The following is a 98,286-nucleotide window of genomic DNA, read 5'->3' on the forward strand; positions in this document are numbered from 1 at the left end:
CGTCCCGCGCATCGATCTCGCGGAGGCGACGCATCTGCGCCCACGGGTAGAACGCGATCCAGGCGATGGACGCGATCGAGGCGCCCATGATCATCGATGCGATATCCATGGTCACGAGGCTACGAGGGGCGATGGGGCGGCCGGATCCCTCGCGCGACGGAGATACGCCGCGCACACGGTAGACTGGTCCGCGGAGCTCTCGCTCCCAGCGTCGTCGAACGCACCGGCCCCCTCTTTTGGGGCCTTTGACCTTCACGGCGAACGGATGCGCCACTCGGCGCCTTCGCCCATTGCAGCCGCAGCATCGCGGCATCCCGAACCGCCGTGCGCGCGTGCGCCGCGGCAGGAGTATTCATGACGTCTCAGACTTTCGCCGACCTCGGCGTTCCCGCACCCCTCGTCGACGTTCTCGCCGCACAGGGCAAGAGCGAGCCTTTCCCGATCCAGACCGACACACTGCCCGACACCCTCGCCGGTCGCGACGTGCTCGGCCGCGGGAAGACCGGCTCGGGCAAGACCCTCGCCTTCGCGATCCCGCTGGTCGCGCGTCTCGCAGCGAAGACCGACCGCCGCCGGGGACGCAAGCCCCGCGCCCTCGTGCTCGCCCCCACCCGTGAGCTGGCGAACCAGATCGACGAGGTCATCAAGCCTCTCGCCGCGGCCTTCCAACTCACCACGACCACCGTCTACGGCGGGATCAACCAGAAGCGCCAGGTCGACGCGCTCGCCACCGGCGTCGACATCCTCGTCGCGTGCCCCGGCCGCCTCGAAGACCTCATCAGCCAGGGGTTCGCGAGCCTCGGCGAGGTCGAGATCACGGTGCTCGACGAGGCCGACCACATGGCCGACCTCGGCTTCCTCCCCGGCGTCACGCGCCTGCTCGCCCGCACGCCCGCCGACGGCCAGCGTCTGCTGTTCTCGGCGACGCTCGACAACGGCGTGGACAAGCTCGTCAAGCGGTTCCTGCGCAACGAGGTGCTGCATTCGGTCGACGAGGCGCACTCGCACGTCGCCGCCATGACCCACCACGTCTTCGCGCCGGCCGACGCCGACGCCAAGAAGGAGCTCGTGCAGACCCTCGCGTCGGGCACCGCGCGCCGCATCCTCTTCATGCGCACCAAGCACCAGGCCAAGAAGCTGGCGAAGGCGTTGACCGCCGCCGGCATCCCCTCGGTCGACCTGCACGGCAACCTGTCGCAGCCGCAGCGCGACCGCAACCTCGCCGCCTTCGGCGACGGCCGCGCGAAGGTGCTCGTCGCGACCGACGTCGCCGCGCGCGGTGTGCACGTCGACGGCGTCGAGCTGGTCGTGCACGTCGACCCGCCCGTCGAGCACAAGGCGTACCTGCACCGTTCGGGCCGTACCGCCCGCGCGGGGACGGCTGGCGACGTCGTGACGATCATGCTCCCCGAGCAGCGTCGCGACACCCTCGACATCCTGCGCAAGGCCAAGATCTCGGCCGCGCCCCAGCCGGTGACTCCCACGTCGCCCGCGGTCGTCGCTCTCGTCGGCGAGGTCGCCCCGTACGTCAAGCCCGAGCCGATCGTCGCGCAGCCCCAGGGCGGCGGACGCTCGCAGGGTGCGAACGCCCAGCGCAAGCGCGCCGAGCGCGCACCGGGACAGGATGCCGCCCCGGCCGGCGGCGGACGCCGTCGTCGCGGCCGCGGTGGCAGCGGCCAGTCGGCCGAGGCTCCCGCGGCAGCCGGACACGCGCCGCAGGGCGGCCGTGGCCAGGGCCAGCGTTCCGGGGCCGGTCGCGGTCAGAGCACGGGCGGCACGCAGCGCGCCGGTGCGGGCGCCGGTCGATCGCAGGGCGCTGGTCGCTCGGCATCCGGCACTCCGACGACCGGCATGGTCGTGGGCGCGCGCAGCCCCCGCACCAACCGTCGCGCCCAGGGCTGACACCTTTCTCCCCGATGCCCCCGCGGATTCGTCCGCGGGGGCATCGTCGTCTCCGGATGCCGTGGCCTGCACGACCGCGGGTCGCGCGGCCGACACGCCGTTGCCGCCGCGCGTTTCGCGGCGTCTCTGCGAGGGGCGCCGCCGTTGTGCGCGCGGGTGCGGAGGAGAGGAGGCGGGCGAGGGGNGACCCAAGGCTGTGCCTCGCGGATGTCGGAGGTCTCCGTCACACTGGGTGACGATCCCGAGGAGGCACCCGTGACCGACCCCGATGCCCACGACGTCATCCGCGTGCGTGGCGCGCGTGAGAACAATCTCAAGAACGTCGACCTCGACGTGCCGAAGCGGCGCCTGACGGTCTTCACCGGCGTGAGCGGCTCGGGCAAGTCGTCGTTGGTGTTCGGCACGATCGCCGCCGAGTCGCAGCGGCTGATCAACGAGACCTATCCCACATTCGTGCAGCAGTTCATGGGCGAGCTGTCGCGGCCCGACGTCGATGCCCTCGAGAACCTCAGCGCCACGATCCGCGTCGACCAGGAGCGCATGGCGGCGAACGCCCGCTCGACGGTGGGCACCGCCACCGACGTGCACGCGATGCTGCGGGTGCTCTTCAGCCGACTCGGTCGGCCGCACGTGGGCTCGTCGCAGGCGTTCTCATTCAATGTGCCCTCCATCTCCGGCGCCGGCGCGGTCACGATCGCGACGGGGGCGAAGAAGGGTCAGAAGGAGCGCCGTTCCTTCGAGATCACCGGTGGCATGTGCCCGCAGTGCGAGGGACTCGGGCAGGTCAGCGACATCGACCTCGATCAGCTGGTCGACAAGACCCTCTCGCTCAACGCCGGGGCGATCCTGGTGCCGGGCTACACCGCCGACGGCTGGATGGTTCGCATCTACGCCGAGGCCGGCTTCCTCGACCCCGACAAGCCGGTGCAGGACTTCACCGCGCAGGAGCGCCAGGACTTCCTCTACAAAGACCAGACCAAGGTGCGCATCGCGAACACCAACATGACCTACGAGGGCCTCGTCCCCAAGGTCACCAAGAGCATGCTGCAGAAAGACCGCGACGCCTTGCAGCCGCATGTCCGCGCTTTCGTCGACCGTGCGGTCACCTTCATCGCCTGCCCGGCCTGCGAGGGCACTCGCCTCAACGAGGGCGCGCGGTCATCGCGCATCGGCGACGTCAACATCGCGGATGCGGCGGCCATGCAGATCACCGACCTCGCCGCCTGGGTGCGCACCGTCGACGACCCCACGGTCGCGCCGCTCATCCAGGGACTGCGCGACACTCTCGATGCCTTCGTGCACATCGGACTCGGCTACCTCTCGCTCGACCGGGCCAGTGGCACGCTCTCGGGCGGCGAGGCGCAGCGCACCAAGATGATCCGACACCTCGGGTCCAGCCTCAGCGACATCACCTATGTCTTCGACGAGCCGACCGCGGGGCTGCATCCCCACGACATCCAGCGCATGAACGAGACGCTCCTGCAGCTGCGCGACAAGGGCAACACCGTCCTGGTCGTCGAGCACAAGCCCGAGGTGATCGAGATCGCCGACCACGTGGTCGACCTCGGTCCGCGTGCCGGGCGCGACGGCGGCGCAGTGCAGTTCGAGGGAGACGTCGCGGGGCTCCGTGCATCCGACACGTTGACGGGGCGTTTCCTGGACCACCGGGCGGAGCTGAAGAACACCGTCCGCCAGGCGACGGAGGCCATGCCCATCCGGGGCGCGTCACAGCACAACCTGCGCGACGTCGACGTCGACGTTCCGCGAGGTGTGCTGACGGTGGTGACCGGCGTCGCGGGCTCGGGGAAGTCGTCGCTGATCCACGGCAACCTCCCCGCCTTCGACGACGTGGTGGTCGTCGATCAGACGGCGATCAAAGGCTCACGTCGCAGCAGTCCGGCCACCTACACCGGCATCCTCGACGCAGTACGGGCCGCGTTCGCCAAAGCGAACGGGGTCAAGCCGGCGCTCTTCAGCGCGAACAGCGAGGGAGCCTGCCCCGCGTGCAAGGGCCTCGGTGTCATCGTCACCCAACTGGGTTTCCAGTCCACCGTCGAGACGGTGTGCGAGCTGTGCGAGGGCACCGGCTTCTCCGACGATGTGCTCGAGTACACCCTCGACGGCAAGAACATCGCCGAGGTGCTGGCCATGTCGGTCACCGAGGCGGGAGAGTTCCTCGTCAAAGGACCAGCCGTGGCTGTGCTCGGCCGGTTGCGCGACGTCGGTCTCGGCTATCTCACGCTCGGGCAATCGCTCAACACCCTCTCGGGCGGAGAGCGCCAGCGTCTCAAGCTCGCGATATCGATGGCCAAGACGGGCGCGGTCTACGTGCTCGACGAGCCGACGACGGGTCTGCACCTCGCCGACGTCGACACGCTGCTGCGTCTGCTCGACCAGTTGGTGGATGCCGGCAACACCGTCGTCGTCATCGAACACCACCAAGCCGTGATGGCGCACGCCGACTGGATCATCGATCTGGGGCCCGGGGCAGGGCACGACGGCGGCGCGATCGTGTTCGAGGGCACACCAGCCGATCTGGTGGCCTCGCGGTCCACCCTCACCGCCGAGCACCTCGCCCGGTACGTCGGCGCCTGATCCTCCGCGTCGCCACCGAGCGAACGGTCAGCCGTGGGTGCTGAGCGTTGCGTCGTGCAGGTGCCGATCGCCGTGCGGCAGCACCTTCACCATCACCCCGCGCCGCCGCAGGTCGGCGATCGCGCGGGTCTCGTCTTCACGCGTCGCGCCGAGGGCGTGCACGCTCGCGACCACGAGCACATCACCGCGGGTGAGCGTGCCGAAGAACCGGTCGAGGCGGTTCGCCCAGCCCTCCATCGTCTCGGGTGCGGGGTGACGGAATCCCTCGATCGGCACCCCGAACCGGGTGAGGTCGTCGCGCTGCTGCACGACGGTCGGCATGTCCGGACGCGAGACGACGAGGCCGACCAGTCGCGAACCCGCGGGACGCGCCCGCCACCAGTCGCGGTCGCTCTGCAGCTCGGTGAAGCACTTCGGGCACTCGGCCGCGGCGTGCGCGTGGGGCACGGTGCCGGTCCCGGCGGCATCCACGGATGACGGCATCGTCGGGATCGAATCGCTCATGGAGACCTCCGCCTCCATTGTGCCTCACGCCCCCGCGAACGGACCTCCGCGTTCATTCGTCCGTCACGTCCGCGTCCTTCCGTCGGCAGGCCCCGTATCGGGGCGTGTCCTGTGCACGGGGGTGCACCCCGCACGCCCCGGTGCACATTCCGCGCCCCGTCGGGTGCGCGGCCGCGGCTGCGCCTTCGATTACCGCCGCGATGGTCGGGGGCGGTGTCGGGCGTGTCATGTGCATCGGGGTGGACATGGGACGCCCCGGTGCACATTCCGCGCCCCGTCACGCCGCACCAACGCCAACGCCAGCGCTCGGGCAACGCCGACGCCGACCGTGCCGCGCACCGCTCCCACCCGTCGCTGCCACCGCGATCGGCGTCGGACCACCGCCGCGCTACTCGTCTTCGCCGTCGTCGATGCGCAGTTCCAGGCTCAGCTGGTCGGCGTCGAGCTCGGCGAGGGCATGGCGCAGGGCCGCGGTGCTGTAGCGGCCGTCACGTCCCGCGTCGTGCAGGCGCCGGCGCATCGCCTCGATCGAGGCGAGCCGCAGTTCGAGGAAATCACGGACGCGGGTCGAGACGTCCTCGTCGGGTGGCTGAATGATCCGAGCACCGGCGCGCTCCAGGAGCTCCGGGGGGAACGTCGCGCCGTCGCGCCGTCGGAGCGTCCCCGCGTCGAGCGCGTCGCGGGCGGCCTCGCGGAGCTCCGCGTCGAGGGCGCGCTGCTCGTCGCGCGTCGGTCCTTCGCCACCCGCACCGGCGAGGCCGACCGACCGAACGACGGCGGGAAGCGTGAGCCCCTGCAGCACGAGGCTGAACAGCGCCACGAGGAAGGCGACGAAGATCAGCAGGGGGCGCTGCGGGGTGATCACCGGTAGGGTCTGGGCCGCGGCGAGGGTCACCACCCCGCGCATGCCGGCCCACACGATGACGGTGCCGTGGCGCGCGCCGAGCGGGGCGTCGCGGTAGTAGTCCAGATCGGCCATGGTGCGGGCGATGCGGGTTCGCATCCATCCGATCCGGCGTTCCGTCCGGGCGGGATCCGCACCCCGGATGCCGAACTGCTCCGGCGTCTCGCGGTACGCCTCCTCGAACCGGTCGAGGCGCTCTTGGGCCCCTTCGATCCGACCCTGACTGTGCGCGTGGCGGCGCCCGCGGAGTCCCTGCACCCAGATCAGCCCCGCCACCCAGAGCCCGCGCACGATCAACACGATCCCGAGAGCGCTGAGCGCGAGCCACGTGCCGTGCCACAGGCCCTCGTGTTCGCTGAGGTTCGCGCTGACGATGTCCTTCAGCTCGAGACCGAAGACGAGGAACACCCCGCCCTCGAGGACGAGTTCGACCGTGCGCCAGTTCAGGCGGTCGCTGATGCGCTGCTCCGGGGTGAAACGGCGCGCGGCCCCCTGGCCGGTGACGATCCCGGCGACGACCGCGGCGACCAGTCCCGATCCGCCGAGGTGTTCGGTGGGCAGGTAGGCGATGAACGGGATCGTGAAGCTGAGCGCCGTGTTGGCAGCAGGGTTTGCAAGCCGCTCCCGCACGCGCAGGTTCACCCAGCCGACGACGGCGCCCAGCGCGAGCGCGAGCGCGACGGCCCAGGCGAAGTCGGCGACGGCGTCGCCGAACGCGAATCCGGATGCCACGGCGGCCGTCGCGGTGCGAAGAAGCACGAGCGCGGTGGCGTCGTTGAGCAGACTCTCGCCCTCGAGCATCGTCACGACCCGGGGCGAGATGCCCAGCCGCTTGGCGATGGAGGTGGCCACGGCATCCGTGGGGCTCAGGATCGCTCCGAGCGCGATCGAGAGGGCGAGCCCGAGCCCGGGGATGACCGCCCAGAAGAACAGACCCAGCAACACCGAGCTGATGACGACCAGCACCACGGAAAGTCCCGCGATCGGCGCGAAGTCACGCCGGAACTCGATGGCCGGCAGCTGCACGGCCGCGGAGTACAGCAGCGGTGGCAGCACACCGACGAGGATGATCTCGGGATTGACGGCGAACGGCGGGACGAACGGCAGCAGGCTCACGGCGGCGCCCACGGCGAGCAGGACCAGGGGTCCCGCGACGTTGAAGCGCGGCCCGATGACCGTGGCGAGGGCGACCACCACGACGCCGGCGAGGACGACGAGGAGGGGATCGATCATGCTCAGAGGCTAGTCCGGGAGCGCGACCGCTCCGCACTGCATCTCGGGCGCTCGGCGAGTCGGCGTCTTCGCGACCGGGCGAGCTGTGGCCCGCCGACACGGCCGCAGCCGGACGCCGCGTCGATGGTGCCCCCCGGTCTCACGCTCACGCTCGCACGGGCCGCGGGCCGCGGCCCGGCGGCGGTGCCCCGGCCGCACGCAGCCCCGATGGCCCCGCCCCGGCCTCACGCTCGCGCGGGCCGCGGGCTCCGGCCGGACGGCGGTGCCCCGGCCGTCCGCCGCCGCGATGGCCCCGCGCGCGCCCCGCCTCAGCTCTCGGCGCGCACCGCGTCGGCGACCGCGCGCAGGCCCGCGAGCGTCTCGGCGAAGCTCGTCGACAGCGGTGACAGCCCGATCCGCAAACCGTGCGGATCGCGATAGTCGGGGATGACATCCTCCGTCCACAGGCGTGCGGTCACGGCCCGCATCGCGGGATGCGACAGCGTCACATGGCCCCCGCGTTCGCCGGAATCGCGGGGCGAGGCGAGCCGCACGCCGAGGGGGCTCAGAATCTCGTCGGCCACCCGCACCGCGAACTCGGTCAGCGCGACGGATTTCGCCCGGACCGCCTCGATTCCGGCCGTCTCCAACAGGTCGAGGGTGTCCTGCATCGCGATCATCGCCAGCACCGGCGGAGTGCCGGAGAGGAAGCGCCGCATCCCGTCGGCGGGACGGTAGACCGGTCCCATCGAGAACACGTCGGCGGCTCCCATCCACCCCTGCACGGGCTGCGAGAGGGTCTGCTGGTGGCGTGCGGCGACATACGCGAAAGCGGGCGAGCCGGGGCCGCCGTTGAGGTATTTGTAGGTGCAGCCGACGGCGAGATCGGCGCCCCACGCATCGAGCTCGACCGGTACGGATCCGGCCGAGTGGCAGAGGTCCCACAGCACCAGTGCCCCGGCATCGTGCGCGATCCGCGTGAGACCGGCGCCGTCGGCGAGGTACCCCGAGCGGTACGACACGTGGCTCAGCAGCACCACGGCGGTGCGTTCGCCGACCGCGGCGCGGAGCAGGTCGGCATCCACCCCGCGGGAGGTGTCGACGTCGACCCACACCACGCGGGCGCCGCGCTCCGCTGCGATGCCCTCGACGAGGTAGCGATCGGTGGGGAAGTCGTCGCGGCCGACGACGATCTCCACCCGCTGCGGGTCGAGGTTCATCTGCGCGTCGAGGGCCGCCCGCAGCAGCTTGTAGAGCAGCACCGTCGTCGAGTCGGCGATGACGGACTGACCGGATGCCGCGCCGAGCGCGAGCGCTCCGATGCGGTCGCCGATGGCGAAGGGCAGCTGCATCCACTGCTCGTCCCAGCCGCGGATGAGGCGGCCGCCCCACTCCTCGGTGACGAAGCGGGCGAGGCGGTCAGCGGTGGCGCGCGGGGGCCGACCGAGCGAATTGCCGTCGAAGTAGATCAGCGACGTCTCGGCGCCGACGAACGCCGCGCGATGGTGGCCCAAGGGGTCGTCGGCGTCGAGGGCGGAGGCTTCGGCCTCGAGCGAGACGCGGGGCACCTCGAGGTCGTCGACGGATCCGAAGTCGGGGGTGGGGTCAGTCGACACGCGTGAGCTCCTCGGTGACGACGACGGTGCCGTGGCTGAGCCAGGTCGGCATGTCGTCGGGGTCGGCGGGTAGGGGACCCGGCAGGAAAGTGGAGACCGCGCTCGTCGCCTCGGCGTGCGGCCAGGGATCGGTGAGGGTTGCGACGAGCGCGTCGCCGCGCACACCGGCCTCGTGCAGGCCCCGCAGCTCGCGGCGGTTCAGTCCGACCGGCAAGGCGCCGTTGCCGAGGTCGGTTCCGTAGAGCACACGCCCGCCGCGCGCGGCGAAGGCGCGCAGGTTGGCGACCGCTTGCTCGCGGGCGGCCCCCCGGTGGATGTCGATGGTCGAGATCCACGCCTGGCCCGCAGCGACGGCGCGCGAGAGGGTGCGGCGGGAGAGAGGAGCATCGAAGGGCGCGTGCGCGAGGGCGGCGACCCCCACCTCGATCGCCCGCTCGACCTGACCGGCTCCCTGCGCGTGCGCGACGACGGGCAGACCCCGCTCTCCCGCCGCGCCCACGATCGCCGCGAGGACGTCGTCGGACACGACGGGTCCGGCCTCGGCGTGCAGCGCCACCTTGATGACCGAGGCTCCGGCATCCGCCTGCGCGTCGACGGCGGTTCGTGCGCCGCCGGCGACCCCCGGATGGCCCGAGGCATCGGTGACGAGGCGCACCGTGGCATCCGGGGCCCATGACCGCCCCTGCGGGTACCCGCCGGGTGCCGTCAGGAAGGCTCCTGCGTACGAGACGCGGGGGAGCCCGCGCGCACGACGAGCGAGGCCGACGGGATCGCCGCCGAGGTCAACCACCGCCGCGACGCCGCGAGCGGCCAACGTCGAAGCATCGATGAGGTGCAGGTGCACGTGGTGGTCGACGAACGCCGGCAGGGCCGTGCCCTGTTCGCCGGTGAGTGCGCGCCGGACGGGCCAGGCGGCGGAGACGGTCACGCCGACGCGATCAGATCAGCGACAGCTCGCGGAGCTTGGCCTCGACGTCGGCATTGGAGGGCTCGACGTGGTGGCTGGAGTCGGGGTAGACGACCACGGGGATGCTGGTGCGACCCGAGATCTCTTTCGCGACATCGGCCGCGGCGGGGTCGGCCACCAGGTCGACGTACTCGTAGTCGATCCCCAGCTCGTCGAGATGCTTCTTGGTGCGGATGCAATCGCGGCACCAATCGGCGCCGAACATACGGATGGATGCGTCGGAAGACATGACTCCAGCGTACGCCGGTGCACCGACACCCGTCGCGGTCGGGCGCACGCGCCGGGACCGGGGCGGGCTCAGGCCGTGACTTCGTCTTCGAGGGGTTCGATGGCGCGAGCGGCTTTGCCGATGCGGCTCTTCTTGGGGGCGTAGACGACGAGGGCATGGAAGACGAAGCGCACCACGAACGCGGCGATGAGGGTGAGCCCCGCCGCGACGACGCTCTGGATGTGCGCCTGGCTGACGAGCACCCAGATGACGGGGATGCGGATGATCGCCTCGACGCCGTTGAAGGTGAACGATTTGATGAAGCGGTGGCGCATGAGCCCGGACTCGGCGCGCATGTCGGCGAACACCAGGTACTCGAGGGCGAGGAAGTTCGCCACGATCGTCACCACGCTCGCGATCACCGCGGCGACGATGTACTGCACCCCGACCATCTGCAGCGCCCACATGATGGCCAGGTTGGCGACGGCTCCGAGGCCGCCCACGAGCGCGAACGCCGACATGCGGCCGAAGCGCAGCATCGTCAGCTGCAGCAGGAACCGCATTCCCTGGCTGAACGAGGCCTTCGACTCCCCCGCGAAGCGGGGAGCGAACGAGAACGGCACCTCGGCGATGCGCATCTGCTTGCGGGCGAGGATCTCGAGCAGGATCTTGAAGCCCCGCGGCTGCAGCGTCTCGACCTCGAGGGCGCTGCGGTCGACGAGGAAGAACCCGGTCATCGGGTCGGAGCAGTTGTGCAGCTTCTTGGGGAACATCGACTTGGTCAGCAGCGTCGACGCGCGCGACACCGCGGTGCGCACGGCGTTGGCGAGACCGTCGGAGGTGCCCCCGGCGACGTAACGGGATGCCACGACCACGTCGACATCGCCCTGCTCGGCGCGGGCGAGGAGGGAGGCGATGACCTCCGGCGGGTGCTGAAGGTCGCCGTCCATCACCACGCACCGATCGGAGGCGGCGGCCTTGATGCCCTCCACCACGGCACCGCCGAGCCCGCCCTGCGGGTCGTCGCGGTGGATGAGGCGCACCGGGATGTCCGCGGTCGCCGCGACCGCGCGGATGATGTCGGGGGTGTCGTCGGTGGAGTCGTCGACGAAGATCACCTCGACGACTCGACCCGCCATGGCATCCGTCGTGCGACGCACGAGCTCAGCGACGTTCGGACCCTCGTTGAAGGTCGGAACGATGACGGAAAGATCCATGGGTACTCGCGTTTTCGTGGGAAGAGTCAGGGGAAGACAGCGTAGTGAGACCGACGCGTGCCTTCACAGGATTGTGGCGGACGTACCTGTGAGCTAGCGGTTGCCCGCCCCAGCGTCGGATGCGCGGCGGTGGCGCAGATGTCGACGGGGGTCGAGATCAGCCGATCTTGGCCTGCAGGTCTTCGACGGTCATGCCGTAGTCGATGCGGACGACGGGCAGGGCCAGCTTATCGGTCCCGATCCGCACGTACCCGGGTTCGATTCCGCGGGCCAGGTCGAACCCCGCCCGTCGGACGCCCTCCTTCGCGGTGTCGTCGTAATGACCGAAGGGGTAGGCGATGACCTCCTTGGCGCCGAGGATCCGGGCCGACGTCTCGAGGTCGGCGGCGATCGTGTCGGCGTCGTCGTTGACCATGCGGCCTTTGCCGTTGGCGCCGGCGCGATGCATGTCGTGCGTGTGCGAGCGCTGCATGACGAAGCGGTTCGGGGCGGGCTCGGTGCGGGAGGACGTGATGACGAAGGAGGTGGTCAACAGATTCCTCCTGTCGACGATCGGTGCCGCGAGTTCGAGCCAGGTGCTGTCGGCGTCGTCATCCGTGATCACGACCGAGTGCTTCGGCAGGTAGAGCGCGCCGTCGATGAAGGCGCTGACCTCGTCCCAGGTGGGGAGGTAGAACCTCCCGTCCTGGATGTGGGCCATCTGCGCGTCGAAGTCGCCGATGTAGGCGTAGTTGCCGCGGAGCCAGTTGTCTTCGCCCTCGGGCTTCTGCGTGAACTGGTGGTACATGAGGATCGGAAGCTCGGTGTCCTCCGCCCTGTTCGCCTCAGGTGTCGTCCACCCGGCGTACAGGGTGCGCTGTCGCTCCGTGCAGGTGACCAGATCCGCGCCGTTCACGCGCTCGGCGGTGTTCAGGGAGCTCGCGTCGGCAGCGGTGGCGTACCACCCCGCGAACACGCGACCGTCGGCCCGGGGGAGGGGGAGCGCGTTGTAGCGCACGTCCTCGGACTGCAGCTGCGGACCGAGCGCGATGCCGTCGCCGGTGAAGGACACCGCACACGCCTTCGGATCCGTCGCGCTCGCGAGCAACGCCTCGGCCGGGCTCAGGGGAGTGGGCGTCGGGGTCGGGCTGGAGGTCGGCTCGCTCGACGGCACCGTCTCGGCGACGGGATCGGTGGACGGACCGCGCGTGAGGGCGAAGGCGGTGACGCCACCGCCGATCAGCGCGATGGCGATGGTGGCGGCGACGGTGCGGCGCAGGCGCACGCGGCGAGAAGTGCGGCGACGGTGCTCGGCTCGGGTGACGGTCATGATGCCTCGGGTCGGCGGGCGGGTCGCCGCGATCCTATCGGGACCGCAAACGCAGCCCCGGGACAGTCCGCGACACGCCGAGGTGACAGGGCAGGATGAGGGGATGATCCGCATCGGCATCGTCGGGACCAGTTCCATCTCCGAGCGCTTCGCGGAAGCGGTGGCCGTCGTCGAGGGCATCGGGGTGTCGCGCATCGCCTCGCGCGACGCGGGGCGCGCCCGATCGTTCGCCGACCGCGTGGGAGCCCCGGGGGTCGCCGTCGGCCTCGACGACCTGCTCGCCGCGCCCGACGTCGACGCCGTGTACCTCGCCAGCCCCAACTCCGTGCACGCCGAGCAGATCGCCTCGGCGGTGGATGCCGGCATCCCGGTGCTCGTGGAGAAGCCCGCGGTGCTGACGGCGGGGGAGTGGGATGCCGCGGTCGCGCACGCCCGCCGGCGCGGCGTCGTGCTGCTCGAGGCGATGCGCACCGCCTACGACCCGGGTCTGGCCGCCGTCCGGGCCGCACTGCCCGAACTCGGAACCGTTCGGCGGGTCTCGCTGCGCTACGAGAAGCGGTCGGCGCGGTACGACGAGGTGCTGGCCGGTCGGCAGACGAACATCTTCGACCCCGCCCTGGGAGGGAGCGCGCTGCGCGATCTGGGGGTCTATCCGCTGCACGCCCTCGTGCGTCTCTTCGGCGAGCCGCGTGCCGTGCAGGGCGTGCGCGTGGGGATCGGTTCCGGAACGGACGGGCTCGGCAGCGCGCTGGCCGCCTACGAGGGCTTCGTGGCCGACATCGCGTGGTCGAAGGTCACCGACACGAGCCTGTCGAGCGAGATCCAGGGTGAGGGCGCCTCGCTGCTCATCGACGCGATCGACGCGCCGCGGCGACTCGTGCTCAGTCCGCGCGGCGGTGCGGCTCGCACGATCACGGTGCCGGCCGATGACAACCCGATGGTCGGGGAGGTGCGACGATTCGTCGACGCCGTGGCCGGTGCCGACATCGCCGCGGACCAGGACCTCACCGCCCTGACCCTGCGGATCGTCGACGGTCTGCTCGAGCGCCCTCTGGTCTGAGGGTTCACCCGTTGTTTCCCCCGCGACGGGAGGATGCCCGAATGCAGAGACCGGGGCGCGTGGGCGAGGTGTTCCTCGCGTTCCTCCGACTGGGCGTGACCTCGTTCGGCGGCCCGATCGCCCACCTCGGCTACTTCCGCGACGACCTCGTCGTGCGGCGGAAGTGGATGGACGACCGCGCCTACGCCGACCTCGTCGCCCTGTGCCAGTTCCTGCCGGGGCCGGCCTCGAGCCAGGTCGGCTTCGCGATGGGGCTGCAACGAGCGGGGGTGCGGGGAGCACTCGCCGCCTTCGTGGCCTTCACCCTGCCCTCGGCTGCCCTTCTCGTCGCCTTCGCCGGCGGGGCGGCCGCGCTGGGCGGAGTCGTCGGCGACGGCATCCTGTCCGGATTGAAGATCGTGGCCGTGGCGATCGTCGCGCACGCCGTGTGGGGAATGGCACGCTCCCTCACCCCCGACGCGCCGCGCGCGGGCATCGCGGTGGTCGCTCTCGCCCTGGCGCTGCTGCTTCCCGCCGCCCCGGGTCAGCTCGCCGCCCTCGCGATCGGTGTGGTGGCCGGTGTGGTCCTGCTGCGCGGGACCGACGAGGCCGACGCGGTGCCGGCGCCGTCGTTCGGCGTACGGAAGAGTGCGGCGGTCGGGTGCCTCGCGCTCTTCGTCGGCGGGCTGGTGGTGCTGCCGCTGCTCGCCGCCCTCACGGGATCGAGCAGCGTCTCCCTCGTCGACGCCTTCTACCGCGCGGGTGCGCTCGTGTTCGGTGGCGGACACGTCGTGGTCCCGTTGCTCCAGGCGGGCGTGGTGCAGACGGGCTGGGTCTCACCCGAGTCCTTCCTCACCGGGTACGCCGCCGCCCAAGCCGTGCCGGGGCCGCTGTTCACCTTCGCGGCGTACCTCGGCTCGGTCTCGGGGGCCGGGCCCGGTGGCATCCTCGGGGCCGCCCTCGCGCTCGGCGCGATCTTCCTCCCCGGCTTCCTCGTGCTCGTCGGCGCTCTTCCGTTCTGGGATGCCGTGCGCACGCGACCGCGCGTGCGGGCGGCGATGCGCGGGGCGAACGCGGCCGTGGTCGGCATCCTGGGCGCGGCGCTGTACACCCCCGTGTTCACGACCGCGATCACGGGACCCGGGTCGCTCGTGCTCGCCGCGGTGGGCTTCGTCCTTCTGACGGCGTTCCGGACTCCCGCGTGGGCGGTCGTGCTCGTCGGAGCCGCGGGCGGGATCGTGCTGGGCCTGGTGTGAGCCGGCGCCCACGGCGCAGGGGACGCAGCGTGCACAACGCAGGAGATGTGGGCGCCACCTCCGCCTCGTCCGCGGAATTCCGAGGGCCGCGTCAGGCGGCGCCGACGTTCTTCCTGCGTTGTGCACCGCCTGACGCCGCGACCTCGGCACCCGCGGCATCCTGAGACTCGTCTCCACGGTGCGTGACACCGGGTGTCGGCGGTGCCAGGATGAGCGCACGGCGACGCCGCCGGTGTTTTCGAGGGAGAGAACCGTGTTCCAGAGCCCCCATCCGCCCGTCGAGATCCCCGACCAGAGCATCTACGACTACCTGTTCGGCTCACTCGACGACGGCGACCTCGATCGGGTGGCGCTGGTGGACCCGGCCAGCGGTGCCGAGACCACGTACCGTGCGCTGCGCGCGCAGGTCGACGCCTTCGCGGGAGCGCTGGCCGCGCGCGGCGTCGGCACCGACACCGTCGTCGCCATGCTCTGCCCGAACGTCCCCGCCTTCGCGACGGTGTTCCACGGCATCCTGAGGCTCGGGGCGGCCATCACCACCATCAACTCCCTCTACACCGCGCACGAGATCGAGAACCAGCTGCGCGATGCCGAGGCCACCTGGCTCGTGACCGTGTCGCCGCTGCTGCCGCAGGCGCTCGAGGCGGCGCGGGCGGTCGGCATCCCCGACGAGCGGGTGATCGTGCTCGACGGCGTCGAGGGCCACCCCGACCTCCGCGCCCTGCTGAGCGAGGGGCGCACACCCCCCGAGGTCTCCCTCGACCCGGCCACGCACGTCGCCGTGCTGCCCTACTCGTCGGGCACCACGGGCGTGCCCAAGGGCGTGATGCTCTCGCACCGCAACCTCGTCGCCAACGTGCACCAGTGCCGCCCGGTGATCGAGATCGGAACCGACGACCGCGTGCTCGCGGCGCTGCCGTTCTTCCACATCTACGGCATGACGGTGCTGTTGAATCTGGCCCTACGTCAGCGCGCGACCCTCGTCACGATGCCGCGGTTCGACCTGATGGAGTTCCTCCGCGTCATCCAGGACCACCGCTGCACGTTCCTCTTCATCGCCCCGCCCATCGCCGTCGCCCTCGCCAAGCACCCCGCCGTCGAGCAGTTCGACCTCTCGAGTGTGCACAGCGTGTTCTCGGGCGCGGCCCCGCTCGACGGCGAGACGGCCGAGACCGCGGGGCGGCGCATCGGCGCCCGCTTCTTCCAGGGCTACGGCATGAGCGAGCTGAGCCCGGTGTCGCACGCCATCCCGGCGGAGGGAGGGATGCCGGTGAGCTCGGTCGGCGTGCTCATCCCCAACTGCGAGGCCAGACTCGTCGACCCCGAGACCGGCGCCGAGCTCGAGGACCACGGCGACGACGGTCTGACGGCGCCGGGGGAGATCTGGGTGCGCGGACCCAACGTCATGCTGGGCTATCTGAACCGGCCCGACGCCACGGCCGAGACCCTCGATGCCGACGGGTTCCTGCACACCGGCGACATCGGCGTGCACCATGTCGACGGCTACTTCACGATCGTCGATCGGCTGAAGGAGCTGATCAAGTACCACGGCTACCAGATCGCGCCCGCCGAGCTCGAGGCCCTGCTGCTGTCGCATCCGAAGATCCAGGATGCCGCGGTCATCGGGGTGCGCAGAGACGACGGCGAGGAGGTCCCCAAGGCGTTCGTCGTGGCGGCGCCGGATGCCGGCCTGACCTCCGACGACGTGATGGCGTTCGTGGCCGAGCAGGTCGCCCCGCACAAGAAGGTGCGTCAAGTGGAGTTCATCGACGTCATCCCGAAGTCCACCTCGGGCAAGATCCTGCGGAAGGACCTGCGGGCGCGCGAACGGTGACCGCCGAGGTCGGCTCCGGTTAGAGGCGGCGCGCCGGTCCGGTCGAGCGCCGGACGACCAGTGTCAGCGGCTCGGGTGTGCTGTCGATGACCTCGGGTGCGTGGACGCTGCGCAGCAGCGCGTTCACCGCGTCGCGGCCCTCGGCGCGGAAGTCCACCCGCACGGTGGTCAGGGGCGGCGAGAAGAACGCCGATTCGGGGGTGTCGTCGAGGCCCGTGACGCTGACGTCGCCCGGCACGTCGAAACCCGCCTCCGACAGGGCGAGCAAGGCCCCCAGGGCCATCTGATCGTTCGCGGCCACGATGGCCGTGGGCCGCCCGAGCGCGAGCAGCTCCCGTGTGGCGCGGTGCCCGGACTCGGCCGACCAGTCTCCCTCGACGTCTCCCGTCGACACCAGACCTCGCTCCGCCACGAGGCGCTCGTAGGCGAGTCGTCGGTTTCTGGCAGCCGACCACGTCAGGGGGCCGGAGATGTGTGCCACGTCGCGGTGTCCGAGGGCGATCAGGTGCTCCATGGCGAGCGGGATGCCGTTGAGCTGACCGGGCCCGGCGTCTTCGTCCTGTTCCGAGAACAGCAGGACGGGGACGTCGACGGCCAGTCCGGCGATCGCGCTGCGCATCTCGTCGGTGGAGGCCAAGGCGACGACGCCCGCGAGGTCGTGCTGCAGAAGGATCTCGAGGGCGCGGGTGATCTCGCCGGTGTCGCTCATGTCGAGGGCGACGATGTCGAGGAGATACCCGGCGTCGCGCGCGGCCGCGCTCGCGCCCTGCAGCACCTGGCTCGGCCCGACCTGGTCGATCTCGTGCGTGAGGGCGCCGAGGCGGTGCGAGCGCCCGGTCACCAGGGAGCGGGCGGTGAGGTTCGGCTTGTACTCGAGCGTTTCGAGGGCTCGCTCGATCTTGGCGCGGGTGGCCGAGCGCTGGTCGATACCGCGCATGTAACGGCTCACCGACTGGTGCGAGACCCCCGCTTCGCGAGCGATGTCGTAGATCGTGGCGGGCTTGCGCGGGGCGAGATCGGCTGCGGGGGGGCTGTCGGCGACGTGGATCGTCATCGATGGCCTCCTCTCCGAGCCTTGCGGTTGACGACGAGTCTGCACCCGAACCACCGCACTTGCCAAACACAACTTTTACCGATAACAATTACTTCGACGCCGGTTCTGTTATCGAGAACAGTTGCTACGCCGGCCTGACATGGAGGTCGAAGGATGCCCGCAGCGATGCCCGCACCCCCGCGGCAGATCCTCTTCGGAGTCGCCTACTACCCCGAGTACCACCAGAGCGAGCGGGTGAACCTCGACCTCGATCTCATGGCCGACGCCGACATCACGGTCATCCGCGTCGGCGAGTCGGTGTGGTCGACGTGGGAACCCCGCGAGGGCGTCTTCGACCTGGAGTGGTTGGAGCGGGTCCTCGACGCGGCGCACGAGCGCGGTATCAAGGTCATCCTCGGGACGCCCACCTACGCGGTACCGCCGTGGCTGCAGACCGCGCACCCCGAGATCGCGGGCGAGCGCCGCACCGGCGAGAAGATCGCGTGGGGAGCCCGCCAGGAGGTCGACTACTCGCACCCCGCCTTCCGGTACTACGCCGAGCGCGTCATCCGGCGCATCGTCGCGCGTTACGCCGCGCACCCCGCCGTCATCGGCTATCAGGTCGACAACGAACCCGGCCTCGAACTGCTCCACAACCACGGCGTGTTCACGAAGTTCGTCCGGTGGCTGAAGGAGCGCTACGGCGACGTCGACACGCTCAACCGGGAGTGGGGCCTGACCTATTGGTCGCACCGCATCGCCGACTGGAGCGAGTTGTGGCGCCCGGACGGCAACACGTTCCCTCAGTACGACCTCGCGTGGCGGCGCTTCCAGGCCCTCATCACCACGGACTTCATCTCCTGGCAGGCCGACATCGTGCGCGAGTACGCCCGCGACGACCAGTTCGTCACGACGTGCTTGCAGTACCCGCGTCGGGGCGTCGACGATCGCACGGTCTTCGAGAACCTCGACATCACCTCCGGCAACCCCTATTACGGGATGCAGGACCGCCTGGCCCACGGCAAGGAGCTCAGCCAGCTGAACTACTGGACCACGACCGGCGTCGCCGGGCTGTTCCGTCAGGCCGATCGCCTGTACTCGTCGAAGCAGGGGCGCTACCTGATCACCGAGACCAACGCGCAGGCCATCGACGCCGCCGAGAGCAACCACCCGCCCTACCCCGGCCAGCTGCGCCAAGCGGCGCTGGCCTTCGTGTCCCGCGGCGCCGCGATGATCGAGTACTGGCACTGGCACACCCTCCCGTACGGCGCCGAGACGTACTGGGGCGGCGTGCTCCCGCACAGCCTCGTCCCCGGCCGCGTGTACCGCGAGGTGGCCGAGATCGGCGCCCAGTTCGCCGCGCTCGGCGACGCTCTCGACGGGTTCGTCCCCGACGCGGATGTCGCCGTGCTCTGGTCGACTCCCAGCCGCTACGCGATGCAGTTCATGCCGCCGTTCTCGCTCGACGGACGCGCCGACGACGAGTCGTACGAGCACATCGTCGACGCGTTCCACCGCGGCATCCTGGACGCCGGCGGCCAATCGCGCATCCTCCACGTCGAGCAGGCGGCCGCGCTCGGTGCGGCCGAGCTCGTCGCGCGCTTCCCGGTCCTCGTGGCCGCCGGCGCCTACGTGCTCACCGACGCGCAGATCGACGTGCTGCGCGACTATGCGCGCCTCGGCGGGCACCTCGTGCTCGGCCCGCGCACCGCCTACGCCGACCACGAAGCCCGGGCGCGCGTCCAGGTCGCCCCGCCCGGACTCGCCGACGCGGCGGGCGTCAGCTACGAGGAGTTCTCGAACCTCGAGACGGCCCTCCCGGTCTCTCTCGAGGGGGCCGCGGCCGGGGCCTCGGCCTCGGGTCGCCTCTGGGTCGACGGCCTGCGCCCCGACACGGCCGAGGTCGTCGCGCGGTACCACCACCCTCGTTTCGGCGACTTCGCGGCCGTCACGGAGTCGGTGTGGGGGAGCGGACGCATCACGGTCGTCGGCACGGTGCCCGACCCGGCGCTCGCCGCCGACCTCGCACGTCGCCTGCTCGCACCCGTCCGGACGCCGTTCGGGGCGGTTCCGGAGGCGGTCACGATCTCATCGGGGGTCGCCGGTTCCGGCCGGAGGTACTGGTTCGTCTTCAACTGGAGCGGGGATGCGGCCGCATGGTCGATGCCGGCCGACGTCCTCGACGCGGTATCGGGGGAGCGGGTCTCCGCGGGCGCGGAGCTCGCACTCACCGCGTGGGATGTCCGCGTGTTCGCACAGACCGAGGAAGAGGGCGCCTGATGGCCGTCATCGACACTCCGTCGCGTCGGCGCGCGTCGCCCACCGGTGGCACGGCGACGTCCGCGGCGCGCCGAGCCAAGCGGGACTGGAGGGGCTGGCAGTTCACCGGCCCGTTCGCGGTGGTCTTCATCCTCGTGTTCATCGCTCCGCTGGGGTACGCGCTGTACCTGAGCCTGTTCCAGAACCGCCTGATCGGGGGGAACAGTTTCGTCGGGCTCGAGAACTACGCCACGGCGCTGAGCGATCCGCAGTTCTGGGACGGTTTCCTGCGGGTCGTGCTGTTCCTGCTGATCCAGGTGCCGATCATGCTCGTGCTGGCGATGGTCGCCGCCCTCGCGATCGACAGCGCCCGCCTCTATGCCTCCGGCTTCTTCCGCATCGTGGTGTTCCTCCCGTACGCGGTGCCCGCCGTCGTCGCGGTGCTCATCTGGGGCTTCATGTACGGCGACAACTTCGGTCTGACCGCCAACATCAACGACCTGCTGGGCGCGGACGTGCTGCAGCCCTTCGCGGGTACGTGGATCCTCGCCTCTATCGGCAACATCGTCACGTGGGAGTTCGTGGGCTACAACATGCTCATCTTCTACTCGGCGCTGAAGACCATTCCCGCAGACCTGTACGAGGCGGCCGAGATCGACGGGGCCCGCGGCTGGCAGGTCATCCGGGCGATCAAGCTACCCGCCGCGCGCGGGGCGATCGTGATCGCCACGATCTTCTCGATCATCGGGAGTTTCCAGCTCTTCAACGAGCCCAACGTGCTCAAGCCGTTGGCCGAGAACGTCATCTCGACCTACTTCACGCCCAACATGTACGCCTACAACCTGTCGTTCGCCGGTCAGCAGTACAACTACGCCGCGACCGTCGCGATCATCATGGGCGTCATCACCGCCGCGATCGCGTACGTCGTGCAGCTGCGCGGAACCCGTAAGGAGGACCGCGCATGACCACGGCACTGCGCACCGTCAACCCGCAAGCCCGTCGGCGCACCTCGGTGATGCAGCCGAAGAAGTCGGTCGCCCTCACGATCGTCATGATCCTGTTCCTCGTCTATGCGCTCATCCCGCTGGCGTGGCTCGTCATCAACGCGAGCAAGACGCAGGCCGACCTGTTCAGCACGTTCGGGCTCGGATTCGGCAACAGCTTCGCGCTATGGGACAACATCGTCGCCACCTTCACCTACCGCGACGGGATCTTCGTGCGCTGGCTCGGCAACACGCTGCTGTACGTGGTGGTCGGCGCGGGCGGGGCCACGCTGTTGGCGACCCTGGCCGGCTACGGGCTCGCCAAGTACGCCTTTCCGGGCAAGCGCGCGTACTTCGCCACGGTCCTCGGCGCCGTCGCCGTGCCGGGCACGGCGCTGGCGGTGCCGACCTTCCTCTTGTTCAGCCAGATGGGCCTGACGAACACGCCCTGGGCGATCATCATCCCGTCCCTGATCACACCGTTCGGGCTCTACCTCATCTGGGTCTACGCGATCGACTCGGTACCCACCGAGCTGCTGGAGGCCGCCCGCCTGGACGGAGCCGGCGAGATGCGCACGTTCTTCACGATCTCGATCCGGCTGCTGACCCCCGGCATCGTGACGGTGGCGTTGTTCGCCATCGTGGCGACCTGGAACAACTACTTCCTGCCGCTCATCATGCTGAGCGATCCGGCGTGGTATCCCCTCACCGTGGGTCTCAACCAGTGGAGCGCGCAGGCCTCGGGCGTTTCGGCCCAGCCCATCTACAACCTGGTCATCACCGGGTCGCTGATCACGATCGTGCCGATCGTCGTGATCTTCCTTTTCTTACAGCGCTTCTGGCAGTCCGGCCTGAGCGCTGGGAGCGTCAAGCAGTGACGAGAGCACCGCGCGACGATCGATAACCCGATCTCTCGATCCCGGGGGGACACCCGCCCCCTGCACGAAGAAGTGGAAGGAACGAACTCACATGTTCAACGCAATACAGCGCTCGACCGGGCGCATCGCTGCGACCCTCGTCGTCGCCGGTCTCGCGGCGGTCTCGCTGACCGCGTGCGGCGCCAACGGCGACGGCGGCGACCAGCCCGGGTCGGCCTCCGACCTCGACGCCGCCCTGGAGGCCGGCGGCGAGCTCACCTACTGGACGTGGACGCCGTCGGGCGAGGCCCAGGCCGAGGCCTTCATGAAGGAGTACCCGAACGTCAAGGTCACGGTCGTCAACGCCGGCACCGCGACCGATGAGTACACGAAGCTGCAGAACGCGATCTCCGCCGGCAGCGGTGCACCCGACGTCGCGCAGATCGAGTACTACGCGCTGCAGCAGTTCGCCCTGTCGGACGGCCTGCTCGACCTCGGCTCGTACGGGTTCGGCGACCTCGAGAGCGACTACACGGCATCCACCTGGGGCGCGGTCAATCTCAACGGCGGCATCTACGGCCTCCCGCAGGACTCCGGTCCCATGGTCATGCTCTACAACAAGGCGGTCTTCGATCAGTTCGGGCTGTCGGTGCCGACGACGTGGGACGAGTACATCGCCGGTGCGCAGAAGCTCACCGCCGCCGACCCGTCGAAGTTCATCACCAACGACGCCGGCGACCCCGGCTTCGCGCAGCCCCTCATCTGGCAGGCCGGTGGACAGCCCTACAAGACCGACGGCAGCTCGGTCACGATCGACCTGCAGGACGCCGGGACGAAGAAGTGGGCCGACACGTGGAACCAGCTCCTGGAGCCGGGTCTGCTCGCCGACATCCCGACGTGGAGCGACGACTGGTTCCGCGCCCTGGGCGACGGCACGATCTCGACGATCATCACCGGTGCGTGGATGCCCGGCATCCTCGAATCGTCCGTCCCCGACGGCCTCGGCGACTGGCGCGTCGCCCCGCTGCCCAGCTACGACGGGTCCCCCGTCACGGCGGAGAACGGCGGAAGCGCGCAGTCGGTGATCAAGCAGTCGAAGAACCCGGCCCTCGCGGCGGCCTTCCTGAAGTGGCTGAACAACTCCGACGCCAGCATCGACGTGTTCCTCGGAACCGGCGGGTTCCCCTCCACCGCCGCCCAGCTCGAGGACCCCGCGTTCCTCGAGGAGGCGCCGGAGTACTTCGGCGGACAGCAGATCAACCAGGTGCTCGTCGAGGCGTCGAAGAACGTCGTGCCGGGCTGGGAGTACCTGCCGTACCAGGTGTACGCCAACAGCGTCTTCCCCGACACGGTGGGCCAGGCGTACGCCAACCGCTCCGACCTGAACGCCGGTCTGCAGGCGTGGCAGGAGAACCTCATCAGCTATGGCGAGAGCCAGGGCTTCGACGTCAACAAGTGACACCCGCGGCCCCGCCGGAGCATCCCCTCCGGCGGGGCCCGCGGTCTTCTCCCATCCCAACGAAGCGAAGTGAGATCCATGAAGACCCCCTCCCTGCGTCGGCGCCTCGCCGCCGGCGCCGCCGCCCTCGTCACGGCATCCGTCCTCCTGGCCGGTGGTGCGACCTCGGCCCAGGCCTACAACGCCTCCGGCGACGCCATCGTGACGCTCGGCAGCGAGCCCTGCCTCAAGGGCCGCGGCAACTGCATCGTCTACCCGAAGTCGGCGCAGCTGCCGAGCGGTCGACTCGTCATGGCGTTCGAGAAGTCCACGGTGGCCGCCTCCGGCAGCGCCGACGGACAGACCATGCCCGTCTACAAGAGCGACGACGACGGGACCACCTGGCAGTCGCTGTCACAGGTCCCCGCTCCCGCCTACGCCTCGAGCGACCCGAAATTCGCCCCCTACGTCAGCAATTGGACGAACGCGAACCTCTTCGTCCTGCCCCAGGACATCGGGTCGCTGAAAGCCGGCACGCTGCTTCTGGCGAGCGTCGTCTCGGGCGACGACGAGTACTACAAGGAGCGCAAGGCCGCCGACCCGTCGTGGGTCCCCTCGAACGACGGCGACCGTTCGAACATCGCGATCGCGCTCTACGCGAGCACCGACGAGGGAGCCTCGTGGTCGGTGATCGACATCATCGCCCGCGGTGGATGGCAGGGTGGTAGCGCCGGCAACATCGGCGGGGCGATCTCGGCGAAGAACACCACGGCGCAGGTCGACCCCGTATGGGAGCCGCACCTGGAGGTCATCGGGGGCAAGCTCGTCGCGTACTACTCCGACGAGAACGACTACCTCGGATTCGACCCGCAGACCGGGGTCGCCCGCATCGACCCCGACAACGCCACCGCGCCCGATTCCCGCGGGCAGATCCTCGTGCACAAGACGTGGACCGGGACCGGTTCATGGAGCGAGCCCGTCATCGACGTCCCCGGCCTCACCGTCGACAGGGGCAACGGCAAGTCCCAGATCGGCGGCGGACGCCCCGGGATGACGACGATCGCCAAGACCACCGACGGGAAGTGGATGATGACGTTCGAGTACTTCGGCGGCGGCTCGACGGGTCGCTACCAGGTCGCCGACGACCCGCTGCAGTTCTGGCGTCTCGGCACCCCGGGAGGCTCGCCCGTGGGTCAGCTACCGCTCGCCAACAACTCGCGCCCGCTGTGGGGCGGGGGGAGCCCGGTGCTCCTCGGTCTGCCCGACGGACGGATCATCTTCAACTCCGACGGCAGCGGCAACATCTGGGTCAACGAGTCGGGACGATCCGACGGCGCGTGGGTCGAGCGCCAGACTCCGCTCGGTTCGGGGTACAGCCGCAATCTGCAGTATGTGATGGACACGGGTCTGGTCCACATCCTGCAGGCCACCTGGGGCGGGGCCACCAGCGGATCGGTCATCCGCTCGGCCGACGTCGACCTTGGTCACTCCGCCGGTCCGTACGCGACGTTGGTCAACAAGAAGACCGGTCAGGTGCTGGGCACGGGGGGTAACACCACCGATGCCAACATCGGCAACTACGACCAGCCCGACGTCCGCGTCGAGGACCCGCGCACGGACGCCTCGGCCGACACCCAGCTGTGGCACGTGCGTCAGGACACCGGCGGCACGGTGACGCTGCTGAACAAGTCGGGCGGACGCGAGGCGGCCGTCTGGACCGGCAACGCCACCGCCGGGCAGCGACTCGGCTCCTGGGTCGACAACCAGGACGGCGGTCTGTACCGCGTCATCACCCGCGACGACGGATACGTGTCGCTGCAGTCGGCGCAGAACTCGTCGCTCTACGTCAGCGCTCCTACCGCGAACGGCGCGGTGACCCTGCAGCAAGCGGCCTCCGACGGTGCCGATCAGTGGAAGATTGTGGATGCCACCGCCCCGGTGGATCCGTCCACGTCGGTGTCGTCCTCGGCGCAGACGCGGTGCATCGGCAAGAAGGTCACGCTGATGGTGACGTCTACCAACACCGGCGACGCCGCGGTCACCGCGGCCATGTCGAGCACGTGGGGCTCCAAGACGGCGACTCTTGCCGCCGGTGCGACCTCGACGGCCGCTTTCTCCACGCGTTCCGCCTCCGTGCCGGCAGGCACGGCGCAGGTGGTCGTCACGAAGGGCGAGGCGACGGGGACGATCACGGTCCCCTACACCGCGCGCAGCTGCAGCTGACCCGTCGCCCTGACGAACGCCCGGCCGGATCATCCGGCCGGGCGTTCGTCGTTCCTGTGCTGTCGTGTCAAGGAGTCAGCAGGGCGCCCGTCTGGGCAGCGGCCTCTTCGGCGCGCTTCTCTTCGTCGTCCTTGCCGCGACGCTCGTCGGCGGCCTCCTGCAGCGCCGACTTCGCCCGCAGCGGCGGGGTGCGGAAGAACAGCGACAGTACGAAGGCGAGGAGGACGACGCCCATCGCCACCCAATAGACGGTGGTCGCGGACGAGTTGAAGCCCACCAGGAAGGGCTTGGTCAGTCGCGCGTCGGCGCCGACGAGGAACGAGGTGTCGTCGAGCGTCGACCCTCCGATCGACGTCTCCTGGTCGCCCGAGGAGAACCGGTCCGTCAGGTCGGCCGCCACGGTGTCGACGAACGCGGTGCGATCGGCGGCGTTCGAGAAGTCCAGGCTCACCGAACCGTCGGCGCCGATGCGCGCGACCGGCACCTGTTGCTGGATCTGCGCCGTCGCAGCCGAGATCGCCTGCGCGACGGCGGCCTGCGTGGCCTGCGCCTGAGCGGCGGCGGGGATCTGCCCCGCGGCCACCTGCTGCGCCACGGCCTGGGTCGCGGCATCCGTCGCCTGCTGCACGCCCTGCTGCACCTGTTGCGTGACGGCATCCGTCGTCTGGGTCACGATCGGGGTGTAGATCGACGACATGATCTTCTCGTTCGCCGGCGCCGAGGCGGTCGCGGGGTCGAAGGCGGCATCCAGGGCGTCGGTCAGGGTCGCGCGGTCGCTGAACGAGCCGATGATGTTCGTCGGCATGAGCGTGAACAGCAGCGACAGCAGCACGGCGGTGCCGAGCGTCCCACCGATCTGACGGAAGAAGGTCGAGCCGCTCGTGGCCACACCCATGTCGCGCACGCCCACCGAGTTCTGGCTCGCGATCGTGAGGGTCTGCATGAGCTGACCGAGACCGAGGCCGATGACGAGCATCGCGATGGCGACGTGCCAGTAGGGGCTGTCGTACTTCAGGAACGTCAGCAAGAAGAAGCCGACCGACATCAACAGCGTGCCGAGGATCGGGAACATCCGGTAGCGACCGGTGCGCGCGATGAGCTGGCCGCTCGCGATCGAGGCGATCATGAGCCCCAGGATCATCGGGAGCATCTCGAACCCGCTCTGCGTGGGCGAGGAGCCCAGCACCAGCTGCAGGTACAGCGGCAGCGTGAGCATCGCACCGAACATGCCGAAGCCGACGAGCACGCCGATGACGGTCGCCATCGAGAAGGTGGGGGAGCGGAAGAGCTTCAGCGGGATGAGCGCGTCGTCCTTCATCTTCGTCTCGGCGATGACGAAGGCCAGGATGCCGAGGGCGCCCACGACGTAGCAGGCGAGGGCGATGGGCGAGCCCCAGCCCCACTCGCGGCCCTGCTCGGCGACGAGGAGAAGCGGGACCAGCGCGACGATGACCGTCGTGGCGCCCCACCAGTCGATGCGCACCGAGTGGCGCGGCTGCTTCGGGATGTGCAGGAACCGCCACACGATCGCCAGCGCAACGATGCCGATCGGCACATTGATGAGGAACACCCAGCGCCAGCCGGTGATGAAGAGGATCTCGCTCGCGCCGGCGAACAGGCCGCCGACGAGGGGGCCGATGACGCTGGAGATGCCGAAGACGGCGAGGAAGTAGCCCTGGTACTTCGCGCGTTCGCGCGGGGCGAGGATGTCGCCCATGATCGCGAGCGGCATCGACATCAGGCCGCCGGCGCCGAGGCCCTGGATCGCGCGGAAGGCGGCGAGCTCGACCATCGAGGTCGAGAAGCTCGCCAGCACCGATCCGATGATGAAGATGAGGATCGCGATGAGGAACAGGGGGCGCCGACCGAAGATGTCGGAGAGTTTGCCGTAGATGGGCGTCGAGATCGTCGAGACGATCAAGTAGGCCGTGGTGACCCACGCCTGCAGGCTCAGACCCTGCAGGTCGTCGCCGATCGTGCGGATCGAGGTGCCGACCACGGTCTGGTCGAGGGCGGACAGGAACATGCCGGCCATGAGGCCGAAGATCACGAACATGATCATGCGGTGCGTCATGACCGTGTCGGTGGTCGCCGTGTGCGCGCGGCGGCTGGTGGTGATGTCTGACATCGGGGCCTCTTCACGAGAAGACCTGGCGGACGGCAGGGAAGGCTCGGTCGGGCGCCAGGTGTTTGCTAAAAGTCAAACAAATAGTAGCGCTGTCCGGCGGCGTCGCGTAACCACCCTGCCGTGGGGGCGCCGCGGGCCTCGGGCGGGGCGTGGCGCCGCCGCGGGGGCGCGCGGCCTGGGCGGGCGTGGCGCCGCCGCGGGGGCGCGCGGCCTGGGCGGGCGTGGTGCCGCCGCGGGGTGGCCTGCGGCCGGGGTGCGCTCGCGGCCCGGGTGTGCCGGCGAGATGACCCGCGCTCGCCGAGATCACGCACGATCGGCCGTCAAAGCCGGTCATCTCGCGCACCGCCGGTCATCTCGGCGCAGCGTCGGGCGGATGAGGCCGGGGGAGGGGGATGCGGGCAAGCAGTCTCACCAGGGCAAAGCAAAACCCCCGCCATGTAGAAGCTAGGCGAGGGTTTCTGGGATGACTGTAATGATCATCCGTGTGGCTCCGACGGGCGTCGATCCCGTGACCTCACGATTTTCAGTCGTGCGCTCTACCAACTGAGCTACAGAGCCGAGCGACATGTCTGCCGCTTCCTAGACGAAGGGCCTTCCCGAAAGAAGGCCCGTCGCTATGGAGCGACCCTGACGGGACTTGAACCCGCGACCTCCGCCGTGACAGGGCGGCACGCTAACCAACTGCGCTACAGGGCCATGCATATTCAATTATCCACCGGAAAGTGACCCCAACGGGATTCGAACCCGTGCTGCCGCCGTGAAAGGGCGGTGTCCTAGGCCGCTAAACGATGGGGCCCGATGAGGCTGAATCCTTGCGTTTTCAACCTCGCTTGCCGACGACCGAGCCTACTTCACATCTTTCGAGATTGCCAATCGGGGGCGTGGCGCTGCGACGTCCGCGCGTGTCGCGGGGTCAGAATCGGAGGGCGGCCGGGGAACTCGCCCTGTTGTGTCTGTGACTCGTGTTGCTACTGTGGGCCGAGTTGCGACCGGTGAGATGAGGTATTCCCGTGACGCTCGAGCGCCCCGAACCCCCCGAAGACTGCGGCTGCGCGCCCACGGCGAGTGAGCAGCGGCGTCTGTGGCCGTCGTTCGACCGCCGGAGCGCCCTGAAGATCGGAGCCTTCGGCGCTGTCGCGTTCGGAGCGTTCGGCTCCGTGGCATCCGGATTCGGCTCACCCGCGATGGCCGCCGACTACCCCTCATGGGCCGACGTCGAAGCTGCGCGCGCCAACGAGGCGGCGAAAGCCGCCGAGATCACTCGCATCCAGGGCCTCATCCAGGGTCTGCAGTCCGAGGTCGAGCGCACGCAGGCCGAGGTGCGCGCGCGATCCGACGAGTATTTCGCCGCACAGCAGGCCTACCAGGATGCCGACTACCGCGCCCAGCTGCTGCGTCAGCAGGCGGATGCCGAGGCGAACCGCGCCACCGACGCCGCGAACAAGGCCGGCAAGGTCGCCGCTCAGCTCTATCGCTCCGGCGGCGACGACACCTCGCTCGACCTGTTCTTCTCGGGCTCGGCCGCGTCGGCCGATGACCTGCTCGCCAAGCTCGGCACGATGGACAAGCTGCTCGAGCGCAACCGCTCGGTGTACGCCTCAGCGGTTGCCGCGCGCGACAATGCGAAGAACCTCAGCAGTCAGGCCGATGACGCGACCGCCGAGCGCGAGCGTCTGCGGCTCATCGCCGAAGAGAAGATGGCGGCGGCTCAGCAGGCCGCTCAGGCCGCCCAGGAGGCCCTCGCGGCGCAGCAGGCCAACCAGGCCGTGCTCGAGGCGCAGCTCGCCGCCCTGCAGGACACCACGGCCAAGACGGTCGCCGACTACCAGGCCGGCGTCGAAGCCGAGCGCAAGGCCCGCGAGGAGCGCGAACGCCGTGCCCGCGAAGAGGCCGCGGCCCGCGACGCGGAGGAGCGCGCACGCCGCGAGCGAGAGGCCGCCGCGAATCAGAACAGCGGTGGCGGCGGAAGCAGTGGCGGCGGAGGGAGCAGCGGTGGCGGCGGAAGCAGTGGCGGCGGCGGTGGCGGGAACGTCAGCGGCGGCGGCTGGGCGCGCCCCTCGTCGGCGTACACGTCGTCGGGCTACGGTCCGCGTTCCAGCCAGTGCAACGGCAGCTACTGCGCGAGCTCGTGGCACCTCGGACTCGACTTCGGCGCGAGCTGCTGGTCGCCGATCTACGCGGCATCCGCCGGTCGGGTGACCTACGCCGGGTACAACGGCGGGTTCGGCAACTACATCCGCATCGCCCACGACGACGGCTCGGGCACCGGCTACGGCCACATCGTCGACGGCGGCATCTACGTCTCGTACGGTCAGCGCGTCGAGGCCGGCCAGCAGATCGCCGCGACCGGGCAGACGGGCAACTCGTTCGGGTGCCACCTGCACTTCGAGGTCTACCCGCCATGGGGCGGGACGACCGACCCCGCGCCCTGGCTGCGCGATCGCGGCGTCAACGTCTGAGTCGTCGCACGAGAGAACCCCCGGTCGAATCGACCGGGGGTTCTCGTCGTATGGCTGCGTCAGAGCGTGTTGGGCGCTTCGCCGGAACCCTGCGTCTTGGTCTGGGCGTCGTGCTCGTCGAAGCGCGTGAACGCCTCGCTCACGAGACGCTCGGCCTCGGTGACGTCGGCCCAGTCGTCGACCTTGACCCACTTGTTGGGCTCGAGGTCCTTGTAGTGCTCGAAGAAGTGGGTGATCTCCTTCTTCGTCCACTCGTCGATGTCGGCGACGTCCTGGATGTGGTCCCAGCGCGGGTCCTTCGCGAGCACGGCCACGACCTTGTCGTCGCCACCGGCCTCGTCGCTCATCTTCAGCACGCCGACCGGGCGGACCTTGGCGAGGATGCCGGGGTGCAGCTCACGGTCGAGCAGCACGAGCACGTCGAGCGGGTCGCCGTCTTCGCCGAGGGTGTTCTCGAAGAACCCGTAGTTGGCCGGGTAGCCGAACACGGTGTAGAGGATGCGGTCGAGGTAGACACGGCCGGTGCCGTGGTCGACCTCGTACTTCACCCGGCTGCCGCGGGGGATCTCGATGACGGCGTCGTATGCGCCCATACTCGTGCTCCTTCAAGTCTGTGGATTTCCGCGCCCAGCCTATCCGTGAGCCCGCCGGGCCCGGGAACGTGACCGACAGGGCGACACAACTCAGGAGATTTGGTGGATGCCGCCGCCCCCCGGGGGGCGACGGCTCGGCGGGCGCACGGATCTCCTGCGTTGTGCTCGCCTGGTCGGGCTGCCGCCGCCGAGGGCGCCCGGAGTTGCCCGGACTGGCGCCGTGGAGTTGCCGGGCCGGTACCGCCGAGGCCATTCGGGGAGGCATGCGGGCCGGGCCGGGGCGGCGGATGCCGGGGAGGCGCCTCCACGCGCGGGTGCGGGACGAATACCGTAGACGGATGGATCACCGCCCCGGACTCGAGCCGTCCGTCGCCGAGGTACGCCGCGCCGTGCGGGCGGTGCTCGACACCACCGAGGGGCCGGTCGTCGTCGCCCTCTCGGGCGGTGCGGATTCGCTGGCCCTCGCGGCCGCGGCCGCGTTCGAGGCCGGGCGCCGCGGCATCCAGGTCGAGGCGGTCGTCGTCGACCACGGACTGCAGGAGGGGTCGGATGCCACCGCCGCGGACGCCGCGGCGAAGGCGGTCGCGCGGGGGCTGGCCGCCCGGGTCGTGCGGGTCGAGGTCGGCGCGGACGACGGGCCCGAGGCCGCGGCGCGGCGCGCCCGCTACGACGCGCTCGCCCGTGCGGCCGCCGACATCGGCGCCGACACGGTGCTGCTCGGGCACACCCTCGACGACCAGGCCGAGACGGTGCTCCTCGGCCTCGCGCGCGGATCGGGCGGTCTGAGCCTGGCCGGCATGCCCGCCGAGCGACGGGATGCCACCGGGCCGCGGTGGGCGCGTCCGCTGCTCGGCATCCGTCGACGAACGATCGTGTCGGCCTGTCGCGCGGAGGGACTCGAGCCCTGGTCCGACCCCCATAACGTCGACCCCGCCTACGCCCGCGTACGGGTTCGCGAGCGCGTGATGCCCGTACTCGAAGCCGAACTCGGCCCGGGAGTCGCCGAGGCCCTGGCGCGGACCGCGGAGCAGCTGCGGGAGGACGCCGAGGCGTTCCAGGACATGATCGACGAGACGATCGAAGACATCGTCGAGCACGCCGAGGCGGGCATCTCGATCTCGGTCGCGGCCCTCGCGGCCAACCCGGCGGCGCTGCGCAACAGGGTCATCCGCTATGTCGTCGAGAGCGAGTTCGGCGTCTCGCTGACGCGGGCGCAGACGCTCGAGGTCGCCCGGCTCGCCGTCGACTGGCGGGGGCAGGGCCCCATCGACCTGCCGTCGTGCGCAGCCCGTCGGGTGGGCTCCCGCATCGAGATCGTGGCGCGCGCGACACTCTGATCCCCCCGGCGGCGGCGGCGGCGCCGCCGCCCGCGCGGCGGGGTGTTTCCCTCGCCCGCCGCCGCCCGCGAGGCGGGCGCTTCCCTCGCCCGCCGCTGGCCACGAGGTGGGGCGGCCGCTTCCGCCCCGTGCACCCCCCTCACGGTCGGGAGGCGGCTCCTTGACGTGTCCGCGCGCCCTGCCTAGACTCCTCGGCATCGCACTATTCATACACCGAATGAATATGCAAACCGTCCGATTCAGAGTCGAAGGCAGGACACCATGGGCGCGTTCGCCGCCATCTCAGACCCCACCGATCTCGACGCCGTGCGCACGGCGATCGCCCGGGCCGAGCGGCCGGACGATCTCGTGCCGCTGGGGCTTCGCACCCTCGTCATCGAGCCGGGCGCCGCGGCCCAGGCCCCCGCACGCGTGCGCGAGCTGATCTCTCCGCGGGGCGACCGCGCGACGGTTGCGCTGTTGGTGGACCGCACCGTCATCCGTTCCGGCGCCGACGATCTCAAGGCCGACGTGCGCGCGCTCCTCGAGCGGGAGTTCGACGTCGTCGAGACCGTCCTCGGCGAGCCCGGTCACCTGCACGTCGACGACGAAGCCCTGGATGCCGCGACCGCCGCGACCACCGGCGTCGACGCCGTCGTGTCGGTGGGCTCGGGCACCGTCTCCGACATCGCGAAAGTCGCCTCGGCGCGCGCCGGCGGGGTGCCGCTGGTGATCGTGCAGACGGCGGCATCCGTCGACGGTTTCACCGACAACGTCTCGGTCGTGCTGCGCGCCGGCGCCAAGCGCACGATCGACTCCCGCTGGCCCGACGTCGTCCTCGCCGACACCACCGTGATCGCCACGGCGCCGGTCGAGCTGAACGCGTCGGGGTTCGGCGAACTGCAGTCGCTGTTCACCGCCCCGGCCGACTGGTGGCTCGCGTCGCAGATCGGCACCGACGCCACCTTCCACACCACGCCCCGCGACCTGCTGCTCGAGTTCGCCGGCGATCCGTCGAAGTGGGGCGCGGGCCTCGGCCGCGGCGACGCCCGCCCCGTCGAGCAGCTCACCCGCGTCCTGGCGATCCGGGGCATCGGCACCGGCATCTCCGGTTCCACGGCCTGCCTTTCGGGCGTCGAGCACCTCGTGAGCCACATGCTCGACATGTACGCCGTCGCCCGCGGCCACGAGGTGGGTCTGCACGGTGCGCAGGTCGGCGTGGCATCCGTCGTCGCCGCCTCGGCCTGGGATCACCTCTTCGCGCAGGCCCGCAGCGGCCGGGTGATCGCGCCGGCCACCGACGGCGACGAGGCCCGGGTGCGCGAGGCCTTCGCGGCGTGCGACCCCTCGGGTGCGCTGGGCCGCGAATGCTGGCGGGACTACTCCGCGAAGCGCGGCGCGTGGGCCGCCGCTGACGACCCGCTCGCTCTGCTCGCCGATCCCGATGCCCTCGAGGCGGGTCTGGGCTCGATGCGCCCCGACAGCGAGCGGATCGCCCGCGCGCTGGCCGTCGCCGGAGCGCCCCTCACGCGCGAGGATCTCGGCCCCTGGATCACCGCCGACATCTGGCGCTGGGCCGTGGCGAACTGCCTCTACATGCGCAACCGGGTCACCGTGATCGACCTGCTCCACGCCGCCGGATGGTGGACGGATGCCGATGTCGACGCCGTCCTGGACCGCGCCGACGTCGCGGTGCACGCGGCACGCGCGGCGGCGGGGGTGACCGCGTGAGCGGCCTGGTGCTCGGCATCGACTGCTCGACCACGGGCGCGAAATGCATCGCGTGGGACCTGCAGGGCCGGGCCGTCGCGCAGGGCCGGAGCGACGTCGCGCTGTCGATCCCGCAACCCGGCTGGGGGGAGCAGGATCCGGAGCACTGGTGGGCGGCGGTCGTCCATGCCGTGCGGGACTGCCTGCGCACCGTCGACCCGGCGAGCGTGAAGGCGCTGTCGGTCACGCACCAGCGCGAGAGCTTCGCCCTGCTCGACGCGCACGACGACCCGGTGCGCCCTGCGATGCTCTGGCTCGACGCCCGTGCCGGTGAACAGGTCGACCGCGTCGGCACCTCGCGCATCCACGAACTCACCGGCAAGCCGCCGAACCCGACGCCGGCGCTGTACAAGCTCCACTGGCTCGCCGAGCACGAGCCCGAGTCGCTGGCGCTCACCGCCCGCATCGTCGACGTGCACGCCTACCTCGTGCATCGGCTGACGGGGGAGTGGGCGACCTCGATCGCGAGCGCGGACCCGCTCGGCATCCTGGATCTGGCGGCATCCGACTACTCCGACGAGATCCTCGCCGGGATCGGGCTCGATCGTTCGGTGCTGCCGCGCCTGGTGCAGCCGGGGACGCCGATCTCGACCCTGAGCGACGAGGCCGCGCGGGCGTTGTCGCTCCCGGCCGACGTGCTCGTCGTCGCCGGCGCGGGCGACGGCCAGTCGGCCGGGCTGGGGGCCGGGGTGTGCGAGGAGGGCGACGCCTACCTCAACCTCGGAACGGGACTCGTCTCGGGGTGCTTCGGGTCGAGCTTCCGTGCGCACCCGTCGTACCGGGCGATGTCGGGCGCGATCCCCGGGACCGTCAGCAACGAGCTGTTCGTGGGGGCGGGGACCTTCATGGTCACGTGGTTCCTGCAGGAGATCGCCGCGGGAGAGCCCGCCGGCGTGGTGCGCGAGGACTGGTGGGAGCAGCAGGCGTCGACCGTGCCGGAGGGCGCCGAGGGCCTGTTCGTCGTGCCCTACTGGAACGGCCAGCTCACGCCCTTCTGGGACCACCGGGCGCGCGGCGCGATGGTCGGCTTCGGAGGCGTGCACACCCGCGCGCACATCTATCGGGCGGTGCTGGAGGGGATCGCGTTCGAGCTGCGCTGGTGCCTCGAGCAGGCCGAGGCGAACTTCCCCGCCCCCGTCGCCGACTTCGTGGCGATGGGCGGAGGGGCGCGCAGCGACCTGTGGTGCCACATCTTCGCCGATGTGCTGCAGCGGCCCGTCGTGCTCGCCGGTCACGACGAGGCGACGGCGCTGGGTGTCGGCATCCTCGCCGCCGTGGGCGCGGGACTGTACCCCGGCATCCCCGAGGCGGTGGCCGCCATGACCCGTCGCGGTCGGCGCTACGAGCCCGACCCGGCACGCGCGGCACGTTATGCCGAACTCTTCGGCGCCTACCGGGAGATCTACCCGGCGCTGCGCCCCGTCTATCCCGCCATCGCGGAGGTGGCCCATGTCTGACGCGTCTCCCGACACCTGGTTCGACGCCTATCTGTTCGACCTCGACGGCACCGTGTACCTCGGCGACGAGCTGCTGCCCGGCGCCCGCGAGATGCTCGCCGATCTGCGGGCGCGTGGGGCGCGCACGGTGTTCCTGTCGAACAACCCCACACGCGACCCCGACATGTACGTCGCCAAGCTCGAACGCCTCGGCATCCCGGTCGATCGCAGCGAGATCGTCAACACCGTGGTGAGCACGGTGGCGTGGCTGCGAGCCCGGCATCCGCAGGCGACGGTGTTCCCGATCGCCGAACCGCCGCTGGTGCGGGCGCTCGAGGAGGCGGGGGTGCGCATCAGCGACGACCCCGCCGAGATCGACATCGTCATCGCCAGCTACGACCGCGGCTTCGATTACCGCAAGCTGCAGATCGCCTTCGACGCGTTGTGGCAGCACCGGCGGGCGATCCTGGTGACCACGAACCCCGACCGGTACTGCCCCTTCCCGGGCGGGCGGGGGGAACCGGATGCCGCGGGCATCGTCGCCGCCCTCGAGGCGACGACCGGGGTGCGGTGCAGCGCGAACATGGGAAAGCCCGACCGGATCATGATCGACGCCGTCATGTCGTTGCTCGGTCCCGAGGTACGCAGTGCCGTCATGGTGGGGGACCGCCTCGAGACCGACGTGCGCATGGCCGTGAACGCCGGTATCTCATCGGCGCTCGTGCTGACCGGTGACGCCACGCGGGCCGACGTCATCCGGTGCGAACCGCATCTGCGCCCGGACTTCGTGCTCGAGGGCATCGGCGATCTTCGCCCGCGGTCGACGCTTGCGTCGCCGCTGTCGGCTGTTTAGAATAGTCACGCGTGAGCAGAATAGATATTCCCAACGGGACAGAGAGGTCATCGATGGACGAGGAAACCCTCCTGGAGATGCAGCGCCGCATGCTGCGCATCCGCGCCTTCGACGAGCGGGCGTCGAAGATGGTCAAGCGCGGCCACATCCCCGGAACCGTGCACACCTCGATCGGGCAGGAAGCCCAGGTCGTGGGCGCCACCATGGCACTGCGCGACGGCGACTTCATGACCGGCAACCACCGCAGTCACGGTCACCCCATCGGCAAGGGCTCGCCGCTCGGACCGCTCATGGCCGAACTGCAGGGCAAGGCCGACGGTGTGTGCAAGGGCAAGGGCGGGTCGCTCCACCTCGCCGACTTCAAGGTCGGCAGCCTCGGCGAATCGGGCATCGTGGGCTCCTCGATCCCCATCGCCATGGGCGCCGCCCTGTCGTCGCAGGTGCTCGGGCGCGACACTGTCGCGCTGGCGTTCTTCGGCGACGGCGCGGCCAACCAGGGCGTGCTCTACGAATCGATGAACATGTCGGGCGTCTGGAACCTGCCCGTGATCTTCCTCTGCGAGAACAACCAGTACGCGCTGTCGACCCCGGCCCACACCGTCACGAGCGGCGTCATCGCCGAGCGTGCCGCCGGCTTCGGCATCCCCGGCGTCCGCGTCGAGGAGGGGCAGGACGTGCTCGCCGTCCACGACGCGGTGAGCACCGCCGTCGCCCGCGCCCGCGCCGGAGAGGGGCCGACCCTCATCGAGGTCGTGACCTACCGCTACAACGAGCACTCCGAGGGTCTGCGCCTCGGTACCGACTACCGGCCCGTCGACGAGCGCGAGGCCTGGCTGAAGAAGGACCCCATCGTGCTCTTCCGAGAGCGCCTGATCGCCGAGCACGGTCTCACCGCCGAGCGCATGGACGCGCTCGAGCAGGAGATCGTCGACGAGGTCGACGCCGCCGTCGCCTTCGCCGAGAACAGCCCCTTCCCCGACCCCTCGGTCGCCTTCGACGACCTCTACACCGACTCGGAGTACGCAGCATGAGCGTCATGAGCTTCCTCGGCGCGATCGGCGCCGCCCAGCGCGAGGCGATGGACGCCGACGAGCGCGTCATCATCATCGGCGAAGACGTCGAGGCGAATGTCTACGGCACCACCGGGGGCGGCAAGACCCGCGCCCAGACCGGTGACTTCGTGCAGATGTACGGGCGCAACCGCATCCGCAACACCCCCATCTCGGAAGAGGGCATCGTGGGCGCCGCGGCCGGCGCCGCCATGACGGGCCTGCGTCCGCTCGTGGACCTGTCGTACTCGAGCTTCCTGTACATGGCGATGGACCAGCTGGTGAACCAGGTGGCCAAGAACCGCTACATGTTCGGTGGCCAGGCCTCGATGCCCGTCGTCTTCCGCTCGGCGATGTTCTACGGGCTCAACACGGGCGCGCACCACTCCGACCGCCCGTACCCGATGTTCATGAACGTGCCGGGACTGAAGATCATGGTGCCCTCGAGCCCCGCCGACGCCAAGGGTCTGCTGCGCACCGCGATCGACATGGACGACCCGGTACTCACGTTCGAGGCCTGTCTGCTGTGGGGCTCGAAGGGCGAGGTCGCGGACGAGCCGTTCTGGGTGCCGTTCGGCGTCGCCCGCACCGTGCGCGAGGGCACGGACGTCACGATCGTCGCCGTCTCCAGTTCGGTTCCCGAGGCCGCGGCCGCCGCGGCCGAGCTCGAGGCCGAGGGCGTGTCGGTCGAGGTGATCGACCCGCGCACGCTGGTGCCCCTGGACCGGGACGCGATCTTCCGCTCCGTCGCCAAGACCGGCCGGCTCGTCATCGCCGAGCCCGCGCACCGCACCTGCGGGGCGGCGGCCGAGATCAGTGCGCTCGTGAGCGAGGAGGTCTTCGACGCCCTCAAGGCCCCGATCGTGCGCCTCACCGCACCCGACATGCAGATCCCCTTCAGCCCCTCGCTGGAGAAGCAGATGTACCCCAACAAGGACGGCATCGTCGCCGCCGTGCGACGCGTGACCGGACTGACCGCCCCGACGCTGGCGTCGGTCGGCGCCGAGTGATCGACCAGAGAAGGAGAACGACGTGGCACGTGTAGAGGTTCTGCTCCCGCAGTGGGGCATGGGGATGAGCGAGGGTTCGATCGTCCAGTGGCACAAGAAGGTGGGCGACCAGGTCGCTGAAGACGAGCCCCTGGCCGACGTCGAGGCCGAGAAGGTCGAGGAGACCCTCGAATCCCCCGCGACGGGCACGCTCGTCGAACTGCTCGTCGACGAAGGTGACGCCGTCGAGGTGCGCACCGTCGTCGCCATCATCGAGACGGACTAGCCGCCGCCGTACCCCCGTCCGGGCAAAGGGGCCCGGAAGAAAGAAAGGCACATCATGACCGGAGTCGACCCGCTGGGTCTCGTCACCGCCGCACGAGCGGGCGGCTACGCCGTCGGCGCGTTCAACATGCACAACCCCGAGACCACCCAGGCGCTCATCCAGGCCGCGCAGCGCGCCGATGCGCCCGTCTTCCTGCAGGTAGGCCGGGCGATCGTCCCGCACATGGGCCTGCGCGCCGCGTACGAGATGACGCGGCGGGAGCTCGACGCCTCGGGCCTGGTCGCGCCCATCCACCTCGATCACGGCACCTACGACGAGGTGTTCGAGGCGATCAAGCTCGGCTTCGACTCGATCATGTTCGACGGCGCGCACCTGGACTTCGAGGAGAACATCCGCGTGACGGCCGAGGTCGTCAGGGTCGCGCACGCCTTCGGCATCCCCGTCGAGGCGGAGCTCGGTCGGATCCCGGATGCCTCCGACGACATCCCGTGGCAGGAGTACTACACCAAGGTCGACGAGGCCGAGCGCTTCGTCGCCGAGACCGGGGTCGACCTGCTGGCGATCTCCGCGGGCGTCATGCACGGGGTCACGGGGATCGAGCCCCAGCCGCTGGACATCGAGCGCATCCGACAGATCCGGGATGCCGTCGGCATCCCCCTCGTCCTGCACGGGGCGTCGGGGGTCCCCGCCGACCAGCTGCACGCCGCGATCGAGGCGGGTGTGCACAAGCTCAACGCCGACACCGATCTGCGTCACGCGTTCCGGCGCGGCGTCGAGGACGTCTGGTCGCGCGGCGATCGGCAGTTCGAGGAAGCCATGGCCGAGGGTCGCGAACGTATGATCGAGGCGACCGTGCAGAAGATGCGCGAGTACGGGTGCGCGGGGCGTGCCGGACGATCGGCCCCCGCGCCCGGCGAGGCGGTGCTGGTATGAGCACGCAGATCCTCGAAGACGGAGTCGTCGAACAGCTGACCGGGCTGCGTCGCACCGCCGCACGGCGGATGGTGCAGGCGTGGGCGGCGCCCGTCTTCCACGTCACGGTCGAGGTCGACATGACCCAGGCGTTGCGCACGAAGCAGATCGAGTCGACCGCGACGGTGACGGACGCCATCCTGCGGGCGAGCGCCCGCGCGCTGGTCGCCGAGCCACGGGTCAACGTGCACGTCGGCGACGACAGCGTGACGCGTTTCGAGAAGGCCAACGTCGGCGTGGCCGTCGACAGTCCGAAGGGGCTCGTCGTGCCCGTCGTCCACGACATCGGCACCGCCGACCTCGCCGAGATCTCGCGGATCCGTGCCGACGTCGTCGGGCGTGCGCGAGAGGGCGCCCTCACGCGCGATGACATCACGGGGGGCACCTTCACCGTGTCGAACCTCGGGATGATGGGCGTGACGCGCTTCGACGCGATCCTCAACGTGCCCCAGGCGGCCATCCTCGCCGTCGGGGCCACCGTGCAGCGGTTCGTGCACCGCGAGGATGCGGGGCTGTGGGCTCCCATCGCGGAGTTCACGCTGACGGCTGATCACCGCGCCCTCGACGGCGCCACGGCGGCGCGGTTCCTGGCCGTGCTGCGGCGCGAGCTCGAGAGCCCTTCTCGGTGAGCGGCGACGCCCGCGCGGACCGCTCGCACGCGGATCGCGCGGGCGTCGTGCTGCCCGGCGGCGCGTCGGCAGAGGCAGGGCCCGGAGCTTTCGCGTCTCCTCCGGCCGCGTCCGGGCGCTCCGCGGCCCGGGAGGCCCCGCCCGGCGATCGAGTGCTCGTCGACACCGTCCGTGCGCCGGGCGCCGCCCGCACGTCGGCCGACGAGGTGCTGTCGAGCCTGGTGCTGTTGCAGCGCGTCGCTGCGGGGAGGGCGCCGGACACGGTGCGCGTCTTCTCCCCGGCCCCCACGGTGGCCTTCAGTCGCCGGGAGAGCCTGCACCCCCTGTTCTCGCGTGCCGCCGAGGCGGCCCGGACCGCCGGGTACCTTCCCGTCGTGCGTCCCGCGGGCGGGCGTGCCGTCGTCCTCGACGAGGACTGGCTCGTGGTCGACCTCGTGTGCTCCGAGTCGGCGCGCCGCGACGACGGCGAGGTCTTCCGCGAGCGGGGCCGCGCGTTCGCCGATCTCGCCCGCGGATGGGGCGTCGACGCCCGTCTGGGTGGCGTGGCGGGGGAGTACTGTCCCGGCGAATGGTCGGTGAACGCCCGCGGAGCCGTCAAGCTCGTCGGCACGGCGCAGCGCGTGGTCCGCGGTGCGCGGCTGTTCACCGCGAGCATCCCGCTGCGCCTCAGCGAGCGCGCGCACCGGCTGCTCGTGGAGGTCAACGGCATCCTGGATCTCGCGTGGGATCCGTCGACCGTGGGCTCGCTCGCCGAGGAGACGACCGTCGACGACGATGTCGTCCGCGGTGATGCGGCGGCCCGTTTCGCCGGCGTGGACGCGCCGCGGAGACACCTGCTCGAGGTCGTTCCCGATCTCGACACGGCCCTGACCGACCTCGTCGGCGACCGCGTCGTGACGGGGGCGGAATCCACCGTTGACACGGGGCCGACTCGGGCTTAGCGTATAGCCAATCGCACGGTGAATAGTTACCACTCCACCGGCACAGACCGAGAACGAGGAGGTTCACGGTGGCTCACGACCACGACGTCCGGCCTTTCCGGATCGAGATCCCGCAGGCCGATCTCGACGACATGATGGACCGCCTGAAGCGCACGCGCTTCGCCGACGACTTCGCCAACGACGACTGGCGTTACGGCTACAACACCGCGTACCACCGCACGCTCGTCGACTACTGGATCAACGAGTACGACTGGCGTGACGTGGAGCGCCGCATGAACGAACTGCCGCATTACAAGGTCGACCTGATGGGCGTCCCACTGCACTTCATCCACGTGAAGGGCAAAGGGTCGAACCCCATGCCGCTGCTGCTGCACCACGGCTGGCCCTGGACCTTCTGGGACGTGCGCAAGGTCATCGAGCCGCTCACCGACCCTGCGAAGTTCGGCGGCGACCCCGCCGACAGCTTCGACGTCGTGCTGATCTCGCTCCCCGGCTACGGGTTCTCCTCGCCGCTGCGCGAGACCGGTTGGAACTTCTGGCGCACCGCCGATCTCGAGAACACCCTCATGAAGGACGTGCTCGGCTACGAGCGGTACGCCACGGCGGGAGGCGACTGGGGAGCCCTGATCGCCCAGCAGCACGGCCACAAGTACGAGGACGACGTCATCGGCGTCTACACGCACTTCCCCGCGCAGCTCTCGCACTACCTGCCCGACCACCCCGACCAGCCCGCGCACGTCGAATACGACCCCGCACTCGGACTGCCCGCCGAGAGCGAGTACGGCGAGGGCGAGGAGGGATGGTTCGAGCGCGGCAAGCTCTTCGTCGAGCGCGAGAGCGGCTACGGCGAGATCCAGCTCACCAAGCCGCAGACCCTCGCCGCCCTCGTCGTGGACTCGCCGGCGGCCCAGCTCGCCTGGATCACCGAGAAGCGCTACTTCTGGGGCCTCGCCGAACGAGGCGAAGGCACAGAGGCCTTCGAGCGGGTGTGGCCCAAGGAGGACCTCGTCACCACCGCCGCGGTGTACTTCCTCACCGGCACCGGCGGCACGTCGTCGCGGTACTACTGGGAGTGCCGCGGCAATCCCTGGACCCCGTCGCACGACCGCACCCCGGTCGTGGGAGTCCCCACCGCCGTCTCCATCTTCCCGGGGGAGATCTACAAGCCCCCGCGCACCTGGACCGACGCCTACTTCAACCTCCAGCAGTACCGCGTCCACGACGACGGCGGTCACTTCGCGCCCCTCGAGGTCCCCGACGTGTACGTCGACGACGTGCGCACGTTCTTCCGGACGCTGCGTCCCGCGGGCTGATCCCCGCACGACCCGGCCGACCTCGCGGCATCCCCCTCCCCGGGATGCCACAGCCCCCTTACCCGATCGCCCCGCGATCCGTTCGACGAAGGAGTCGAGATGTCATCCACCCGTTCCCCGAAGCGCCTCGCACGCGGCCTGGCGCTCGCCGCCGCCGCGGCGCTCGTCCTCTCCGGCTGCACCAGCACCGCCGGTGCGACCGGCGGCGCCGCCCAGCCGGTCGCGAAGGAGGACCTCGTGCTGGTCGCCTCGGTGATCAACACGACCAACCCCTACATGGCCTCCAACATCGCCGGCGCCGAGGCGCTGTCGAAGAAGCTCGGTATCCCGCTCGAGATCGTCGACTCCAACGGGTCGTCGCAGACGGAGATCTCCAAGATCCAGGCGATCCTCGCCAAGGGCAAGAAGGTGGTGCTGTTCGTCAACACCGTCGCCAGTTCCGACGCCCCGACGATCGTCAATGCGGTCAAGCAGGCCGGCGGCTTCGTCACCATCTGGTGGAACAAGCCCGACAACCTCGACCCCGCCCAGGTGGGCGACAACTTCGTCGCGTTCCAGAAGATCCCGGGCGTCGAGTCCGGAAAGTGCAACGCCGACGCGCTCGGCGAGGCCCTGGACGGAACCGGCAACGTCGTGATGCTCCCGGGCGTGCAGGACAGCACGACCAGCCAGACCCGCGTGGCGGGCTTCAAGGCGCAGATGGCGGAGAAGTACCCCGACATCAAGATCCTCGAGGAGCGTCCCTCGAACTGGGACCCGCAGCTCGGCTACAAGAACTCGCAGGACCTCATCGCCAAGTACGGCGACACGATCGACGGAGTCTGGAGCGCGGACGACGCGATGCAGACCGGGTCGATGAAGGCCTTCAAGGACGCGGGTCTGCTCGACACGACCAAGTTCGCCTCGGACGGCCTCTACCCCGACACGATCGCGTCGATGCAGTCCGGCGAGGGTGACAACGCCATCGTCGGCGAGACGTTCCACCGGGGCTACATGGCCTCGGCGGTCGGCCTTTACACGGCCTACCTCGCGGCCACGGGCGAGATCACGCCCTCGGAGCTGCCGCAGGAGAAGCGCGACAGCCTGTTCGCGCTCAGCTGCGTCACGCCCGACACGCTCGCGGACTTCAGCGGGTACGACGCGGCGGACGGGCCCGAGAAGTTCGTCGATTCCCTCATCGAGAACGGCCCCTGGGACACCGAGCCGATGAAGCTCATCGGCGGGGGCCCCGAGGTGCTCCCCGGCAGCTGATGCCGTCCCCTCCCGGCCGCACCGCGGCCGGGAGGGCTCATCCCTCCCTCCCCACGACGACGGAGTCGAACATGACCGACACCACCACCCGGCCCCCCGCGGCCGACACCACCACGATCCGCACGAGAGAACACCAGATCGCGCGACGCACGCGCTTCGCCGGATGGGGCGAGCCCGTCGCCCTTGTGGCGGCCATGGTCGTGCTGATCGTCGTCTTCTCCCTGCTGAACCCGCGGTTCGCGACCTTCGGCAACCTGCAGAACATCCTCGATCAGGCCACCGTGCCCCTCATCGTGGGCGTCGGTGCGACGCTGGTCATCCTGCTCGGATCCATCGACCTCTCCGTCGAAGGCGTCATGGGCGCCTCGGGTATGGCGTGGATCCTTCTGTCGGCCAACTCCCGTGGCGGTCTCGATCTGGGCCCCTGGGCCTGGGTGGTCGCCCTCGCCGTGGGTGCGGCGCTCGGCTGGGTGAGCGGGCTCATCTTCACCCGACTCAAGGTCCCGTCCTTCATCGTCACCCTCGGCATCTGGTACGTCGGGCTGGGCGTGGCGACGATCCTCTTCGGCACCTCCGCGATCCCGACCCTCACCGACGACTCGCTCGCCACCTGGTCGTCGCAGACGGCGCTCGGGCTGCCCAACGGATTCCTCCTCGCGGTGGGCGTCGTCGTGCTCGGCGTTCTGCTGCTGCGCTACACCCGCTTCGGCCGACTGACGCTCGCGATCGGCGACAACGAGGCGATCGCCCGATCGGCGGGCATGCCCGTGGCCCGCATCAAGACCGCGGTCTTCATCGTCGCGGGGGTGCTCAGCGGACTCGCCGGCATCATCGCCACGATGAAGCTCGGCGCGGGTTCGGCCACCGTCGGCACGGGCACGCTGTTCCTCGTCATCCCGGCCGTCGTGATCGGCGGAACGTCGCTCGGCGGTGGCCGCGGCGGGATCCTCCGCACCGTGCTGGGTGTGTTCCTGCTGACCGTGCTGAGCAACGGCCTCATCCTCTCGGGTGTCAGCCCGAGCTTCCAGTCCGCCGTGTCGGGGGCCATCCTCGTCGCGGCGATCGTCGCCGCTGCCTGGTCGCAGCGCAACCGCCTGAGGATCGCGAAATGACCGCGCAGACCCCCGTCATCGCCCTGAAGGACATCCGGATCTCGTTCGGCGCCGTGGCCGCGGTCAAGGGCGTCTCGCTCGAGATCGCCCCCGGTCAGGTCGTCGGCCTGATCGGCGAGAACGGCGCCGGCAAGTCCACGCTGCTGAAGATCATCACCGGCATCCACCAGCCCGACGCGGGCACGATCGAGGTCAACGGCGCCGCCGTGCGCTTCCGCGGGCCGCGGGATGCGATCGCCGCCGGTGTGGGCGTGGTGCACCAGGAGCAGTCGCTGTTCACCAACCTGTCGGTCGCCGAGAACGTCGAGATGAACACCAAGCCCGGCAAGGGCGGGGTGGGCCGGGCGGGCTTCTACCGCTGGGGGCGTCTGAACAGGGATGCCGCGGAGACCCTGGCCAAGATCGGCTCCAAGCTCGACCCGCGCACCAAGGTGGGCGACCTGTCGTTCGTCGATCGGCAGATGGTCGAGATCGCCCGGGCCATCCGCGTGCAGACGCGCGACGGCGGCCAGCCCCTCGTCATCCTCGACGAGCCCACCTCGGTGCTCGAGCGGACGGAGACCGCGATCCTCGAGCGCGAGATCGGGAAGCTGCGCGAGGTGGGCTCGGTGATCTTCGTCTCCCACCGTCTCGACGAGGTCATGCGCATCTGCGACCGCGTCCTGGTGATGCGCGACGGCGAACTGATCGCCGACCGCGCCGTCGAGGACGTCACCGAGGCCGAGCTGTTCCGTCTGATGGTCGGCCGCGAGGCTCGCGCCGAGTCGCGCGAGCGTCACGCCCCCGGGGTCGACGAGCGCCCCGTGCTGGAGGTGCGCGGGCTCAGTCGCCGCGGCGAGTACGACGACGTGTCGTTCCGCGTGTACGCGGGGAGACTCACGGCCGTGGTCGGGACGAGCGGCTCGGGCCGCGAGGCGCTGTCGCGGGCCCTGTTCGGGGCCGAGCCCTTCGACCGGGGCGAGATCCTCCTCGACGGCGAGGCCGTCGGCGACTGGTCCATCCCGAGGGCGGTGAAGGCGGGTGTCGGCTACGTGCCGGCCGAACGCCGCGTCGAGGGGATGGTCGGGGGCCTCACCGCCGCCGAGAACCTCACCCTCACGCACCCGGGCGCCTCGTCGGCCGGCGGCATGCTGCGTCCCGGTCGACGCAACAAGACGGCACAGGAATGGTTCGATGCGCTGCAGGTGCGTCCGAACGACATCTCGCTCGAGCTCGAGCGCTTCTCCGGTGGGAACCAGCAGAAGGTCGTCCTGGCCAAGTGGCTCACCTCCGACAACCTGCGTCTCCTCGTCCTCGACCATCCGCTGCGCGGCCTCGACCCGGGCGCCTCGCAGATCGTCAACGCGCAGATCCGCCGCGCGTGCGAGAACGGCACCGCCGTGGTGCTGCTGGCGGACACCCTCGAAGAGGCGTTGGAGATGGGCGACGACATCATCGTGATGCGCGACGGCGAGGCCGCGGCGCACTACGACCTCGTCGCCGAGAACCCCTCCACGCTCGACCTGCTGGAAAGGATGCTGTGACCGTGAACGCCTTCGCCGCGGTCGAGGACCGCACCGCCGTCGCCGACGATCCCGGCCGGGTCGCCAAGCGCACCCGTCCCCGCGCCCAGCGCGTCTGGCAGACGGTCGGGCCGCCCGTCATCTTCGTGGTCATGCTGATCGTCGTCGCCGTGCTCACCCCCGCCTTCCTCGGCGGGGGCGGGCTGACCATCATCGCCGCCTCGGCCGCACCGATCCTGCTCGTGGCCCTCGGCCAAGCCCTCGTGCTCCACATCGGCTCGATCGACCTGTCGAACGCGGCCATCGCGCTGCTCGGCGCCATCCTGCTGGCGGTGACGCTGTCGTCGATCGGTCCGGTCGCGCCCCTCGTGATCCTCGTGATCGTGACGGTGTGCGGTGCCCTGAACGGTCTGCTCGTCGCCTTCGCGCAGGTGCCGTCGTTCGCCCTGACGCTCGGCACCCTCGGCATCTACTCCGCCGCGGCACTCGTGGTCAGCGGCGCCACGACGGTCTACGTCGCCTCCGGGGGAGAGGCCGTCGCCGCCCTCTACGCGACCGGCATCGTCGGCATCCCGCTCACCTTCTGGCTGGGTGTCGTCGTCGCGGTGCTGCTGTGGGCGATGCTGCGCTTCACCCGGCTGGGCCTCGGCATGACCGCGGTCGGTCGCAACGAGTCGGGCGCGATCTTCTCCGCCGTGCGGACGCGCTGGATCAAGGTGATCGCCTTCAGCCTCTCGGGCTTCACCGCGGGCCTGGCCGCGATCACGATCATCGCGCAGGCCGGTTCCGCGTCGCCGACCGGTCTGGGCAGCGACCTGCTGCTGCCCGCGATCGCCGCGGCCATCGTGGGCGGCACCTCGATCTCGGGCGGAGCCACCAACCCCATCAACGTCGTCTTCGGCGCCCTCACCGTCGCCCTCGTGCCCATCGCGACCGCCGCCCTCGGCATCGACGCGCAGGCGCAGAGCCTCGTCTACGGCGTCGTCATCATCGCCGTCGTGGCCCTGACGATGACCCGTACCCGCGGGTCTATCGTCAAATGACCGCGCGGCTCGCCCCCGGAACCCCTTCGTTGTTCTCAGAGAGGAGAACCATGTCCGACACTCTCTCCGCACCGTCCGTCCACGGGGTGCTCGACGACCTCCAGCCCCGCGAGGTGCTCCAGTGGTTCGAAGCGCTCGCCGGGATTCCCCGCGGGTCGGGAAACGAGTCCGCCGTCGCCGACTGGGTCGTCGAGTTCGCCCGCTCGCGCGGCCTCGACGCCTCCAAAGACGACGTCAGCTGCGTGCTGGTGCGCAAACCCGGCCAGGGCGGACTCGAGGATGCCGCTCCGCTCATCCTGCACGGTCACCTCGACATGGTGTGCGAGAAGGAGGAGGGCGTCGAGTTCGACTTCGCCACCGAACCCATCCGCCTCGTCGTCGACGGCGACTTCATCACCGCCGACGGCACCTCGCTCGGCGCCGACAACGGCATCGGCGTGTCGTACATCCTCGCCCTCCTCGCCGACGAGGAGCTCCCGCACCCGCCCCTGGAGGCCGTGCTGACGGCGATGGAGGAGAAGGGCAAGGTCGGCGCGGGCCAGTTCGACACCAGCCGGCTGCAGGGTCGGCGCATGATCGACTTCAACTGGATCACCGACCGCGAGATCCTCGCCGGCTGCAGCGGCGATGTCACCTTCACCGTCGACATCCCCGGTGAGTTCGAGGCCGTGCCCGAGACGCACTCGACGGCGCTGAAGCTCCAGGTGCGGGGTCTGCGCGGCGGGCACTGCGAGTTCGACATCCAGCTCGAGCGCGCCAACGCGCTGCAGATCCTCGCCCGCGCCCTGCAGGTTGTCCAGGACGGCCGTGACGTTCGCGTGTCCTCCCCGTTCGGCGGCGCGCAGAACAACGCCATCCCGGCCGACGCCGAGGCGGTGCTGAGTCTTCGGCCCGACGACGTCGAGGCCGTCCGCGACGCCGTCACCGCCCTTCAGGCCGAGCTGTCGGTCGAGTACGACCTCGCCGACCCGGATGTGCGGGTCGAACTGGTGGATGCCGAGACCCCCGACCGCGCGCTCTCCAGTGCGGCCGCCCAGCGTCTGGCGGCGATCACGCTGCTGATCCCGCACGGGGTCGTGCGCTGGAACCTGCACGTGCCCGACCGCGTCGAGACCTCGAACAATCTCGGCACGATCCGCCCCACCGACGACGGGGTGCGGCTGATGTCGACCATCACCTCGGCGCTCACCTCGCGCAAGCACGAGCTCTACGACCGGGTGGCGGCCCTCGTCGCGCTCGCCGGGGGAGGGGCGCGCATCGAGATGTACGGTCTCGACGCGCCGGAGTTCCCTTACCGTCCCGATTCGGAGCTGCTCGCGGTCGCCTCGCAGGCGTTCCGCGAGCTGCGCGGCGAGGAGCCGCAGGTCGAGGTGTCGCAGTGCTCGCTCGAGCTCGGCATGTTCAGCAGCCGCGTGCCCGTCGCCGACATCATCTCGATCGGCACCGAGCTGCACGCCCTGCACTCGCCCGCCGAGAAGGTCAACCACCGGTCGGTCGAGCGCACCTGGCCGCTGGTGAGAAGCGTCGTGTCGCGGCTCAGCTGACACGGCGGAACACGGATGCCGCGGCCTCGAGGCCGCGGCATCCGTCCGTCCGCGGGTGTCAGGCGCGCGCCGGTGTCGGGCGCAGCCTCGTCTCGACCACCGACATCGCCGCGATCGAGATCAGGGCGATGACCGCGAGCCCGATCGTGAGCAGGGCGAGTCCGTCGAAGAGGAGCCACTCGGCGAAGACGCCGCCGAGCACGTTGCCCAGCAGGTATCCGGCGCCGACCACCACCGAATAGGCCCCCATGATCAGACCGCGGTCGCCGCGGGATTCCGCCGAGATGTCGCTGAGGTGGGTGAGGGCGGCGGGTGTGAACCCCGCCTCGAGGAACACCCCCACCATCACCATCGGCACGGCGAGCGCGAGGGGTGCCCCGCGGTTGGCGAGCATCAGACCGACGGAGGCGATCAGCGCACCGGCGACCGTGACGAACAGCACGGGGATCGTCGGCAGGCGGCCGATGAAGAACGCCCACGCGACGATGCACAGGCTGAAGAACAGGACGTAGACGCCCAGCACGAGCGACAGGCCCGCCTCGTCGCCGCGGAACGCCCCGGGGAACGACTGACCGTCCACGCGGACGTCGCCGGCCAGGACGAACGTGATCTGCGACGTCACCCAGGTGCCCAGGATCGCGTTGACCGCGATCCACGCCGGGAGGAAGGCCAGCAGCCGCGGTTGGGCGAGCACGCGCAGCCGATCCCCGAGCGACGAGCGTGTCCGCGGGGGACGGGATGCCGATCCCGGACGCAGGAACGCCAGCACCAGCGCGGATGCCACGACGTACACCCCGGCGAGCACCGCGAACGTCCACAGTCCCAGTGCGCCGTACAGCAGCGGCCCCGCGACCGCGCCGAGGGCGATCCCGCCGGACGACGACAGCTCGTACAGGCTCGTCACCCGCCCGCGGCGGCGCGAGTCGCCGTCGCTCGCGTCGGCGAGGAGCCCGAGCGTCGTGGGCGCCGAGATCGCCGCTCCCGCGCCGTCGAGAAGCCGCGCGGTGCCGACGGTGACGACGACCAGCGCGATCGCCGGTGCCGTCGCGATCAGCGACGCCCCCGGCGTGAGCAGGATGCCGACCGCGGCCAGCAGGGGGGCTGCGACGAGGAAGACGCGGCGGCCGCGGCGGTCGCTGGCCGACCCCGCGATCGGAGCGAGCACCAGTTCGGCGAGGAAGCCGATGCCGGAGAGGATGCCGAGGAGCAGCGGCCCCACCGACGCCCCCTGACGGGAGAGGTCGACGAAGTACGACCCGAGGGCGAGGGCACCGGCGGCCGAGGCGGTGCGCAGCAGCAGCTGCGAGAGGATGACGGCGCCGGTACCCCGGATCCGCGGGGTCGACGGGGGCGGGCCGATCATCGGTGTCTCCTCATGCTCGGCGGGGCACGGCATCCCGGGTCAGCGCTTCGCGGGGCCCTTGGCGAGCAGGTATTGCGCCGACTCCTCGTCGGTCACGAGCACGTTGATCCAGCCGCCGCGCACGGCCGCCAGAAGCGCCTCGTGCTTGTCGGCCCCGCCCGAGACGCCGATGCGCCGCTCGGCCCGCCGCAGCTGCTCGAGACTCACCCCGATGACGAGGTCGTCGAGTTCGCTGCGGACGGGGTGGCCGTCGGCATCCATGAAGTTGAGGTTGATCTCGCCCACGGCGCCCTTCGCGCGCACGGCGTCGAACTGCTCCTGCGTGAAGAAATTCTCACCGCCCACCAGGGGCGGCACGATCGTGGCGTTGCCGATACCGACGAGGGCGACGTCGAGGTCGTCCATCGCGGCGAGAGCGCGGCGGGCGTGGGGGTCGTTCGAGAGGATCGCCTCGCGCACCTCCGGGGTCGAGACGACCCCGGGCACCCGCAGGAACAGCGGCTCGGCGTCGGTGAGAGAGGCCAGGCGCTCGGTGGCGTTGGTCGCCTGATGCTGGATGGCCGGCTGGCCGACACCGCCGAGCAACTCGATCACCGCTCGGGCCGACGAGTGCGGGAAGCTCGTGAGGTTCTCGACGAAACGGCGCATCGACCGGCTCCACGAGGTGAAGCCGATGGCCTTGTCTCCGACCGGCAGAACCTGGAAGACACCCGCCAGGGCGATGCCCAGCGTCTCGGTCCGCTGCTCGCCCGTCTCGCCCGAGGCGTCGACCACGTGCACCTCGCGCATGCCGAACATCTTCTCGACACCCTGTTCGAGGTCGGCGTTGAGCCCCACCGGCGGTACGACGATGGTGCGCACGATGTCGGCCTCCTCGGCCGCGGCCAGCAGACGCGAGACGCGGGCCTGGGAGATGCCGAGCGTGCGGGCGATCTCCGTCTGCACGATGCCACGCGTGTGATAGAGGTGCGCCACCTTCGTCATCATGCGCAGCTGCTCGAGCTCTTTGGGGTCGCGCGCCATCGTCTGCCTCCCGTAGCCGGACGGTTCCTGGAGGTCTACTCTGCCAGGCCGCCGGTGGGGGGCGGAGACGCGGGAGCGGGACGGCGTGATCGCCGCCCCGCTCCTGATCGTCGTCACCTCGGCCCGATCAACGTTCGCCCGATTGCGCTTTGCGCGCCTGGCGATCGGTGAGGACCGCCGCGACGATCACCGCGCCGAGCACGACGGGCTGCAGGTTGGGGGAGACGCCCAGCAGCGACAGGCCGTTGTTGAGCACGCCGATGATGAGCAGGCCCACGAAGGTGCCGAGCAGCGAACCCGTGCCGCCGGCGAGGCTCGCGCCGCCGATCACCACGACGGCGATGACGTTCAGCAGGTCGGCGGCGCCGGCGGTCGGCTGCGCCGAGTCGAGGCGAGAGGTCACCAGCAGCCCACCGAGGGCCGCGAGCAGCCCCGCGATCGTGTACACCACGAGCTTGGTGCGCCGCACGGGGATGCCGGAGAGGCGTGCGACCTCTTCGTTGCCTCCGATCGCGTACAGCGCCCGCCCGCCCGGGCGGAACCGCAGCCAGAAGGCGGCGAGGAGGAAGACGGCCAGCAGGATCAGCCCCTGCACGGGCACCCCGGCGATGCTCAGGCGGGTCAGCGACACGAACCACTCCGGGAAGCCGTTCACCGTGTTGCCGCCGGTGATGAAGACCGCCAGGCCCGTCGCCGCCGACATCGTCGCGAGAGTGGCGATGAACGGTTGCAGTCGACCGACGGTGACCAGGATGCCGTTGAGCAGGCCGATCAGCCCGCCCACGGCCAGACCCAGCACGAGTGCGAGCTCGAACGGCATCCCGGAGTACGAGAAGAGGAAGCCCATGACCATGGAGCTCAGCGCGAGGGTGGCGCCGACCGACAGGTCGATGCCGCCGATGATGATGACCATGAGCGCGCCGACCGACATGATCCCCACCGCGGAGATCTGCGTGACGATGTTCAGGAGGTTGCGCGGCGTGAGGAAGTACGGCGACAGGATCGACAGCAGGACGAAGATCACGACGAGTCCCACGAGGGGGCCGGGGACACGGCCCGCCCACTTCTTCCAGGGGCTCGGCTCGCGCGGGCCGGCCGGGACGGTGCGGGCCGCGATGGTGGCGGGACTGGCCGCCGACGTGGCGGCAGCGTTGGTGGACGGGTCGGAAACGGTCATCGTCTCGGCTCCTCGGCTCAGATGTGCGTGGGTTCCGCGTGCTGCGGAAGGGCGAGGCGCATGACGGCCTCGGGGGTGGCGTCGGCGCGGTCGAGGATGCCCTGCGGGCGCCCTTCGGCCATGACCAGGACGCGATGGGAGAGTCCGAGCACCTCTTCGAGCTCGGACGAGACGACGATCACGGCGACACCGTCTTCGGCGAGGCGCCGGATGGCGGCGTAGATCGTCATCTTGGCGCCGACGTCGACGCCGCGCGTGGGTTCGTCGAGGATGAGCACCTTGGGCGTGTCGACGAGCCACTTCGCCAGCAGCACCTTCTGCTGATTGCCACCCGAGAGGTGAGCTACGGCCACATCGGCCTGGCCGCGGATGTCGAGCTCCTCGCGGAAGCGGCGGTAGGTGGCCGCGAGCGCCGAGCGGGTGACGATGCCGCGCCGCGAGAGGTGACGCTGCCAGGGCAGGGTCATGTTGTCCATGCTGTCGCGGCCGAGCAGGAGCCCCTGCGACTTGCGGTCCTCCGGCACCATCGCGATGCCCGCGCGCATCGCATCCTGCGGGGAGCGGATGACGGTTTCCTCGCCGTCGACGACGATGCGCCCCTCGGTGGCCCGGTCCGCACCCGCGAGGGTGCGCACCACCTCCGTGCGGCCCGCGCCCACGAGGCCGGCGATACCGAGGATCTCGCCCGAGCGGACCGAAAAGTCGATGCCCTCGAACGCGCCGCTGCGGCCGAGGCCGGAGACCTGGATGACGGTGCGCTCGCCGGCCGCGGGGGGAACGTCGTGGCCGTAGGTGAAGTCGCGGCCCACCATGGCGCGGACGATGGCCTCGCGCGAGACGTCGCCGGTGTCCCAGCGAGCGGCGAGATGCCCGTCGCGCAGGCACACGATGGCATCCGAGAGGCGGGTGATCTCCTCGATGCGATGGGAGATGTAGATGATGCCCGCGCCCCCGGCCTTCAGCGCCTCGATCTGGTCGAACACGCGTGCCGTCTCGGCCTTGCCGAGGGAGGCCGAGGGCTCGTCGAAGATCACGAAGCGCGGTTCGCGGCTGAGCGCGCGGGCGATCTCGATCTCCTGCTGGGCCGCGATCGACAGCTCGTCGATGCGCTGGCGGGGATCGACCCGCGATCCGAGGCGGCCCAGCACGTCGGCGGCCTCCTCGTTCATGCGCGCGCGATCGACCCGGCCGGCGCGCATCGGCAGTCGTCCGATGAAGATGTTCTCGGCCACCGTGAGCTCGCGCACCATGCGGATCTCCTGGTGGATGAGCACCACCCCGGCCCGGAGCGCGTCGCCGGGCGAGCGCGGTTCGTATGGCTCGCCGTCGATCGTCATCGACCCGCGATCGGGCTGGACGAGACCGGCGATCATGCCCGAGGTGGTGGACTTGCCGGCGCCGTTCTCGCCGACGAGGCCGACGACGCGGCCCGGGACGAGGGCGATGTCGATGTCGCTGACGACGGTGACGCCGCCGTACTGCTTCGTCAGGCCCGTGCAGACCAGGCCCGCGGCGTCGCGGGGTGATTCGGCCATGATGCTCCCTCCGGCCAGGGCGGCGCGGGTCGGACCCGACCGCCCTCGCGGTGCGGTCAGTTGCGGGCGGCGTTGGGTCCGTAGAACTTGGTGGGGTCGTTCTCGGCGACGTTGTCGCCGGTCACGAGCACGGCATCCTGGTACTGGTCCTGGGGCAGGTCGGTCTCGCCCTCGAGCAGCTGGATGGCGTTCTCGACCGCGAGCTTGCCCATCATGTAGGGCTGCTGCGCCATCGTGGCCTGGGTGAGCCCGTCGCCGATGGCGGTGAACATCGTCGGGAAGCCGTCGATGCCCGCGAACACCATGCCGCTGCGACCGGCCTGCTGCGCGGCCTTGGCGGCGCCCAGGGCCATCGCGTCGCTCTCGCCGAACACGGCCTTGAGCTCGGGGTGGGCGGTGAGGATGTTCTGCGTCGTGTCGAAGGCCTGCGTCTCGTCCCAGCCGGCGCTCTCCCACTGCACGGCGTTGATGCCGGGGTTCTCGGCGAGCGCCTTCTTGCATCCCTCGGTGCGCTGCAGTTCGGCGGTGGCGCCCAGCGGGCCCTGGAGGACGGCGATGTCGCCCTCCCCGCCCATCTGTTCGAACATCCAGCTGCACACGTCGTAGGCGGCCTTGACGCTGTCGGTGGCGATGAAGGTGGAGATCTCGACGTCGTCGGTCTCGGGCTTCTGGTCGAGGGCGACGACGGGGACCCCGGCGTCGTTGGCGAGGCGCACGCCCGCCCCGGCCGCCGTGGCGTCCTGCGGGGTGTAGATGAGCACGCCCACCTGTTGGGTCAGCAGGTTCTGCACCTGATTGACCTGGCGGGTCGCGTCGTTGTCGGCGGACTCGAGGACGAGGTCGTAGCCGGCCTCCTCGGCGGCGGCCTTCATGCCGTCGGCGGCGGCGATGTAGAACAGCGACTTCTGGTCGGCGATGGAGACGCCGATGGTCTTGGATCCGGTGGGAGCGCCACCGGCGTCGGTCGTGCTGCAGCCGGCGAGGCCGAGGGTGGCGACCGCGCCGGCGAGGAGCAGGACGGATGCGCGACGGATGCGAGAGCTGTGCATGTGTTTCCCCTTTGAAACGGTGCAAATCAATATTCGGTTACTGAATGGTGATGCATCCCGATGCTAAGAACGCGGTGCGGGGGTGTCAACCCCCGCTCGTCCACACGCGACGAGATGCCTCGCGGTCGCCTCGTCGGTGACCAGCACGTCGATCCACCCGCCGCGCACGGCCGCGAGCACCGCCGCGTGCTTCCGGCGTCCGCCCGCGACGGCGATGCGGCGCTTCGCGCGGCGCAGCTGCGACAACTCCATCCCGAGCACCAGGTCGCCCAGCTCCGCGGCCGCGGGTTCACCGGCGGCATCGAGGAACCGCAGGCCGATCTCGCCGACGGCGCCCTGAGCGCGGGCGATCGCGAACTGCGCGTCGGTGAAGAAGTTCTCGCCCGGGGTCAGTGGTTCCGAGGCGCGCACCTCGCCGATGCCCACGAGCGCCAGGTCGAGGTCGTCCATCGCTCGCAGTGCGCGGCGCGAGTGGGGGTCGCCCTCGAGGAGGGCGGCACGCATCTCCGGCGTGGAGACGACGCCCGGAGCACGCAGGAACACCGGGTCGCCCCCGGTGGCGCGGGCGAATCTCTCGGTCGTCAGTGCGGCGCGGTGCTGCAGCGACGGTCGGCCCACGTCGCCGAGCAGCTCGACGATGCGGCCGGCGTTGGCCCGGGGCAGGTCGGGGAGCGCGTCGACGGCCGCCTGCAGGGCGCGCGACCACGACGTGAGCCCGATGGTGCGGCCGTCGATGGGAGCCAGTTGCAGCACCGGCACGAGGGCGCGTGCGAGCGCGGGAACGATGTCGTCGCCGCGGCTCGCCCCCGTCTCGACGATGTGCACTTCACGCAGGCAGAAGGTCTCCTCGACCGCCTGCTCCAGGTCGTTATGGAAGCCGGACGGCGGGACGACCACCGTCCGGGCGATGCCCTGTTCGCTCGCCGCCGTCAGCAGGCGCGACACCCCCGCCTGCGACAGGCCCAGCTCCTCCGCGATCTCGGTCTGCACGAGGCCGCGCCGGTAGTAGAGATGGGCGACCTTCGTCATGGCCCGGGTCGAGCCGGTGTCTTTCGTCATGGATGCCATGCCGCCTCCTTCGTCGCGTCCGCCTTCGCCGCCGGCGCACTCGGAGACGGGCCGTTCCCGTCCCGTTCGGGGTCTGTCAGAATCGGCGTTCTCGGGTCCCGAAGCCCGATACCCGCTTCCCGTGTCGACGGCTGCGCGCTACGCTAGTGGAATCACATTCAATGTGCGACTGAATATTCAGCACACACCACGGTCAAGGGAGACTCACGTGGAGAACGTCGACCAGCCCACTTTCGACGTCGTCGTGATCGGCGCCGGCATCAACGGACTGGGCATCGCCCGGGATGCCGCCGAGCGCGGACTCTCCGTCGCGCTCGTCGAGCAGGAGGACGTCTGCGCGGGAGTCTCCGCCTGGTCGGGGCGACTCGTCCACGGCGGCCTGCGCTATCTCGAACGCGGCGACATCCGACTCGTGCGAGAGTCGCTGCGCGAACGCGAACTGCTGTTCAAGGTGGCACCGCACCTGGTCAAGCCGGTGCGCCTGATCATGCCGTTCTACGCCCGCAACACGCGCCCGTCGTGGATGATCCGGCTCGGAATGCTCGCGTACGACGTGCTCTCGGCCGACAAGTCGGTGTCATGGCACCGGATCCTCTCGACGACGGCCGTCCGGCGCCGCTTCACCGGCATGTCGCGCGAGGGACTCAGCGGTGCCGCGCTGTTCACCGACGGTCAGGTCGAGTACGCCGAGCGCCTGTGCGTCGAGCTCGCCGTCGCCGCCGTCGACGCGGGCGCGCGTCTGTTCCTCCACACGCGTGCGGTCGGGGTTCTCGGCGCCGGCAAGGAGGTCACGGGAGTGCGCGTGCGCCATGCCGACGGCACCGTCCGCGACATCTCCGCCACCCTCACGATCAACGCCGGGGGGCCGTGGGTGGATGCCGTGCTGCGCGGGGAGTCGGCGACATCCACCCTTCCGTCCGTGCCGTCGCCGCGTCTCATCGGCGGCGCCAAGGGCAGCCACATCATCGTCGATGCCTTCCCCGGCGCTCCCCGCGACGTCGTCTACTACGAGTCGCAGACCGACGGCCGCCTGGTGCTCGTCATCCCGTGGATGGGGCGCTACCTGATCGGATGCACCGACACGAAGTTCGAGCTCGACCCCGACGAGGCCCGCGCCGAGGCCGACGAGATCGCCTACCTGCTCACGGAGACCAACGCCCTCGTCCCCGGCGCGAACCTCACCGTCGACGACGTGCTCTACACCTACAGCGGCGTGCGGCCGCTCCCCTACGCCCCCGACATCCCGGAATGGAAGGTGCCGCGCAGCCACATCGTGCGCGACCACGTCAAGGACGGCTATCCCGGTCTGCTCTCCATCGTCGGCGGCAAGCTCACAACCTACCGCCAGCTGGCCGAGGACGCCGTCGACAAGGCCGTGAAGATCCTCGGGGCGGGTCTGAAGCACCCCGTGAGCAAATTCCAGCCGTTCCCGGGCGCCCGGACCGCCGACATGGGAGAGTTCGAGGCGAGCGTGCGGTCGACCGCTCTCGTGCGCGGTGACAGCGCCGCGCGTCTGTGGGATCTGTACGGCACCCGCGCGGAGCGAGTCCTCGACCTCGTGCGCGAGCGCCCCGAACTCGCCGAGCGATTCGACCCCGAATCGCCCGCGATCGCGGCGGAGCTGGTCTTCGCGGTGCGTCACGAGTTCGCGGAGACGATCACCGACGTCTTCGCCCGGCGCCTGCTGCTCGCGTTCGAACCCACCCACGGCATCCGGGGAGTCGAGCGCGCCGCCGACGTCCTCGCCGATGCCGAGGGTTGGGATGCCGAGAGGCGGGATGCCGAGATCGCCGACTACCGGCGCTGGCTCGACCACCTGCGGGTGCCCGCGCGCACCGCGCAGCCCGCGTGAGGAGTCGGACCATGTCGTCCGGATACGTCCTGGCCCTCGACGAGGGATCCAGCAGTGCGCGCGCCGTGCTCATCGATCCCCAGGGCGCGATCGTGGGGGAGGCGTCGGCGACCATCGAGGCGTCGTTCCCCCACGAGGGATGGGTCGAGCTGGACCCCCTCGACCTCTGGGAGGCTCCGCGCTCGGCCATCGTCGCCGCCCTCGCCCGCGCCCGGGTGGACGCGTCGCAGATCATCGCGGTGGGGGTCACCTCGCACCGCGAGACCATCGTGATGTGGGACCGGCGCACCGGTCGTCCGGTCTACAACGCGATCATGTGGATGTCGAAGCAGACCGACGCCATCGTGCAGGAATGGTCCGAGCGCGGGCTCGACGGCGAATTCCGCACCCGCACGGGGGTACGCAACGACTCGTTCTTCTCCGCAGCCAAGGTGGCGTGGCTCCTGCGTCATGTCGACGGCGTACGAGAGCGGGCCGAACGCGGCGAACTCGCGATCGGCACGCCCGAGACGTGGCTGCTGTGGAACCTCACCGGCGGAGCGGTGCACCGCACCGAACCCGGCGCCGCATCGCGGACGGGCCTGATGTCGCTGGAGCGCGCTGCGTGGGACGAGGAGTTCTGCGCCATCCTCGACATCCCCACGAGCCTGCTGCCCGAGATCGTGCCGTCGGCAGGATGGTTCGGAGACGTCGCGCCGGGCGTCATCCCCGGCGCCGAGGGGCACACGATCCCGATCCTCGCCGTGCTCGGCGACCAGCAGGCGGGGTTGTTCGGTGAGGCGTGCCTGGAGACCGGCAGCGCGAAGAACACCTTCGGCACCGCGGGGGTGCTCACCGTCAACGTCGGCGGCGCCCCCCGCACGTTGCCGGGCATGTGCAGCAGCGTCGCGTGGCGGTTCGATGACACCGTCACCTACGAGGCCGAGGGCGTGGTGTTCCACAGCGGCCAGACGATCCAGTGGCTGCGCGACCGCCTCGGCATCCTCCCCGGGGCCGCGGCGAGCGAGCGTCTCGCCGAGAGCGTGCCCGACAGCGGCGGGGTCTACCTCGTCCCCGCCTTCGCGGGGCTCTTCGACCCGCATTGGGATCGCAACGCCCGCGGCGGGATCGTCGGGCTGACGCTGGAGTCGACCGCCGCGCACGTCATCCGCGCGGGCCTCGAGGCCATGGCGTTCCAAACCCGCGACAACGTCGACAACCTCCGCCGCAACGGCGTCTCGATCCCCCTGTTGAAGGTCGATGGCGGGGCGACCCGCAACAACCTGCTGTGCCAGTTCCAGGCCGACATCCTCGGCATCCCGGTGGCGCGTCCCCAGGGACTCGAACGCACCGCCTTGGGCATCGGTCATCTGGCCGGGTCGGGCGCGGGCCTGTGGCGGCGCGATGAGATCGTCGACAGGTGGCACCTCGAGCGCGTCTTCGAGCCCCAGATGCCGGAGGACGAGCGCGAGGAGCGCTACCAGGGGTGGGTGGATGCCATCGCCTCGGTGCGCAGCCTGCCGCCTCGCCGCACGGGCTCGCGGGGGTCCGCCTCGTCGCGCGGTGGCGCGGGCGCGGTCTCCTCGGCTGCGGCCGAACCGGCGACGGCCATCCGTGACACGTCCTCGGTCCTTTCCCCGTCATCGCCCGCGCAGATCGCGGCCCCTGTTCCCGGCAAGGCCGCCGTCTCGGCTGCGTAGAATCAACGGATGCGCGCGGCCGACATCTCCGACGACATCAGCGAAGTCCTCCTCACCGAGGAGCAGATCCACGAGAAGCTCGCCGAGCTGGCGACCCAGGTGGTGACCGATTACGAGGGCCGCGAGGTCGTGCTCGTGGGCGTCCTCAAGGGTGCCGTCATGGTCATGGCCGACTTCGCACGGCACCTGCCGGTGCACGTCACGATGGACTGGATGGCGGTGTCGTCGTACGGCGCGAGCACCCGTTCCAGCGGCGTGGTGCAGATCCGCAAAGACCTCGACACCGACATCACCGGCAAGCACGTGCTGATCGTCGAAGACATCATCGACTCGGGCCTCACCCTGAGCTGGCTGCTCGAGAACTTCGCCTCCCGCGGGGCCGAGTCGGTCGAGGTCCTGGCACTGCTGCGCAAGCCGGATGCCATGAAGGTCGAGGTCGACTGCCGATACGTGGGCTTCGACATCCCCAACGACTTCGTGATCGGTTACGGCCTGGACTACGCCGAGCGCTACCGCAACCTGCGCGACGTCGCCGTGCTCGCGCCCCACGTCTACTCCTGAGCGGGCGTCCGCGCGCGAGGCGGAGCCACGGCATCCGCGTCCTGTACGCCTGAAACGAACGCACAGGCCCGCCATAGTCGGCACACGTTAGCCTGATGCGACCGCATTTCTGCGGAGGATTACGAAAGGGCCGGGATAGCCCACCATGAATTTCAAGAAGATCACGCGCAACCCGATCATCTACGTTCTGTTGGTCGTTCTGCTTCTGATCATCGGTTTCTCCCTCATCTCCAACCTCACCGGCGCCCGCCAGGTGTCGACGAAGGAGGGTCTGGAGCTGCTCAAGGGCAGCACCGTGACCAAAGTGGTGACGAACGATCCCGATCAGCGCGTCGATCTGACGCTGTCCGAGCCCTTCGAGGGCGCCGACAGCGTGCAGTTCTACTTCGGACAGGCCCGCGCCGCCGAGGTGGCGAACGCGATCGACGCCGCCGCCCCCTCCGACGGCTTCAACGACGTGGTGCCCCGCCCCAGCTGGTTCGACGGCTTCCTCGGCCTGATGCTTCCGCTCGTGCTCCTCGGCCTGCTGTTCTGGTGGCTGCTCTCCAGCGCCCAGGGCGGCGGCAGCAAGGTCATGCAGTTCGGCAAGTCCCGCGCCAAGCTCGTGACGAAGGAGACGCCGACCGTCACCTTCCAGGACGTCGCCGGCTCCGACGAGGCCATCGAAGAGCTCGACGAGATCAAAGAGTTCCTCAAAGACCCGAAGAAGTTCGAAGAGGTCGGCGCCCGCATCCCGAAGGGCGTGCTGCTGTACGGCCCTCCCGGAACCGGTAAGACCCTGCTGGCCCGCGCCGTCGCGGGCGAGGCGGGCGTGCCGTTCTACTCGATCTCGGGTTCGGACTTCGTGGAGATGTTCGTCGGTGTCGGCGCGAGCCGCGTGCGCGACCTCTTCAACCAGGCGAAGGAGAGCTCGCCGGCCATCATCTTCATCGACGAGATCGACGCCGTCGGCCGCCACCGCGGTGCCGGTATGGGCGGCGGTCACGACGAGCGCGAGCAGACGCTGAACCAGATGCTCGTCGAGATGGACGGCTTCGACCCCAAGGTCAACGTCATCGTCATCGCGGCGACCAACCGCCCCGACATCCTCGACCCCGCGTTGCTGCGCCCCGGCCGCTTCGACCGCCAGATCGGCGTCGACGCCCCCGATCTCAAGGGTCGCCAGCGCATCCTCGAGGTGCACGGCCGCGGCAAGCCGCTCTCCGATTCCGTCGACCTCGAGGTCGTCGCGCGCAAGACCCCGGGCTTCACCGGCGCGGATCTCGCGAACGTCCTGAACGAGGCGGCGCTGCTGACCGCGCGCTCGAACGCGCAGCTCATCGACAACCGCGCCCTCGACGAGGCCATCGACCGCGTCATCGCCGGACCCCAGCGGCGTACGCGCGTGATGAAGGACAAAGAGAAGCTGATCACGGCGTACCACGAGGGTGGACACGCGCTCGCGGCGGCGGCGATGAACCACACCGACCCCGTCACGAAGGTCACCATTCTTCCGCGCGGCAAGGCGCTGGGCTACACGATGGTGCTGCCGCTCGACGACAAGTACTCCATCACCCGCAACGAGTTGCAGGACCAGCTGACCTACGCCATGGGCGGCCGCGTCGCGGAGGAGATCGTCTTCCACGACCCCACCACCGGCGCCTCGAACGACATCGAGAAGGCGACGAGCATCGCCCGCAAGATGGTCACGGAGTACGGCATGACCAACGAGGTGGGCCCGGTGAAGCTCGGCTCGTCCTCGGGCGAGGTCTTCATGGGTCGCGACATGGGTCATGGCCGCGATTTCTCGGAGCGCATCGCCGAGCGCGTCGACGCCCAGGTGCGCGCGCTCATCGAGCAGGCGCACAACGAGGCGTACCAGGTCATCAACGACAACCGCGAGGTGCTCGACCGACTCGCTCTGGAGCTGCTCGAGAAGGAGACGCTCGACCACAACGAGCTCGCCGAGATCTTCCGCGACGTCAAGCGCCTCACCCCGCGCCCGCAGTGGCTGTCGTCGGGCGATCGTCCGGTCTCGACCCAGCCGCCGGTGAACGTCCCGCGTCGGGAGCCCGCCGGAATCGCCGCATCCACCGAGGCCGAGGCGCAGACGCAGACGCAGGCGCAGCCCCGTCCGAGCGGACAGACGCGCCCGGCCACCGCCTGAGGCGCCGTGGCCGTCGATCGAGAACGGATCGCAGCGCTCGTCCACGAGTTGCTGGAGGCGATCGGGGAGAACCCCGATCGCCCCGGTCTTCGTCACACCCCGGCGCGGGTGGCCGACTCGTGGGCCGAGTTCTTCGCGGGCGTGGGACAGGATGCCGGCAGCCCCCTGCAGCACACCATCTCGGTGTCGCGGGGACCGGCGCCCGACACGCTGCCCTCCGGGGCGGTGATGGTGCGCGACATCGCGTTCCGCTCGATGTGCGAGCACCACCTGCTGCCGTTCCGCGGCCACGCCCACGTGGCCTACCTCCCGGGCGAGGAAGTGGTGGGACTCGGGGCGCTCCCGCGCGTCATCGACATCCTCGCCGCCCGCCCGCAGGTGCAGGAGAGGCTGGGCGAGCAGATCGCGGATGCCATCGACTCGGCCCTTGACGCACGCGGAGTCCTCGTCGTGCTCGACGCCGCGCACGAGTGCGTGACCATGCGCGGCGGTCGCCAGCCGGATGCCTCGACGGTGACGATCGCGGCACGCGGCGTCTACACCGAGCCCGCCGCCCGTGCCGAGCTCATCGCGCTCATCGGGGCGCGCGCGTGACCTTGATCATGGGGATCGTCAACGTCACCCCCGACTCCTTCAGCGACGGCGGTCGATACCTCGACCCCGACGTCGCGATCGCCCACGCGTTCTTCCTCCGCGAGCAGGGCGCCGATCTTCTCGACGTCGGCGGCGAGTCCACGCGGCCCGGAGCCGACCGGGTGGCGCCCCGCGTCGAGCAGCAGCGGGTGCTGCCGGTCGTCGAGGCTTTGGCATCCGAGGGGGTGCCGGTCAGCATCGACACGATGAACGCCGCGACCGCCGTGGCGGCGGTCGACGCGGGAGCGTGCCTCGTCAACGACGTGTCGGGCGGGCTCGCCGATCCCGACATGCTCGCCGCCGTCGCCGACCTGCAGGTCGACATCGCCCTGGGCCACTGGCGTGGTCCGTCGAGCGAGATGTACGCCCGCGCCGAGTACGCCGACGTGGGGCGAGAGGTCCTCGCGGAGCTCCAGGAGCGCGTCGCCGCGGCCGTCGCCGCGGGGATCAGCCCAGCTCGCATCGTCGTCGACCCCGGCATCGGGTTCGGAAAACGCGGGGAACAGAACTGGCAGTCCCTGCGTGCGCTCCCCGCGCTCGGCGCGCTGGGGTACCGCGTGCTCGTGGGGACGAGCCGCAAGCGGTTCCTCGCCGACGTCCTGGGCGACGACGCCGATCTCGCCCGGCGCGACCTCGCCACCGCCGTCACCAGCGCCCTCGCCGCCCGCGCGGGCGCGTGGGCGGTGCGCGTGCATGACGTACCGACCACCCGCGACGCCCTCGCCGTCGCCCGCGCCTGGGAGGCCTGATGGATGCCGTCGACCACATCACCCTGACGGGGGTGCGCGCCTTCGGCCACCACGGTGTGTACGCCGACGAGAAGCGCGAGGGCCAGGAGTTCGTGGTCGACGCCGTGCTCGTCCTGTCGCTGCGGCGCGCGGCCGAGACCGACGACGTGGTCGACACCGTGCACTACGGCGAGCTCGCGGAACGACTCGTCGCCGTCGTGGCGGGCGAGCCCGTCGACCTGCTCGAGACCCTCGCCCAGCGTCTCGCCGACGACGTGCTGCGCGATGACCGCGTCGATGCGGTCACCATCACCGTGCACAAGCCGCAGGCGCCCATTCCCGTGCCCTTCGGCGACGTCGCCGTGACCATCACACGGGGTCGGTCGTGAGCGTGCGGCTGGCCCACGGGATGGGCGAGGCGCCGCGGGCGACCCCCGTCGCGGCGGTCGTCGCGCTCGGCGCCAACCTCGGCCGACGAGCGGAGACGCTGGCCGCGGCGGCCGACGAGCTGAGCCGGCTGACGCTGACGAGCGACGTGCGCGTGTCGGAGCCGATCGAGACGGTCGCCGTGACCCTCGACGGCGAGGACGAGGACGCCCCGCGATACCTCAACGCCGTCGCGCTGCTGCAGACGCGACTCGCGCCCGCCGAGCTGCTCGCCTCGCTGCACCGCATCGAAGCGCGACACGGGCGAGTGAGACGTGAGCGGTGGGACGACCGCACCCTCGACCTCGACCTCATCGCCTACGGTGACGAGAGGATCGACCGCGACGATCTGGTCGTGCCGCATCCCCGTGCCCACGAACGCCAATTCGTGCTCGCACCGTGGGCGCAGCTGGATCCGGATGCCGAGATCCCCGGGCGCGGACGTGTCACCGACCTCCTGGAAGGGCTCCGACGATGAGGCGCACAGGAGTCGGCATCCTCGCCATCGCCGTCATCATCGGCGGAGCGGTCGGTTTCATCCTCGACACGATGCTCACCGCGATGGGACGCGCGACGTTCTCGCCGGCGGCGAGCCTGCCGACGATCCTCGCGCTGCTGGGGGTCGTGATCGTCGCTCTGGCGGTACCGGTGTGGCGCGCGACCCGCAGCCGTGGCGCCCGGCGCATCAACCCCTTCCAGGCTCTGCGCATCGCGATGCTGGCGAAGGCATCGTCGCTGCTGGGGGCGGTGACCTTCGGATTCTCGCTCGGTCTGATCGTGTTCCTGACGACCCGACCCGTGACGCCGTCGCTAGGCTCGATGGGAACGATCGTTGCGACGCTCGTGTGCGCCGTCGTCCTCGTCGTCGCGGGACTCGTCGCCGAGCAGCTGTGCACCATCCGGAAGGACGACGATGACGACACCCCCGGAAACACCCCGACCGGAGCCGTCGGCGCCTGACGCCGACCAGGAGGTTCCACCCCGCGAGAGCGCGGAACCCGAGTCGTCCGAGGGCGGCTCTTGGCCCCAGCCCGACCCGCACGCCCGATTCGTCGCGCCCGGCGGGACCGCGGGGACGCGGCCCGACTCGGCGGGCCCGCGCGAGACGACGGAGGGCGTGGCGACATCGCCGTCCGGGCCCCAGACCGGTCACGCGGATGCCCCGGCGGTCGAGATCGAGCGCGCGCTCCAGGCTCCGGTGGGTGCGCGTCTGCGTCGGGACCGCCCGGCGGGTGCGGCGTCAGCCGGCACGCCCGACCGGGACGATCGCCGGCCCCGCGGCGAGCGGGCGATCGAAACCGGCGCGGTCGAGGGCGTCGGTGCTGTCGATGCCGGCGCGGGCGAGGTGCCCGGGCAGCGCGACCCCGGCACGGGCGGGGAGACCGGAGTGGTCGATCCTGGTGCGCGCGAGGGGAGCTCCGTGCTCGGCGACCGCACCTACGACCGCATCCTCGAGCCCCGTTCCGAGAGTCGGCTGCCGCTCGGTGACGGGACCTGGCATCAACTGGCCCGGGCCTACGTGCGCGTCCAACTCATCACGCAGGGTGCCGTCTTCGTCCTCGTGGTCGTCGCCGCCGTCGCCGCTCAGGTCATCACCGGGGTGCGGTGGCAATGGATCCCGGCGGGTGTCATCCTCCTGATCACCCTGATCGGACTCGTCATCACGCCGCGGCAGGCCCGGTCGTTCGGCTACCAGCTGCGCCACGACGATCTCGTGTTCCGCCGGGGCATCCTCTGGCAGAGGGTCGTCGCCGTGCCCTACGGCCGGATGCAGCTCGTGGACATCACGCACGGCCCGCTGGATCGCGGTTTCGGAATCGCCCAGCTCAAGCTGGTGACCGCGGCCGCGTCGACGGGGGTCACCATCCCGGGGCTCACACAGGAGGCGGCCGAGCACCTGCGCGACACGCTCGTCGCCGTGGCCGAGACGCGGCGGACGGGACTGTGAACGACCCGCACGCGCCTGGCGGAGCGCCGGAGGCAGACCCGGCGGACGGTACCGGGGACCGCGTGAGAGCCGCGGCTCCGTCCGGCGGAGCACGGCCGGCGGACGGGGCGGGGGACCGCGCGCGCATCCGGGTTCCCGAGGCGGGCCGCGCCGTCGCGGCGGGCCGGCCGGCGGTGCGGTCGCCCTATAGCGACGGGCAGTGGCATCGGCTGCATCCCCTCACCCCGCTGCTGCGTGGAGGGTTGACGCTCCTCGTCATCATCGGTGTGATCGTGGCGAACCTGCGCGAGCGCGTCGTGGAGTTCTTCTTCCCCGTCTTCATCGACCTGCCGCCGGGCGAGCTGCCCCCCGACCCGGTCGACTACATCCTCGCGAACAACCTCATCCTCATCGCGGGTGGCGCGACCCTGGCGGTGCTGATCGTGCTGCTGGTGCTGTTCCGGCTGTCCTGGCGGTTCCACACGCTGCGGATCGGCGACGACGCCGTCGAGGTGCGCTCGGGGGTGCTGTTCCGCACCCACCGTCGGGCACCCCTCGATCGGGTCCAGGGGGTCAACCTGACGCGCCCGATGATCGCCCGCCTTCTCGGATTGGCGAAGCTGGAGGTGGTCGGGGCGGGCCTGGATGCCAACGTCAAGCTCGAATACCTGTCGGGGAAGGATGCCGACGCCATCCGCGGCGACATCCTCCGCCTCGCCTCGGGGCGCCGTCTCGCCGCCGGACAGGTGACCGGGAGTGAGCGGCCCTCGCTCGCGCGCCAGGCCGCCGCGGCGGTGGGCTCGGGCCTGCAGGGGCTCGTCGACGGTGAGGACTTCTCCGACGCCGAACCCGAGAGCATCGTGCGCATCCCGGTCGGCCGGCTCGTGGCATCCCGTGTGTTGAGCGGTTCGACGGTGTTCCTCATCGCGCTCGTGGTCGGCATCGTCGTGGCGGCGTCGCTGTCGACGCTCTGGCTGCTGTTCACCGTCGTTCCCATGTTCCTCGCGTTCGGCGCGTACTACGTACGATCCGTCGCGCGCGGTCTGCGGTACTCCATCGCGCCGACGTCGGACGGCGTGCGGGTGACCTTCGGGCTGTTCACCACCGTGTCCGAGATCGTGCCGCCCGGACGCGTGCACGCCATCGAGGTGCGACAGCCACTGCTGTGGCGACCCTTCGGGTGGTGGACCGTGTCGGTGAACCGCCTGTCGGGCCGGTCGTCGACCGACTCGAGCGCCGATCAACTCGCCGCCGTGCTGCCCATCGGCACGCGCGACGACGTGGAGCGCGTGCTCGCGATCCTCGCGCCCGTGGTCACCGGCGGCGAGTGGACGAGCGTGTTCCGCGACGGCATCCTGGGTCCCGTGGAGGACGACCCCTACGTGACGACTCCGGCGCGCGCCCGCTGGCTGCGCCCCCTGTCGTGGCGGCGCAACGGCGTGCTGCTGACCGACGACGCCCTCCTCATGCGGCGGGGGTGGGTGTGGCGGTCGCTGAGCATCCTCCCGCTCGCGCGACTGCAGTCGATCGGTCTGGAGCAGGGCCCGCTTGCGCGGTCGTTCGGCGCGGCGACGCTCACGGGCCACGTGATCGCCGGAACGGTGCAGACTTCGGTCGGCGCCCTCGACCGTGACGATGCGGTGCGCATGTTCGAGCGCACGGCGCACGCGAGCGTCGCGGCGGCAGCGACCGACCGCAGTCATCGGTGGGCCGGATGAGCGGCCGCGACGGACGCCTCGGCGTGGGAGTGATCGGCGCAGGGCGCGTGGGTCCCGTCGTCGCCGCCGCCCTCGCCGGTGCCGGGCACGCGCTCACCGGGATCACTTCCGGGTCGGACGACGACCGGGTCGAAGCGATCCTCCCCGGCCTTCCCGTCCTCACCGCCGACGAGGTCGTGCGACGCAGCGAGCTCGTCGTGATCGCCGTGCCGCACGACCAGCTGCCGGCGCTCGTGACGGGACTCGCCGGGGTGGGCGCTTGGCAGCCGGGCCAGCTCGTGCTGCACACCGACCCCGCGTACGGCGCCCGCGTCCTCGACCCGGCCGCGCGTCTCGGTGCCATCCCGCTCGCGATCCACCCCGCCATCGCGTTCACCGGGACCTCGTCGATCGACCTGCGGCAATTGGCGCAGGCGTACGCCGCGGTGACGGCCCCGGCGCCCGTCCTGCCCATCGCGCAGGCGCTCGCCGTCGAGCTCGGATGCGAACCCGTGGTGGTCGCCGAAGACGATCGCGCGGCGTACGCGGAGGCGATCGCCACGGCGACGGAGTTCTCGCGATCGATCGTGCGCCAGTCGTCGGAGATGCTCTCGCGCGTCGGTGTCGACAATCCCGGCGGGTACCTCTCCGCGCTCGTTCGATCCAGTGTCGACCAGGCACTCGTGGAGGGCTCCGGACGTCGCAGCCTCGACGACGACGCTACGATCGACGGATGATCCGCACCCTCGAGGATCTGCGCACCCGACTCGGCGATGTCCGAGGCGCAGATCGGTCGTCCGGCGGCCCCCGTGTCGCACTCGTCTCGACCCTGGGAGCCCTGCACGACGGCCACGTCGACCTCATCCATGAAGCCCGCCAGCGCGCCGACATCGTGGTGGTGTCGACGTTCGTCAATCCGCTGCGTTTCCGCACCGCGGAAGAGACGGCCTCCTACCCGCGTTCGCCCGAGGCCGACGAGCGCGTCCTCCGCGACCTGGGGGTCGACGTGGTCTTCGCGCCCTCCGCGGGGGAGTTGCTGCCCGCGGGCACCGCGACGACCCGTGTGTCCGCGGGAGACGTCGGGCTGCGATACGAGGGGCGTGTTCGCCCGTTCTACTTCGACGGCGTGTTGACCGTCGAGGCGAAGTTGTTCAACCTGGTCCGCCCCGACGTGTCGGTCTACGGTGAGCGCGATCTCCAGCGTGCATTCCTGGTGCAGCGCATGGTGCGCGATCTCAACTTCGGCCTCGAGATCGCCACGGTGCCCACGGTCCGCACCGACGACGGACTGCCGGTTTCCAGCCGCATCGCCCTTCTGGAGCCCGCGGATCGTCGCGCGGCGGCGAAACTGCCCCGCGCGCTCGAGGCGGCGGCATCGAACTCCGACCTCGGAGTCGACGCGTGCATCGCGGCGGCCCAGTCCGCGCTCATGGGGGAGCCGCGCATCGCCCTCGAATACCTCAGCGTGGTCGACCCCGCCACCTTCCTGCCCGTCGACGAGGGGCACCGCGGTCGTGCCCTGGCCCTCATCGCCGCGACGGTGGGTGGGCACCGTTTCATCGACAACGCCGAGATCTCGCTGCGCTGAGACCGCCACCCGAGGCATTCGATCCCGAGACGGTGACACCGCCGCGCGGGGTGTGCGTTCGTGAGGCGGTGACACGGTCGCGCGGGGTGTGCGTTCGTGAGGTGGTGACACGGTCGCGCGGGGCGTGCGTTCGTGAGGTGGTGACACGGTCGCGCGGGGCGTGCGTTCGTGAGGCGGTCGTTCTCGTGGAGCGGCGGCGGCGCGCGCGGCCGACCACCGCGTGCGGGGCTCTCCGCGAGCGCGGTGGCCGTCGTCGACCCGAGGCGTCCGGCCGCGGCGAATAGACTGGGGACGACCCCGAGGAGCCTCCCGATGACCGACGCGCCCGCGAACGACGCCGCCGAACCCACCGAAGACGAGGTCTTCGAGCAGAAGGCGGTGCGCCTCGCCAAACGCGAGCGTCTGCTCGCCGAGCGTGCCGACGCCGCGGGCGGGCCGTACCCGGTCGCCGTGCCCGTCACCACGACCATCCCGGCGCTGCGCGACCGCTTCGGCGACCTCGAGGCCGGCGCCGAGACCGGTGAGACCGCCGGGGTGGCGGGGCGCGTGGTGTTCAGCCGCAACACCGGCAAGCTGTGCTTCGCCTCGCTGCAGGCCGGGGACGGGAGCCGCATCCAGGCCATGGTCTCGCTCGCGAGCGTCGGCGAAGATTCCCTGCAGGCGTGGAAGGAACTCGTCGACCTGGGTGATCACGTCTTCATCTCGGGTGAGGTGATCTCGAGCCGCCGCGGCGAGCTGTCCATCATGGTCGCCGAGTGGAGGATCGCGGCGAAGGCCGTGCTGCCCCTTCCCAACCTCCACGGCGACTTGAGCGAAGAGAGTCGCGTGCGCAGCCGCTTCCTCGACCTCATCGTGCGCGACCGCGCACGCGAGACGGTCCTGGCGCGCGCGAAGGTCAACCAGAGCCTGCGCCGCACGTTCACCGAGCGCGGGTTCGTCGAAGTCGAGACGCCGATGCTGCAGGTGCAGCACGGCGGCGCGAGCGCGCGCCCCTTCAGCACTCACTCCAACGCGTTCGACACCGAGCTGTACCTGCGCATCGCGCCCGAGCTGTTCCTCAAGCGCGCGGTCGTGGGCGGCATCGACCGTGTCTACGAGATCAACCGCAACTTCCGCAACGAGGGCGCCGACTCCACGCACAGCCCCGAGTTCGCGATGCTCGAGGCCTACCAGGCCTACACCGACTACAACGGCATCGCCGACCTCACGCAGACCCTGATCCAGGATGCCGCCATCGCCGTCGCCGGCTCCACCACGGTGACATGGGCCGACGGCACCGAGTACGACCTCGGCGGCGAATGGGACCGCATCTCGATGTACGACTCTCTGTCGGCTGCAGCCGGCCGCGAGATCACCCCCGAGACGACGCTCGACGCGCTGCGCGCATTGGGTGCCGAGAACGACGTGGACGCCCCGCCGCACGAGACCCATGGCAAATGGGTCGAAGAGCTGTGGGAGCACTTCGTCAAGCCGGGCCTGACCCGGCCCACCTTCGTCATGGACTTCCCCGTCGACACCAGCCCGCTCGTGCGCGAGCACCGGTCGATCGCCGGCGTCGTGGAGAAGTGGGACCTGTACGTGCGCGGGTTCGAGCTCGCGACCGGTTACTCGGAACTCGTCGACCCGGTGATCCAACGTCACCGCTTCATCGAGCAGGCGGGGCTCGCCGCCCGGGGCGACGACGAGGCCATGCCCATCGACGAGGAGTTCCTGCGGGCGCTCGAACACGGCATGCCCCCCACCGGCGGTATGGGGATGGGCATCGACCGGTTGCTCATGGCGATCACCGGACTCGGGATCCGCGAGACGATCCTGTTCCCGCTGGTGAAGTAGACCGCTCGAACACCCACTCGGGAAGCCGGCCGGCGTCGAGCATGGTCCGCATGATCCCGCTGAGCCCGTGCGTCCCATCGATCGCGAGGGCTTCGTCCGCGTAGAACGTGGCGTGCGTGGATCTCCCGGAGGCCCACGCGAGCCATGCGCACGCCGCGAGCGCTCCGGGTCGGCGTTCGCGGGCGACCACCGAGGCGACGCGCCGGCAGAGCTCGAGCCCCGCGCGCAACCGGGCGGGGTCGGGGTGGGCGCCCTCGCCCCACATCGGGCGCGCGAGGTCTTCGGGCACCGGCTCGCCGCCCCGGAAGGCGGTCTGCGCGCGGAACACCGCGTCGCCCGTCGCCAGGTCGCCGGTCCACTGCATCAGGGCGACATCGCGCAGGGCGGGTCGCTCCAGGCAGAACGCGAGGGCCGCGATCCGCGTCGTGTCGACCTGGTCGATCGGTCGCTCGACGCTGTACTCGAACAGCGCCGGCGGATCGGCAATCTCCGCCGCCACGGCATCGGCCGCGATGCGGCGCTCAGGCGACAGGTGACGCCGGTCGCGCGAGCGCCTCAGCGCGTGCTCCACGTCCACAAGGAGCTGTTCGACCAGCCGAGCGTCGTCCGCGGAGCCGGCGGGCAGGTGGGCGCCGGTGAGGTGGTCGCCGCTGACGTCGTCGTCGAGGCCCGCGAAGGCGGCATCCTGGATGTCGGTCAGCGGATGCGGCTGCGCCGCCGGCTCGAGGTAGCTCGCCCAGCCGTCGGAGCCCACGACGAGCGCGTCGATGACGCGCAGTCCGCAGATGTCGGCGCGGGCGCGCACGGCGTCGACGAGCACGGTGTGCGGTGCGCCGGCGTTCTCCGACATGGAGCGGTCGGTGTACACCGCGATCGCGACGGAATCGGTGCGGGTCACCTTGCAGGCCATGCCGACGACGGTCGAGGCGACCCCCTCTTCGATGGGCCGATCGCCCTCGGGTGGCAGGTCGACGCGCATCGCACCGAGCGAACGTCCCTCGCCGAAGGGGACGACGACGAGGCTGCGATGCGGGATGCATTCGAGCAGGTGGGGGACGAGGGAGAGGAAGGCGGGAGACGAGGTTGCCCGCACGACGGTGGTGGTCATGCCGTCGAGGATGGCCGTCGAGGGCTCTTGCGTTCCGGGGGGATTCGCTCGATCGTGGATCATCTCGCGGATCCGAGAGATGGGGAGGAACCGCGCGCGGGCGTTCGCCCAGCCGCCGCGGGTATTCTCGAAGCATGGACGAGACCTGGACCGCTGTGCTGTGGGCGATCCTGCCCACGATCGTCGTGTCGTTCGTCTTCTTCTTCATCCTCCGGGGCGCCATCCGCATGGACCGCACCGAGCGCAAGGCGTACTCGCGCATCGAGGCGCAGGAGCGGGCCAAGCGCGGTCTTCCTCCGGTGGCATCCACGGGCGACGGCTCCGCGAACTGAGGCGCCGGCGAGACCGCTGTCGGCGGTCGTCGCTACGCTGGGTCCACAACCCGTCCAGGAGGACCCGTGATCAACGCCACGTTCGACGCGAGCTGGCTCGTCATCACGCTGTTCGTGGTCGACCTGGTCGTGCGTATCGCCGCGATCATCATCGTGCCGCGCAACCGCCGTCCCACTGCGGCGATGGCGTGGCTCCTGGCGATCTACTTCATCCCCTTCGTCGGGGTGTTCCTGTTCCTGCTCATCGGCAATCCGCGTCTTCCGCGCAAGCGCCGGCGCAAGCAGGCGGCCATCAACGAGTACATCCACGACACGAGTGCGTCGCTCGAGTTCGGAACACTCCGCCCGAACGCGCCGCAGTGGTTCCGCGCCCTCGTGCAGCTCAACCGCAATCTCGGTGCCATGCCCATCGCGGGCGACAACGCGGCCACCCTCATCGCCGATTACCAGCAGAGCCTGGATGCCATGGCCGAGGCCATCCGGCAGGCCACGCGCTACGTGCACGTCGAGTTCTACATCCTGCAGTCCGACGACTCCACCGACAACTTCTTCCGAGCGCTCGAGGAGGCCGCCGCGCGCGGTGTGGTCGTGCGGGTCCTCCTCGACCACTGGGCCAACCGCGGCAAGCCGCGCTACAGAGAGACGGTGCGCCGCCTCGATGCGATGGGCGCCCACTGGCACCTGATGCTGCCCGTCCAGCCGCTGCGCGGCCGCTACCAGCGTCCTGACCTGCGCAACCACCGCAAGCTCCTCGTCATCGACGGCGATGTCGCCTACATGGGCTCGCAGAACGTCACCGATTCCTCCTACAACCTGCGCAAGAACATCCGCCGCGGGCTGCACTGGGTCGACCTCATGGTGCGCGTCGAGGGCCCCGTCGTCGCCAGCATCAACGCGGTCTTCCTCTCCGACTGGTACAGCGAGACCGACGAGACCCTGGCCGACGAGATCGACCTGTTCAGCGTGACGTCCGGCCCCGGCGACCTGGATTGCCAGATCGTGCCGTCGGGTCCCGGCTTCGACTTCCAGAACAACCTCAAGCTGTTCCTGGGGCTGCTCTTCGCGGCGAAGGAGCGCATCATCATCGTCAGCCCGTACTTCGTCCCGGACGAAGCGCTGCTGCTCGCCATCACCACCGCGTGCCAGCGCGGCGTGCACGTGGAACTCTTCGTGTCGGAAGAGGGCGACCAGGCCATGGTCTACCACGCCCAGCGCAGCTACTACGAGGCGCTCCTTCGCGCGGGCGTAGTGATCTGGATGTACCGCAAGCCCTTCATCCTGCACAGCAAGAGCGTGACGATCGACGACGAGGTCGCCGTGATCGGCTCGAGCAACATGGACATGCGCTCCTTCGGTCTGAACCTCGAAGTGTCGATGCTCGTGCGCGGCGAGGAGTTCGTCCGCGACATGCGCGCTGTCGAGGGGCACTACCGCGGGTTGAGCCGTCAGCTCACGATCGAGGAGTGGCGCCGCCAGCCCCTGCGCTCCACGATCCTCGACAATCTGGCCCGCCTCACCTCCGCGCTGCAGTGAGGCGACGCGGCGTTCGCCGCCGGCATCCAGGAATCTCGGTCATCATGGGGCGAACCCACCCCCCGGAGGTCTTCATGTCTCGCTCACGTCTGACACTCGTCGGCCTGCTCGGAGCGGGCCTGCTCGCTGCCGGCGCCCTCACCGGATGCGCGTCGGGCGCCGCGTCACCGCCCGGATCGTCGTCTCCCACGGATGCCGCGACACCGACGCCCGCGGGTGAGGTCAGCGCGGCGTGGCTCGACGCGGGCCGCGCGATCGCGGTCGTCACCTCGGGTAGCTCGTCGTGCGTGCCCACCGTCGGCGGTGAGCCGCGAATCGTCGACGGGGCGCTCACGGTGGATCTCGCCGAACCGACGCAGGAGCCGTGCACGCGCGACCTGGCGCCCCGGGCGACGCTGGTGCCCCTGCCGGAGGGGGCGGATGCCGGTGCCGCCCTGACCCTGACGGTGACGGGGGCCGTGGAGGGCGAGACGACCCTCGCTGCGCTGGCCGACGTGCCCTCGCCGCCCGACGACTTCGCGCCGAGCGCCGGGTGGGTGAGCCCATCGCTGGTCGCGATCGTCACGTACGGAAGCTCCAGCTGCCGGCCCACGGTGGAGTCGGTGAGCACCGACGGCGATGACGTGGCGGTGCGGTTCGCCACGCCGCCCGCCGATCAGGTGTGCACCATGGACTTCGCCCCCCGCGTGACGTTGGCCGACGTGGGGGCCGAGGCGGGCGACGGCCCCGTGTCCCTCGTGCTCTCCGGCGGCGACGTTCAGGCGTCCGATCCGATCCCGGTGCTCGGCGACCGCTGACGCGGCGACGTCGACGCTCGACCGATTCGGTCGTCCGCGACCGAAGGGTCCTGACGCGACGGCGTCAGCGCTCGACCACGAGCAGGTCGCCGACCTCGCACTCCAGCACGCGGCAGATCGCGGCGAGCGTGGAGTACCGGATCGCGCGGGCACGGTCGTTCTTGAGGACCGAGAGGTTCACCACCGAGACGCCGACCAGTTCGCTGAGGCGCGTGAGCGTCAGTCCGCGTGTCTCGAGGAGCTCGTCGAGACGGCAGTGGATGCCGCTCGGCCCGTCGTCCGCGGTCGCCGGGGTCATACGAGACCCTCGGTGTCGCGCTGGAGACGATCGCCGACCGCGAAGACGGTGCTCGACAGGCCCGCGACGAAGCCGATCGCGATGAGGACGGGCAGGTCGATCTGCTGAGTGAGTCCGCGGTCGTACGTGCGGTCCGACAGCAGGGCCAGCGCGCCGTTGGCCACCATGTTGTGGAAGAAGGGCACGCCGATGGCGCCGACCAGCGCGATGGCCCCGACGGATGTGATGAGGACGGTGTGGCGGCGGCTGAAGATGGTCCCGCGCAGGATGCCGACGCACAGCGCGAGCAGCAGGACGACTACGGCTACCACCGTTGCGGCGAAGAGCCCCTCGCCGAGGAAGAGCGCCCACAGCGAGGCGATCGGTAACGACGGAGCGGTGACCACGGCGTCGGTCAACTCGACGGGTACGGTGGCGCCGTCGGGACCGATGGGGGCCTGCGCGACGGTGTCGAGGAATTCGATCGGAACGCGCACGTCGCGGTTCCCGACCGCCGCGACGATGTTGCCGATGCTGCTGACGACCGCCCACGCGGCGATCGCGACCCCCGCGATGATGAAGAGCACGAAGCTCCAGGCGTCGCCGCGGGAGAGGGTGCGAGGGGTGGATCGGGGGGATGCCATGATCGCTCCTTATCGAGGATCGTTGTTATCGATGATCGATAATGTAACGACTATCGATGGGTTCCGCAAGACCTGCCGGGTCGCGGTATGCCCACGGCGAACACGCGTCCCTGGCCTCCGACCGCTCGTTACTCTCGATGTACGGCACGCGGAGGCGCGCCTGTCAGCCCATTTCTGGAGGGACTGAGATGTTCGAGAGATTCACCGACCGTGCCCGTCGTGTGGTCGTCCTCGCCCAAGAAGAGGCGAAGATGCTCAACCACAACTACATCGGCACCGAGCACATTCTGCTGGGCCTGATCCACGAGGGCGAAGGTGTCGCGGCCAAGGCGCTCGAGTCCCTCGGTATCTCCCTCGACGCCGTGCGCGAGCAGGTGCAGGACATCATCGGCCAGGGGCAGCAGCAACCGACGGGGCACATCCCCTTCACGCCTCGTGCCAAGAAGGTCCTGGAGCTGTCCCTGCGCGAAGCGCTGCAGCTCGGCCACAACTACATCGGCACCGAGCACATCCTGCTCGGCCTCATCCGTGAGGGCGAGGGCGTGGCCGCTCAGGTGCTCGTCAAGCTCGGCGCCGACCTCAACAAGGTGCGCCAGCAGGTCATCCAGCTGCTCTCGGGTTACCAGGGCAAGGAGCCCGCGGGCGTGGCATCCGGTGCCGGCGAGCAGCAGTCCTCCGCCGCGCAGGGCGGGTCTGCCGTGCTCGACCAGTTCGGCCGCAACCTGACGCAGGCCGCGCGCGACAACAAGCTCGACCCCGTGATCGGGCGCGAGAAAGAGATCGAGCGCGTGATGCAGATCCTGTCGCGCCGTTCCAAGAACAACCCCGTCCTCATCGGCGAGCCCGGTGTCGGAAAGACGGCGGTCGTCGAGGGCCTCGCGCAGGCCATCGTCAAGGGCGACGTGCCCGAGACGCTCAAGGACAAGCAGGTCTACTCGCTCGACCTCGGCTCGCTCATCGCCGGTTCCCGCTATCGCGGTGACTTCGAGGAGCGCCTGAAGAAGGTCACCAAGGAGATCCGCACGCGCGGCGACATCATCGTCTTCATCGACGAGATCCACACCCTCGTGGGCGCCGGGGCCGCCGAAGGTGCGATCGACGCGGCATCCATCCTCAAGCCGCTGCTCGCCCGCGGTGAGCTCCAGACCATCGGTGCCACCACGCTCGACGAGTACCGCAAGCACTTCGAGAAGGACGCCGCTCTCGAGCGCCGCTTCCAGCCGATCCAGGTGGCCGAGCCGAGCCTGCCCCACGCGATCAACATCCTGAAGGGGCTGCGCGACCGTTACGAGGCGCACCACAAGGTGCAGATCACCGACGGCGCGATCGTCGCCGCGGCCAACCTCGCCGACCGCTACATCAGCGACCGCTTCCTGCCCGACAAGGCCATCGACCTGATCGACGAGGCCGGTGCCCGCCTGCGTCTGTCGATCCTGTCGTCGCCCCCGGAGCTGCGCGAGTTCGACGAGAAGATCGCCAAGGTCCGCGAGCAGAAGGAGCTCGCCTCCGAGGAGCAGGACTTCGAGAAGGCCGCTTCGCTCCGCGACGAGGAGAAGTCCCTCCTCGCCGAGCGTCTGCGCCTCGAGAAGCAGTGGCGCTCGGGTGACGTCGCCTCCCACGCGGTGGTCGACGAGGGCCTGATCGCCGAGGTGCTCGCGCAGGCGACCGGCATCCCGGTGTTCAAGCTCACCGAGGAGGAGTCCAGCCGCCTCATGTTCATGGAGAAGGCGTTGCACCAGCGCGTCATCGGCCAGGAAGAGGCGATCGCGGCCCTCTCGCGGACGATCCGTCGTCAGCGCGCGGGCCTCAAGGACCCCAAGCGCCCCTCGGGCTCGTTCATCTTCGCCGGCCCCACGGGCGTCGGAAAGACCGAGCTCGCCAAGGCGCTCGCCGAGTTCCTCTTCGACGACGAGGGCGCGCTGATCTCGCTCGACATGTCGGAGTTCGGGGAGAAGCACACCGTCTCGCGTCTGTTCGGTGCCCCTCCCGGGTTCGTCGGATTCGAAGAGGGCGGTCAGCTCACCGAGAAGGTGCGTCGCAAGCCGTTCTCGGTCGTGCTCTTCGACGAGATCGAGAAGGCCCACCCCGACATCTTCAACTCGCTTCTGCAGATCCTCGAAGAGGGTCGCCTGACCGACGGTCAGGGTCGCGTCATCGACTTCAAGAACACCGTGATCATCATGACGACGAACCTCGGTTCGTCGGCGATCGCCGGTGGTCCCGTCGGCTTCCAGGTCGAGGGAAGCGCCCAGACCTCGTACGAGCGGATGAAGGGCAAGGTCGACGAAGAGCTCAAGCGCCACTTCAAGCCCGAGTTCCTCAACCGCGTCGACGACGTCATCGTCTTCCCGCAGCTGAGCAAGCCGGAGCTGCGTCAGATCGTCGGTCTGTTCGTCAAGCGTCTCGCCGAGCGTCTGCTCGACCGCGACATGACGGTGGAGCTGTCGGACGACGCGAAGGACAAGCTCATCGAGATCGGCTTCGACCCGACGCTCGGTGCACGTCCGCTCCGTCGCGCCATGCAGCGCGAGGTGGAGGACCGTCTCAGCGAGAAGATCCTGCACGGCGAGCTGGAGTCCGGCGACCACGTCAAGGTCGGCGTCGAGAACGGCCAGTTCTCGTTCGAGACCAGCCCGCGGGGCGAGAAGGTCGCGCTCGGGGTCGGAACGGCGGGCGAAATCGCCGCCACTCCCGACACCCTCGCCGGCAGCTGACGCTGTAGCACGAAGGGGCCCGGATGCCATGGCATCCGGGCCCCTTCGTCGTCGCGGCGTACGCTGGGACGATGACTTCTCCCGCGTCGTTCGTCGTCCGCTCCGCCGGCACCGCCGACGTCCGACGCATCCACGAACTGCTCGAGCCGTTCGTCCAGAAGCGCATCCTGCTCGGTAAGGACCTCGTCGTGCTCTACGGCTCGGTGCAGCAGTTCGTCGTGGCCGAGGTGGACGGGGTCGTCGTGGGCTGCGGCGCGCTGCACATCATGTGGGAGGACCTCGGCGAGATCCGCACGCTCATCGTGCACGACGACTGGTTGCACCTCGGCGTCGGGCGTGCCCTCGTCGAAACGCTCGAGCAGCGCGCGCGCGAGCTGGGGGTGTCGCGCCTGTTCTGCCTGACGTTCGAGGTCGACTTCTTCACCCGGCGCGGGTTCGCCGAGATCGGCGAACAGGTGGTGCCGCCCGACGTGTACTCGCAGCTCGTGCGCAGCCCTGACGAGGGTGTCGCCGAGTTCCTCGACCTCGCTCATGTGAAGCCCAACACGCTCGGCAACACCCGCATGTTGAAGAACCTCTGACCGCAGACGGCATCTCGCGAGCGGTGACGCACCGGTGATTCCGAGCGTGCCGTGGAGAGGGCTCACGGCCAGGACGCCTACCCTGGAAGCATGACCGATGCCCCCCGTAGGCGGAGGCAGTCCCCGGCGGTCTATCGCCGACGTCGTCTCGCGGCAGGGCTACTCGCCCTGATCGTGATCGGCCTCGTCGTGTGGCTCGTCGCGGCTCCGCCTTGGCGTGTCGCACCGACCGCCGACCCCTCGTCCGATCCCTCCGCGAATGCTGCCTCAGCGGCCCCGTCCGCGGCCGCCACGGCGCCCTCGGCCGTCGTCACCCCGACGGCACGTGCCACGGCGACACCGACGCCGAGCGTTCCGGCCGGGCCCGTCGAGTGCACCGCAGCGAACATCACGGTGGAGGCGCTGTCGGACAAGGCGGAGTACGCACAGGGCGAGAACCCGCAGCTGTCCATCCGGCTGTCGAACACCTCGGCCACCCCGTGCGTCTTGAACGTGGGCACGAGCGCGCAGTCGTTCACGGTGACCAGCGGCACCGACGTGTGGTGGCGCTCGACCGACTGCCAATCCGAGCCGAGCGATATGGAAGTGACCCTCGCCGCGGGCCAGACCGTCACCAGTTCCGCCCCGCTGACCTGGGATCGCACGCGCTCGTCCGTGAGTTCCTGCGACGGCGAACGCCCTTACGCGCCGGGTGGAGGCGCGACCTATCACCTGAGCGTCTCGATCGGCGGCATCCCCTCGGCCGGGACCGCGTCGTTCGTCCTGCGGTGACCGCGCGCCCGTGATGCGAGACCGGGGGAGCGGTAGCGGCCCGGGATGACAGGCTGGTCGGCGGCCCCGCGGCGGGGCGGCGGGCTCGCTGGACCCGAACGCCAGGGGCGGACACCCGGACAGCGCGAGGCCGCGGATAGGCTCGGAGGATGGCCGCAGGAAAGAAGCGCAAGGGGAAGAAGCTCGACGTGGACTTCAAGAACACCGCACTCTCCGACGCCCTCCAGACCCAGGACATGGCCGCCATCGCTTTCGCGCTGCGACACGGGCCGACCGTCGTTCCCCTGATGACACCGGGTGACGCCGACAATCCCCTCAGCGTCGGCGAGGTCTGGACCTACCGTGATCCGAACGACGGTCAGGTCGCGCTGCTGCTGTTCAGCGACGCCGCGCACAAACCCGAGACGCTGCCCCCGCACGTGGCGCTGCAGTCGCCGCAGTGGCTTCGGGCGTTCCTCGGTGCGCACCAGGATGCCATCACCACGGTGTTCATCGACATCGCCGGGCCGCACCCGATCCAGGCGTCCCCGGGCGATCTGATCGCCGCGCTCGACGCCTGATCTCGCGCGTCTCCGCCGTGGCTGTCAGCACAGCGGCGGGTGGATCGGCGACACGCCGGCTGCCGGCGGGTCTGAGGCGGCGTGTCGTGGGTGGCGTGCGCCGTCGTGTACGGGCGGGGGTCGCCGCCGCGTGAGCGGGTCGGTTCCGGCGTCGCCTGCGCAGCAGCGGGTGAGGATCAAACTCGCGCGGGTGAACTCCTCGTGCAAGACTCGGGGCATGGAGTACCTGATCGCCGGTGCCGTGTGCGCCGCCGGACTCGTCATCCCTGCAGTCCTGGGCATGACATCGCCGCACCGCCGCCGTCGGGCCGCTCCTCCCGGCCGGTGAGACCGCTCCAGCGCCGCCTCCCGGCCCCGCGCTGACCCGGAGACCGCTCCAGCGTCGATCCGCGTCCTCACGCCGATCGCTCTGGCCTCGACCCGCGGCCTGACGCCGATCGCTCTGGCCTCGATTTGCGGCCTGACGCCGATGGCGCTGGCGTCGACTTGCGGCGTGACGTCGATGGCTCTGGCGTCGACCTGCGACCTCACGCCGACCCGCGTGTGCGGTGACCGGCGAGGGCGGGGCCGAGTGACGAGATGCTGGGCCGGCCGCTCTCGGCCAGCCGCGCTCAGAACTCCGGTGGGCTGTCGTCGCGCGGCATGCCCCGCACCTGCAGCTCGTTGAGCGCCTGAGCGAGCTTGCGCGACGACGAGTCGAGCACCGTGTGATATCCGAGGCGTTTCGCCTCGGATGCCCGCTGCGCAGCCTGCGTGACGTTGCGGATCTCGCCGGTCAGGGTGAGTTCGCCGATCGCGGCGAGGCGTTTCGACACCTTGCGGTTCTTCACGGCGTTGGCCACGGCGATGGCGATGGCGAGGTCGGCCGCGGGCTCGATGAGGCGTACGCCGCCCACGGTCGAGACGTAGACGTCGCGGTCGGAGAGCGTCAGACCCATGCGACTCTCGAGTACCGCGAGCACCATCGCCACGCGCGACGAGTCGACGCCGTTGACGATGCGCCGCGGGTTGGGCGCGGTCTGCCGCACCGCGAGCGCCTGGATCTCGACGGGGAGCGCACGGCGCCCCTCCATTGCGATGGTGACGCAGGTGCCGGGCTCGGGTTCGCCGTGCCCGAGGAACAGCGCGCTCGGGTCGGCGACCTCGGCGATACCGGTGCCGGTCATGTCGAAGCACCCGACCTCGTCGGTGGGGCCGAAACGGTTCTTGAGCGCGCGGACGAAGCGCAGCGAGGTCTGCCGGTCGCCCTCGAAGTGGCACACTACGTCGACGAGGTGCTCGAGGATGCGGGGTCCGGCGATCGAACCGTCTTTCGTGACGTGGCCGACGAGGATGATGGGCAGGCCGCGTTCCTTCGCGACGCGGATCAGCGCCGACGCGACCTCGCGCACCTGGGCCGGCTGTCCCGCGGCACCGTCGCTGTGAGCGGATGACACCGTCTGCACGGAATCGACGATGAGCAGGCCCGGCTCGACCTGGTCGATGTGACCGAGGATCGTCGCGAGGTCGGTCTCGGCCGCGAGGAACAGCTCGTCGTGCAGCGCGCCCGTGCGCTCGGCGCGCAGCCGTACCTGGGCGGCGGACTCCTCACCACTGGCGTACAGCACCCGGCGCCCCGCGCGGGCGCTCTGTGCGGCGACCTCGAGCAGGAGCGTCGATTTGCCCACGCCCGGCTCGCCGCTCAGCAGAATGGCTGCGCCCGGAACGATGCCCCCGCCCAGGACACGGTCGAACTCGCCGACGCCGCTCGTGCGGCGGGGAGCGTCTTGCGTGTCGATCTCGGTGATGCGGCGGGCGGCGCGCGCGGCCCCGGGTGCGACCGGCACGATCGAGCGGACGATGCCCGTCTGTTCGGCGGCTTCGACGACGGTGCCCCACGATTGGCACTCACCGCAGCGACCGACCCACTTCACCGTCGTCCACCCGCACTCGGTGCAGCGGTACGGAGCGGGTGCTGCAGCGGGACGTCGGGATGCCATGTGCTCAGGCTACGCGGGGCCTCCGACATCGGCCGTCGAGGTCGCGGCATCCGGGTATCGCACCCCGCCCTCGTCCCCGCCGAGAAACGCTCCTCGCGGCGAGACACGTCTCATCGAGGCGTTTCTGCGCGCGGATGGCGTTTCTCACGAACTAGATCGCGTTTCTCGCGCCCAGCCGATCGCGGTGTCGCGCGAGTCGATCGCGTTTCTCGCGCGGAGCCGACCGCGATTCTCGCGCGGAGCCGACCGCGATTCTCGCGCGGAGCCGACCGCGATTCTCGCGCGATCCCCGGTCGGGACCGTCCCGGAGAGGGGACGGTCTCAGCTGCGCAGCGAGTCGGCGACCTCGGTGAGGGCGTCGGCGGAGCGGCGCAGCAGCGCCACCTCGTCATCGGAGAACGGCGTGCCGGCGACGGGCACCGCCCCGGTCGCGCTGACGATCGACGGCACCGACAGAGCCATGCCGTCCACTCCGTGGAAGTCCTGCAGCACGGTGCTGACGGGGAGGATGGCGTGCTCGTCGCGCAGGATCGCCTCGACGATGCGCGCGCTCGACAGACCGATCGCGTAGTTCGTCGCGCCCTTGCCCTTGATCACCTTGTACGCGGCGTCGCGGACGTCGACGGCGATGGCATCCAATTCGTCCTTCTCGAAACGGCTGCCGTCCGGGAGCTCGAACTGCGTGATCGGCACCGATCCGATCGTGGCCGTAGACCAGAGCGGGAACTCGGTGTCGCCGTGCTCGCCCACGATCCAGGCGTGCACGCTCGAGGTGGCGACGCCCGCCCGCTGCGCGATCTTCCACCGCAGCCGCGACGTGTCGAGCACCGTGCCAGAGGCGAAGATCCGGCGGGTGGGCAGGCCCGTCGCCTCCTGCGCGAGCACCGTCAACACGTCGCAGGGGTTGGTCACGATCACGTAGACCGCGTTGGGTGCCACCTCGAGCAGGTTCGGCATCATGTCGCGGATGATGCGCGCGTTGGTCGCGGCGAGCTCGGTGCGGGTCTGCCCGGGGTTCTGCTTCGCTCCCGCGGTGATCACCACGACGTGGGAGCCCTCGGCGACCGACACGTCACTGCCCCCGGTGATGTCGCTGGAACCGGTGAACTGCGTGCCGTGCGCGAGGTCGAGCACCTCCGCCTCGACCTTCTCGGTCGCGATGTCGTAGAGCGCGATGTGCCGCGCCGAGCCGCGGATCAGGGCCGCGTATGCGACGCTCGCCCCCACGCTGCCCGCGCCCACGACCGTCAGTTTGGAGTTCTCGATCACGCTCATGGCTCGATCCTGGCAGCGCCCGCGGGCGTCCTCCACCGTGGTCGTTCGACGGTGGACGAATGGATGCCGCGGGCCGGATGGGCAGGCCCGGGTGCGGGCCCGAGCGCAACTCCGGAGATCACGCCACCAGCCGCGGCGAGGGCTCGATCCAGCGCTGTCGCGGGACCGGATCTCCGGAGTTCGGCACGCGCGCACGGGCCGGGGGCACCGCTCGCGGGCTCCGATTCGCGGCATCCGCTGATCTGTCGTAAGCTCTTCGGCGGTGACGTGTCCGAGCGGCCGAAGGTGCAACACTCGAAATGTTGTGTAGGTTCACCCCTACCGTGGGTTCAAATCCCACCGTCACCGCCACCACGAAGGCCCCGATCCTCACGGATGCGGGGCCTTCGTCATGCACGGTGTCGGCGCGTGTCCGCGCGGGCGGTGACGCGCAGCGATGCGCGACTCAGCCGCCCGGCCCCGACGGCTGTATCGGGGCGCCGTCGCCGTTCTCGGGGAGGTCGCCGCGTTCGACGGGCGCGGGCGGCTCGGTCGGCGCGTCGGCGAACAACGCCTCCACCTCGGCATCCGAGGGAACGCGCACCGCCTCGGCGGCGCGGCGCAGGTCGTCGAGCGGAGTTCCGTTCGCGCCGATCACCCAGATCGTGGCGCCGTCGCGGGCGGTGAGGAACTCGTGCGCGCCACCGCCCTCGCGGTGCCACAGCCCGGACTCCTCCGTGCAGGTGACGGCGGCGTCGGGCAGGTCCCACAGTGGCATCGCCGCGCAGCCGGCGGCGTCGGGTTGTCCGGGCGAGGTGCGGATGGTGATCATGGCCGCGGTCTGCTCGTCGACCCACGTCGCCGACAGGCCGTCGTCGTTCGCCGGTCCGACCGACTGCGGCGCGAGGTCGTATCCGTCGACCTGGGTGGTGAAGACGAGTGCCGGGTCGACGTCGAGCAGAGCGGCCTTCTCGGCGATCGAGGCGCTGTCGGCCGGCGTCGGCGTTCCCCCGCAGGCGGTCGAGGTGAGGGCGACGACCGCTGCGAGGCCGACGAGGATCGAGGCACGTGAGGCGGACGGCATGACAGCATCTTCGCTCAGTGCGCCGATGCAGTCGATGCCCGCCCACCCGCGGCGTTCTTCCGGGGCGCGCGGGACCGCGGTCGGCGTGCCGTCGCCTGTCGACCACGGCGACGCCGTATCGACCGTCGTCGAACGCGCGGGCGGACGGGCGAGAATCAGAGCCCGTCGATGAACTCCCGTACGGCGGCTGCGGCGTCGGCGGCGGCCGGGTACGTGTGTTCGCTCGCGGGGAAGACGCCCTCGCGCACCTCTTGGGCGTACGCCTCGACGCCCGCGACCATCGCGTCGCCGAGGGCGGCGTAGCGCTTCACGAAGACGGGTGCGCGGCCCTCCGTGATGCCGAGCAGGTCGTGCTGAACGAGCACTTGCCCGTCCGCGGCTCCCGCGCCGATCCCGATCACGGGGATGCGCAGGGCCCGGCGGATCTCGTCGACGACGTCGGCGGGCACGGCCTCGATGACGAGTAGGAAGGCTCCCGCCTCCTGCACGGCGAGCGCGTCGCGCGCGACCCGGACCGCCTCGTCGGAGGTGCGTCCCTGGGCGCGGAGGCCGCCGAGCGCGGTCGCGGTCTGCGGGGTGAGGCCGACGTGCCCGACGACCGGGATCCCGGCTTCGACGATCGCCCGGAGGCGGGACAGGCGTGCCGGGTTCGCACCCTCGATCTTGACCGCCTCGGCGCCGGCTTCGTGGACGAAACGGATCGACGTCGCGACCGCCTGCTGGTCGCTCACCTCCGTCGACCCGAACGGCAGGTCGCACACCAGCAGGGGCGTCTGCAGCGCCCGGCGAACGGCTTTCGACAGCGTCAGCATCTCGTCCAGCGTCACCGAGGTGGTGTCGGGGTGCCCCAGCACGACCTGTGCGCCGGAGTCGCCCACCAACACCAGGTCGACCCCCGCTCGTTCGGCCACCCGGCCCGAGGCGTAGTCGTAGGCGGTGACCATGACCAGCGGCGTACCCGCCTCGGCGAGCTCGCGGAGCCGGCGGAGCGTCACCTTCCGGCGGGTCACGCGCGGCTCCTCTCGATGGCGATGCGGTCGTCGTTCCCGGGGTCGAGCACCACGTTGTCGATGAGTCGCACCGTGCCCACCCGGACGGCGAGCGCGAGCAGGGCGGGGCGCGTGACGTCGGTGAGCGGGTCGAGGGTGTCGGCATCGACGATCTCGACGTACTCGTCATCCAGCCCGGCGTCGGCGAGTCCCTCGCGCACGAGGGCGGTGAGGCGGTGGGCGTTCCGGATGCCGGAGATGAAGGCATCCTGAGCCGCCCGGAGCGACCGCGGGACGACCGCTGCGAGCTGTCGCTCCGAGGTCGACAACCTCGCGTTGCGGCTGGAGCGGGCGAGGCCGTCGGCCTCGCGCGAGGTCGGTCGGGTCACGATGTCGACGGGGATGCGGAGGTCGGTGACCATGCGTCGGACGACGACGACCTGCTGGGCGTCCTTCGCGCCGAAGTACGCGCGATCGGGGTGGACGGCGAGCAACAGCGCGGCGACGACCGTGGCGACGCCGTCGAAGTGGGAACGGCCCCGGACGGCGCCCTCGAGCGTCCCGGTGAGGGTGCCGCCGACGGAGACGGTCGTGGCGAAGCCCGCCGGGTACATCTCGGCGGCCGACGGCGCGAAGACGATGTGGGCGCCCGCGCTCGCGGCGAGCTCGACGTCGGCTTCCTCGGTGCGCGGGTAGGCGTCGAGGTCGGCGGCCTCGCCGAATTGCGTCGGGTTCACGAAGATCGACAGCACCACGGTGGGGTTTTCGACAGCCGCGGCGCGCAGCAGCGAGAGGTGCCCCTCGTGGAGGGCGCCCATGGTCGGCACGAACCCGATTCCTGCGGAGCGGTGAGGTTCGAGTACGGCGCGCAGTTCGGCGACGGTGCGCACGATGCGAATGGTCACGGGAGGGACTTGATTCCGGGTCGTTGTGCGGTGGCGAGGTCGCGCGTCGCGTCGACGAGCGCGTCGAACAGCGCCGCACGGTCGGGGAGACGCTCGACGACGGCTCGTCGCTGCCGCGCCACGGTGGCGTCGTCGCCGCGCGAGACCGGACCGGTGAGGGCTGCGACCGCTCCGTGTTCCGCCCAGTTGTCGACGGCGGCGCGCACGAGGGGGACGAGGGCCTGTCTGCCGATCCCGGCGGTCGCGGCGAGCTCCTCGGCCATCCCCTCGAGCGTCACGAGGAAGTTCGCGGCGACCGAGGCGGCCGCGTGGTACGCCGCGCGGTCGCGGTCGCGCACCTCCACGCCCGTCATCCCGAGGGACTCCGCGAGGGCAGAGGCGATGGCGGAACTCGCGGGCGACGCCGCGGCGAGGGCGGCCGTCACTCCGGCGAAAGAGGCCCCGGCCGTGGTGACCGTCATGAGGGGGTGGATGCTGAAGGCGTCGTGCGGGTGGAGGACCGACAGGTCGAGCGCCCCTGAGAGGTGCCCCACGGTGCGGCCGGGTGCGATGCCGCGCGCGGCGGTGGCGATGGCGGCATCCGGGACCGCGAGCAGCACGATCGCGGCGTCCGCGCCCGATTCGCCCCGACCGGCAGGGCCGACGACAGACACCTGGGCGGCGTGCAGCGCGGCCACGAGTGCGCGTCCCATGCGGCCGTCGCCGACGACGAGAACGGGGCCCGGGAGTGCCGGGGCGGAGGGGAGGGGAGGCGGTGTCATAAGCGTGTGGCGCCGGCCCCTGGGGCGGCTTCGCCGCCTCCCACCGTACTCGCTCCCGCCCGCGGGGGAGAGGTGGTCGGGCGTGACGAGGGTCGCGACGGGCCGCCGTCGCCGTTCTCGGGCAGGTCGGCGCACTCGACCGGTTCGCGCGCCGGACGGTCCTCCGCGTCAGCCCACTGCCGGCTGCTGCTGCGTGATGCAGTGGATGCCGCCGCCCCGGTCGAAGATGGGGCGCGCGTCGACCGTCACGACCCGCCGTCCCGGGTAGGCGTCGGCGATGATCTCGGCGGCGCGCGCGTCGGAGGCGGGGTCGCCGAAGCCGCAGAGCACCACGCCGTCGTTGGTGACGAGGTGGTTGATGTAGCTCCAGTCGACCCAGCCGTGGTCGTCGCGCAGGGTCGAGGGGGCGGGGATGCCGGTGATCGTCACCGACCGACCGAGGGCGGCGAACGCGTCGGTCAGCTCGCGACGCACGAGCTGCGACACCTCGGCGTCGGGGTGAGCGGCATCCGTCTGCTCGTGCACGAGCACGTGGTCGGGCGAGGCGAAGGTCGCGACGATGTCGACGTGGCCGTTGGTGCCGAGGTCGTCGTAGTCGCGGGTGAGTCCGCGCGAGAGCCAGATCGCGTCGGTCGCCCCGATCGTGCGGGCCAACTCGGCCTCCACCCGCGCGCGGTCGGCGAAGGGGTTGCGCCGCGGGTCGAGCTGAACGGTGTCGGTGAGCAGCACGGTGCCCCGACCGTCGACGTGCAGGCCGCCGCCCTCGGCCACGAGCAGCGAGTCGATGCGTTCGGCGCCGACGTGCTCGGCGACCACGCGCGCGAGCAGCGCCGACTTCTGCCATTCGGCCCAGTCGGGGGCGCCCCAGCCGTTGAAGATCCAGTCCACGGCTCCGAGCACGCCCGGGCGGTCGGCGTCGACGACGAAGGTCGGGCCCACGTCGCGCATCCAGAACTCGTCGAGGGGCGCCTCGACGATCTCGATGTCGGCCGACAGCATGCGTCGGGCGCGCGCGATCTCGGTCGGATCGACGACTATCGTCACCGGCTCGAACTGCGCGACGGCGTGCGCGACCTCGGTCCACGCCCGGTATCCCTCGTCGCGGGTCTCGGCGCCCTCGCCGAGGGTGACGCCCTCGCGCGGGAACGCCATCCACGTGCGCTCGTGCGGGGCGGATTCGATGGGCATGCGCCACATGGCGGGCTCCTCGGGTCTGATGGGTTCGGGGTCGGCGGCGGGGGATGCCGGGGCGTGGTCAGAAGCCGGTGCTCAGCACGCGATCCAGCGCGTCGACGAACACGTCGACGGAGGCCCGCGTGACGACCAGCGGCGGCTTGATCTTGAGCACGTTCTGGAAGTCGCCGGTGGGCTGCATGATGACGCCGAGCTCGAGCAGGCGGTCGCAGATCGCCGCGGTCTCGGCCGTGGCGGGTTCGAGACTCTCGCGGTCGCGGACGAACTCGACCCCGAGGTACAGCCCCGACCCGTGCACGGTGCCGATGAGGGGATGCCGACGGCCGAGCTCCTCGAGGCGGCGCTTCAGGTGCCCGCCGACGACGCGGGCGTTCTCCTGGAGCCCCTCCTGCTCGATGACGTCGAGCACGGCCATGCCGATCGCGGCCGACACCGGCGAGCCCCCGGTGGAGGAGAAGAAGTACCCCTGGGTGCGGTAGCGGTCGGCGATCTCGCGGCGCGTGATGACGGTGCCGAGCGGGTGCCCGCCGCCGATGGACTTCGCCACCGCGACGATGTCGGGCACGGCGTCCTGCTGCTGGAAGCCCCAGAACCAGTCGCCGAGGCGCCCGTAGCCGACCTGCACCTCATCGGCGATCGCGAGCCCGCCGTGCCGGCGGATCGCGGCATACACCTCGCGCAGGTACCCGTCCGGCAGGGCCACTCCGCCGGCGTTGCCGAAGAACGTCTCGGCGATCATGCCCGCGGGTGGGCGACCGGATGCCGCCAGCGCATCGATCACCGCGACGGCTTCGGGCGCGTACCTCGCGGCATCCGCTCCCCGGTGCACCCCGCGGTACGAGTTGGCGGCGTCGACGGTGTGCACCCACTCGGGACGGGTCTCGAGGGCGAAGGGGTTGTCGGCGATCGAGGTCGAGACCGCATCGCTGGCGTAGGTCCACCCGTGGTACGCCTCGCGCATCGCGACGATGTCGGGGCGGCCGGTCGCGGCCATCGCGAGGCGGATCGCGAGGTCGGTCGCTTCGGAGCCGGAGTTGACGAAGAAGACCGTGTCGAACCCCTCGGGCAGGGTCGCCGCGATCCGGTCGGCGTAGTCGGTGATCGCGCGGTAGTGGAACCGCGAGTTCGTGTTCAGCAGGTGCATCTGCCGGGAGCCGGCGGCGACCACGTGCGGGTGCGCGTGACCGACCGAGGCGACGTTGTTCACCATGTCGAGGTAGACCCGGCCGTTCACATCGATCAGGTATTCGCGCCACCCCCGCTCGATGCGCGGGGGAGCGGCGTAGTAGTGCTCCTGCACCTCGGCCAGCACACGGTGGCGGCGCGCGAGCACGTCGTCGACGAGTGGGGCGGGGGCGGGCGCGCCGATCGCGGCGCCGGGGTCTCCGGCCGTCTCACGCCAGGCCGCGGCGAGGGCGGGCGTGACGCGCTCGGGCGGGAACGTCCCGTCGAGCCCGCGACGAAGCACCACGCGCGTGCGGGCGGGCAGGACGGAGGATGCCGGATCGGAGACGCCGGTGATCGTCACGGATTCCCGACCCGAGGTCCAGACCAGGGCGTCACCGTCGCGGCGTGTAGCGCCGGGGGGGAGGGGAGTCGGCTCGGCGAGCCAGACCGTCACGCCGGTCGGCACCGAGTCGGCGGTGGAGGGCAGGGGGTCGGTCGTGCCGGTGAGCTGGGCGCGCCAGGCCGGGATCGTGACCATCGCCGCTCCGGCGTCGAGCGCCGCGAGGGCGGACGCGTCGAGCGTGCCGGCATCGAGCCAGGCGCCGGCGTCGTTGAGTGCGGACTCGGTCGTCGCGTCGAGCTCGACATGGCGACCCGCCGGCAGCAGCGGCGCGGCGCCCCACGCCGGCTCGCTCGCCGGCGGCCGACCGAGGGCGGATCGTGTCGCGGCCGTGATCACCGGGATCGGCACGGATGCCGCCTGCACGAGGATGCGGAACTCTCGCTCGAGTCCGTCGGTGGCGTAGGCGTTCTCGTCGTCGAGGCGCACCTGGGCGCGACCGCTCAGCACGAGCACGGCTCCGCGGAGGATGACGAGCGGCCAGAGCGCCGTGATCTCGTCATCGGTGAGGTCGCGCAGCTCATCGAACGCGCGGATGGCGGGCAGGGCCGTCTCGGGCGAGGCGCCATCGTGGTGCAGCACCGACGACACGGTCGTGGCGATCTCGCCGACGCGCCAGGAGGAGCACACGTCGCCGAAGTCGATGACGGCGTCGGGCACGGCCGCTCCGTCGGCGCGCAGCACGTTGTCGTCGGTGACGTCGAAGTGCCCGGCCTGGATCGGCAGGGTGTCCTGCACCGGCGCCAGGGCCGCGCGGGCGGCGTCGGCGGCGCTCTGCACGATCGCGCGCACCTCGGCATCCGGTTCGGTGGGCAGGAGGGTGTCGATGACGCGACCCGCGTGGCGCAGGTCCCACTGCAGCACGCGGCCGCCGGCCGGGTGGGTGAAGTCGGCGAGCGAGCGGCTCACCGCGCCTGAGAGCGCGCCCATCCCCTCGACGACGGCGGGGGAGAGGTAGCCGGAGCCGTTGAGGGTGATTCCCGCGATGTTCTCGATCACGCGGGCGTGGATGCGCCCCTCGGACGAGTCCCACCACGCCGACATCGCCCCGCGCGGGCCCTCGACGAGCTTCGGGATACGTACGTGGGGGCTGCGGGCGGCCACGGTGGCCGCCGCGGCATCCTGCATGTCGATCTCGGCCTCGCTGAACACCGGGTTGCTGAGCTTGAGCACGCCCAGGGGCTCGGTCGATCCGCGTCGGAACACGCGGAAGTTCTGATCCTGCTGGCTGCCGAGCGCCCGCACGTCGATCTCGACGCCGAAGGTCTCGGCGAACAGCCGCGTGACCTCCGCATCGGACAACGTGGGGGTGGGCAGATCGACCTGGCTGAAGTAGTCGAAGACCGGGATCGGTGCTGTTTCGCTCACGGGTCGTTCCTCGGGTGATTCGGGGGTCACAGGGGAGAGTCGGATGCCGTGCCGACGGCGCCGGCGACGGCTCCCTCGGCGTCGCGCACGGCGACGACCACGAGCGGACCGTACGGGGCGACCCACTCGCTCACGGCCTCACCGTACGCGTCGGGTGCCACGCGGGCCACACCTTCGAGGCGGTCGCCCGAGACCTCGGCGTCGACGCGCGCGCCGTCGACGAACACCGCGTGCTCGACGGCCGCGCCGCCGGTGATCGTCGCGCGGAACCGCACGAGATCGCCCTGACGGCTCACCTCGTCGACGACGACCGCGAGCTCGCCCTCCGCAGCCGGTCGGGGCGCGGCGAAGAGTGCCTCGTCGGGGAGCGCGGGCGTCCGACGAGGGGCGGTGCGGCGCTCGCCGAGGCCGACGATCGCAGCTCCCAGCTGCACCAGCCGGGTGTCGCTGTACGCGGGCCCGGCGATGGTCAGGCCCACCGGCATCCCCGTGTCGGGCATCGTGCCCATCGGCACGGTGACGGTCGGGATGCCGAGGTGGCGGGGGACGAGGTTGCCGTTGGAGACCCACACTCCGTTGCGCCAGGCGATGTCGGCCGAGGCGGGGTTCACGTCGGCGTCGGCGGGACCGACGTCGGACTGCGTGGGGAAGACCACGGCGTCGATGCCCTCGGCGTCCATCCACTCCTCGAAGTCGACGCGGCGGGTGTGCTCCAGGCCGCGGAGCCCCTCTTCGAGGCTCGCGACGTCGCGCCAGTCCGGCTCCCACCCCTGGGCGCGGCTGACGTACTCGCCGATGTCGTACGAGATGTCGTAGTGCCAGATGCCGTAGCGGTCGGGGAGGGCGCCCGGGGGGTGCGGGAAGATGCGCGCGCCGTCGACGTCGGCCAGGCGGTCCAGCTCCGGGTCGCCGTTCTGGCGGAGGAAGGTGTCCATCGCCCACACCGCCAGGTCGCCGACCTCGTCGTCGAGGAACTCCCGGCTGACGAAGCCGCGGTCGAGGAAGTCCTCATCGCCGGGGTGGAGCTTCTCGTAGCGGTCGACGACGGGGAAGTCGGTCTCGACGACCTCCGCTCCGGCGGCCTCGAGGTCGGCGCGGAGGTCCGCCCACAGCCGCATCACGCTTTCGCGCGTGACGATGGGGGAGGCGTTGTCGGGGTCGTCGTTCAGGTAGACGCGGGGGACCGCGAGGCGCAGGCCCGCGAGCGGGAGCGGCGCCAGATCGGCGAACGACGCCGGCCGCACCTCGGAGGGGCGCGGCAGCGTGATCCACGGCTGCGTCCGCCACAGGTCGCCGCCGGTGTCGGGGTCGTCGGCCACGACGGCATCCAGCACATGTCGAAGGTCGCCCATCGAGCGGGTGTGCGGAACGACGACGTCCATGGTCGGCACGAGCGGCCAGTTGCCGCGCACCGAGATGACCCCGCGCGAGGGCGTGTACGCGACGAGGGCGTTGTGCGAGGCGGGAGCGCGACCCGACGACCACGTCTCCTCCCCGAGCCCGAACGCGCAGAAGCTCGCCGCGGTGGCGGTGCCCGATCCGTTGGACGAGCCCGATCCGAAGGCGGATGCCAGATAGTCGCCGTTGTAGGGCGACTCGGCGCGACCGTAGACACCGCGCTGCATGCCGCCGGCCGCCATGGGCGGCATGTTCGTCAGCCCGAGGAACACCGCCCCGGCCGCGCGCAGCCGTTCCACTGCGAAGGCGTCGCTCTGGGCGACGAGATCGCGGAACGCGGGGGAACCGGATGCCACGGGCAGCCCCTCGACCCGGTAGCTGTCCTTCGCGGTGAAGGGGATGCCGTCGAGCGGGCCGCGGGCCGCACCCCGGGCGCGACGCAGGTCGGCGGCGCGCGCTTCGTCGAACGCGCGCGGGTCCAGCACGGGCACGGCGTTGAGTCGGATGCCGGAGCGGTCGTACGCCCCGATGCGGTTCAGGTAGCGGGCCACGAGTTCTACGCTCGTGACCTCGCCGGCGTCCAGGGCGGCGCGCAGCTGGTCGATGTCGGCTTCGACGACGGTGAAGGCCTCGGCGGTCATGGCGGTAAACATACACCGTTTGTTTTATGAGCGCGAGGAGTATGTTGGGGCACCCCGTCCCGATCCTTGGAGGCCGTCATCGCCAGACCGTCGAAGCCGCTGCTGAGCCGCGAGCTCATCGCGACCACGGCCCTCGCGCTCGTCGATCGGCACGGCCCCGAGGGCGCCAGCGTCCGCCGTGTCGCCGCGCGCCTCGGCGTCAATCCGGCGTCGCTCTACAATCACGTCCCGAACCGCGCCGCGATGGTCGAGGACGTGCGGGCGCTCGTCTCGGCCGCCATCGACTCGCGCCCGTTGCGCGAACTGCCCTGGGAGGAGGCGCTGCGCGAATGGGCCCGGTCGTACCGCCGGGCGTTCGCCCACCACGCGCGGGCGATTCCGCTGCTGATGACCGAGCGCGCGTCGGCTCCCGTCCTGCTGGCGGGGTACGAGGACTTCGCCATCGCCGCCGAGGCCGCGGGCTGGACTCCTCGCGACGTGCTCCCGCTGCTCACCGCCTTCGAGTCGTTCATCCTCGGGAGCGTGCTCGACATGTCGGGCCCCACGGTCGTGTTCGACCCGACGGGGCAGGAGGAGGACTTCCCCCGCTTCACCGCCGCGTTCGACACCCTCGTCGACGAGGATCCCCTCGACCCCGTCGCGACGCGCGCGTTCGAACTCGGGCTCGACATGCTGGTCGCCTCGTCGCGACCTCGCTGACGCCCGCGGGCCGGCGTCGGGTGCCGGATGACCGATCCGCGCGCTCAGGGCAAGTGCTGGCCCGCGACGCCCGCGCCTGGGACGATTCGCGGATGGATGCCACGACAGACGACACGGCCCTGCTCCCCGATCGGCCGCGCATCGACCCGCGCCGCCCGATCGCCCTGGTCGTCGGCGTGGTCGCGACGGTGCTGTTCGTCGCACTGCGTTTCGCGGTGGCACTGGGGGGATCCGCGCCCCTCCCGATCGATCAGGCGTGGGATGACGCGATGGCGGCGCTGGCGAATCCCGTCGGGGTGATCGTGGCGTGGATCCCGGCGATCGTGGGCGGAACGATCGGCATGATCGTCATCGGGATCGCCACGACAGTCGTCTTCCTCCTCGTCCGCCGCCCATGGGATGCCCTGAACGTCGCGGCATCCATCGCCCTCGTGGTCCTGATCGGCGCGCCGCTCGCGGCGGTCATCGCCCGCAGCCGTCCGGCCGACTCGCTCGCCGAGACGGTGGCGACCTCCTTCCCCTCGGGGCACACCGCCGTGGCGACCACCATCGCCCTGACGCTCGCGCTCATCCTGCGACGCCGATGGGTCTGGATCGTGGGAGCGGTGTGGGTGGTGCTGATGATGTGGAGCCGCACCTACCTGCACGCGCACTGGTTGTCGGACGTCGTCGCCGGCTTCCTCGAGGGTGTCGCCGTGGCGACGCTCGTGTGGGCGATGGTCGAGGTGTGGCGTGTACGCCGCGCGCAACGCCTGGTCGCGGTCGACGACTGACCGCTAGGGTTCCCCGATGAGCTCCGCATCCGCCGCCGCCGGCAAAGCCCAGGACTCCCGCGCTCTCGAGGGGGCCGCCCGGGTCGGGTACGTCGTCCTGGGGCTGCTGCACCTGCTCATCGGCGTGATCGCCGTCTCGATCGCCACGGGCTCCGGCGGAGACAGCGCCGACCAGAGCGGAGCCCTCCAGCAGGTGCGCGACGCCCCGCTCGGCACCGCGCTGCTGTGGGCGATCGTGGTGGGTCTCGCGGCCCTCGCCGTCTGGCAGATCGCCGAGGCGATCGTGGAGCGCGACCCGGATGCCAAGAAGCGCTGGGCCCACCGCGCGAAGTTCCTGGGCACGGCGGTGGCCTACATCGCGATCGCGGCGACCGCCTTCACCCTCGCGACCGGCGGGAGCTCGGAGTCCGCCGAGTCGTCGAAGACCCTGAGTGCTCGGATCCTCGCCATGCCCGGCGGTGTCGCACTGCTCGTCGTCGTGGGACTCGGCGTCGCCGTGATCGGGGTCGCCTTCGTCGTCCGCGGTGTGACGCGCGCGTTCGAGAAGCACATGTCGATCCCCGGCGGGACGGCGGGGCGAGGCATCCGGGCCTTCGGCATGGTCGGTTACGTGGCCAAGGGCATCGCCGTGGGGGTGGCGGGCATCCTCTTCATCGTCGCGGCGGTCACCCACGACCCGAACGCAGCGGGCGGGATCGATGCGGCTCTGCGCTCGCTCGCGGGTCTGCCGTTCGGTCAGGTGGTGCTCTGGCTCGTGGGCGCCGGTCTGGTCGTGTACGGCCTGTTCTGCTTCGCCCGGGCGCGCTACGCGCACATGTGACGAGGCGCCCCGACACGGTCGCTCGGGGCGGCTCCTCGTCCGGACGCGTGCGTCGCATCCTCCCCGCGCACCTGCGCAGCGCGTCGACGGGAGGACTCCGTTCATCGTTCGAGACGGTCGACGCGGAACAGGTTCTCGCGCAGCGATCGCGCGGAACGGAAGCCGAACCACCGGGCCAGGAGATCGTCGTGGAGCAGGTCGTCGCCCTGCGCCGCCCAGGCGGATCTCGCGCGGGAGATACGGACGTCGCGGATGCGATGGGCAGGTGAGCGACCCGCCTCGGAGAGGATGCGCGTCAGATGGCGCCTGCTCACCGACAGCTTGTGCGCGAGCATCTCGACGGTGAAGTCGGGATCGTGGGCGTTCTCGGCGATCACGGCGTCGGCTCGGCCGACAAGCGGGTCGACACGCGGCGTCCCGGCCGCTGCCATGACGGTCGACAGCACGACGATCTCGAGGGCGCTTCGGAGGTGGCCCAGCTCGAGACGGGTGGGTTGAGGCATCGCCGTCAGCACGCTCGAGGCCAGGGCGAAGGCGATGACCGAGGAGGCGGTGGGCCGGGACACGCAGACGTACGACGGCCACCATCGGGCCTTTCCTCGGAGGACGACGTGGAGCATCTCCAGCGGGGTCGAGGCGGCGACCGTCACGGCGGTCGGGGGGACGACGACGGCATCGCCCGCCCGGACGTCGAGGTCGGGCGCACCCCGGACCGTTCCGCTTCCGCGCTGCACCAGCCACAGCGACCCCGCGGTGACGTCGTCCCCTCGCTCCCCGCCCACCACCGTGGTCGCGACGTGCCGCACAGCGCGGACGATCACCCCCGCGAGCTCCCTTTCGCTCACGATCGAGGTCCCGCTCTCCGACGGGGCCGAGGCGCTGTCGCTCACCGTGCCATCACGCAGCCGATCAGGGCAGCAGAGTCCTTTGTCGGCGCGGCGCCGTCGGTCGTCTTCCCGGCGGGTCCCTGGTCCATGTCGGCCTCCGTTCCTCGCAGCGCATGCTTGCATGTCCGGCTTCCCGCCGTCCGCGCCGGCCGGTCACGCTGCGGTGCGGGGAGCGGTTTTCACCCTTCGCCTCGCTCGGAGGACACGATCCGACGTGGAAGACGCAGGATGCGGCAGCCGGGCGGTCGCGGCTCGGCGGGTCGCGAAGGATGACCGGGGCGCGTTCGTGCGTGCCCTCGAGAAAAGGAGCCATTGATGACTGAGACCCGAACGTCCCCCGAGCCGTCCCCCACGCCGGCCGGGCTGTCCCGCCGCACCATCGTCGGCAGCGCGCTGTGGGCGACGCCCGCGATCGTCATGATGACGTCAGTCCCCGCCCTCGCGGCCTCGAACACGCGCTACAGGCTCAGCCTTCTTCCCGTGACGACCGCCCTCGCCTCCGGGGGCACCGACGTCACCGGTGTGCTCACCACGCAGGCGGGCGTCCCTGCGGCGGGTCAAGCGATCTCGCTGACGCTCGGAACGCGCAGCGCCACGGGGACGAGCGACGGCTCCGGGAAGGTCACCAAAACCCTCGATCTGGGCCGTCCGTGGGCCCAGCCGGGATCGACCACCACGGTGACGGCCCTGTCGAACAACCTCTCCGAGTCCGGCTCGGCGACGGTGGTGGGGGCGAATGTGCTGGTGGGTTCGAGCAATTATTTCGGGCAGTTGGGTATCGGTTCGGCGGGGAATGATCAGGCGGAGTTGTTGCAGACGTCGTTGAAGTTCTCGTCGCCGGTGGTGGAGATCAGTGCGGCGGGGACGCATGCGCTGGCGTTGCTGGCGGATGGGACGGTGTGGTCGACGGGGTCCAACGGTGAGGGGTCTCTGGGTGATGGGACGAAGACGGATCGGTTCGTGTGGGGGATCGTTCCGGGGCTGTCGAATGTGATCTCGATCACCACCACGTTGGGGGCGTCGCACGCGCTGACGGCGAACGGGGATGTGTGGGCGTGGGGCGATGGTGTGAACGCGCAGTTGGGGCAGGAGGATTCGTCGAAGTGGGGGACGCAGTGGCCGTCGCCGCAGAAGGTGAAGTCGCTGCCGGGTGCCACGCAGTTGGCGTCGACGGCGCTGCGCACGGTGTTCGCGCTGATGTCGGATGGGACGGTGAAGTCGTGGGGTGCCGGCTGGTCGTTTCAGCGCGGCGATGCCGATGGGAACCCGCGGGGGACGGCGGCGACGATCGCCGGGCTGACCGATGTGGTGCAGCTCGCATCCGGGTTCGGTGGCGGTGGGTTGGCGCTGAAGAGCGATGGGACCGTGTGGGCGTGGGGCAACAACGACAAGGGTCAGCTGTGCGACGGCACCACGAACGCGCGGCCGACGCCGGGGCAGATCCCCGGTCTCACGGGCGTGACCCAGATCTCGGGCGGCCCGGGGTCGGACTACGGCTTCGGCAGCGGGTACGCGTTGAAGTCCGACGGAACGGTCTGGGCGTGGGGGGAGAACGGCTCCGGTCAGCTCGGTGACGGCACCACGACGGATCGCAACATGCCGGTGCAGGTGAAGAACATCACCACGGCCACGCAGATCAGTGGATCGATCACCTCGGGATTCGCGTTGCTGTCGGACAACCGCGTCGCGGCGTGGGGTGAGACGTTCCTGAAGAACATCGGCACCACCTCAACCCCCGGCTACGTGACCCCGGTCCGACCCGTCACCAAGCTGCGCGCCTCCCAGCACAACAAGTACGGATTCCACGGCCTCTACCTCATCAC

General features: G+C 70.6%; 81 protein-coding genes, 4 tRNA genes and 1 pseudogene (1 of these 86 running past the window's edge). 53 read left to right on the forward strand and 33 right to left on the reverse strand.

The window, feature by feature from the left end:
* Positions 1 to 109, reverse strand: partial view of a hypothetical protein gene (locus tag ACTJJP_RS14210; protein WP_440775630.1) — the 5' portion only. Its footprint begins 23 nt before the window's first position; the window shows 109 of its 132 coding nt (coding positions 1-109); its start codon is at positions 107 to 109; the stop codon falls past the left edge of the window.
* 245 nt (positions 110 to 354) lie between these two features.
* Between ACTJJP_RS14210 and ACTJJP_RS14215 the strand changes: the two genes are divergently transcribed.
* Positions 355 to 1,902 carry a DEAD/DEAH box helicase gene (locus ACTJJP_RS14215; RefSeq protein WP_440775631.1) on the forward strand — a complete coding sequence of 516 codons (1,548 nt, stop codon included), beginning with the start codon at positions 355 to 357 and terminating at the stop codon, positions 1,900 to 1,902.
* 207 nt (positions 1,903 to 2,109) lie between these two features.
* The gene (locus tag ACTJJP_RS14220) at positions 2,110 to 4,497 is read left to right on the forward strand and encodes an ATP-binding cassette domain-containing protein (RefSeq protein ID WP_440775632.1); all 2,388 of its coding nucleotides are present in this window, start codon (positions 2,110 to 2,112) and stop codon (positions 4,495 to 4,497) included.
* Between the two features lie 27 nt (positions 4,498 to 4,524).
* Here the strand turns inward: ACTJJP_RS14220 and ACTJJP_RS14225 are convergent, their stop codons facing one another.
* The 7 genes from ACTJJP_RS14225 to ACTJJP_RS14255 form a co-directional block, all read right to left on the reverse strand.
* A complete protein-coding gene (locus ACTJJP_RS14225) occupies positions 4,525 to 5,001 on the reverse strand; it encodes a dehydrogenase (RefSeq protein WP_183418663.1) in 477 nt (158 codons plus the stop codon).
* Positions 5,002 to 5,389: 388 nt separating this feature from the next.
* Complete coding sequence (locus ACTJJP_RS14230; protein WP_440775633.1) at positions 5,390 to 7,138, reverse strand: cation:proton antiporter; 1,749 nt, start codon at positions 7,136 to 7,138, stop codon at positions 5,390 to 5,392.
* A 308-nt stretch (positions 7,139 to 7,446) separates the two neighbouring features.
* Complete coding sequence (locus ACTJJP_RS14235; protein ID WP_440775709.1) at positions 7,447 to 8,685, reverse strand: kynureninase; 1,239 nt, start codon at positions 8,683 to 8,685, stop codon at positions 7,447 to 7,449.
* Between the two features lie 37 nt (positions 8,686 to 8,722).
* Positions 8,723 to 9,661, reverse strand: coding sequence for an amidohydrolase family protein (locus ACTJJP_RS14240; protein WP_440775634.1), 939 nt, complete (start codon positions 9,659 to 9,661; stop codon positions 8,723 to 8,725).
* A gap of 10 nt (positions 9,662 to 9,671) precedes the next feature.
* Complete coding sequence (locus ACTJJP_RS14245) at positions 9,672 to 9,929, reverse strand: glutaredoxin family protein (protein ID WP_440775635.1); 258 nt, start codon at positions 9,927 to 9,929, stop codon at positions 9,672 to 9,674.
* Positions 9,930 to 9,997: 68 nt separating this feature from the next.
* A complete protein-coding gene (locus ACTJJP_RS14250; protein WP_440775636.1) occupies positions 9,998 to 11,125 on the reverse strand; it encodes a glycosyltransferase in 1,128 nt (375 codons plus the stop codon).
* A gap of 157 nt (positions 11,126 to 11,282) precedes the next feature.
* Positions 11,283 to 12,434 (reverse strand): polysaccharide deacetylase family protein, encoded by a 1,152-nt coding sequence (locus ACTJJP_RS14255; protein WP_440775637.1) that lies wholly within the window; start codon positions 12,432 to 12,434, stop codon positions 11,283 to 11,285.
* A 103-nt stretch (positions 12,435 to 12,537) separates the two neighbouring features.
* On the opposite strand from ACTJJP_RS14255, the gene ACTJJP_RS14260 reads away from it, so the two are divergent.
* The 3 genes from ACTJJP_RS14260 (at position 12,538) to ACTJJP_RS14270 (ending at position 16,563) form a co-directional block, all read left to right on the forward strand.
* Positions 12,538 to 13,494, forward strand: coding sequence for a Gfo/Idh/MocA family protein (locus tag ACTJJP_RS14260; RefSeq protein ID WP_440775638.1), 957 nt, complete (start codon positions 12,538 to 12,540; stop codon positions 13,492 to 13,494).
* Positions 13,495 to 13,535: 41 nt separating this feature from the next.
* A complete protein-coding gene (chrA, locus tag ACTJJP_RS14265; protein ID WP_440775639.1) occupies positions 13,536 to 14,729 on the forward strand; it encodes a chromate efflux transporter in 1,194 nt (397 codons plus the stop codon).
* Positions 14,730 to 14,982: 253 nt separating this feature from the next.
* On the forward strand, positions 14,983 to 16,563 hold the full coding sequence (locus tag ACTJJP_RS14270; protein WP_440775640.1) for an AMP-binding protein: 1,581 nt from the start codon (positions 14,983 to 14,985) through the stop codon (positions 16,561 to 16,563).
* Positions 16,564 to 16,582: 19 nt separating this feature from the next.
* Here the strand turns inward: ACTJJP_RS14270 and ACTJJP_RS14275 are convergent, their stop codons facing one another.
* On the reverse strand, positions 16,583 to 17,617 hold the full coding sequence (locus tag ACTJJP_RS14275) for a LacI family DNA-binding transcriptional regulator (protein WP_440775641.1): 1,035 nt from the start codon (positions 17,615 to 17,617) through the stop codon (positions 16,583 to 16,585).
* A 165-nt stretch (positions 17,618 to 17,782) separates the two neighbouring features.
* Here ACTJJP_RS14275 and ACTJJP_RS14280 point away from each other — a divergent pair, with 165 nt between their 5' ends.
* The 5 genes from ACTJJP_RS14280 to ACTJJP_RS14300 all read left to right on the forward strand — a co-directional run bounded on the left by ACTJJP_RS14280 (position 17,783) and on the right by ACTJJP_RS14300 (position 25,356).
* Positions 17,783 to 19,876 (forward strand): beta-galactosidase, encoded by a 2,094-nt coding sequence (locus ACTJJP_RS14280; protein ID WP_440775642.1) that lies wholly within the window; start codon positions 17,783 to 17,785, stop codon positions 19,874 to 19,876.
* Entirely contained in the window at positions 19,876 to 20,820 is a 945-nt protein-coding gene (locus ACTJJP_RS14285) for a carbohydrate ABC transporter permease (RefSeq protein ID WP_440775643.1), read from the forward strand. Before ACTJJP_RS14280 ends, ACTJJP_RS14285 begins: the two co-directional genes overlap by 1 nt.
* On the forward strand, positions 20,817 to 21,716 hold the full coding sequence (locus ACTJJP_RS14290) for a carbohydrate ABC transporter permease (protein WP_440775644.1): 900 nt from the start codon (positions 20,817 to 20,819) through the stop codon (positions 21,714 to 21,716). Before ACTJJP_RS14285 ends, ACTJJP_RS14290 begins: the two co-directional genes overlap by 4 nt.
* 91 nt (positions 21,717 to 21,807) lie before the next feature.
* On the forward strand, positions 21,808 to 23,154 hold the full coding sequence (locus ACTJJP_RS14295) for an ABC transporter substrate-binding protein (protein ID WP_440775645.1): 1,347 nt from the start codon (positions 21,808 to 21,810) through the stop codon (positions 23,152 to 23,154).
* A 78-nt stretch (positions 23,155 to 23,232) separates the two neighbouring features.
* Positions 23,233 to 25,356 (forward strand): RICIN domain-containing protein, encoded by a 2,124-nt coding sequence (locus ACTJJP_RS14300; RefSeq protein ID WP_440775646.1) that lies wholly within the window; start codon positions 23,233 to 23,235, stop codon positions 25,354 to 25,356.
* 67 nt (positions 25,357 to 25,423) lie between these two features.
* Here the strand turns inward: ACTJJP_RS14300 and ACTJJP_RS14305 are convergent, their stop codons facing one another.
* The 4 genes from ACTJJP_RS14305 to ACTJJP_RS14320 all read right to left on the reverse strand — a co-directional run bounded on the left by ACTJJP_RS14305 (position 25,424) and on the right by ACTJJP_RS14320 (position 28,280).
* Positions 25,424 to 27,484, reverse strand: a complete 2,061-nt coding sequence (locus tag ACTJJP_RS14305; RefSeq protein WP_440775647.1) for an MDR family MFS transporter — start codon at positions 27,482 to 27,484, stop codon at positions 25,424 to 25,426.
* A gap of 485 nt (positions 27,485 to 27,969) precedes the next feature.
* Positions 27,970 to 28,042 (reverse strand) — tRNA-Phe (locus tag ACTJJP_RS14310).
* Between the two features lie 64 nt (positions 28,043 to 28,106).
* A tRNA-Asp gene (locus tag ACTJJP_RS14315) sits at positions 28,107 to 28,180 on the reverse strand.
* A 27-nt stretch (positions 28,181 to 28,207) separates the two neighbouring features.
* A tRNA-Glu gene (locus ACTJJP_RS14320) sits at positions 28,208 to 28,280 on the reverse strand.
* A gap of 214 nt (positions 28,281 to 28,494) precedes the next feature.
* On the opposite strand from ACTJJP_RS14320, the gene ACTJJP_RS14325 reads away from it, so the two are divergent.
* The gene (locus tag ACTJJP_RS14325; protein ID WP_440775648.1) at positions 28,495 to 29,943 is read left to right on the forward strand and encodes a peptidoglycan DD-metalloendopeptidase family protein; all 1,449 of its coding nucleotides are present in this window, start codon (positions 28,495 to 28,497) and stop codon (positions 29,941 to 29,943) included.
* A gap of 59 nt (positions 29,944 to 30,002) precedes the next feature.
* On the opposite strand, the gene ACTJJP_RS14330 is transcribed toward ACTJJP_RS14325, so the two are convergent.
* Positions 30,003 to 30,536, reverse strand: a complete 534-nt coding sequence (locus ACTJJP_RS14330; protein WP_440775649.1) for an inorganic diphosphatase — start codon at positions 30,534 to 30,536, stop codon at positions 30,003 to 30,005.
* Positions 30,537 to 30,874: 338 nt separating this feature from the next.
* Between ACTJJP_RS14330 and tilS the strand changes: the two genes are divergently transcribed.
* The 16 genes from tilS to pepD all read left to right on the forward strand — a co-directional run bounded on the left by tilS (position 30,875) and on the right by pepD (position 48,542).
* Complete coding sequence (tilS, locus tag ACTJJP_RS14335) at positions 30,875 to 31,873, forward strand: tRNA lysidine(34) synthetase TilS (RefSeq protein WP_440775650.1); 999 nt, start codon at positions 30,875 to 30,877, stop codon at positions 31,871 to 31,873.
* A gap of 261 nt (positions 31,874 to 32,134) precedes the next feature.
* Positions 32,135 to 33,583 carry an iron-containing alcohol dehydrogenase gene (locus ACTJJP_RS14340; protein ID WP_440775651.1) on the forward strand — a complete coding sequence of 483 codons (1,449 nt, stop codon included), beginning with the start codon at positions 32,135 to 32,137 and terminating at the stop codon, positions 33,581 to 33,583.
* Positions 33,580 to 35,079, forward strand: coding sequence for a xylulokinase (locus tag ACTJJP_RS14345; RefSeq protein WP_440775652.1), 1,500 nt, complete (start codon positions 33,580 to 33,582; stop codon positions 35,077 to 35,079). Before ACTJJP_RS14340 ends, ACTJJP_RS14345 begins: the two co-directional genes overlap by 4 nt.
* Complete coding sequence (locus ACTJJP_RS14350; RefSeq protein ID WP_440775653.1) at positions 35,072 to 35,911, forward strand: HAD-IIA family hydrolase; 840 nt, start codon at positions 35,072 to 35,074, stop codon at positions 35,909 to 35,911. The genes ACTJJP_RS14345 and ACTJJP_RS14350 overlap by 8 nt, the downstream gene beginning before the upstream one ends.
* 53 nt (positions 35,912 to 35,964) lie before the next feature.
* Positions 35,965 to 36,942, forward strand: coding sequence for a thiamine pyrophosphate-dependent dehydrogenase E1 component subunit alpha (locus tag ACTJJP_RS14355; protein WP_440775654.1), 978 nt, complete (start codon positions 35,965 to 35,967; stop codon positions 36,940 to 36,942).
* Positions 36,939 to 37,970: an alpha-ketoacid dehydrogenase subunit beta gene (locus ACTJJP_RS14360; RefSeq protein ID WP_440775655.1), complete on the forward strand. Its 1,032-nt coding sequence runs from the start codon at positions 36,939 to 36,941 to the stop codon at positions 37,968 to 37,970. Before ACTJJP_RS14355 ends, ACTJJP_RS14360 begins: the two co-directional genes overlap by 4 nt.
* A gap of 22 nt (positions 37,971 to 37,992) precedes the next feature.
* Positions 37,993 to 38,235: a biotin/lipoyl-containing protein gene (locus ACTJJP_RS14365; RefSeq protein WP_440775656.1), complete on the forward strand. Its 243-nt coding sequence runs from the start codon at positions 37,993 to 37,995 to the stop codon at positions 38,233 to 38,235.
* A 54-nt stretch (positions 38,236 to 38,289) separates the two neighbouring features.
* Positions 38,290 to 39,168, forward strand: a complete 879-nt coding sequence (locus tag ACTJJP_RS14370; protein WP_440775657.1) for a class II fructose-bisphosphate aldolase — start codon at positions 38,290 to 38,292, stop codon at positions 39,166 to 39,168.
* The gene (locus ACTJJP_RS14375) at positions 39,165 to 39,836 is read left to right on the forward strand and encodes a 2-oxo acid dehydrogenase subunit E2 (protein WP_440775658.1); all 672 of its coding nucleotides are present in this window, start codon (positions 39,165 to 39,167) and stop codon (positions 39,834 to 39,836) included. Before ACTJJP_RS14370 ends, ACTJJP_RS14375 begins: the two co-directional genes overlap by 4 nt.
* A 152-nt stretch (positions 39,837 to 39,988) precedes the next feature.
* On the forward strand, positions 39,989 to 40,777 hold the full coding sequence (locus ACTJJP_RS14380; protein WP_440775659.1) for a lipoyl protein ligase domain-containing protein: 789 nt from the start codon (positions 39,989 to 39,991) through the stop codon (positions 40,775 to 40,777).
* 68 nt (positions 40,778 to 40,845) lie between these two features.
* On the forward strand, positions 40,846 to 42,090 hold the full coding sequence (locus ACTJJP_RS14385) for an epoxide hydrolase family protein (RefSeq protein ID WP_440775660.1): 1,245 nt from the start codon (positions 40,846 to 40,848) through the stop codon (positions 42,088 to 42,090).
* A gap of 99 nt (positions 42,091 to 42,189) precedes the next feature.
* Entirely contained in the window at positions 42,190 to 43,341 is a 1,152-nt protein-coding gene (locus ACTJJP_RS14390; protein WP_440775661.1) for a sugar ABC transporter substrate-binding protein, read from the forward strand.
* A 71-nt stretch (positions 43,342 to 43,412) separates the two neighbouring features.
* Positions 43,413 to 44,453 carry an ABC transporter permease gene (locus tag ACTJJP_RS14395; RefSeq protein WP_440775662.1) on the forward strand — a complete coding sequence of 347 codons (1,041 nt, stop codon included), beginning with the start codon at positions 43,413 to 43,415 and terminating at the stop codon, positions 44,451 to 44,453.
* Positions 44,450 to 45,976, forward strand: a complete 1,527-nt coding sequence (locus ACTJJP_RS14400) for a sugar ABC transporter ATP-binding protein (RefSeq protein ID WP_440775663.1) — start codon at positions 44,450 to 44,452, stop codon at positions 45,974 to 45,976. The genes ACTJJP_RS14395 and ACTJJP_RS14400 overlap by 4 nt, the downstream gene beginning before the upstream one ends.
* A complete protein-coding gene (locus ACTJJP_RS14405; RefSeq protein ID WP_440775664.1) occupies positions 45,973 to 46,998 on the forward strand; it encodes an ABC transporter permease in 1,026 nt (341 codons plus the stop codon). Before ACTJJP_RS14400 ends, ACTJJP_RS14405 begins: the two co-directional genes overlap by 4 nt.
* 50 nt (positions 46,999 to 47,048) lie before the next feature.
* A complete protein-coding gene (gene pepD, locus ACTJJP_RS14410) occupies positions 47,049 to 48,542 on the forward strand; it encodes a beta-Ala-His dipeptidase (RefSeq protein WP_440775665.1) in 1,494 nt (497 codons plus the stop codon).
* Between the two features lie 58 nt (positions 48,543 to 48,600).
* On the opposite strand, the gene ACTJJP_RS14415 is transcribed toward pepD, so the two are convergent.
* The 6 genes from ACTJJP_RS14415 to ACTJJP_RS14440 form a co-directional block, all read right to left on the reverse strand.
* Positions 48,601 to 49,905 carry an MFS transporter gene (locus tag ACTJJP_RS14415; protein WP_440775666.1) on the reverse strand — a complete coding sequence of 435 codons (1,305 nt, stop codon included), beginning with the start codon at positions 49,903 to 49,905 and terminating at the stop codon, positions 48,601 to 48,603.
* Positions 49,906 to 49,944: 39 nt separating this feature from the next.
* Complete coding sequence (locus tag ACTJJP_RS14420; protein WP_440775667.1) at positions 49,945 to 50,928, reverse strand: sugar-binding transcriptional regulator; 984 nt, start codon at positions 50,926 to 50,928, stop codon at positions 49,945 to 49,947.
* Positions 50,929 to 51,055: 127 nt separating this feature from the next.
* Entirely contained in the window at positions 51,056 to 52,105 is a 1,050-nt protein-coding gene (locus ACTJJP_RS14425; RefSeq protein WP_440775668.1) for an ABC transporter permease, read from the reverse strand.
* Between the two features lie 17 nt (positions 52,106 to 52,122).
* Entirely contained in the window at positions 52,123 to 53,640 is a 1,518-nt protein-coding gene (locus ACTJJP_RS14430) for a sugar ABC transporter ATP-binding protein (RefSeq protein WP_440775669.1), read from the reverse strand.
* A 56-nt stretch (positions 53,641 to 53,696) separates the two neighbouring features.
* The gene (locus tag ACTJJP_RS14435; RefSeq protein WP_440775670.1) at positions 53,697 to 54,689 is read right to left on the reverse strand and encodes a substrate-binding domain-containing protein; all 993 of its coding nucleotides are present in this window, start codon (positions 54,687 to 54,689) and stop codon (positions 53,697 to 53,699) included.
* A 63-nt stretch (positions 54,690 to 54,752) separates the two neighbouring features.
* Positions 54,753 to 55,757, reverse strand: coding sequence for a sugar-binding transcriptional regulator (locus ACTJJP_RS14440; protein ID WP_440775671.1), 1,005 nt, complete (start codon positions 55,755 to 55,757; stop codon positions 54,753 to 54,755).
* Positions 55,758 to 55,965: 208 nt separating this feature from the next.
* On the opposite strand from ACTJJP_RS14440, the gene ACTJJP_RS14445 reads away from it, so the two are divergent.
* The 14 genes from ACTJJP_RS14445 to lysS all read left to right on the forward strand — a co-directional run bounded on the left by ACTJJP_RS14445 (position 55,966) and on the right by lysS (position 70,827).
* Positions 55,966 to 57,609: an FAD-dependent oxidoreductase gene (locus ACTJJP_RS14445; RefSeq protein ID WP_440775672.1), complete on the forward strand. Its 1,644-nt coding sequence runs from the start codon at positions 55,966 to 55,968 to the stop codon at positions 57,607 to 57,609.
* Between the two features lie 11 nt (positions 57,610 to 57,620).
* Complete coding sequence (locus ACTJJP_RS14450) at positions 57,621 to 59,288, forward strand: FGGY family carbohydrate kinase (RefSeq protein ID WP_440775673.1); 1,668 nt, start codon at positions 57,621 to 57,623, stop codon at positions 59,286 to 59,288.
* Positions 59,289 to 59,297: 9 nt separating this feature from the next.
* A complete protein-coding gene (hpt, locus tag ACTJJP_RS14455) occupies positions 59,298 to 59,849 on the forward strand; it encodes a hypoxanthine phosphoribosyltransferase (RefSeq protein WP_440775674.1) in 552 nt (183 codons plus the stop codon).
* A 145-nt stretch (positions 59,850 to 59,994) separates the two neighbouring features.
* A complete protein-coding gene (gene ftsH, locus ACTJJP_RS14460; RefSeq protein ID WP_440775675.1) occupies positions 59,995 to 61,995 on the forward strand; it encodes an ATP-dependent zinc metalloprotease FtsH in 2,001 nt (666 codons plus the stop codon).
* A gap of 6 nt (positions 61,996 to 62,001) precedes the next feature.
* Positions 62,002 to 62,589, forward strand: coding sequence for a GTP cyclohydrolase I (gene folE, locus ACTJJP_RS14465; RefSeq protein WP_440775676.1), 588 nt, complete (start codon positions 62,002 to 62,004; stop codon positions 62,587 to 62,589).
* Complete coding sequence (folP, locus tag ACTJJP_RS14470) at positions 62,586 to 63,377, forward strand: dihydropteroate synthase (RefSeq protein ID WP_440775677.1); 792 nt, start codon at positions 62,586 to 62,588, stop codon at positions 63,375 to 63,377. The genes folE and folP overlap by 4 nt, the downstream gene beginning before the upstream one ends.
* Positions 63,377 to 63,745: a dihydroneopterin aldolase gene (folB, locus tag ACTJJP_RS14475; RefSeq protein WP_440775678.1), complete on the forward strand. Its 369-nt coding sequence runs from the start codon at positions 63,377 to 63,379 to the stop codon at positions 63,743 to 63,745. Before folP ends, folB begins: the two co-directional genes overlap by 1 nt.
* Positions 63,742 to 64,260: a 2-amino-4-hydroxy-6-hydroxymethyldihydropteridine diphosphokinase gene (gene folK, locus ACTJJP_RS14480; protein WP_440775679.1), complete on the forward strand. Its 519-nt coding sequence runs from the start codon at positions 63,742 to 63,744 to the stop codon at positions 64,258 to 64,260. The genes folB and folK overlap by 4 nt, the downstream gene beginning before the upstream one ends.
* Positions 64,257 to 64,742 (forward strand): DUF3180 domain-containing protein, encoded by a 486-nt coding sequence (locus tag ACTJJP_RS14485; protein WP_440775680.1) that lies wholly within the window; start codon positions 64,257 to 64,259, stop codon positions 64,740 to 64,742. The genes folK and ACTJJP_RS14485 overlap by 4 nt, the downstream gene beginning before the upstream one ends.
* Before the next feature lie 460 nt (positions 64,743 to 65,202).
* Positions 65,203 to 65,730 carry a PH domain-containing protein gene (locus ACTJJP_RS14490; protein ID WP_440775710.1) on the forward strand — a complete coding sequence of 176 codons (528 nt, stop codon included), beginning with the start codon at positions 65,203 to 65,205 and terminating at the stop codon, positions 65,728 to 65,730.
* A 62-nt stretch (positions 65,731 to 65,792) separates the two neighbouring features.
* Complete coding sequence (locus ACTJJP_RS14495; protein ID WP_440775681.1) at positions 65,793 to 67,427, forward strand: PH domain-containing protein; 1,635 nt, start codon at positions 65,793 to 65,795, stop codon at positions 67,425 to 67,427.
* On the forward strand, positions 67,424 to 68,143 hold the full coding sequence (locus ACTJJP_RS14500; RefSeq protein WP_440775682.1) for a DUF2520 domain-containing protein: 720 nt from the start codon (positions 67,424 to 67,426) through the stop codon (positions 68,141 to 68,143). The genes ACTJJP_RS14495 and ACTJJP_RS14500 overlap by 4 nt, the downstream gene beginning before the upstream one ends.
* A complete protein-coding gene (gene panC, locus ACTJJP_RS14505; protein WP_440775683.1) occupies positions 68,140 to 68,994 on the forward strand; it encodes a pantoate--beta-alanine ligase in 855 nt (284 codons plus the stop codon). The genes ACTJJP_RS14500 and panC (ACTJJP_RS14505) overlap by 4 nt, the downstream gene beginning before the upstream one ends.
* Positions 68,995 to 69,306: 312 nt before the next feature.
* Positions 69,307 to 70,827, forward strand: a complete 1,521-nt coding sequence (gene lysS, locus ACTJJP_RS14510; RefSeq protein ID WP_440775684.1) for a lysine--tRNA ligase — start codon at positions 69,307 to 69,309, stop codon at positions 70,825 to 70,827.
* Here lysS and ACTJJP_RS14515 read toward each other — a convergent pair.
* On the reverse strand, positions 70,778 to 71,935 hold the full coding sequence (locus ACTJJP_RS14515) for a DUF4192 family protein (RefSeq protein WP_440775685.1): 1,158 nt from the start codon (positions 71,933 to 71,935) through the stop codon (positions 70,778 to 70,780). The two genes, lysS and ACTJJP_RS14515, sit on opposite strands and share 50 nt — an antisense overlap.
* 134 nt (positions 71,936 to 72,069) lie before the next feature.
* Here ACTJJP_RS14515 and ACTJJP_RS14520 point away from each other — a divergent pair, with 134 nt between their 5' ends.
* The 3 genes from ACTJJP_RS14520 (at position 72,070) to ACTJJP_RS14530 (ending at position 74,597) form a co-directional block, all read left to right on the forward strand.
* Positions 72,070 to 72,267 (forward strand): hypothetical protein, encoded by a 198-nt coding sequence (locus tag ACTJJP_RS14520; protein ID WP_440775686.1) that lies wholly within the window; start codon positions 72,070 to 72,072, stop codon positions 72,265 to 72,267.
* Positions 72,268 to 72,333: 66 nt separating this feature from the next.
* Positions 72,334 to 73,800 (forward strand): cardiolipin synthase, encoded by a 1,467-nt coding sequence (cls, locus tag ACTJJP_RS14525; protein WP_440775687.1) that lies wholly within the window; start codon positions 72,334 to 72,336, stop codon positions 73,798 to 73,800.
* Between the two features lie 74 nt (positions 73,801 to 73,874).
* Positions 73,875 to 74,597 carry a hypothetical protein gene (locus tag ACTJJP_RS14530; protein ID WP_440775688.1) on the forward strand — a complete coding sequence of 241 codons (723 nt, stop codon included), beginning with the start codon at positions 73,875 to 73,877 and terminating at the stop codon, positions 74,595 to 74,597.
* 64 nt (positions 74,598 to 74,661) lie between these two features.
* On the opposite strand, the gene ACTJJP_RS14535 is transcribed toward ACTJJP_RS14530, so the two are convergent.
* Positions 74,662 to 74,895 (reverse strand): helix-turn-helix domain-containing protein, encoded by a 234-nt coding sequence (locus tag ACTJJP_RS14535; protein ID WP_440775689.1) that lies wholly within the window; start codon positions 74,893 to 74,895, stop codon positions 74,662 to 74,664.
* A complete protein-coding gene (locus ACTJJP_RS14540; RefSeq protein WP_440775690.1) occupies positions 74,892 to 75,518 on the reverse strand; it encodes a hypothetical protein in 627 nt (208 codons plus the stop codon). The genes ACTJJP_RS14535 and ACTJJP_RS14540 overlap by 4 nt, the downstream gene beginning before the upstream one ends.
* A gap of 188 nt (positions 75,519 to 75,706) precedes the next feature.
* On the opposite strand from ACTJJP_RS14540, the gene ACTJJP_RS14545 reads away from it, so the two are divergent.
* From ACTJJP_RS14545 to ACTJJP_RS14560, 4 genes are all read left to right on the forward strand, one after another.
* On the forward strand, positions 75,707 to 78,232 hold the full coding sequence (locus tag ACTJJP_RS14545) for an ATP-dependent Clp protease ATP-binding subunit (protein ID WP_440775691.1): 2,526 nt from the start codon (positions 75,707 to 75,709) through the stop codon (positions 78,230 to 78,232).
* A 71-nt stretch (positions 78,233 to 78,303) separates the two neighbouring features.
* On the forward strand, positions 78,304 to 78,813 hold the full coding sequence (locus ACTJJP_RS14550; protein WP_440775692.1) for an amino-acid N-acetyltransferase: 510 nt from the start codon (positions 78,304 to 78,306) through the stop codon (positions 78,811 to 78,813).
* Between the two features lie 90 nt (positions 78,814 to 78,903).
* Entirely contained in the window at positions 78,904 to 79,584 is a 681-nt protein-coding gene (locus ACTJJP_RS14555) for a hypothetical protein (protein ID WP_440775693.1), read from the forward strand.
* A 149-nt stretch (positions 79,585 to 79,733) separates the two neighbouring features.
* Entirely contained in the window at positions 79,734 to 80,144 is a 411-nt protein-coding gene (locus ACTJJP_RS14560; protein ID WP_440775694.1) for a dehydrogenase, read from the forward strand.
* Positions 80,145 to 80,755: 611 nt separating this feature from the next.
* Here ACTJJP_RS14560 and radA read toward each other — a convergent pair.
* A complete protein-coding gene (gene radA, locus ACTJJP_RS14565) occupies positions 80,756 to 82,123 on the reverse strand; it encodes a DNA repair protein RadA (protein ID WP_440775695.1) in 1,368 nt (455 codons plus the stop codon).
* A gap of 321 nt (positions 82,124 to 82,444) precedes the next feature.
* Positions 82,445 to 83,398 carry an L-lactate dehydrogenase gene (locus ACTJJP_RS14570; protein ID WP_440775696.1) on the reverse strand — a complete coding sequence of 318 codons (954 nt, stop codon included), beginning with the start codon at positions 83,396 to 83,398 and terminating at the stop codon, positions 82,445 to 82,447.
* A gap of 261 nt (positions 83,399 to 83,659) precedes the next feature.
* Here ACTJJP_RS14570 and ACTJJP_RS14575 point away from each other — a divergent pair.
* A tRNA-Ser gene (locus ACTJJP_RS14575) sits at positions 83,660 to 83,749 on the forward strand.
* 94 nt (positions 83,750 to 83,843) lie between these two features.
* Here the strand turns inward: ACTJJP_RS14575 and ACTJJP_RS14580 are convergent.
* The 7 genes and pseudogenes from ACTJJP_RS14580 to ACTJJP_RS14610 all read right to left on the reverse strand — a co-directional run.
* Positions 83,844 to 84,461 carry a hypothetical protein gene (locus ACTJJP_RS14580; protein WP_440775697.1) on the reverse strand — a complete coding sequence of 206 codons (618 nt, stop codon included), beginning with the start codon at positions 84,459 to 84,461 and terminating at the stop codon, positions 83,844 to 83,846.
* 155 nt (positions 84,462 to 84,616) lie between these two features.
* A complete protein-coding gene (gene panB, locus ACTJJP_RS14585) occupies positions 84,617 to 85,471 on the reverse strand; it encodes a 3-methyl-2-oxobutanoate hydroxymethyltransferase (RefSeq protein ID WP_440775698.1) in 855 nt (284 codons plus the stop codon).
* Entirely contained in the window at positions 85,468 to 86,355 is an 888-nt protein-coding gene (panC, locus tag ACTJJP_RS14590) for a pantoate--beta-alanine ligase (protein ID WP_440775699.1), read from the reverse strand. Before panC (ACTJJP_RS14590) ends, panB begins: the two co-directional genes overlap by 4 nt.
* Positions 86,352 to 87,047 carry a DUF2520 domain-containing protein gene (locus ACTJJP_RS14595; protein WP_440775700.1) on the reverse strand — a complete coding sequence of 232 codons (696 nt, stop codon included), beginning with the start codon at positions 87,045 to 87,047 and terminating at the stop codon, positions 86,352 to 86,354. Before ACTJJP_RS14595 ends, panC (ACTJJP_RS14590) begins: the two co-directional genes overlap by 4 nt.
* A 237-nt stretch (positions 87,048 to 87,284) precedes the next feature.
* A complete protein-coding gene (locus tag ACTJJP_RS14600) occupies positions 87,285 to 88,313 on the reverse strand; it encodes an agmatine deiminase family protein (RefSeq protein ID WP_440775701.1) in 1,029 nt (342 codons plus the stop codon).
* A gap of 58 nt (positions 88,314 to 88,371) precedes the next feature.
* Positions 88,372 to 91,245, reverse strand: a complete 2,874-nt coding sequence (locus ACTJJP_RS14605) for an aminotransferase (protein ID WP_440775702.1) — start codon at positions 91,243 to 91,245, stop codon at positions 88,372 to 88,374.
* Between the two features lie 365 nt (positions 91,246 to 91,610).
* Positions 91,611 to 93,284 (reverse strand): annotated as a pseudogene (locus ACTJJP_RS14610) (amidase); the annotation flags it as partial.
* A gap of 66 nt (positions 93,285 to 93,350) precedes the next feature.
* Between ACTJJP_RS14610 and ACTJJP_RS14615 the strand changes: the two are divergent.
* The 3 genes from ACTJJP_RS14615 to ACTJJP_RS14625 all read left to right on the forward strand — a co-directional run bounded on the left by ACTJJP_RS14615 (position 93,351) and on the right by ACTJJP_RS14625 (position 95,576).
* Entirely contained in the window at positions 93,351 to 93,983 is a 633-nt protein-coding gene (locus ACTJJP_RS14615; protein ID WP_440775703.1) for a TetR/AcrR family transcriptional regulator, read from the forward strand.
* Between the two features lie 92 nt (positions 93,984 to 94,075).
* A complete protein-coding gene (locus tag ACTJJP_RS14620; protein ID WP_440775704.1) occupies positions 94,076 to 94,756 on the forward strand; it encodes a phosphatase PAP2 family protein in 681 nt (226 codons plus the stop codon).
* A gap of 16 nt (positions 94,757 to 94,772) precedes the next feature.
* The gene (locus ACTJJP_RS14625; RefSeq protein WP_440775705.1) at positions 94,773 to 95,576 is read left to right on the forward strand and encodes a DUF1206 domain-containing protein; all 804 of its coding nucleotides are present in this window, start codon (positions 94,773 to 94,775) and stop codon (positions 95,574 to 95,576) included.
* 101 nt (positions 95,577 to 95,677) lie between these two features.
* Here the strand turns inward: ACTJJP_RS14625 and ACTJJP_RS14630 are convergent, their stop codons facing one another.
* On the reverse strand, positions 95,678 to 96,466 hold the full coding sequence (locus ACTJJP_RS14630; protein ID WP_440775706.1) for a hypothetical protein: 789 nt from the start codon (positions 96,464 to 96,466) through the stop codon (positions 95,678 to 95,680).
* 312 nt (positions 96,467 to 96,778) lie between these two features.
* Between ACTJJP_RS14630 and ACTJJP_RS14635 the strand changes: the two genes are divergently transcribed.
* The coding region (locus ACTJJP_RS14635) for an RCC1 domain-containing protein (protein WP_440775707.1) at positions 96,779 to 98,286 on the forward strand (1,508 nt) is incomplete at its 3' end.

Origin of the sequence: Microbacterium sp. 22296 (genome assembly GCF_052045385.1) — a bacterium.
Classification (GTDB): domain Bacteria; phylum Actinomycetota; class Actinomycetes; order Actinomycetales; family Microbacteriaceae; genus Microbacterium.

Coding starts and splice junctions, on each gene's coding strand:
- ACTJJP_RS14215 (WP_440775631.1), top strand. CDS start 355: ATGACGTCTCAGACTTTCGCCGACCTCGGCGTTCCCGCACCCCTCGTC.
- ACTJJP_RS14220 (WP_440775632.1), top strand. CDS start 2,110: ATGTCGGAGGTCTCCGTCACACTGGGTGACGATCCCGAGGAGGCACCC.
- ACTJJP_RS14225 (WP_183418663.1), bottom strand. CDS start 5,001: ATGAGCGATTCGATCCCGACGATGCCGTCATCCGTGGATGCCGCCGGG.
- ACTJJP_RS14230 (WP_440775633.1), bottom strand. CDS start 7,138: ATGATCGATCCCCTCCTCGTCGTCCTCGCCGGCGTCGTGGTGGTCGCC.
- ACTJJP_RS14245 (WP_440775635.1), bottom strand. CDS start 9,929: ATGTCTTCCGACGCATCCATCCGTATGTTCGGCGCCGATTGGTGCCGC.
- ACTJJP_RS14250 (WP_440775636.1), bottom strand. CDS start 11,125: ATGGATCTTTCCGTCATCGTTCCGACCTTCAACGAGGGTCCGAACGTC.
- ACTJJP_RS14255 (WP_440775637.1), bottom strand. CDS start 12,434: ATGACCGTCACCCGAGCCGAGCACCGTCGCCGCACTTCTCGCCGCGTG.
- ACTJJP_RS14260 (WP_440775638.1), top strand. CDS start 12,538: ATGATCCGCATCGGCATCGTCGGGACCAGTTCCATCTCCGAGCGCTTC.
- chrA (WP_440775639.1), top strand. CDS start 13,536: ATGCAGAGACCGGGGCGCGTGGGCGAGGTGTTCCTCGCGTTCCTCCGA.
- ACTJJP_RS14275 (WP_440775641.1), bottom strand. CDS start 17,617: ATGACGATCCACGTCGCCGACAGCCCCCCCGCAGCCGATCTCGCCCCG.
- ACTJJP_RS14280 (WP_440775642.1), top strand. CDS start 17,783: ATGCCCGCACCCCCGCGGCAGATCCTCTTCGGAGTCGCCTACTACCCC.
- ACTJJP_RS14285 (WP_440775643.1), top strand. CDS start 19,876: ATGGCCGTCATCGACACTCCGTCGCGTCGGCGCGCGTCGCCCACCGGT.
- ACTJJP_RS14290 (WP_440775644.1), top strand. CDS start 20,817: ATGACCACGGCACTGCGCACCGTCAACCCGCAAGCCCGTCGGCGCACC.
- ACTJJP_RS14295 (WP_440775645.1), top strand. CDS start 21,808: ATGTTCAACGCAATACAGCGCTCGACCGGGCGCATCGCTGCGACCCTC.
- ACTJJP_RS14300 (WP_440775646.1), top strand. CDS start 23,233: ATGAAGACCCCCTCCCTGCGTCGGCGCCTCGCCGCCGGCGCCGCCGCC.
- ACTJJP_RS14305 (WP_440775647.1), bottom strand. CDS start 27,484: ATGTCAGACATCACCACCAGCCGCCGCGCGCACACGGCGACCACCGAC.
- ACTJJP_RS14330 (WP_440775649.1), bottom strand. CDS start 30,536: ATGGGCGCATACGACGCCGTCATCGAGATCCCCCGCGGCAGCCGGGTG.
- tilS (WP_440775650.1), top strand. CDS start 30,875: ATGGATCACCGCCCCGGACTCGAGCCGTCCGTCGCCGAGGTACGCCGC.
- ACTJJP_RS14340 (WP_440775651.1), top strand. CDS start 32,135: ATGGGCGCGTTCGCCGCCATCTCAGACCCCACCGATCTCGACGCCGTG.
- ACTJJP_RS14350 (WP_440775653.1), top strand. CDS start 35,072: ATGTCTGACGCGTCTCCCGACACCTGGTTCGACGCCTATCTGTTCGAC.
- ACTJJP_RS14355 (WP_440775654.1), top strand. CDS start 35,965: ATGGACGAGGAAACCCTCCTGGAGATGCAGCGCCGCATGCTGCGCATC.
- ACTJJP_RS14360 (WP_440775655.1), top strand. CDS start 36,939: ATGAGCGTCATGAGCTTCCTCGGCGCGATCGGCGCCGCCCAGCGCGAG.
- ACTJJP_RS14370 (WP_440775657.1), top strand. CDS start 38,290: ATGACCGGAGTCGACCCGCTGGGTCTCGTCACCGCCGCACGAGCGGGC.
- ACTJJP_RS14375 (WP_440775658.1), top strand. CDS start 39,165: ATGAGCACGCAGATCCTCGAAGACGGAGTCGTCGAACAGCTGACCGGG.
- ACTJJP_RS14390 (WP_440775661.1), top strand. CDS start 42,190: ATGTCATCCACCCGTTCCCCGAAGCGCCTCGCACGCGGCCTGGCGCTC.
- ACTJJP_RS14395 (WP_440775662.1), top strand. CDS start 43,413: ATGACCGACACCACCACCCGGCCCCCCGCGGCCGACACCACCACGATC.
- ACTJJP_RS14400 (WP_440775663.1), top strand. CDS start 44,450: ATGACCGCGCAGACCCCCGTCATCGCCCTGAAGGACATCCGGATCTCG.
- pepD (WP_440775665.1), top strand. CDS start 47,049: ATGTCCGACACTCTCTCCGCACCGTCCGTCCACGGGGTGCTCGACGAC.
- ACTJJP_RS14415 (WP_440775666.1), bottom strand. CDS start 49,905: ATGATCGGCCCGCCCCCGTCGACCCCGCGGATCCGGGGTACCGGCGCC.
- ACTJJP_RS14420 (WP_440775667.1), bottom strand. CDS start 50,928: ATGGCGCGCGACCCCAAAGAGCTCGAGCAGCTGCGCATGATGACGAAG.
- ACTJJP_RS14425 (WP_440775668.1), bottom strand. CDS start 52,105: ATGACCGTTTCCGACCCGTCCACCAACGCTGCCGCCACGTCGGCGGCC.
- ACTJJP_RS14430 (WP_440775669.1), bottom strand. CDS start 53,640: ATGGCCGAATCACCCCGCGACGCCGCGGGCCTGGTCTGCACGGGCCTG.
- ACTJJP_RS14435 (WP_440775670.1), bottom strand. CDS start 54,689: ATGCACAGCTCTCGCATCCGTCGCGCATCCGTCCTGCTCCTCGCCGGC.
- ACTJJP_RS14440 (WP_440775671.1), bottom strand. CDS start 55,757: ATGGCATCCATGACGAAAGACACCGGCTCGACCCGGGCCATGACGAAG.
- ACTJJP_RS14450 (WP_440775673.1), top strand. CDS start 57,621: ATGTCGTCCGGATACGTCCTGGCCCTCGACGAGGGATCCAGCAGTGCG.
- hpt (WP_440775674.1), top strand. CDS start 59,298: ATGCGCGCGGCCGACATCTCCGACGACATCAGCGAAGTCCTCCTCACC.
- ftsH (WP_440775675.1), top strand. CDS start 59,995: ATGAATTTCAAGAAGATCACGCGCAACCCGATCATCTACGTTCTGTTG.
- folB (WP_440775678.1), top strand. CDS start 63,377: ATGGATGCCGTCGACCACATCACCCTGACGGGGGTGCGCGCCTTCGGC.
- ACTJJP_RS14485 (WP_440775680.1), top strand. CDS start 64,257: ATGAGGCGCACAGGAGTCGGCATCCTCGCCATCGCCGTCATCATCGGC.
- ACTJJP_RS14500 (WP_440775682.1), top strand. CDS start 67,424: ATGAGCGGCCGCGACGGACGCCTCGGCGTGGGAGTGATCGGCGCAGGG.
- panC (WP_440775683.1), top strand. CDS start 68,140: ATGATCCGCACCCTCGAGGATCTGCGCACCCGACTCGGCGATGTCCGA.
- lysS (WP_440775684.1), top strand. CDS start 69,307: ATGACCGACGCGCCCGCGAACGACGCCGCCGAACCCACCGAAGACGAG.
- ACTJJP_RS14515 (WP_440775685.1), bottom strand. CDS start 71,935: ATGACCACCACCGTCGTGCGGGCAACCTCGTCTCCCGCCTTCCTCTCC.
- ACTJJP_RS14520 (WP_440775686.1), top strand. CDS start 72,070: ATGGACGAGACCTGGACCGCTGTGCTGTGGGCGATCCTGCCCACGATC.
- ACTJJP_RS14530 (WP_440775688.1), top strand. CDS start 73,875: ATGTCTCGCTCACGTCTGACACTCGTCGGCCTGCTCGGAGCGGGCCTG.
- ACTJJP_RS14535 (WP_440775689.1), bottom strand. CDS start 74,895: ATGACCCCGGCGACCGCGGACGACGGGCCGAGCGGCATCCACTGCCGT.
- ACTJJP_RS14540 (WP_440775690.1), bottom strand. CDS start 75,518: ATGGCATCCCCCCGATCCACCCCTCGCACCCTCTCCCGCGGCGACGCC.
- ACTJJP_RS14545 (WP_440775691.1), top strand. CDS start 75,707: ATGTTCGAGAGATTCACCGACCGTGCCCGTCGTGTGGTCGTCCTCGCC.
- ACTJJP_RS14550 (WP_440775692.1), top strand. CDS start 78,304: ATGACTTCTCCCGCGTCGTTCGTCGTCCGCTCCGCCGGCACCGCCGAC.
- ACTJJP_RS14555 (WP_440775693.1), top strand. CDS start 78,904: ATGACCGATGCCCCCCGTAGGCGGAGGCAGTCCCCGGCGGTCTATCGC.
- ACTJJP_RS14560 (WP_440775694.1), top strand. CDS start 79,734: ATGGCCGCAGGAAAGAAGCGCAAGGGGAAGAAGCTCGACGTGGACTTC.
- radA (WP_440775695.1), bottom strand. CDS start 82,123: ATGGCATCCCGACGTCCCGCTGCAGCACCCGCTCCGTACCGCTGCACC.
- ACTJJP_RS14570 (WP_440775696.1), bottom strand. CDS start 83,398: ATGAGCGTGATCGAGAACTCCAAACTGACGGTCGTGGGCGCGGGCAGC.
- ACTJJP_RS14580 (WP_440775697.1), bottom strand. CDS start 84,461: ATGCCGTCCGCCTCACGTGCCTCGATCCTCGTCGGCCTCGCAGCGGTC.
- ACTJJP_RS14595 (WP_440775700.1), bottom strand. CDS start 87,047: ATGGGACGCGCACTCGTGGCCGCGCTGCACGCCGCCCAGGTGTCTGTC.
- ACTJJP_RS14600 (WP_440775701.1), bottom strand. CDS start 88,313: ATGTGGCGCATGCCCATCGAATCCGCCCCGCACGAGCGCACGTGGATG.
- ACTJJP_RS14620 (WP_440775704.1), top strand. CDS start 94,076: ATGGATGCCACGACAGACGACACGGCCCTGCTCCCCGATCGGCCGCGC.
- ACTJJP_RS14625 (WP_440775705.1), top strand. CDS start 94,773: ATGAGCTCCGCATCCGCCGCCGCCGGCAAAGCCCAGGACTCCCGCGCT.